We start from the raw sequence: 115,343 nt of genomic DNA, 5'->3' as shown, positions 1-115,343 counted from the left end.
GATGATAGGGCTTTGATCAATATTCTTTGTCAGCTCTTGAACGGATAGATTAGATGCCTGTGTAAAGACATGAACTCTTTTTGGTGCAGAAGGTTGCTCTACAGCTATACTATCTACTTTTGCTTGTATTGATGTGTTAGTCAAATTCCCCTCCCCCTTCTTCCTTGATTTACTTAATTTCCGCCCTTTTGCAGAACAGTTGGTTAAGACAATGGTCGTTTGTGTGCCATCAAACCAAGTCAAAACAAATTCAAACGTTGGATTGATCAATACTTTAACGAATATTGCTCGCATAAACTCAAAACTGAAATCATCGTCCACATTGGTAGGATCACTTAGAATGGAAATGGCATGATGCCGATAATCACGCTCCTCTTCAACTTGTTTCCATAACTCTTCTTTTTCTACAATTTCCTTTTCTATGTTTTCACGAGCTTCTTTTTCTTGGTTATATATGTCGGACTCTTCCCTGCCGCTTGGAACTTGGCAGAGATTGGCATTTAGATTTCAGGTATTTTTGTACCCGAGAAGATGACGAAAAACACTTTAGGGATGATATCCGTGCAAGAGAAATTATTTGGCGTACTTATGGTCGATTAACCATATTTGATAAGGGCCCTGCAACAAAAATTAATTTAGCGGTTAGTAATGAAAAAATATATTAGGTTATATTAAAATACCCACCTCGATTTTTAAATCTAAGCTTTTCTACCATGTTAATTGATTTAAATACTGGGAAAATTATCGATGATAAACTATTAACATGTCAATAAATCTTATTTTTTCTAACCTAAAATCAAAACCACCCGTGTGAACGGGTGGTTTGTTTTGTGGCTGAAAACCTTTGTTACTGACAAAGCCCTAAAGGGCTACCGAATGGTTCGCCAATTGTACTACTTTCACTGGCCAGACCTTATAAAGGCCTATCTCACTTTCTTTTTCCGCTTTATTTCTTCCCCTGAGAACGGATCCACATACTCTAACAAGCTTAGTTGTTCCGCGACTATATCATCTTGTATTTGGTTTCTTATATATTCTTCAATCACCTTTTTATTTCTTCCTACTGTATCCACATAGAAACCTGTGCACCAGAATTTTCGGTTCCCATATCGATACTTTAGATTTGCATGCCTATCAAATATCATTAAACTACTTTTCCCTTTTAAATATCCAACAAATGAGGACACACTTATTTTAGGTGGTATACCAACATATGTATGTGATCCTTACAAGCAGTTGCCTCTATAATTTCTACTCCTTTTCTTTCGCATAATGTTCTTAATATTTCTCCTATATTCTTTCGTAACTTACCATAAATAACCTGCCTCCTATACTTAGGAGCAAATACGATATGATACTTACAATTCCACTTTGTATGTGCTAAACTGTTAGTGTCTTTAGACATCATAAGCTCCTCCATTTGCTATTATATTGGTTGGCGAACCAAATATATTTTAGCACCACGGAGGAGTTTTTTTAATACCTCGCTAGAAGCTTTTTGGAACCCTAGGCCTAGCCTAGGGTTTTCATTTAGACAAATAAGCCCGCCTAGCTGTATTAGCTAAGCGGGTAATTACATTTCAGTAAATAATACCCATTTTCCTTGTAATACTTCTCAAATCGTCATCCATCGCGGTATATTGCCACAATGTCACGTTTAGTTGTCCAGCCAAGCTCCCTTTTAGCTTTAGATGCGTCAGCATAACATGAAGCGCTATCTCCCGGTCTACGATCGACAATTTCATAAGGAGCTTCAATATCATTTTCTTCTTCTAAAGCTTTTACTAACTCTAATACACTAGTACCTTAGCCAGTGCCTAAAATATAAATATGAACACCTTCAGTTAGATTATCAAGTGCTGCTACATGACCTTCAGCTAAATCCATTACGTGGATATAGTCCCGAACCCTGTCCCATCTACTGTGGATAATCATTTCCGAACACTCGAAGCTTGTCCAACTTGCCTTTTGCAACTTGAGTCACGACGGCATTAAGTTATTAGGAATACCGTTATGTGCTTCTCCGATCCATCCACTCTCATGAGCACCAACCGGGTTAAAATAACGGAGCAATGATACTGAGAAAAATGCGTTAGCTTTAGCTATATCTGTTAAAACCCGCTCACTCATAGCCTTTGTTTCCCCATATGGATTAGTTGTTGGTAATAGTAATAGGTCCATCGTCTCGACAAACGGTACAGTATGACAACAATATTAATTTATATCTGTCTGCTTATATCTACTTTTAAAAATCGAAAACAACTTTATAACTTTATTAATTTCATTTAAAAATAAATCTTTTTCATATTTATTCATACCAAAGAACCACATAATCAAAAAATAAATAAAGCTATATAAAGCACATTGTAAAATTAAGGTTATCCAATTAACACCAGGAATTAACAATAACAATACCCCAATACAGATTGACCCAAGAATTGCTATTATCAATTTTTTGTATACTTCTTTAAAAAATCTTGGGATATTAAGCCCAACTTTATAATGATAATATACATTCATTGCAAATATATTTCCAATAATTAATGATAATGATGTTCCTATTGCAGTACCTACAGCACCAAATATTCTTGCTAAATAGATACTAAGAAATACATTCACAAATGAAATACAAAGATATGCTACCGCCCGAAATCCATGCATATTTTTAGCTTGTAATATCGAAATTCCAACTGTTTGAGACAATACAACTACAAGAGGTATCATAACAATCATTGCTATTATCCAGGAAGTCTCAAACCCAGGACCAGCCCATAATAAAATAAATTTACTACCGAACAATGAAAATATACCTAATACAAGTCCTATTATTAAAAGTTGTAATCGACCTGTTTTAATTAATAAATCCGTTAGTTCTTCTCCAGATGCATTATTAACCACCATTTTTGTAATCTTAGGGAGAAAGACCCCAGAGATTGCAGTTGAAAAAGTAATAAAATACAGTCCGATAACCATTCCTATAGCAAATATCGCTACCTCGCTAGTACTTGCTACAATTCCAAGTACTAAATGACCTATTCTCCAATAAATTTGGTCGACAACTACACTTATAAATATCAAAGAAGAATATGAAAATATTTCTTTCACCACTGATATATTAATTCTATGCATGCGAATACGAACATTCAACTTCAGGAAAACGTATAGCATGCTCAATAACATCATTATTACATTAAAAATAGCATCAATTAAAACTATTGCAATTGCTTTGTATCCCAATGACAATAAGATTAGTATGATAATGGTTCTTAATAATAGTCTACAAATAGTAAGAACACGATCGAAAATAAACCTTTCATATGCTGTTATAATTCCCTTAAATAGATTCATTGGTAATGTCAAGGCAAGGGTAATAACCAAAACAATAAACATCACTTTTGCTATTTCTATCTCATATGATGTTAGAGAATTCCTAAAAATACTGTCTAAATTCAAATATATTATTGTCCCTATTACTAAAACAATAAAAGAAATAATTGAATATATTATTAATGTTGAAAACAAAAAATTTTCTTCTTCTTTTTTATTATTTTCTGCACGGTACTTTGCTACAAACCTCACTGTAGCGTTACTTAGACCAAAATCTAATACAGCTATATAGCCAACAAAAGCACCAATAAGCATATATAGTCCATATTCTGACTGCCCTAGGTTCCTAATGATGAAGGGAGTAAGAATTAAATTTGTAATATTAGAAATAAAAAGTGATATATATGATAAATATATTCCAAATTTCAATTGATTTATTTTCATATTTTACTCCAGTTCGAGTTAGATCCGAATATACAATGTACCATTTAATTAGACTTAAACAACATATTAAATACACTCTAAGCACTCATTTAGATTATTCTACTTCTATAGTCCTCAAGTTTTACTAGTTAATTTACCACTCAATACGTAAAGATAATATGATTGGAAGAAAAAAGATATTTGTTATTTTTTATTTAGATTAGTCGGTGCTATTTGATTTGACTTTATTCAGAAGGTTCATGTATCACCATCAGAAAATACCCACCTAAATAATTCAGACATTCCAAAAAAGGTTTACTTAATCATTAATTAACTATCTAATTCTATATAATTGTTGATATGATGACCTATAATAAAATTAGTTACCCTAATCATCTATCCCTCGAAGGTCCTACTGATGCAATATTGTGTAAAACGTCAGCATCAATCTCCTTTTTTCTAATTAAATCAAGTCTTTCTTTAATTTGATTCTTCTCGTTATTTAAATTGTTGAACTTTCTTTGGCAAGTAGTAATAATTTCATTAAAACTAGCTCCTATAACACTATAATTATAAAGACAATTTTTTGAATCTATAATGTCAAAGAACGCATCTACTTTTGGCTGCCACGATAAACCTATAACTGGGATATGTTGAGTATAGGCAATTATCATTGCGTGCATTCTGGTCCCAACTAATATGGAAATCTCACTATAAAGTTCTATTAAAGAATCAAGACCATTAATTTCTCTAACTTCAAAATTTTGTTTTTCAGATAAACGATTATATACATCATATATTGTTTCATAATCTGACAAATCGGTAGAGAACATAACTACTTTAGCACCTATTTTATTTGTTAATCCTTCTGCAAGCTTCACATAACCTTCAATTAATTGCACGTAATCTCTTTCACTATCTTTTATCAGTTTACTATTAAAAATATTAAGTCCTATAACTAAACTGTTTGATATAGAAGGTTTTAAGCTATACGGGAGGAAAAATACTGGATCAACTGATATAAATACATCTTTTAAGTTATCAGTATGTTTAGTAAAGATGTCATAGGATTTTTGATCTCTAAAAGAAATATAATCGCATCTTCTTAATGCGTCTACTGCTTCCTTTTCTTGTTGCCAAGTTGTAAATGGTCCAATTCCTATTGAAGTTACAAATACCTTTATATCTCTTTTTTTTGCAATTTCTATAAAACTATTAAAACGCGAAGCTGAATTTGAATGCTTATCTATATCAAAAATCATATTACCACCACCAATGACTAGAAAATCTGCATCTTGAATTTTGGATTCAAAATCAGCATAACTTGTAGCAGAGGTTTTTCGTTTAAGCATTCTATAGAGTTTTATTAATATAGTCAAATGGGACCTTTCAAAAAATTTAAATATTGATCTTTTAGAAGTATTTATTTTTTGTGGATTTGTAGTATTTGTACCACCTATATCATTTATATCTGTAAACACAAGTGGATTCCCACTATAACTATATTTTTCAGTAATAAAATGCTCGGATACCTTTTTATATAACATATCCGCAATCATACAGTCCCCGAGATTATGACTATTAAAAAAGCTAACTAAGACACATTTCTTCATTGTGTCTTCCTCCACACCATCTTATTTACAATACCTGTATAACTCTGAATAAGCTTAACTACTTTAACACTTATATTTGTATCAACATAATTAGGTACATCAAGTCCAAGATCGCCCTGAACATTCATTTCAACAGCCATATCAACTGCTTGTAGGACTTGTTCAGTAGTTATGCTTCCAATTATCATATTACCTTTGTCCAATACTTCTGGCCTTTCAGTACTAGTTCTTACTGACACTGCTGGAAATTTGAAATAAGACGCCTCTTCAGCAATAGTACCACTATCAGAAACCACACAGAAAGAATGCTGTTGCAAATGGTTATAATCTAAAAATCCAAATGGTTTTAAACTCCTCACGTTATGATGAAAATTAAATCCCCGTTGTTCTATAATTTTCTTGCTTCTTGGATGAGTACTATAGATTACTGGCATATTATACATTTCAGCCATTGCATTTACTGCGTTCATCAACTCCATAAAATTCTGCTCATTATCGATATTTTCTTCTCTATGAGCCGATAATAATATATATTTCCCTTTTTTAAGATTAAGGGATTCTAATACCCTGCTGTTACTAATTTTATTTGCATTTAAATCAAGAATTTCTGCCATAGGAGATCCAATAACAAATGTTCTTTCTTTTGGTATACCCTCACTATTAAGATTGTTTCTAGCATGCTCTGTGTAGCAAAGGTTAATATCACTCGTATGATCAACGATTTTTCTATTAATTTCTTCTGGCAAATTTTCATCAAAGCATCTGTTACCAGCTTCCATGTGAAAAATAGGAATCTTAAGGCGCTTAGCAGATATTACACTGAGGCAAGAATTAGTATCACCTAATACCAAGAGCGCATCAGGTTTTTCTTGAAGCATAATATCATAAGACTTTGCTAAGACGTTTCCCATAGTTTGGCCAAGATTATCTCCTACCACTCCAAGGTAAAAGTCTGGTTTTCTAAGCTCCAACTCTTCAAAAAATACCTCGTTAAGTGCATAATCATGATTTTGACCTGTATGCACCAATATATGATTAAAATACTTATCACACTTTTTGATCGTCTCTGACAGTTTAATAATCTCTGGACGAGTTCCTACGATTGTCATTAGTTTTAATTTTAGCATTACTTATTTCCCCTTTATTCATAGTAATGTGGGTAAAGCTCTTTATGATTATCAATCCACTCTTTCATTTCAATAATCATTTGTTCATAGCTAGGTACCACGAATGAGAATTGATCTCTTTTATTAATTAGAGATTTATCAACTATTATCTTGTCATTGGAGAGAATAGTAAGTGAATTATCTTTCATATATTTATTAAACATATTAAGCAAGTCAAATTTACTTATTGTTTCATTATTGACTAAATTGTATAAACCTGTTAAATTTTCTTCCAAAGCTTTCTCCATTGCTTTAGCAAGTGTAAGTGTTGTTACTCCTGTCCATATTGCTTTACTATATCCATAAATTTGTCCTTCTTGCTGCATAAACCAATTGAAAAGTCCAATTCCATCCTTATTATGATCAGGACCTATAATTGAATTTCTAAAAGTTAAGTCCTTTTCATTCTCAAGTTCACCTAAAGCTTTAGATCTATCATAGAAAGTCTCACCATCTCTAAGTGAATTTTCTGTATATCCACCAGTTTTCCCTGAAAAAACACAGTCTGTGCTCATATGGACTACTCGCGTTTTTATATCCTTGGTAACCTCACTTAAATAATGTGGTAAATAACTATTCAATAAAACTGCCATAGATTTGTTTTCTTCAGCATCACTATTTAATATTCCAACCGCATTAATTACAGCGTCATAGTCCCCTTCTATAATTACATTTTTCAAGTTAGAAAAGTTAGTAACATCACCAATATAGTTGTTACAATATTCAAACTTATTCCTACTATATGTCATTACATCATGTCCAGCTTCTTTTAAGTAAATAGAAATTACATGGCCTGCCATACCCGTTGCACCAAGTACAAGGATTTTCATCTACCTATTCCTCCAGCTTTTTAATTCTTCCTGAATGAAGTCCAAGTTTAGGAGCTTGTCCTTTATTGCCTCGACCCCAAGTCTTTCAGTGTTATGAGAGTTATAATCTTCAACTTGTTGAATTTTATCATTACCTTCTATAAAAAATTTATCGTAGTTAAGGTCTCTTTTATCTACAGGAACTTTATAAAACCCACCTAAATCTTGAGCTACAACATGCTCTTCTTTTGTAAGAAGGGTTTCATATAACTTTTCACCATGACGAGTACCAATAATTTTGATTTCATTATCAGCATTAAACAATTCTTTAATTGCTTGTGCTAAGTCACCAATCGTAGATGCAGGGGCTTTTTGAACCATAATGTCTCCTGCTTCAGCATTTTGAAATGCAAAAATCACCAACTCTACAGCTTCTTCTAAACTCATCAAAAACCTTGTCATATCAGGATCAGTTATGGTTATAGGCAACCCTTTCTTAATTTGATCAACAAATAAAGGGATAACAGAGCCTCTTGAAGCCATTACATTACCGTAACGTGTTCCGCAGATTAATGTCTTTCCAGGATCTACTGTTTTTGATTTAGCAACATAGACTTTTTCCATCATACCTTTTGATAGCCCCATTGCATTAATTGGATAAGCTGCTTTATCTGTTGAAAGACAAATAACTTTTTTAACCCCAAATTCTATTGCAGCACTAAGAACATTATCAGTTCCTAACACATTTGTCTTAACTGCTTCTAAAGGAAAGAATTCACATGAAGGAACTTGTTTTAGTGCTGCTGCATGAAAGATGTAATCTACACCATGCATAGCATTTTTAACGCTATTAATATCACGGACATCACCGATGTAGTATTTTATTTTTTTATTTTTATATAAATTACGCATATCATCTTGTTTTTTTCATCTCGTGAAAAAATACGAATTTCAGCAATATCAGTATTTAAAAAACGACCAAGCACCGCATTACCAAAGCTACCGGTACCACCCGTTATTAATATAGTCTTATTTTTAAACATTTTTCTACCTCCAAATAATAAACTTGTATACATTCAAATAATATCAACTTATTTCCAGAAAAATTGATAATTCTCTGTTCCTGCACCTGGCCCAATTAATATAAACTGTCCTGCTAATAATATAATTACAATATAAACAACTATATGTTGAAATCTCCTGTCTAATGAACTTCTTATAATAGCAGGAAGCAAAACAATAATAGGAACTACAAAGTAGTAACCCATTCGGAATATATTAGGAAAATCAAATGTTAATGATGTTATTGCGATTCCGACTATTGACAAGTTGTACATCAAGTATGCATCGTCATAATTTTTTACAAATTGCTCCCTAACTATAAAAGCAAACGCTATTATACATAAATATATTAGTAACATTGTTGTTCCTGATGATGTACTCTCATTACTAAATACATATCCTTCATATTGATTAAAAACGGGTAATTTAACTATCAATTTAACCACTCCATTACCTGTTAATAAATTTAAAACCATAGTTGAAAATATCAAAATACTCAACCAATTTATTCTCTTTATTTTTGAAAGTGGGTATGCAATAAGAAATACTAAGGCACTTAAATGAAATAATGATGCAAAACAGACTAACAGTATAAACTTTAGTAATTTTTCCTCTTTAATATATTTAATTGATAGTAAGACCAATCCCAGCGCAACCCCTTGACGTAACCCTGATAAAGTAAAAGAAAAATACCTCAATGTAATAAACATAGTGAAACTTAGAATTGGACTTACAGAATATCTATAAATAAAAATTGAAACACATAAAGCAACTATTAATGAAATTGTTACAAGCATAAATTGCGGATCTTCGTTTAAAAATGTCAAAAACTTTAAAAAAGTATAGAAAACAGGATCTCTTGACACAAGTAAGTGAGTTGATGTAAATATTTCCTTAAACGATAAACCTGGTAAACTCATATATGCCATCGCATAACTCGGTACATCAACTCCAATAGAAGTGGAGCGTAATGCCCCGTAAAAAAAAAGATGCAAAAATCCCCAAATACATATTTTCTTTTTTACTTTTTCTTTTCTAGAAAAAAAGTAAAATATAAGCCCACCCAGGAGAAATGATATTATTAAAATTATATACACATTACTTCTCCTTACTCTATTTGATTTAATTGATTATAAACATTCAAATATTCTAAACCCATTCTTTCCCTTGAATATTCTTTTTGTGCACTGTTCGCTATATCCTCTGAAGAATATTCTATTTTTTTATTTAACCAGTTAATGACTGTGTTTTCTAGTTCGTCTATATCGCCATAGTTAACAAACTTACTAAAGTTATTTAGAGCAATTGATTCTGGCCCACCTGCTTTAAAACCCACAACAGGTGTTCCGCATGAAAGAGACTCTGCACAAACCATTGAAAATGTTTCACGTTTACTAGTTATTAATGTTAAATCTGCCATAGAATAATATGCTGCTAACTCTTTTTGATTAATAGTGCGTCCAACATTAATTACATTTGAAGGTAGTTGGACAGACAAATCTTCACTTCCAATAACTACTATTTTAATATTCTTATCTTTTAGTCTTTCCGCTAAGCTAGCAATGTATCTTCCACCTTTTAAATCATTCTCACCCAACGAAAAATTAGCTGTAACATGTAATAAAATCTTTTCGTTTTCTAGGCCGTGTTTTTCTTTTAAATTATTATACTTTGTTGGTTTAAAAGTTTCTGCAGTATCTATTCCATTGTAAATAACACGAAATGAATGTTGGTTTAATATAGGAGAAATTTTGGCCCTATCTTCAAGCCACTTAGATACAGAAATAATTCTTAAATTAGTAAACCCATCAAAAGCTTCCTTCATTTTTTCCCATGCTGTTTTAGTACGATCAAACTGATAGGATTTAGTTGCATACCAAAGCTGCGGACAATTACCACAGCCATTTTTCCATTTTTCACATTCAAAAGAATGACCGCAGTTACCCGTATGCATAAATTCAGCATGTAGCGTTAAAACAGTTTTAACATTATTTTTTTTTAGAAATTGAAGTAATTTATATATATCTACAAAATAACCGTTAATACATTGAAGGTGAACAATATCTGGTTGTTCCTTCTTTATAATTTTTATTAACTTATAAGTTGCAAACCAAGCACCATTAAACTGTAGCCCTGTAATTCGTGACCTTAAAGCATTAAACTTAGCTGAAATCTCACTAGAAGTCTTATAAATATTCACATCACACTCTTTTTGTCCTCTTCCATAACAAACAACAGAATCAATTCCTTTTTCTTGTAAAAAGCTATGAATATCATATACAATTTTGCCTGTACTTCCTCTTTTATAGACACTATTAACTTGTAATACTTTCATACTATCCCCACTTCACCTCAAATAATCTACTATCGCACTTCGAATAGAGACTCAATAATATTGGACAGCAATTCCCTGTTTTTAACCGCGTTATGATTTCTATCTGCTAATTCTTTAGCAGAAGCACATACTCTATTACTTTCCTCATCCGACGAAAACAAGTTTTTTAAATTGTCTTCCAGTGATTCCTCATCTGAAATAACACACGCTGCCTTACCTTTTAGAAGGTATGAAATAGAAGCTACTTCCTTTGGTCCGTAGGCAATAATACACGCACCAGAAGCCAAGCAATCAGCAATTTTAGTTGAAAGAGAGTATTTAACACGTTTCTTAAAAATTTCATCAAATGATTCCGTGTGAATGACATATTTACTGGAAAGCATCAATTCCTGTACTTTTTCCGCAGTTACTCTTCCACAAAAATTAATCCCATTATCAGAAGTTAACTTCCCTGTAATTTCTGTTCTGATTTCACCAGAAAAAACATCAATATGATCCAAGCCAGGAATACCTATGTTATTCAATGCTCTGCCAAGTGAAATCAACTGTTCAGCTCTTCCGTGGCCTAGATTTCCTGCATAAATTATTGATTCAGTTTTAATAGAGTTATTACTAATATTCAGTAGATTTGTCGGAGTATATAGAGTATACCCTTTCTTCTTAAATAATTTTGAATAGTCGTCTTTCATCATATCGCTAACCGCCACGAATGCGCTCGAATAATCAAACAACTCTTTTGCTGTTTTCATTAAATTGTAATAAGTAATATGATACAAAGGATCGATCGTTTTCTTTTTGTCAACATAGAAATCATCATAACACCCAATGATTACGGGGATGTTCCTTCTCTTTGCTATATATAGTGTGACAATATAAGAAAATGCATAGTCACCAGATGCAAAATAGATTACGTCTGGATTGAATTTATCCAGCCATTCTTCTAGTTTCTTTGATTTCCATTTACCTAGTAACCATATTAAATTTCGAATAAAATATACGGCTGGCTTTCTATTCCCCTTTTTCCTAATTTTAGTTTTTATCCACAAATCTTTATTTTCCATACAGTTATGGGAAGTGATATTGACTTTATTCCCAACTTCTTTTCTGGAAAAAACCGAACGAAGTACGTCAGAATCAGTGATACGAAAATAGTTGTTACAATATTCAGAGTTGGGTTCTTCATCAGAAAAAAACAATTGGGCAATTTGTTCACTTTTTAAGCCCATAAATTGATTTTCCAGTGTTCTTGCCATATTATTTTCTTTTCCTAACGCATTATGACTAATCAATAAAACTTTTCTTTCCATTTGAGTTCCGCCTTCTATATGTTAATTCTTCAATTAAAATCGGAAATTAAAGTCTGCACAGCTGTTTCATGTTATTCGCCCTAATTTATAAAGGAATTACAAGCAGATCTTCGTTTTAAATGTAGTAAATGAGAACGACCTTATTTATTAAACTTACAGCCAACTGATGAATACTAACCATCAACACTATTAGCAGAAATATGTCTCCGTCTAGTTGTGTCTAACTTCATCATAAGCCATGGACTTAAACATCCACCAAATAGAAGCAACTTTCTATAAATTGATATTTCTCCATTAAATGCGAATTTTATAGAATTATGTCTTATATACGATTTCCATCTTTTATAATCGTTCAAATACTCTTTTTCTAAGTGATTTGACTTTATTTTTACTAATGCGCCTAAACTAAAAAGACATAGATGTAAATTAAGCATTGTGTTGACTTTCGGGCTATTTACTATAAGTTGCTTCTTAATGTTTTTTAATGCTTTCTCACCGTTATATAGTTTATTAATATCGAACTTTGTTGTTGCAGAAGCTTCATTGTTTCGTCTGTAATAGTAAACTTTACGATTTCCAACACCAACAGAATTAGATATTTGTGATACAGTGGTTATAAAAGTCAGTCCTTCTCCATAAAATAAAACAGTCGAAAACCATATATTATTGTTAACTATTAAGCTTCGTTTGAAGATTTTATTCCAACATCCCACAATAACATCTGGTGATAAAAGTAGTGCAGTCGCATCTTCTGGTTGCAGTTTCTCTATATATTCGCTTTCAGTTTGCTTTTCACCACTCTTGGTATAGCAACGTTTTGAAAGGCAGAATTCTGAGCCTGTATTTTCAATAAGACTGAGCATGTACTCAACATAATCTGGTGCAATATAATCATCTCCATCCACAAAAACCAAATATTCGCCAGTAGATATTTCAATACCACTATTTCTTGCAGCACTAACCCCGGCATTTTCTTTGTGTATAATGCGAACTCTGTTGTCTTGTTGCGATACATTATCAATAAGTTGTCCTGTTTTGTCTGTGGACCCATCATCAACAACAATGACCTCTATATTTGTATATGTTTGTTCTAATATTGATGAAAGACACTTTTCTATATACTTTTCAACATTATATGCTGGTACGATTATCGAAACCAGTGACTTTAAAGTTTCATTATTAAGGTTACCTACCATTTTTTTCCCCCATATACTGTAGCGCATTTATAAGGTACTCCACAGATTTCTTCCTTTCTTCCTCAAGGACATCTTTACTTTTACTGAAATCAATCGGTGCAACTAATAACTCCATGGATGGATTAAATCGTTCTTCTAACGAAACCAATTTCAGGAATGAATCCAACCGAGAGGATTGCTTTCCAGCAGAGCCATATTGTCTTTCAAATGTGTAAAAAGGCACTTCATAATTAACTGCAAATGCAGTACCATGAAACGAATCCGTGCAAACGTATGATGCATTTTTAACATACTGGACAAATTCAACAGGTCCGGCATCCGGTGCACAATCAAACCAATCTGACGCTTCTCTTTGATAAGGAAGGGCTATTACCTTCAGTTTAGTTCTATCAGCTAATTCCTTAATACACTTTTTTGCGAAATCAGATGGTTCATTTAAAAAGTAAGCCAATATATATTTTTCACTTTCTGACAAGTCTTCTTGTAATTCTAAATATTTATCCCACTTCGTTCCATCTAGCAACAGGGTAGGATCAATCAAATGAGCAGCATTCTTATTAGTCAATTCCTTAATTATAGAAACACCAGATTCCTCCCGCACTGAAAGATTCGGGATATCCATAATGTATTTTGTAATAATATTCTTATTGTAATCAGCAACTTTATCTCTTCCAAAACTTGGGGCAAAAGCAATTCTTTTCTCTTTTGGCGCAAATCTTAAGTAATACTGTGGATCTACATATAATGCTTCTGCATTCCAAATCTGATCACTCCCGCACAAAAACGCCTTAAAATCATCACTTTTTGCAAGACGCTTTAATTGATTCCATGTACAGTGATTGGGTTGTATTTTGTTGAGTCTAAAAGTTTTGAATAATTCCTTTGAATGTTCACTATAGGGTTTACTCATGTTATCACTATAAATACTGACTCTCTTTTTAATATTATGTGGTTGTCTCAAAAGCCTAAAAGCAATAACCGCGATTTTCTTTATTCTTACATCCCTACCTTTGATAAAACTGCCTTTTAATGAAATATTAATTCCCTGATACCCCAATTCGTTCAAAATCATTTTACTTGCATATGCCTGCAATGCCGATCCATAATTAAATCCGGTGTGCACAGTAGCTATTCCAATTTTTTTCATAACGTTCTCCTCTTGACAATCAATTTATATATTTTCATATTATAAAGCTGGTTCCTGCCTTTATGCACCAATAGATTCCAGAATATAAAAGAATGCGTTCCTACTTTATAGACTTATATTCGCTACTTTCTATTAATAAATAGATTTATAAAATGAATAGGCGAAAACATCAAAGATAGACATAAGTTTTTAATCATAGAAAAGTACCTTTTCTTCCGAAACTCTGCATAAGCTATAACGGCATAGTGTCGCATTTTTACATATCTTTGGTCTTTTTGTGGTAATTTATCAAAGTATTTCTTTTTATATTCGTATAGTTCATTCTCGCCTTTTATTTTTCCATCTCCACTAGATAATCCGTCCGTTTCACTGTGTACATATGCTTTAACATCGCATCTAGGCAAATAACCAAAAACACCTTTACCTTCTATTGCCTTCTGCATTAAATAAAACTCATCTCCAACATTAATTGGGGAAAAAAGCCCAATATCTATTAGATACTTCTTTTTAAACATCATGACATCTGTTCCTGTCATATGAAACATTAGATGATATCTTATCAAACTTTCTGATGAAAAATCTTTAATATAGCCTCTAATACGTTTTTCAATTAACTTATCTTTTTCATCATAGAGCCATAAGTCTGTAATTGAAAAATCTAAACCTTCATTAATCATAAACTCAACTTGTTTCTTAACTTTGTCGGGTAGATAAATATCATCATCATCTAAAAAAGTTACATACTCACCCGTAGCTAGCTTAATTCCAATATTTCTAGTTTCTGCAGAGCCTTTATTATTCATGTTTTGCACATAAATAATTTCAACATTATCTGAGTCCTTCATGTTGTTAACAATCTTTTCAACTTCAGTATTCCATTCAGCATCAGCATTGTCATCAACTAAAATAATTTCATAATTAGAGTAAGTCTGTACAATTAAAGATTGTAAAGCCTTTTCCAATGCTTCTTTTCGTCTATATGTTGCTACTATAATTGATACCTTAGGGGATTTATATGTTGACATACCTTCCTCAGTAAGATTTGTAGTTGTATTGTTCATTTTGAAATCCCCTTATTATTTCACTGACTCTTTATCAGCTTTTTTTATTCCAGTTCCGCCTTCAACAACACCATCGCTTCTTAATACACTAGATATAGTCCCGAAGAAGCACTTTACATCCATCAAGAAGCTAACCTTCTCAACGTACTCCCCATCCAACTCCGCTTTCACATTAATAGGAAGCTCATCTCTTCCATTAATCTGTGCCCAACCTGTTAGTCCAGGTGGTACATCATTTGCTCCATACTTATCACGTTCAGCAATAAGATCGTACTGATTCCACAATGCTGGTCTAGGCCCAATAATACTCATTTGACCAACAAAGATATTCCAAATCTGAGGTAACTCATCTAATGATGTTTTCCTTAAAAACTTCCCCATTTTAGTAATATATTGATCCGGATTATCTAAAAGGTGTGTCGGTGTATCCTTTGGAGTATCAATTCTCATCGTACGGAATTTTAAAATATTAAAATGGGTTTTGTTAATTCCAACACGTTTTTGTTTAAAAAGTACAGGACCTTTTGAGTCTAATTTAATTCCTAGAATAAGAATTAAAAAAATAGGGGATAATACTATCAGCCCTATTAATGAAAGAACAATATCTATTAATCTTTTAATTTTCATATACATCTCCGTTACACTCCTTGAAAGTTTTTTAGTTTATTAGTACTTAACTGGAATCCATTCCAATCAACTACTAACCTACTAAATCTTATCCTGTTGGCATAGCTACCTCGTAATATCTATTCAATCAACAACATTCAATCACGATGACTTTTTATTTCCACACTAATCTAACCGTATTCTTCCTATTAAACTACCCTTCAATCAAACTTTAAAAATTACTAAAAACACTCGAAACATATCTCAGAGGGCTTCCAGCACCTTATCTGATTACGATAGTCAGTACCCATTCTCCATTTAATCTGTTCTCCGATTTTTTTCATTAGTTAAAAATAAAAATCACCATTTTATAAAATCAAAACCATTAATTTTAGCCAACTCAGCTTATATACAAAAAATTAATCCCTTTTGACTTAAGAATGAATGACCTATTTATACTTTTCCTTAGTCTAATATCATTTACTTCCTTTTAATACTATCAATTTATGCATGTATTTAACAAAAAAGTATTGTGAATTTTTAGGAGAATATATGAATATACAATAACTACATATCAGTTCTTAACAATTAAAAAAAGGAATCTCATTCGCATTATCGTCTTTTTTTGAACCTTCTTTACATATGACTTTCCCTTCCAAGTAGTTTTCCTCACACGTAACACCGCAAGCCTCTCCAAAGTTATCCTGTAAATACTGTGCAAAAAATTTGTCATTATGTTCAACTTGGTTCAACATAAGAAAATCTATATAATTTTTTCTGTACAAGTGTCATTTGAAGTGTACAAGACTCTTCTTTAACATCTTGGAATACTCTCACTATCTTCTGGGTAGCTCCCCTATTAGAATAGAAATAATTATAATAACTGTTAGAATTTCTCTTAACGTGAAACCATTACTATTGATAATATATTCACGTTTTTTTTTTGTAAATACACATACCAAATTACATTTTAGAAACTAGGTACAAATAGCTCCCTATTATAAAACTATCTGTACCACAATTTCACTTCACTACATTCAGTACCCTTAAGCTATTTTTCTTGAAATTCGCAATATCCAATAGTTCCTGTCTCAACGAATCCTTATCCATCCTAACAAAGTCTGATATTAATTCGCTTGTTACATTAATATTAACCGGCGGCGTTTTCCCAATATAAATTTTCGGAAATACTTGCTTATCATGAACTTCATCCTTACCAAGCAGTTCTTCAAACATTTTCTCCCCAGGTCTCATTCCCGTAAACTCGATCCCAATTTCATCTATAGAGTATCCTGATAGCTTGATAAGGTTTTTTGCCAAATCAACAATCTTTACTGGTTCACCCATATCTAATACAAATACTTCTCCACCACGGGCTAATGCTCCAGCTTGTAGCACAAGTCTTGATGCCTCAGGAATTGTCATAAAGTAACGAACCATGTCTGGATGAGTGACCGTTACAGGACCACCAGCTTTAATTTGTTCTTTGAAAAGGGGGATGACACTGCCTCGACTTCCTAATACATTACCAAACCGAACAGCGACAAACCGCGTTTGACTAATTAAATCCATATGCTGGACGATCATTTCGGCAATTCGTTTTGTTGATCCCATCACACTTGTTGGATTTACTGCTTTGTCCGTTGAAATCATCACAAATGTATTAACTTTCGCATCACTTGCTGCTTCTGCTACATTTTTCGTTCCGATGACATTGTTCTTCACTGCTTCTTCTGGATTACGTTCCATTAACGGTACATGTTTATGTGCTGCCGCATGGAAGACAACATGCGGTTTTCTTCTATTCATAATTGTAAAGATTTTTTCTCGGTCTTGGATATCTGCAATTTCCGTATCAATGTTTAACTCAGGAACAGTTCGTCTTAGTTCCATTTCAATTGAATAAATGCTATTTTCTCCATGACCTAACATAATTAATTGCTCTGGTTTAAATTTTGCAATTTGCCGACAAATTTCTGATCCAATCGACCCACCAGCACCTGTAACTAAGATTGTTTGATTTTTAATATACGTTTCGATTCCATCAATATCTAATTCAACCGGGTCTCTTCCTAGTAAGTCCTCTACTTGAACTTCTCGGAATTGCTCAACGGATACTTTCCCTGTCATAATATCTTCGATTCTTGGCATGATTTGTGTTTTTGCAGTTGTTTTTGAACATTCATTAAAGATGTTGTTTAACTCTTCACGTTTCAGGGAAGGAATAGCAATAATGATGTTTTTAATCTCGTTTTCTTTTACAACTTGTTCAATGTTTTCAATTCCACCAACAACTGGGATTCCTAATATTTCTAGATTTTGTTTGGACACATCATCATCGATATATGCTATTGGATTTAAATCAACTTCTTCACTATGTTGTAGTTGTCGAACTACCATAGTTCCAGCTGCACCAGCTCCAATAATGAGGGTCGCCTTTTTATCTTTATTCGGTTTTATATACGAATCTCGCAACATTCGCCATGAAAACCGTGCTCCACCGATAAGCAAAATATGCATCATCCACGTGATTGCTAATGTGCGAAAGAATACTTCTTGGAAGAAGAAAAGTTGCACCACTGCTGTTAATAATATCGACAATGATACAGCTTTCACAATTGCAATTAATTCGAAAACACTCGCATATTGCCACGCTTTTTTATACAACTTATACAAATGAGCAAACAGGTGGTGTCCGACTAATAATGTAACAGCACTAACAATAAGAACAGATGAAAGTAAGTTACTTGTTGGGACAAGAATCACATTACTAATAAAAATACAAATGAGAACAATAAAAGAATCAATAAATATCAAACTCGCTAACCTACGTTTATAAGACAATCTTTTTCCTCCTCCCAATCCTTTACATAAAATGTAAAGCCTTAAAATAAACCATTTAGTAAAAAATAGCTTATTTTAAGGCTTTAATTTAAAACTTCTATGAAAGCGTTTCACAATCGAAAATTTAAGTAATCGAGGCATTTAACCTCACCTCACACCATACCATTGGCGACAAGCGCCTAAGGTGTTTTACCCACAGTATGGTCGAGTGCCTCCATTGATAACGGCTAGGAGACATCACCAACACTTCTAATCTACGAATAAATTAGAAAATTCCAAGAATTTTTCGCCTTTTAATCATTTCTGGTTGTTCTACTGCTACATGTTTGTTTTCTGCTAAAAGTGCTGCGTTTTCTTGGAACTGATAAACGGTTCCCGTTCCAAACTTTGTTTCAACTTGTAAATATGCAGACGCTAATCTGAAAGTACGCGCATCAATGTTATGTGCATCCGATGCTACAAAATGTGTTAAATTCGCTTCAATGATTTGCTCACTGTATTGCTTAATCTTTTTACCGAAATGTCCTGTAATGCTTGAAGACGTTACTTGAGTTAATGCTCCATTTTTCACGAATTCATACAAAACCTCAGGTTTTTCCATTAATTCTTTATTACGTTCAGGATGGACAATAATTGGAATAATCCCTTTCACTTGCAATTGATAGAAAAGTGATGCTGCAAATCTTGGAACATGATTAGAAGGGAATTCAACAAAAAGGTAAGTTCCATGATTTGCTAACGTAATAATATCACTACTATCTATGTCTTCTATTATTCCACCTGTAATTCTAACTTCTTGTCCTGGCAATACTTTTAAATTGATTCCATCTTCTATTAATCTATCATTTAACGCTTCAACAGCACTCAAAACTGTTTGTCCAGGATTGTCGAAAGAAGGGTGGTGATGATGCGGTGTGGCAATTATTGTCGTAATACCTTCTTCTACTGCTTGTTTAGCCATCATGATGCTCTCGTCTACTGTTTTTGGTCCGTCATCAAGTCCCGGCAAAATATGACAATGAATATCGATCACAAAATCCCCTCCTTTTTACCTAGTAAATCAACAACCTTTTACATTTTACCTTAATTTTTGTTATTTTAATAGATAAATCCTTCTACATAATTCGTCATTATTCACCATAGTAATAATAATAGCTGTTTCCTGCATCTTTTTTGTTATTAACAACAATACCTAAAATATTGGCGTTTGACTTTGTTAACAGCTCTTTTGCTTTCACTGCATGTTCGCGATTTGTCTTGCCACAGGAAACAACAAAAACGGTCCCGTCACATTTACTACTTAAAATTTGCGCATCCGTTACTGCAACAACGGGGGGAGTATCAATAATAATTGTGTCGAATTCTGTCTTTAAATGTTCTAACAACTCAACCATCGCTTTTGAGTTTAATAACTCAGCTGGATTAGGCGGAATCGGCCCACTCGGTAATATAAAGAGATTTTCAATTTTTGATTGTTGAATTGTGTCGACTATTTCTTCTTGTTTTGTTAATAAACTTGTTAATCCTCGAGTATTTAATACTTCAAATGTATAGTGACCTGTTGGCTTTCGTAAGTCACTATCAATATATAGCACTTTTTTTCCAGTTTGAGCCATAACAACGGCTAAGTTAGCAGAAGTTGTCGATTTACCTTCTCCTGGACCAGCTGATGTTACAATAATTGTTTTAATTTCTTTATCAACAGAAGCAAATTGAATATTTGTACGAATAATACGGTACTGTTCTGAAATCGGTGAATTCTTTTTTGTGTTTGTAATTAAGTCTCTTTGCTTCGTATTTGGTTTCACATTATTTCTAGCCACCTAGTACACTCCTTTATTAAGCGCCTCTTCTATTCTTCTTGTCATTATCCATGTTTGGAACGACTCCTAAGATTGGAAGTTCCAACAATTTTTCGATATCTTGTTCATCTTTCACCGTCGTATCTAAATACTCAAGTAAAAAAGCAATTCCTACTGCGATCATCAAACCAACCACAAACGCAATCGCCATATTTAACGTTGGCTTCGGGGCAACCGGACTTGGATTTGCACTTAATTGTGCTGGAGATAGAATATTGACATTGTCCACACTCATAATTGTAACAATTTCACGTTGAAACACATCTGCTACTGTATTCGCAATTTGCACTGCTATTTCAGGTTGTTCATGTTGCACCGTTATTCTAACAACCTGTGAATTCCCTTCGCTTCCAACAGTAATTCTATTGTTTGCTTGTCCTACTGTTTCTGTTAAGTTCGCCTCGGCTATCACTTTTTCTAAAATAACTGGACTTTTAATAATGACATTATACGTATTAATTAAATCTAAATTGGCTCTTATATCTGTTGAATTAATATTCTGATCTTGTTGTGTTTGGTTTACCAATAATTGTGTAGAACTTTCGTATACGGGAGTTAGTACAAAATAACTAATTAATCCACTTACAAGAATTGCTAGTATAGGAAGTAGAATAATTAATTTTATTCTTCTTCGAAGTGTTGAAAATATCTCTTGTAAACTAATCGTTTCTTCCATTCTTTTTTATGCCCTCCTACTAATAACTGTAAATAACATAGAGAATTATATCACATATTGTTAGGATGTGATGAAAAAAATTTCAATTGCCTTTAACTACCATGATGATTATAATAGGAAAGTAGTTTACAATTTAGTAGTATTTCTATACTAGAGTTTAAAATATATATGAAAGTGAGACAAAAGATGAAAAAGCCTTTAATCATTGCTGCGATAGTGTTTGGTGTTGGTTTTCTTTCTATTATTGGATATGGATTATATTTATATATGAGTGTGAATTCGACGGCTTCAGAAATACATGAACCCCTTGATCGAGAATTTTCAGAGAAACGCGGGGCCCAAGTAGATGTCGAAGGAAAGCAACCGATGTCGTTTTTACTTGCGGGAGTTGATTCAACCGGGGAAACTCATGCAGGTCGATCCGATACGATTATTGTATTGACTGTCAATCCTAATGATAAATCAATTAAAATGGTCAGTATTCCTCGTGATACTCGCACTGAAATTGTCGGTCGCGGAACAATTGAAAAAATCAACCATGCTTATGCTTATGGTGGTGTCCAAATGACAGTGGATACTGTGGAAAATTTCTTAAATATCCCAATTGACCACTATGTCAGTATTAACATGGAAGGCTTCAAAGGCATTGTTGATGCTTTAGGTGGCGTAAATGTTAATAATGAATTTGCATTTAATAGTGGTGGACATGAATTTGGAGAAGGGCCATTGTTCTTAAATGGTGAGGAAGCATTAGCGTACTCGCGTATGAGAAAGCAAGATGCTCGCGGCGACTTCGGTCGTAACGACCGTCAACGTCAAATTGTAGAGGCTGTTATTAAAGAAGGTGCTCAACTGTCTTCAATTACAAAAGCAGGCAGTATTTTAGATGCAGTCGGCGAATCTGTCCGTACAGACTTAACATTAAGCGAAATGTGGGCTATACAATCCAACTATAAAGAAGCTGGTGGAAATGTTGAACAGCTTGCTTTAGTTGGACCAAGTCAACGAATTGATGGGTTAAGTTATGTTGTTATTTCAGACGAAGACCGTAACAATATGACGCAACTTTTACGTGAACATTTGGAACTAGATTAATAGAGAAACGAATGTCGGGTATGCTTCTTGCATATCCGGCTTTTTCTTTTGCTTTACGTTGGATTTACAAAAACTTTAGAAACAACTGAGCCCAACCGATAATGGATATCCATAACGGAATGCTTATTGCTGTTCCCCATGCTAATCCTTTGAAAAAATTTACACCTTCGTTTTCCATTTGTAGAAATCCTCCTGTTTTTACAGTAGTCTTTCCTCTATTTTTCTGTTTATACATAGGAAATACCCTTTGCTCAAGTGAGCAAAGGGTATTTTGTCCTTCTGAGATGGACGATGTCTTTTTAGGGTGTCAGTCACCCCGAAGGGGTGACACCACCATCAATACATCCGCTTCGCACCTAAATATCGTTCTTTCCAATAGGTACTGTTCATATTCGCAATGATAACACCAGTAGACGAACCACTATGGATGAACTGGTTATTTCCTATGTAAATCCCATTATGTGAAGGCCCAGTTACGGTTTCAAAGAAAACAACATCTCCCACTGCTGGTTGCGATACTGCTTTCCCGAAATTCCATTGCAATGCTACTGTTCTTGGAATGGTTACACCTTGTCTGCTAAAGACCGTTTGTACAAATCCACTACAGTCAAAACCACTAGCTGTCGTTCCTCCCCAAACATATGGAGTACCAATAAATGTTGCCGCATCCGCTACCATATTCGTTACCATCGCCGCTGGGCTTGTTGAACCGCGACTCGGAAGTTCACTCGTTGATTCTGACGCTTTATTCGTAGCGACTTCTTTAATCTTAGCAATTGTTGCTTGGTCAGCAACACCCGTTACTTTAATGTTGTTTAATCGTTGAAACTCTCTTACCGATTGCGCGGTAATTTCACCGTAATACCCTGTTGGCTGTACATTAAATAAGCCTAGTGACCGAAGTTGTGATTGCAGCTCTGTCACCGCATCACTTCTTACTCCAATCGTTAAAGAGGTTGATGGCGCTGGAGCAGGAGCTGGTGTCGTTGTAACTGGTGTTGCTGCAGGAGCTTTCCCAGTACTCCTTTCCGCTAGCGCTTTTTCGAGTTCAGCGCGGGTTTGCGGACCAACAAATCCATCTACTTTAATCTTTCTTGCTCTTTGAAAATCTCGAACAGCAAGCTCAGTAATGCCACCGAAATTTCCTGTGACGCTGTGACTGTAAAATCCCAAATCCTTAAGCTGTTGCTGTAATGTTCGTACTTGGTTACCTTTACTGCCATTGCGCAGGACGGCAACTTGTCCAGTTGAAGGAGTTGAGACTTTCAATGTTGAGTTTGTGTTTGGTTGGTTTACATTTAAAAGTGATGACAGTGTTTGCGGCCCTACAATGCCATCCACTTTTAATTTATGCTTACGTTGATACGCTTTCACTGCATCTGTTGTAATCCGCCCGAAATACCCTGTCACTTCATGATTAAAATGACCTTCTTGCTTTAATCTAAGTTGTAATTCTTCCACTTGTTTTCCACGCGACCCAAAACGTAGCACCGAAGTAGTCGTTAACGCCGATTGAGTAGAAGAAGACGTCGTTGATAATGTTGTTGTCACTTGTGCCGTTTGCATTCTTTGGGCTTGCACTTGTGTTTGTTGGTCCATTAATGCTAAAAGTGTACTTAATGTTTGTGGACCCGCAATTCCATCGACTTGGAGACGATGTTCTCGTTGGAATTTACGAACTGCGTCTTCTGTAATTGGTCCATAATACCCTGTTGACTGATCAAAGGTGAAAAATCCTTTTGCTTTTAATGCATCTTGCAAGTCTTTTACATCTGGATGATTCATTCCTTTACGAAGCGTTTGGTCTCCTAAGGCTGCATCTGCATCTTGTGGACTTGCTAAGAAAATTCCTGTAGCTAACGCTGATGAAATCACAACTTTTCTCATCGTTGCCGATTTACTCACACTTGACACCTCCGACATTGGAAATAGAACTAATATTTACTATTTATAATATCGGCAATCCTCCTATAATCCTAGAGACTTTTCTCACAATTTTTCTTTTTTCTAGTTAAATCGACTTAAAAATTGTTATTTTTTCATTTTTTATGACATTTCCGTTCATAATAATGAACAACAATGCTACTTTTTAATTATATAAAGAACTCAACTGCTTGTTATAGTCTTTATTACCACTAACATATACTTACTCACTTTCACATTTTTATGTATGATTCATGGTTGTTTACTCGCGAGAACAAAAAGTTGCAATAAGACGCTCTTTCCATTTGCTCTTTGAAGCTGTAAGCAGATATCGTAACATCCTCATATTGTCCATCATGAAAATCAACTTGTGTTCTTGGTTCTTCTATTACATTTTCTACAATTTTATAACCTTTAACATGCAAGAGAAACACCCATTCACAATCAAAATGGCTTGATGACAGAGTCGGAAAAGCGATTATGCTTTTTTCAGGGAAAATAGGGATCGGGATTTTATTGCGATACGTAGTACTATAAAGGACAGCCTCTCTTCGCCCAGTGTAACTTGAGCCTCCTTCTAAACAAGCATTTTCGATATAATCCTTCGGTCGGAACATCGTGTAGAACTTACATCCTTTTTCATACACGAGTGTTCCATACTTCTCATGTCGCACCGGCTTTAACAACATCGTATTTGCATTAATCATATAATCGAGTTCCTTGTTCTTCCCCATTTTCTTCCTCCTCAACTTTACTCATTCTCTCTTTTATTCGAACCAAATCATTAGTTTAATCAAAAAACGATAGAGCATTCGTCAATTATGCCTTTATTTATGCTTTTGTTTTTGAAAAACGGTGATTAGCCCCCTTTTCAAATTCCTCGTACTGTAGACGTAACCGGTAATACTCGAAAGCGCGCTTTCATAAAGAGGTTTAAAATGGATTATTCAAAGATGTCTTTTGATTTTGTCGCTACTCAATTTGAACCGATGATAAAAAAACAAATAACAGCATTGCATCTCTATAAAAACTATGATGAGTTTTATCAAATGGGGTTAATCGCACTTTGGGAGGCACACAAAAATTTCGATCCAGAAAAAGGAGCATTCCCTGCGTATGCGCAATCTTATGTTCGCGGAAAGATGATGACATTGTTACAAAAAGAAAAGACTTTTGTAACTAGACATGAATTACATGACGATGATGTTCAAATATCGAAAAGCTATACGATGTTTGACGACGAAAGAGAAGAATTACCTGATATCTACTTTGAAGGTCTAAGCCCACGAGAAAGACTATGGGTACAAGAGGCGTTTGTTTTACAAAAGAAACGAAAACAAATTGCAGAAGAGCATCGAGTATCTATAGAGGTAGTCAAAGGATGGAGGAAGGGCGCGATAAGAAAATTACGAAACAAACACCTCCTTACCGAAAAATGTTAAATCCTGTCTTTAATATAGCAGAAATGATTCGAACTAATCACTACCGTTTCGACTATTTTTGTTATATTTAACAAATTTTACAATAAATTTAAACGTTCGATAAACACAGCATAAAATTACAATCAAAAGAAAATCAGAAAATTCTACCATTTCCTTTTTGAATAAACAAAGGTATCTCCCCAAACAATAAATTAAAAAAGGAGATATCATATGGATGTTTTACTCTTTTTAATTGGATTAGGAATGTTAATTGTATTTGGAATCATGGCGTTAATAAATGCAAAGAATAATCGTAAAGGACATTTGAAAAAGGCAGGAATTGGATTAGTTTTATTTATTGTCGGGATAATGATTATGCCAGAAGCTGAAGATACTGTTCAACCAGCTCCCGAAGATGAGGTCGTTACTGAAGTAGACCAAAAAGAAGAACCAATAGAACCTGAAATAGACGAGGAAAACGATATCGAAGATGAAATTCCACCAGAAAATTTTCTCGAACTTGAAACCGAGGATCAAGAAGCCTTTATTGAACAACTTGCAATTGAAATATTAGGAGAAGAAAAGTATAACTACAGCTTCGTGATGGATGATTATGATGTCGATACCGACGCTTCCGTTATATCTTTAGGCATTAACGCATCAGATAACTTAACACGTAACTTGATACGAACAGGAGTTTTGATGGATACAACAAAAATAGTTCAAGCTATTCATGAAATTGCACCAGAAGGATATGATGTAGCGCTGGAATTTTATTTTCCTAGTGTCGATGCTTACGGGAATGAAGGCACAATGTTAATCGCCAATGTTTCTTTTTATGAAGAAACATTAGACAAAATTAATTGGGACAATTTTCTCCACGGAAATGTACCAACCGTTGCCGACCACTACTGGCAACACCGAGATTTGGGGTAACGTTATTTATTTTTACAATACATTAAAAAACCGCCTCACATGGCGGTTTTATTTTTTATAAGTCGTATGCTTTAGTACGTATTTCATAAATTCATCAAACGTTGTCGAGTACTTATTCCACTGATGATACCATTTCCTAATCGTCTCTAACAACCAAAACGGAACTGTTTTTCCTTCAATGAGATAATAATATTCATCGTACGCTCGTTTTAAATGTTCCCAACGAAAGTCGTTTCCTTCTTTAACATACTCCGATACATCTAGAATTTTTGCTTTCCCATGTTGCATCAGTATATTTTTGAGGTGAATGTCTCGAGGATTTAGCCCTTTTTCTTGCACATATACACGAGCATTTTCCACGTCTTGTATAACGTTTTTAGGGATTCGGATTCCTTGAAGAAGGCAATCAAACAACGTCACTCCTTCTTCGAAACTTAACACAAGTATACGGTCTGTCGAGGCATAGCATTTCGAGAAAAAAGGAGACTCTCCTAACCTGCGATATACATCTTCTTCAATTTTCACTTTGTCCTTTTTATCAGTCGCATACATTTTAAATGCAAATTTTGGGGCATGAATTGATTGGAATACTGCCGCATCGGTCCCCACTCCAACACAACGAATATCTGGAGCTGTTCCGGTTATCGTGACCGGTTGATTGTTTGGATTGGACGTGACCGTAATTACTGAAAGACTTTCCATCACATTTTCCCAGTGTTGCTCCATCTAACTATCCCCTTTTCATGGTCAAAAAATCACCCTATACACGATAGGATGATTTTTTTTATCATTGTTATGTTATTATTAAATACTCAGTTTATTACTTGTAATTGATTCTAAATAAGCAAATACTTCTTTTTGCAAATCTTCACGTTCAAGCGCGAAATCAACCGTTGCTTTAATAAAACCAAATTTATCACCAACATCATAACGTTTCCCTTGAAACTCATATGCAAGAACCGCTTGATCTAAGTTTAATTGCTTTATGGCGTCTGTTAATTGAATTTCATTTCCTGCCCCTGGTTTTGTGTTAGCTAAAATCTCGAAAATTTCAGGGCGCAAAACATAACGACCCATAATGGCAAAGTTGGAAGGTGCGTCTTCTAACTTAGGCTTTTCAACTAAATCATCGACATGAATGACACCCGATTCGATTTCTGAACCTTTTGGCGCGACGATCCCGTATTTGGAAACATCTTCATCAGGCACAGGTTGGACACCAACGACAGAAGAATGGAAACGATTAAATGTATCAATAAGCTGTTTTAAACACGGAACTTCAGAACGAACAATATCGTCTCCTAGCATAACAGCAAATGGCTCATCACCAACAAAACGACGCGCACATAATATCGCATGTCCAAGTCCTTTTGGCTCTTTTTGGCGAATATAGTGAATGTTTGCTAGATTAGAAATTGATTGGATTTCTTCTAACATCGCATATTTTTGTTTTTTCTCTAGTGTTTCTTCTAGTTCGTATGATTTGTCAAAGTGGTCTTCTATTGCTCGTTTACCCCGACCACTAATAATAATAATATCTTCAATTCCAGACTCAACAGCTTCTTCAACAATATATTGAATTGTTGGCTTATCAACAATTGGTAACATTTCTTTTGGTTGAGCTTTTGTTGCTGGTAAAAATCGAGTTCCTAGACCGGCTGCAGGAATAATCGCTTTTCTCACATTCACTTTTTATCTCTCCTCATAAATAATTTACATTTTTTTGTCGTTTTTCACTCAATCTAAATCTTATATGTTCCTTTCCATTTAGTCAAATTCCTTCTTTTTGTAAAAAATGTAATGAAAAAGGGCTAACCAAATGGTTAGCCCTTAATTTTACTCGTCAGCTTCTAATTCTTCTTCATCGTCAAGGTCAGCTTCTAAACCTTCATCGTCAGCTGGCTCGTCTAAGTCATCGCCTTCTTCAAGACCAGTTTCTTCACCTAAGTCTGTTTCTTCTTCAAGACCTTCATCTACACCATCATCGATTGGCTCTTCGATTGCTGGTTCTTGATCAAGCGGCTCCTCGATACCAGTGTCATCTGTTGCGTCACCACAAGCTGCTAATAAACCTAATGCTAATACTGCTGAACCGACAGTAGCAAATGCTTTTTTCTTCATAATAAATACCCCCAATAAATTAATTAAACTAACGACTAACGTTAGTATGTCGTTATACTATCATCCTCATTCATGACGGTCTATAGATTTCCGGTTTTTTTGGCATTACTCAAGCACTGTTACAAACTCGTCTAGACTTTTACATAATTGTTACGATGATTTCACATGAAGTGTTTTAGCTTTTTTCATAATTGGGGCTTTTATTATTGTAACTCTTTGCTCCGTTTATCGTCTTTTAGAATAATGAGTTCTATGTTTCAAGATAATGGGGGTTACTATATGAAACAAATGCTTTTCGTTGTATTCGGGATGCTGCTCTTAACTGGATGCGGGCAAGGACAAAGCGGTGGAAAAGATGTAAGTCCTAATGCTGATGATGTTACTCAACAACCTCAAATGGCCACTGTAGAAGAAGAGGATTTCAAACTTTCTTTATTTACTAACAAAGCTGTCTATAAAGAAAATGAACAAGTTAATATTTGGGCAGACTTTGGTTTTTTTGGTGAAGAAGAGAAAATGACGATTGGGCATGCGATGCATTATCTCGGTTTTCATATTGAACAAACGGACGGGGACTTATCCTTCCCTTATATGATGCCAGAACCATATGTCTTAACGACTTTAAAACAAGGAGAATGGGAAAAAACGGATTATGAAAAGAGTACAGGGTTTGACGGTGGCGATCCTAATGCCGCGTTTTATAAGAAGTGGTTAGAAGAGGATGAAGTGACGTTTCCACCTGGGACATATAAGGTAACCGTAGTTGCTCATTTTATTATTGATATGAATGAAAGTGACCTACTCACTGAAAGGGATAAAACATCGTATACAATCGAACAATCCTTAGAATTTACAGTTGCTCCTTAGTTGGGGGTGCTTAGTTTCGTGGTTGCGAGAGAGAATGAACGGTTCACCTGATTCATTCTCTCTCTTTTATGTATTGTTCAATCATTTTGCGACTAGTTGGAATCATTTTATTTGGTAGTTGATGCAGAGGAAAATATTTCACATCGTAACTTTCACCATCGGTAATTTTTATCTCCCCTTTTACCTCTTTTGTTTTATACGTCACAATAATATTATACACTTCGTCACCATTCGGATACATAAAGTAAAAATCTTTTCCGGAAAACACTTCGTATAACTCGAGTTCTCCGACTGTTAAGCCTGTTTCTTCATATACTTCTCGCCTCGCTGCCTCTTCTGTTGATTCCCCAATCTCCATAAATCCACCAGGAATTCCCCAGTCATTTGTATCTGTCCGGTGCTGTAATAATACCCTGTTTTGGTCATCTTCTATTATGACTGCACACGCAGTTAAAAGTAATGGGCGCGATCCAACATGAGAGCGAATCATCTTTATATAATCCATAGGTGTTTCCTCCGTTAATGTTAAAGTTATCGTTCTTTTCTACTATGACAAAAAAAGTTGATTACAACAATGAAATGATTGTAATCAACTATTCTTTACTATACTCACTTAAATATTTGTTTTCTGTGACTACCCCAAAATTTAATGTAGAGTTTTCCTTCATCACACTTAAAAAATTTAATCCCTATGAGTTCGAGCGGAGTCCAAATTGGTTTCATTTGATACAATGGCACAATAATTCCTCCTTTTCAATATTTTACTATTTATCTTAACATCCCTATCTTATATCTACTACCATTTTAATCACAAAAGACTAAATTTTCGTTAGACAAAATACCCATTTTTTTGCAAAATTATATATTTTTATATTTGTTAGAGCTATGTTGTAACCGTTGGTATACAAAGGATTTTCTTATTATAAAAGTTTCGACAATTTTTTCGTGAGTATTGTCATAGGTATATTTTATTCCGAATTTTGAACTATTGAAAAAAAAAACAAATTCAAGGTTTCAACATGTGAATAAATAGTTTGTACACACAATTATGTATTATTGATTCCATATCTCTCATTTTTGCGGTCAGAGCAGCCGTTATTTGTGAACATGATACGGGTTTCCGTTTTTAAGCGGCCACAGGAGCGCTTATTAACGCAAAAGCAAGTCTATTCCTCGCGAAATATTATGAATAACGGCTCCTGTGTCCACCTACATTCCAAAACGTTAGTAATGTTCACAGATAACGGTTTTCACGTCCGCTTAAATACTCTATACAACAAAATCGGTTGTCTCATAGTACCCCAAACCTTAATTCATTCTAAGAATATATAAGCGCATTGTTATTTGCAGATCGACTATATTATAGTTACGCTAAACAAGAAAAAAAAGACGAGTAAAGTCATAACCTTCACTCGTCTTTTTGGCTATTTTTTTAATGCAAACATCATTTCTGCTTCTGCTGCGACCTTATCTCCAACATAAGCCACACCTTTACCAATACCAATCGGACCTTTAAAGCGAACCATTTCAACTTCAAGTCGTAGCTGATCCCCTGGTCTTACTTGCTCTTTAAAACGACATTTATCAATTCCGGCAAACAGGGCAATTTTCCCTCTGTTTTCTTCTAACTTTAACATCGCGACTCCACCGACTTGAGCAAGAGCTTCAATAATTAACACACCTGGCATAACAGCGAACTCTGGGAAATGTCCGTTGAAGAACTCTTCATTTGCCGATACGTTTTTAATCCCGACTGCACGCTTTCCTTCTTCCACCTCAAGAATGCGGTCAACCAACAAAAACGGATAACGATGAGGAATAATCTCTTTAATTTCTTCAATGTTTAGCATGTGGTTCCTCCTTTTTGGGTGTCAGTCACCCAGTATTTTCCTATGTACATAATTTCTATTATACCACACCGTGGACATGCTTTAACAGGGATTGAAGTTGGACTACCTCTGTATGAAATACGTAATGTCCTTTTGGTGTGGACAATGTCCATTTTGGGTGTCAGTCACCCTATTACCTCAGTCCGAAGGACTGTTTTAACCAAGACTTTTCACTTTGTATAAATATGTGATAATAAAGCGCTTCTGGAAAAGGAAGATGTGAGTATAAAAAAGAGGGAGTAATATTGGGGTTGAACGTGTGAAATAAATAGGAGAATAAACTGCTCCAGCAGTAGTCTTCAGGTGAAGCTACCATTCCTGCATCATACGGATTAAGGTGAATATACTTAGAAGCATCCATAAAGTAACTTGATGATGTTATCAAACCAGAATAATAACGACCTTGAAACAAGTGACCGACATAGTGATAACGTTCATTGTAATATTTAGCGTAACGTGTTGTGAGAAATTGCATGATTCGTGAGATAGGGGTTGTTTTCGTTTCGATGAGGAGATGAATGTGGTTTGTCATTAGACAATAAGAGTGGAGAAGAAAAGGGTAACGCTTTTGCGTTTCTATCAAAAGAAACAAATACATATTGTAATCCGCTTCATCATGAAAAATCGGCCATTTTCGGTTACCACGGCATGTAATATGATACATGGCACCAGGATACCAAATCCGTTGTTTTCGAGCCATAGGGGGATCGCTCCTTTATCAATTAAATTGAGGAAATAAAAAAGGGGAAAAAGAGGGAGTAAAGCAAATTGTCCACCTTAGGTGGACAGTGTCTATTTGGGGTGTCAGACACCCCAAACAAACACCATCATTCCACACCGCGGATGATATCTAATATGTGGGTCCATGTTTCTTCTTCTAGCACTTCTGCGGGATCGCCGTTTCCGATAATGCCGTAACCTACCATTAATCCACCTGCTAACGAAGCAGCGGCTAACAAAACGAAAAGGATAATTCTAACCCAAATAGGAATAAGACGAATGCGGCCTCTTTTTTTGCGCTTTCGCCTTGTTTTCTTTTCTTTTTCTTTTTTTTCTTTTGCTAGTTTTTTATCCTGAGCTTGTTCTTCTTGAACAAGCTCAGCTTTTGTTTTCGAATTTGATTCAAGTTCTTTATTCGTCATAGCGTCTCCTTACTAAGCCGTTTCTTAGCGGATTGAGTTCACTAACCCCATCATTTGGTCAGCCATTGTAATCGAACGGGCGTTATATTGATAAGATCGTTGTGTCATCATTAATTCCGTCATTTCTCGGCTCATATCAACGTTAGACATTTCTAGTGACCCTTGTTGCATTGAGATTTCGCCTGCACCTAATGCAGTAATAATATCAGCAACATTTAATCCTTGTTCAGCTAAATTTTCAGGGAGTCCAAAAAGGTTCTCTCCCATTTGAATTAACATTTGTGGACGTTCAGCGCGGACTACAGCCAATTGACCTGCGTCCACATTCCCGCCACCGTTTAATGATACACTTATTCTTCCACCTTCACTAATGGTAATGTCTTTAAAATTAGCCGGGATTTGAATCGGACCATTTTCACCCATGACATAATGTCCTTGGCCAGTAACTAAGTTTAACAATTGCGGATTATTTGCATTTGGACTTAAATAAAAGGCCCCATCTCTCGTATAACGCGTTTCTGGGTTTCCAGCTACATCGACTTGGATTTCAAAAAAAGTACCTTTTGTCGTTAATGCGACATCAAGTGGGCGTTCAGTTTGTTGCATCGCTCCTTGCTCAAGTCGCATGGCAGTTTGAGCAATTTTTGCACCTGCACCGACGCGAATGCCGTTTGGAGTAAGACGACCAACTTCTTTACTATGAACCAATTGATTATTCACTTGTTGGACTAGAAGATCGGAAAAAGATGCTTCACGACGTTTATATCCAATCGTGTTCGTATTTGCTAAGTTGTTTGAGATTGTATCAAGCTTTTTTTGAAGCTGACCCATCGTGTTCGAAGCCGTAATCATCGATGTATTCATTAGTCATTACTCCTTTCTAGCCAATTCGGCCGATTTCATTAACCGCTTTTTCTAAGCTACGGTCGTATGCTTGTAATACTTTTTGGTTTGCTTCAAACGTACGGAATGTATTCATCATTTCCGTCATCGTTTGAGCAGTATCAACATTAGAACGCTCAATAAAACCTTGTTGTAATTGATATGTGACTTGCCCGTTTCCGATTGCTGTTGGAAGCGCTCCTTCACCATCAAAACGCAACAACCCATTTCCTTCTTTAACAAGCAGCATTGGATCTTCAGCAAATGTCACTTGAATTTGCCCTACAACATTACCTGCTTGGGTGACAACTTGTCCATTACGGTCAACTGTAAAATCTTCTGATCCAACAAGCATACGGTTGCCCGCTGTATCACGAACATAATGGCCTTCCGTTGTTACGAGAAAACCACCTGCATCAACAGCTAAACTGCCGTTTCTAGTATAACGGACATCACCGTTTTCATTTTGCACTTCAAAAAATAACGCGCCTTGACGCCCTTGCTCATTAAATGGCATAACGCCTTGCAGCAATGCAAGGTCAGTTGTATTTCCTGTTTCATGTATATCGCCTTGCCTAAAATTCGGCATTGTTTCTTGTAAATAAACACCCGTACTTAGTTCCCCGACATGATGAGAATTTGGTAGCATGTTCGATGTATTCATTGCTTTAATTAACATGTTAGGAAAAGCTCGCAGTGACGCTTGGTCAGCTTTAAATCCTGGTGTATTCGCATTTGCAAGGTTATTTGTCAGCATTTCCTGTCTTTGCTGTTGTGATACCATCGCAGCAGCAGAACTATAGATTCCTCGAAGCATCCATTATTCCTCCTTACCGTTTTAAAGACGGATTACAGTATCTATTATATCGGATCCCTATAGGGAAACTTCAACTGTTAATTATAGCCTAATTCTTTTTGACGACATGCGGTCAAGGTTTTCTAATATAATTCCTGTTCCTTTTGCAACGCAGTGCATCGGCTCATCCGCTACTAACACAGGTACTTTTAATTCTTCTGCTAATAATAAATCAATTCCGTGCAATAATGCACCACCGCCTGTTAAAATAACCCCACGGTCGATAATATCAGCTGAAAGCTCTGGAGGTGTTTGCTCAAGGACGCTTTTTGAAGCTTGTACAATATAAGAAACTGCTTCTTGCAATGCTTCTTGAATTTCTGCAGAATACACCGTAATTGTACGTGGAAGACCACTCACCATATCACGGCCACGAATTTCCAAGCTTGTCTCCCGTGCATTTGGGAAAACAGTCGCGACTTCTTTTTTAATCGCTTCAGATGTTCTCTCACCGATTAATAACTTATATTTCTTCTTTATGTAAGTCAAAATTTCATGGTCAAACCGGTCTCCTGCTACTTTAATAGAAGAGGCGGTGACGATATCACCCATGGAAAGAACAGCAACATCTGTTGTTCCACCGCCTATGTCTATGACCATGTTACCACTTGGTTGAAAAATATCCATACCCGCACCAATCGCAGCGACTTTCGGCTCTTCTTCAAGGTATACATTTTTTCCACCGCTTTTCTCAGCTGCTTCGCGGATTGCTTTTTGTTCTACGGAGGTTATGTTCGTCGGGCAACAAATCAAAATACGCGGCTTCGAAAAAACATTTTTCACATTTACTTTGTTCAAAAAATGTTTTAGCATAGATTCTGTTAATTCAAAGTTGGCGATAACTCCATCCTTCATTGGTCGCATGGCTACAATATTCCCCGGGGTACGTCCAACCATACGAAATGCTTCTTCCCCTACTGCCAATACTCTTTGGGTTGTTGCCTCAAGCGCCACAACAGATGGCTCATCAAGGACAATCCCCTTTCCTTTTACATACACTAAAACATTTGCCGTTCCTAAATCAATCCCTATATCCCTACCGAACATGTAGCGAATTCCTCCCTGTATAATATCTCAAATTATTCGTATCGAAAAATGATTCCTACTAATGATCTATTTTATCACATTTTGTCAATACAGGGATTGATTTCTTTCATTAAATGCGAGTTTTTTCGACGGCTTCTTCCACAACAGAATCTTTCTTGTATTTTACCTTTGTTGCTTCCCCACCACGTAAGTGTCGGATCGACTTATGATACTCCAAAATTTCTTTTACTTCATTGGCCAGCTCCTGGTTGATTTCAGGTAATCGTTCAGTCAAATCTTTATGGACTGTACTTTTAGACACCCCAAATTCCTTAGCGATCGTTCGGACTGTCTTTTTTGTTTCCACGATGTACCTGCCAATCTTGATAGTACGTTCTTTGATGTAATCGTGCACACCACTCGCCTCCTAATCTATGTCGGTGATTGGTACATTTTATTAAGGAGCGAGTCTATATATACCAATAAGTCAAGCTGTTTTTTCACAATTGTCAAATTAATGTGTAATGAGTTTCCTTTGTAGCAAGTAAAAAACAGCTATTGTAAAGCAATTTCAGCACAAAAAAAGTTCACATCACTGATGTGAACTTTTTACATTATTTTTTTAAATCATTGACTTTATTTCACCTGACTTTTTATCCACCGTATACCAACCTAGCGTAGCCGTATGACCTACGCCGTTATCAACCACTTCATATACTTGAACGACATACATCCCGTCCTTTTCATGGTCAACAACGACATGGATGAAATCATCATGTTCAACACCCAACTCTATTTTGACTAGGCGTATAGCATCTTCTTCCGTTAATTCCGTGTTTGATTTGTCTACGTCTTTTTCTTGTTCAGCAGTCTTATCTTGTTCTTTTTGTTCGTCTTTTGTATTCAAATCTGTTTTTGACTGACTTACATCTGACGTTTCTTCTTCTACTTGTTCCTCAATTTCTTCTTTCTGCTCTTCCTCTTTTTCCACTTGCTCTATATCTTCAATAACTGGCTCTTCTTCTTGTTGGACAACGTCTTTTGAACATCCAGCAATGATAATACTTACAACGAATAAACTAATCCATACTTTTTTCATGTTAACTCCTCCATTTTGTTCGTTCATTTTAATAAATGGGTTATTGCTTGTATTGTATCATATCAGTTGACAAAATCTACAATGCTTCGACATCTAGTAAATTTTACACATTTATATTTTTTCAAGTTTTGCTTTATTCTGGGCTTTTTTTGAAAATACATCCAACTTACAACTTTTATATAAAAAGTAGTTGTCGAACTTTGTAACTAGGAGTAAAATGATATCAAATACCTATACTCTTTGAAAAGGATGTTATCCCATGAATGCTATTGCAGAATTGAAATTACAAGAAGTTATTAAGAAAAATCGACTGCTTTTATTTTCTTTCTCATTTTCATTACTCGCAGCTGCGATTCTCTCATTAGTGAAACAAGATTTTTTTACAATGACGTTATACGTCACTGAGCTCATCTTATTGTTTGTTGGTTATGTTTTGCTTCATCGTGTATTTAAAAAAGAGTTCATTTATCCATATTTATTTATTGGTATTTGTTACTTTTATATGTTTTTATCTATGTCCATTAGCGGTGGTGGGATTGTCGCCGCGCTGATTACGTTTTTCATCCTTTTATTATCCGTTGTGCACATGAACCGAAATGTTCTTGCGATGGGCGCTGGATTAGGATTAATTTCACTCATCATCAACATCTATTTCTCTAGCGATAGCGGCTTAGGGCAAGCAGGAAGTTCTTTAATGTTACTTTTCTTTTTAAGTATTGTTGTTTGTTCTGTCCTTGTTTATTTAAACAACCAACAAGGCAAACAACTTGAGCAATTTGTCTTACAAAGTCAAAATGATGTAATCGAAAAAGAAAAGCAAAAGCAAAAACTCGAAGAAAGTGTTACTGGCATCATCGAACGTGTCACGGCCGTTAATGAACAACTTCAAGATAACCTTGAATCCCAACAGCAAATTGCTGTTGCTGTAAATGAAATGGCAACAGGTAGTGGAACGCAAAGTGAGCAAATAACTGGTATTGCAACAAATGCATACGAAACAAGAACATTAATGGATGAACTAGATACTCATACAACACAATTAAAAGAGATTTCAGGTTCAGCTTATACTGTTTCTGTTGATGGGAACCAACAAGTTGTCGCTTTAACAACGAATATGGCTGAACTCGAAACATTGACACAAGAATTAAACCGTATTTTTGAACAATTAACTGAAAAAATTTCAGAAACGAATACGTTTGCTGATAGCATTAAGCAAATTACAGAGCAAACGAACTTGCTTGCCTTAAACGCTTCGATCGAAGCTGCGCGTGCAGGTGAGTCTGGTAAAGGTTTCGCTGTCGTTGCAAATGAAATTCGTAAATTAGCAGAAATGACGGGCAAAACGACAGAGAAAATTACCGTAAATCTAGCAGAACTAAATACAAACAATGGCTTAGCTGTTGATAAAATGACACAAAGCCAAACGAAATTCGCTGAAAATCTACAAGCAACAAACACAGTGACAGATTATTTCAAACAGCTTTCAAATCAGCTTGAGCAACTAAACACACGCTTTACAGACTTCCAGCAGTTAGCAACTGTCGTGCGTGGGAACTCAGCCAATGTGGAAAGCTCGACTTCTGACTTAGCAGCCATTATTGAACAAGCATCTGCAAGTCTTGAAGAAATGAGTGCAACAATCGATTCATTAAATGACCAAAACAAACAAATTTCTGAATCGATGGGCGAAACAGCCGACATCGCAGTGAAAATTTTATAGTAATTTGACGTTGCATATAGCGGAACGTGTCTATCGGACATACGTTCCGCTATTTTTGTTAAAAACGGCCTTTTTGAAAAGCTTACGGACATCGGTTCCGTTATCTTATGAAAATAGTATGTTTTCGTTGCTTTTTCTCGTCGTTTAACGGAACAGATGTCCGATAGTATTTATAAAAGAGCCGATTTTCATGAAATAGCGGAATACATGTCCGTAGAAATGCCACCTTATCCTTTCAATAGCATGCTCTCAAGTAACGCTTCTGGAGACAAAAGCTTCTCTCCTCCTCCTTGAGCCATCGTTTCACTTCCGCCACCTTTCCCATTAATCAGTGGTAAAATAGACTTCATGGACTCTTTCATGTTCAGAGGAACATCTTCACTTCTCGTACAAACGACTTGAAGTTTTTCTTCAGTTTCACTTATCAAAAAGACAACTACGTTATCTGATTTTTGCGTGATGCTTTTTGCTAGTTGTTGGAGCTCTTGCATTGGCCGCTGTTGATAGATTTGTTTGACGAGGCGATGTCCATTCCATTCAATGGATTGCTCGATTGTTTTTTCTAATTCCACTTGTAGTAGTTCGTTTTTTAACTCAGCAATTTCTTTTTCTAACGATTTTTGTTGTTCAAATACGCGAGACGCGGCCCCCTCTAATTGTTCTTGCGGGGCACTGAATAATGAATTTAAGTGTTGAATAACTTCGTGTTTTTCATGTAATTGTTGGCGTACTCGATTTCCACAAATAAAGTACACACGTGTATGTTTCTTTTGCTTTTCCCAATGTAAAATCGTTATCGCATTTACTTGTCCCGTTGAATTCGGATGAGTTCCCCCGCACCCGTTATAATCAAAGTTCGGGATGATAACGAGACGAATATTCTCGGTTACGGCTAATGCCTTTCTTAACGGCAAATCGCGGAGTTCTTCTTCTTTTACCCATCTCGTTTCAATTGGATGATTTTCTAGAATAACCTCGTTTGCTCTTTCCTCAACTTGATTTGCTTCTTCCTCTGTCAAAGTGGGAATATCCAGATCAATCGCACACATCTCTTTTCCTAAATGAAAGCTCACTGTTTTATATCCAAACAGTTCTTCAAATGCCGCTGTTACAATATGTTGACCAGCATGCTGCTGCATATGGTCAAACCGTCGCTTCCAGTTGATTTCTCCAGTGCATTCTTTCACGTCTAGAGTTTCTTCTATATAATGACGAACTTCTTCTTCAACTTCCTCAACATCAACGACCGGTACATTGTGTAAGAAACCAGTATCATGAGGTTGTCCACCACCAGTCGGATAAAAAGCTGTTTTATCTAACACAACATAATGGCCTTTTTCGTCTTGATTTTGTTCTACAATTTGGGCTGTAAATGTTTGTATGTATGGATCTTGATAATATAATTTTTTAGTTTTCACTCTTGTTCTCCCTTCTGACACAAAAAATGCTTACCTTTTCATTATAGGTAAGCACGTTCAGATTGAACAATATTATTATGAACTTTTCGCCAAACGACTTGGCTTTTTTATGTCCTTCATCCATAATCCATGTTGATTACAATACACATAGAAGCGGCCACTTGAAAATTTCGGAACCCGGAATTCCGCATTTTGTTCAGGATAAAACGGGATAAATAGCATTTTATCACATGTAACATACGCCGCAAATGCGAGAAAGTGACTTTTACTCATTTCATGCTGAATGGAAATAAAATACTCATGTTCAATTTCCTCAACATGGATTTTATGGTTTTGGTCCTCTTTTTTCGCTGTTAATGAAGTTAGTTTTCTACCGCAACAAGCAATATCTGCTTGTGTTGAACTTGTCATCGTATTGCCGCAGCTAGGACAAACGTAAAATAACATTCGTTTCAGATTTCCTTGATTCCTATCATTAAGCGCTAATTGCCCTTGTAAAATATTTTCAATATTGACTCCTAATAGAGCAGATAATTCCGCAAGTAACGAAACATCTGGACACCCTAACCCACGTTCCCATTTTGAAATTGTTTTGTCACTTACTCCGATCGCATCGGCAATTTCCTTTTGTGTCATATTCTTTTCCTGACGAAGCTGTAACAGTAGTTTTCCAATTTTACTGCAATCCATGTCATTCACCTCCATGTAATGAAATGATAGCAATGAAGGGATGGATCCACAATAAACGATCCGTTGAGTTGTTAGCCCTCGACTTTCGCAACGCCTAGAGCTAAATGCTCCCAAAGAATTTCCTCAACTTTTTCAACGAGTTCATCCGGACAATTGATAACAACAATAACTTCGGATGTTTTGCCTTTTACTTTAGCTTTTCTTTTATGTACGACTTTAAAAATAAAATAATCGATAATAAATCCGATGAGAAAGCCACTCGCAGCACCAATTAATCCCCAATAAATCGGGCCCCACTCTAACACAAAACCAACACTAGCACCTATTACGGAAAAAGCAGTAGCCAACGCCGCTCCTTTATCAAATAAACTCACACCATCTGCACGGTGGAGTGTATCAAACAATCTCCTTTCCTCCACGCGATTAATAAGGGGCACAGCAAGAATATGAGATTTCTCCACTCCGATTTTTTCTAATGAAGTCAACGCTAACTCTAAATATGTAGAATGCTCAAAAGTTGAGAAAATTTGCAACGGTTATGTCACCTCATCCGAAATTACTGGAAACTTCACTTCGTATTGTTGATAATTTTTGCTTAAAAACTTTCGTTGTTCACTTTCAAATAGTTTGTTGTTTTCCACTGTATTGACATAAGAATCATACATTGAAAAACCGACATGAGAAGGGATAAACAAAAGCCATTGTGCATCCAGTTGCTGTGTTGCAAAAGAAATATCACCAAGAAACAAATAATGAATCGCTACAAGAATGTTTGAAAAATAAACAAAAACAATCATAAAAATCATGGTGAACACCGCCGTTACTACGCGGTGAATATACAATTGACCTAATCCTGGGGTTAATAGTGACCAAAGTACAGCCATTACCGGTCTCCTTTTATCTAAATAATTGATTTCCACCGCTCCAATCGCATAACTGTTAAAAGTAGCATTTTCCCTTTCCGCCAACATAAACACTTTATTCATATCAACAGTAGTCCGGTAACTATCCCAAATAGCAAACAGATAAACCGGAATATATAGTAACATCCAGCGAGGTTCGAGCACATTCTTTGCCAACTCAATGTTACCAGTAAAAGAGTACACCATCGCCAAATTTAAGTTCGACATATTATTAATTAAAATTTCCCACATAAATAAGGCATAACCCCTTAAATACTTGGATAATAGAAGATGACCAAATCCTGGAAAAGCAGCTGACCACCATGCGATTATATATGGATTTCGGAGATGTAGCTGTGTTGTCCCTATCGAGCTTACATATGCTTTAAATCGCCGCTCTTTATTTGTTGGAGTGAAATTATGCATTGTAGAAGCATCCTCGTCTTTTTTGTTTTGCTTTTTTAAGTTTTACTAATTTTGGATTTATATTCTTAATGCATGACATGAAAGGTGTCTTTTTACGACAAAAAACCATCCTAAGCACCGGATGTACTTAGAATGGTCTACTACTCTTTGCTTGATAAACTAATATTTAAAATTGAGAGTCCAACAACAAAAACAAAGTAAACGAACCGGGGCGCCACCTTTACCATACTCCATCGTATATCCTATAGCAATCAGCGAAAAAAATAGGTTGTAGAAATACTATGTCATTCGTTTCAACGAACATTTAGATTTCATCGCTTTTTTCGTTTTTTATTCGATTTCATTTTTAAAACAAACTGACATAGAAATGCTGATAATATACCTACCCAAAGCAGAACCTGACTCGTGAATAAAGAGCTCTCCTTTAAGCTATACGCTATACTGTCTAGTAATAGGAGAACTATAATAACATAAAACGCGAATGCGCAACTTTTCCTCCAAAGAACTTTGTCACGTTTTGGTTCTTCTTTAAAAAATATACCCACAACAACACCTACTTCTTTCTCAGTTTTTCACGTTATTCGTTAGAGACATATTATCATAGTCGCCATGAATACGTCTTCTAGATTTTTACGGACATGTGTTCCGCTATTTCTATCAAAATGCCACTTTTTTAAAAGCTATCGGACATCTGTTCCGTTAATCTAGTTTTCAACCCCGCTAAGTCCTAAAACGAGGCGATTAGCGGAACCCTTGTCCGTTAACATTGAAAAACACCTATATTTCCTTATATTAACGGAACAGTTGTCCGATCGGTCGCCCCTCCTCCCTCGCCACAAAAAAATCCCTACGCACATCATGTACGTAGGGTGAATTTCTTCTATAATTCTTCTCCATTTGTTGCAATGACTCGCTGATACCAGTCGAACGACTTTTTCTTTTTGCGCTCAAGCGTTCCTGTCCCGTCATCGTGTTTGTCGACATAAATAAAGCCGTATCGTTTTGAAAATTCACCGGTTGACGCACTTACTAAGTCGATACATCCCCAGCTTGTGTAACCCATTAAGTCTACACCATCTTCAACGGCTTCTGCCATCGCTTCGATATGACTTCGTAAATAGTCGATACGGTAATCATCTTGAATTGAACCGTCTTCTTCCACTTTGTCATACGCACCTAGTCCATTTTCTACAACAAAAAGCGGAAGTTGGTAGCGGTCATATAGTTTGTTTAATATAATGCGCAATCCTGTAGGGTCGATTTCCCAGCCCCAGTCGCTTGCTTGTAAAAATGGATTTTTTACCCCTTCTAAAAGATTTCCTGGTGTGATTTCAACACCTGTTTTATCTTTCATTTGTGTGAGCGACATATAATAGCTGAAGCCAATATAATCGACCGTGTATTCCTTAATTAATTCTAAATCTCCCGCTTGAATATCTAACGTTACATTATGTTCTTTAAAGAAACGTTTCGAGTATGCTGGGTATTCTCCTCGCACATGAACATCTCCACAGAAAAATGTGAAAATCTGTTCTTCTTGCAAAGAGTACATGACATTTTCTGGGTTGCAATCATACGAATACACCGGTGCGACAAGAATCATACATCCAATTTCGGCGGTAGGAATAATTTCTTTGCACGCTTTAACAGCTAAGCTACTCGCCACAAATTGGTGGTGGAACCCTTGGAAAATTTGCTGATATTTCGTTTCTTCCTCTTCTACCGAAAATCCCATACTCATAATCGGGAAATGAAGAGCACTATTGATTTCATTAAAAGTCATCCAATATTTCACTTTTTCTTTATATCGATTGAAAATCGCTTTGGCATATCGCTCAAAGAAAGTAATAACTTCGCGACTGCGCCAACCACCGTAATTTTTTACTAAATTTAGTGGCATCTCATAATGTGAAATCGTCACAACCGGTTCAATTCCATGTTTGTGTAATTCATCAAACACGCGGTCATAAAAAGCAAGGCCTTCTTCATTTGGCTCTAACTCTGTTCCTGTTGGAAAAATACGTGACCATGCGATGGACATGCGATACACTTTAAAGCCCATTTCCGCAAAAAGAGCGATATCTTCTTTATAACGATGATAAAAATCAATCGCTTCATGGTTCGGATAGTTATATTTTTCGTTGTCAATTTCAAAATCAAAACCTGGTTCTTTTAATACCTTTAATCTTTCTTTTCCCCCAGGTAAAACATCGGCAATATTTAAGCCTTTATTTCCTTCATGAAAACCACCTTCTAATTGGTTTGCTGCTGTTGCACCTCCCCATAAAAAACCTTCTGGAAATCTTTTGTTTTCTCCACTCATATCTATTTCCTCCTTATCGTTGATTCATTTTATGAAAAGGGGGAGAGCCCCCCAAAACACACGTTATTAGCGAACTAATGTTAATAATGGTTCTTTTGCTTGAATCTCGACTTGCTTTGTTTCAATAACTTCAAGGTATTGATCTGTATTTGTAATAATAATCGGTGTTGTCACATCAAAACCGGCTTCTTTAATATTCTCTAAGTCAAAAGATACTAACAGGTCTCCTTCTTTGACGGTATCACCTTGTTTGACCACTGGGGTGAAATGTTTTCCATTTAGCTGAACGGTGTTTATCCCGATATGAATTAATATTTCTGCACCATCATTTGTTGTCAGTCCAATCGCATGCCCTGTTGGGAATACAACAGAAACCGTTCCTTCAACTGGTGATACGACTTTTCCGACAGTTGGTTCAATCGCAATTCCTTTTCCCATTGTTTCTGAAGCAAATGCTGCATCATTCACTTCTTGTAATGGAACGACCTTCCCTGTCATTGGACTTACAATCTTTTCTCTTTTTGTTAATGCAGGACGATTGTCTTCATTTTTGTTTGCTTCTTCAACAGGTTCTTTTGCTACAGCTTTTGTTCCTTTGATTTCAAAACCACCTAGTAAAACAGCCAATAAGGCTAATCCAAATGCAATCATTGTACCAATGAGATACGTTCCAATTGGTGAGAACGCTGGGATGGCAAGGAAGCTAGGAAAGGCAAACACTATTCCTTTGGGTCCTAACATTCCATTAATCGCACCACCAATAGCACCTGCAACGATAACATACACTAACGTTCGGCGATAACGAAGAAGTAATCCATAAAGAATCGGTTCAGTTACTCCTGCCAACGCCCCTGGGAAAAACGTCGAACCCGCTAAAGCTTTTAAATCCTTGTCTTTTGCTTTAAAGAAAATTCCAAGTGCTACACCAATTTGAGCGAACACTGCAGCTGCAAACATCGCAACAAGTGGGTCTCCACCAGCTGCTAAATTAGCAATAATAATCGGAACGAGCCCCCAATGTAAGCCAAACAACGTTAACAACGTCCAAGCCGCTCCCATTACAGCACCAGTTATTAAACCACTTCGCTCTGCTAAGAACATAATGACAGAAGCAATGCCATCCCCAACATATACGCCAAATGGACCAAAGATAAGAACGGTTAATGGAACAATCACAATTAGTGAAAGCATTGGTACCATGAACATTTGAATGTCTTTGTAAATGATTTTCTTTAAAAATTTATCAAGTAAAGCATAGATCGAAACTGCAATGAAAACTGGAAATACCGTTGATGAATAATCAACAATCAAAGCAGGAATTCCTATGAAATCCGTTGCACCACCTTCAGCCAGAAACCCTGTCAAATTCGGTTCAAGTAATGCCGCTCCAATCGAACCCCCGACATAAGGATTCGCCCCAAGTCGAATCGAAAGCGTAATTCCTAAAAAGATAGGAAGGAAAAAGAATACTGCATTACCTGCTGCTGATAAAATTTGATATGTTCCACTTCCTTCAGTTAAAACTCCGGTCATCGTTAACACAACGAGTAGCGCTTTTAACATCCCCGCACCGGCTAGTGCACCTAATAAGGGAGAAAAACTTCTAGAAATAACGTCAAATAGTTGTGATGTAATCGAGCCTTTCGGTGCATCCGTATCTGATGGCCCACCAATATTTGCGATTTGTGCGATCGTTTTATATACTTCATTCACATGGGAGCCGATAACAACCTGATGTTGTCCCCCACTTTGAACGACACTTAATACACCGTCAAGTGCCTCTAGATTTTGTTTGTTTGCTTTTGTCTTATCATGTAAAACAAACCGTAATCGAGTCGCACAATGGACGACACTTGCTATATTTTTTTCCCCACCAACGTTTTCAATAATTTGTTTTGCTAACGTTTCGTACTTCATATTTGTTCCTCCTCTGTATTCTTAATAGTTTTTGTTTCGTTCAATGAAAAAAACCTAAATTGAGCCTATTGTTTAAGCTCAATTTAGGTTTTGCCTGATTCGTCACAATCCTAAATGTGTATTTTATTTTTTTACAACTCTTTCAATATGAATCGTTAAATATAACAGCTCTTCTTCCGTTAATTCATAATCATATTGTTTTTCTACAAACTTTTTAATTTTTTGCGAGCATTTATGTGCTTCAGGGTACTTCTCTTTAATGACATTTAATAAGTCATCACCTTGTTCATTTTGATAATGATTCCCCTTTACGAGACGCTGCGCAAAAAATTTCAAATGGGTAATAAAACGATAATAATTTAATGATGTTTCATCAAACTCAATTTTAAAATGATATTTCACAACTGTTAAAATATCTTGAATGACCTTTGTCATATCAACAATATTATGCATATCTTCATTTAATTGAGCATTCACAAGATGTAGGGCAATAAACCCGGCCTCATCTTCAGGAAGAATGACGTTAAATTGGTCAAATATCATATTTAACGCTTCAATGCCAATTTCAAATTCCTCTTTATACAACTGCTTCGTTTCCCAAAGCAATCCGTTTTTCACGGGAATGTTTTTATTATGCCGTTCCACCGCAAAATGAAGGTGGTCTGTAAGCGAAATGTAAATGCTATCATTTAACTTCTTGCCTAATTCAAGCTTAGCATAATTAATGATTCTCTCCGATAATTCCATATATTCTAACGGAATATCTGCAATTAACGTCTTAAACTTTTTTGTGATGTCCTTGTCTTCTAACGTGAAGATTTTATCAATTTGTTCATTTGCCACTTCATCCCCAGCTCGCTTTTGAAAGGCAATACCTCGCCCCATCACGATAACTTCCTGGTCATCTTTATTTGAAACAATGACATTATTATTTAAAATTTTGACAATCTTCACTTGAAACACCTCCACCACAATCATAGAAAAAGGCAAAACCATATACTTGTGTATCAAGTAATCGGTTTTGCCTGATTTAACAGTTACAATCCGTTCATGTATGCGCTTTTTTTCATCATACAACACGTTTTTTTAATTTGCAACCGTTTTAGGTTTAAAATTTTTGTCCAATTAATGGATGGAGGAGTGCGAGTTGTTAACGGACACATGTTCCGCTATTTCAACTAAAATAACGTTTTCACAATTTCTATCGGACATCTGTTCCGTTAATCTAGCAATTTCGCCCCCTGCTACGCTATGAATGAGGCGAATAGCGGAACACATGTCCCTAAAAATGAGAAACAGCTATATTCCGCTTAAATAACGAAACAGATGTCCGCTAAGAATTCGCCCACTCTACTTTTCTGCGAATTCTTCGCCATCTTCATTCACAACGACGAGTTCCCCTTTAATTTTACTGACTCCAATTAAGATGTAAGGGTTAGTTTCATCGGTTTCTTCTTGTTTCTCAGTAACGGTTATTGTCGTTCTTTCTTTCGTTGTTTCTAATTCAACGAACTCTAATGTTTGATTTGATGTTCCGGTGGAAACGACTACCATCTTTTTTCCTTCAGAAATGGTAAAAACAGAGTACCCACGGAAATCTGGAAGAGAGAGTTGGAGATGATTGACATAGGACGCCACTTCTCCTACTTCTCCTACCCTTTCTTTCTCTAGCACCCATGTGGTATTTCCACATGCTGATAATACAAACACCATTACGGCAAGCATTAGCCATTTTTTCATAAGAAACCCCTTCCTCGTACTGCTTAAAAATCTGTGTCCCACGCAAAAAAGAAAACTACCGCTCCCTGTTCACATTGTGGCGGTAGTTATATGTCTATTCTTTTGGCGTTGCATAAATGATATACCGTTCTGGTGCATTCCCAACAAAATTAAACGGATAACATGTAATAACAGTCAGAACTTCATCCGGACTTGTTGAACGAATAACCGTCCGGTCGTCTGCATCGACGATTTCCGTATCTTGAATAATGTATTCATAGTCGCCGTATGGCATTTCTACAATAAAAGAATCGCCAATTTCAAGCTCACCTAATTTTGTAAACACGGTATCACGATGACCAGATAGGACAACTTGATCAAGCTGACCTGGAAAGGCAGTGCCTGGATAGTGGCCAACACCACGTTTTAATTCATCCTCATCTACACCATAAACAATTGGTAATTCACGATCAAGAGCTGGAATTTGCAAGATTCCAATCGTGTCGCCGACTTCTGCTGTAAAGTCCTTTGGATCAAATTCTTCTTCGACAGTTTCTAGCCCGACACGTGCTTCTACTAATGCTTGTTCTTGCAACATATTCGATTGCCAAATTTGCCAAGCACTAAATCCAATTAGAATAACTCCCCCACCCATTAATAAGAAAGAAAAGAACTTACCCATTCGATCACTTCTTTCACTTTTTTCTTTACGATACTATTATGTAAATTATACATGCTTACCATTATGATTGGAAGCGGTTTAAAGCAAATCTATTGTCACATTATGGAAAAACCCTCTTACCTTTTAAATAAGAGGGGAATAATAGTGTTTACTTTGTTATAACACGTCTTCTTTGGATGACATAAAAGAATGCTCCAGCTATAGCAAGCAAGCTACCAATTACGAATAAATTATAACTATCCGTTGCTGTTTTCGGTAGTTTTTTGCCTTCTTCCACACTTTCCGTAGTTTCTTCTTCTGTGCTAATTTCTTGTTCTTCTTTTTCTGACTCTATATTCTCGTTGTCAGTAATTACTGTTTCATTTTCACTAGTTCGCTCTTCTGTAATTCCTGATTCAGTGTTTTCATTTTCTGTATCTATCGGATTAGATCCTTCTGGTTGATTTGTATTACCTGGACCCGGTTGATTATTCCGTTCTTCATCATCTGAGTCTGTAACTGGGTCTACTTCACTTTCTGGTAAATCAGGTCCTTCTTGATTTACTTCTTCTTCCGGTGGTTCAGTTGAATTCACTTCAACTGCAAACACACCGAATGTACTAAAGTGATTTGTTGTAACTGTAATTGTTCCATCTGTGTCATTTACAAATTCGACACCATTATTCGTAAATGTCCATTCATTTTGTTCATTTAAATATCCGACGACAGCTTCTTCATTTTCAGCTAATCTAGACTCATCATAGGTGAACGTTAATGTAACAGGTGCTTCAAAACTTGTTACAGCTTGTTCCCCTTGGAAAATTTTAAACGAATACACTTCGCTTAACGCATCGGCTTGTTGTGGTACATCTTCTAGTTTTTCCATGCTAAATGTTGTTTCTACATCTGCATCGGTTAAATTTGATAATGGAATTCGCATTGACGCATTTCTACGGTCAAGTTCAACTTCTGCATTCTTCGCTTTTAATGATTGAATTTGGGCAGAAGTAAATGGAACTTTAGCTAAAGCATCCCCTTGAGCCAATTCTAAATCAACCGATAGGACAGCATTTTCTTCCACCTCATTAACTAATTCCTCATTTACAACCCAATTATTATCTTCTGTTTGTACAGGTTGAGTGACAGTACGGTTAACAGGGGCTCTTTCAAAAATACCGTAAGTTCCGGTCTCATTAATATCGGTAAATAGACCGAATCCTAGAAAGTCGACATTTGACATTTGCCGTTGCTCCCACCCGTTATTGTTTAACTTATATAAATTAACTCTACTTTCATCTCGGTTTTGGAAGTCAAAGAACAAAAAGATTGCTTTTCCAGGTATGGACAGCTCTGTAAGCTCAACACTATCTTGTGTAATCTCATACTTTAAGATTTTACTAACAGCTTGGCTCCCCTGAGGTGCTCTGTTAACAGTTGACAAAATAAGCGTCGCTTGTTTGTCATTGGCTAAGTTATTTGCATTAATTCCAAAGCCACCGAGTTCTGAGGATAAAAATAGCGTAGCATTTTTTTCCTTCAATAGATTTACCTGTTCACTTGTCAGTTCCAACATAAACTCTTGAAGGTGATTGGCTGAAACACTAACTTCACCATTATCTAGTAACTGTTCTAATTCCTCGTTCCCTACCGTTGCGATGCCTGTTGTTTGGTCAGGCGATACCGAAATGACTTCGTTGTTAATTGGATTATCCAAAACAAAATCGCCTGGTCGATAAATAAATCCAGTATCAAGAGGATACGAATTGCCTAAAGCATAAATATTAAATTGGATAATAATTCGATATTGATCGTCAGGGTCTAAGTTTGTAAACGTATATGCATTTTGCTCTTTAACATTCACGTCAGGAACAAAACTCTCATTAATCATTAGCCAACTACTATCAGATACAAAACGGTTTGGGATATCATAACTCCATTCAATTGAGACCGAGTTTTCTGTTTCCTCAGTGATATCCAAAGTAATCATTTCATCATAAAACACCGTTATTTCTCTATCTAGCAACTGATGAACAACTTGATAGGATGGAGATTGAGGGGTCATATCAAGATTATTATTAAATAATTCGACGAATTCTAACGCTTCAAACTCCTTTAACATACTAATATCACTAATATTATTACTATTAAAATTTACATAACGTAAATTTGATAAATCTTTCAAAGCACTAATATTATTAATATCATTATTAGCTAAACCTACTTCCCATAGATTCGGTAAGCTTGCAAGAACACTTATATCACGAATCGCATTGTCAAATAAGTGTAAACGTTCTAATTGTTCTAGCTCCGCAAGTAGTTCAAGGTTTTCCAGGTGTCCGCCTTGTATCGTTAACGCCACTAAGTTTGTTAATCCAGTAAGTGGTGTTAAATCAGAAACTGAATGCCTTTCATAGATTGCAAAATGTTCTAAATTATGCGCATATTCTAAACCTGTTACATCACTAATATGGTCTTCATATATATCTAGATAAGTTAATTCTAATAATGCCTCTTCCGTTATCACTTCAATATTTAGATTTTCCTTTATCACTCTCTCTAAATTAGCATCAGCAAAATACACTTCATCTGATACCGTTTGAGCGGTTACAGAAGGGAGTACTAATCCTTGTAGTAATATAGCAATAACAAATATGATTTTTAATTGTTTCATTGTTCTCTCCTTGTCGTCTTGAAGTTTTATAGTTTCGGTCTTTTTATGTAAAACCAGTTCTTTTCACACCCTCCTTTCTGTTTGTTCAGTTTTTTCTTTATGATATTTCTTCTATATATGATACTTTGTAACTAAAATAGTTTCAATAGAAAATAGTAAAATAGTTTGAATCTTTAACATACTTTTTCATATTTAACGGGAAAATCCCTCCTGCCACAGCAAGAGGGATCCTTCCTTCTATTCTTTTATTACTTTTCTTCTGTAGATATATATGATACTACCCAAGATTACTAACATACTCCCAACCAAGAGATACGTATAAAAATTCGTTGCTGTTTTCGGAAGCTTCTTGCCTACTTCCTTCTCTTCTTTTTTCTCTTTTTCTTTCTTCTCTTTTACTGGTGGGACAGTACCTTCATCTTTTTCTTCTCCATCCTCAACTGGAAGCGTTGGTACGGTTGGTTCTTTTTCACTATCATCCTCATCTTCATCTTCTTCTGTCGGTGGTGTTGGTGTCACAGGTGCTGGTGGCGTTTGCCCGAAATTTAATCCTTCAAATAACACATTGAGTAATGTTCCATTTTTATCACCGTAGAATTCCCAAAACATTGCTCCCCCTAATTGTAAGTCTTGAATATGAACGACTTTATGAGCCATTGACTCCGCATCATCATAAGAGATGAAGGTACCTGTTTCTTCGTTAAATAAGAACGGAACTTTTGCAACATCATTCCAATAACGGGTATAGCCATTTTGATTAATATAGTTGCTTTCAAGGTCTTGGAAATCGTACACACCAGGCTCCCACGTTCCAGGTGGTGCTGGTCCTGTACAGTTTGCATATTGACCATAAATCGGTGTTCTTTCTATCTCTTGCTCTTCTTCAGCCGTTTCTTCCATGTCTTCTACAATTTCTTCTTCTGTTTCACGCAATCTTTCAGTTTCTTTGGATTCTGCTTCTACTTCTTCAATTTCATCTGTTTCTATTATTTCTTCGTTTTCTACTTCTGTCTCTTCTTCTTTCATCGATTCTGTTTCTTCTTGTTGTTCTTCATCTACCGTTCCTTCATCTTCATTTATATTTTCTCGTTCGTCAGTCTCGGTCTCCTCGCTAGATTCTGTTGAAGTGACTTCTGGTTGTTCTATTGTATTTGGACTTGGATTTTCGACGATTTCCTCATAAGCACACCCACCCCAAGCTCGGCCGTAAAAAGGAACACCCATGACGAGTTTTTCTGGGGGAACACCGTGGTTTAAGTGCCCTTGCACTGCGGCTGCAACATGAAATACTTCAGCACTAGGAACTCCCGCTTCTTTTGCAGCTTCGTCAAAATACAACGGTGCATTATGACCACTAATCGCTTGCCAGCCTCCATTAAAGTCATATGTCATAATATTAATAAAATCTAGGATTTCCGCTATTTTTTCCATTTCATTGTTTTCAAGATATGTTGGACTCGCACTTGAGGCAATCGTTAATAAATATTGTTTCCCATCTTCTTCTCCTGCTTTATCAAGCGCATCTCGTACCGCTTGCAACAGAAGCGTATGGTTTTGCTTATCAAGAGGGGAGCGGCTATTTCCCGGCATTCCCCCACTTACTGGATATTCCCAGTCAATGTCAACGCCATCCATCTGATAAGTTCGGATAAAATCAACGGCCGATTGTGCAAATGTTTCGCGTGTTTCTGCTGTCATCGCTACGTCTGAGAAACGATTCGACCATGACCATCCTCCAACTGAAATTAATGTTTTCAAATGAGGATGTTTTTCTTTTAGTTTTACAAGCTCGTATAAATTCCCTGCAAAAGGTTGACCTTCTTCATAGCCTCCATATTGACTGTCTGTATCAATCCACGGGTCTCCTAATACAATCGTTCCATTTGGGACATCAATCACTTCTTCTCCAGGACCTTGACAAGGGCTTGTCCCTGCCCATGTATCAGGGTTTCCCCTTTCTCCATTCCAGCAAATATCAGCAAAAGCGTAATTGATATGGGTGACTTTGCTTGCATCAATGTCTGCCGGAAAATACTGCCTTTCGTATGCAGACCATGACGTATAGTAGCCCACGATTTTTTTATAGTCCCCGGCTTTTGCTTTCACTTGTTGCGTCGACATCAATGGGATAAATAATGAAAATACGAGTAACAAGCTTACTAGAATCATAACCCATTTCCGATCGACAACCGCATGTCTCATCATCTTCGTTCCTCCTCTTTATACATGTGTTATTTCGAGTACAGAAGTACCCAAACTGGAAAACATCCTTATTGGAAAGAGCGTCTTAGATGTTTGTTCAAGAAAACAATTATAAACATTCGGAATATTTAACTAGATGACTATACCAGTTTATAATAGATTTATAGTTGAAACAACCGCCCCTAAAGTACTATTTTGTATAGGTTTTCACTATTTCTTTACTGGTATAGTCGTGTGTTCATCTAAATGAATGAAACTTGACTGCTTAAGGAGACATCGTATCGGACATTCTTTCCGCTATTTCAATGAAAACAGGCATTTTCAAGTTCTTATCGGACATCTGTTCCGCTAATGGTCCAAATGAGCAGTCAACTCACCTTGTTTGGTTAAAATAACAGAATAGATGTCCGAGAGCTTCTCAAAAACACCTATTTACCTGCAAACAGCGGAACACATGTCCGTTAACTAACACCGTAGTTCGGTTCACCCCGTTCGGACAGAAAAAAACACCCCTCATCATTAAAGGAGTGCTTTACTCGGATTATCTGTAATATGCAGTAAATCAGCGAGTGTTGTCTTTCCCCGTTCCTCAAGAAGTCGAAGCATTTCCACAAACAAATATGCCGTTGTGAGTGCATCGCCTATCGCGCTATGGCGTTCATACATATTTGTTCCAAACGTACGGGCATAGTGCGATAAATCTCGCATGTCCCATGACGGATTTAAATAGCCGATAAGGTCCAGGGTGTCGATAAACAGTGGCTGTTCAAACGTATACTTTTCTCTTTGTAGCTCTTTCTTTAAAACAAGAACGTCAAAACTAACATAATGTCCGACCCACCCTGCACTTTCAGATGCTTCGATAAATTGAAAAAACTGCTCGACTGCTTCAATCGCTTTCGGTGCTTCTTTTACTTTTTCTTCGGAAATTCCTGTTAAACTTTTAATCTCTTTTGGAATTTCTCGCTCTGGATTTACATAAGAATGAAACGTCATATCTGTTACTTGTAATCCTCTAACATGGACAGCCCCAATCTCCAATAAGCGGTCTTTTGCTCCGACAGCAAAGCCGGTTGTTTCTGTATCAAAAATTGTAAATGACATGTTTTTTAACTTTGTATTTAGTGGAGGTTGGTGGTCGAGTGTGTAATGGAGTTGTTTCTTTTTCCAAAACATCATGCGTTCCTCCTTTACTTGAGCTTGTGTCACCCCTTTTTTATATGACCCGTTCTTTTCGACACAACATCTCAATTATGTCATTCCAAATTCTCGTAACGCCTGCTGTTGGAGAGACCGAATTGTTTTTAATGCTGCCATCAATTGCTCTTTATCTCGCGAGCGAAGATGAGTAAAGTGGATAACACTTGTTTGGTTTTCATTTCGTTTTTGTTTTGCCCATCCTTGCTCTACTCGAATCCTCAGTATCGTTTCATACGCATACAAAAGCTCCTCAACAAAAGAGGGAGTAAGGACGCCTTTATGATGCAAGGCTTCGATTTTTTGCTTCGGAAAACTTCCAACGATATGATGTTGAGCTGCTAGCAGTTGTAAGGAATGGTGAAATGGAAACAACGCTTGTTTTTTTACATCTAGCGTCGTTCGTTTCACGCGAAATAACGCTCGGATCGGGTGATCGAGAGTCGGAACGGGTTGGTCCCGTTCTTGTTCAGCCATTCGGTAAAAAAAGATACGAGAATGACATAGTTCTGCTTTGACAATTTGTTCAAAGTCATCATAAAGAAGACGGTCACCATGAACAAACCGGAATGATAAAAAGTTTTGTGCGAGCAAAATATTTTCATTTGTTGAACGAATGCCCCACCTTCTAATCTTTTCTTTCCATTCTGTAACGGTTCCACGCCAGCTCTTTTCATTTGCCATCATCTTTCCAGGACAATGCGAATATCCTGCTTGTTTTAGGTGACGGACAATTTCTTGACTAAGTTCATCAAAGTACACTTCGGCTCCTTCGCCTTCCCCATAGACAAGAAAATGGTCTTGGTCTGTCAGTAAAAATTGTTCTCCTCTTCCCCCGCTCCCCATTTGCATAAAGCAAAACGGGGCAGGCGGCTTGCCACCTCCTTTTTCATACATAGACTGGACGGCGAGTTCCACACAATGTGAAACAAGGCGATCATACAGTTTTGTAATGATTTCTAATGAGTGTGTTGTTGGGATGCGGTCTTGAATTAAATGCCCTAGCACTTCATAAATCGCGAGCTTGACTTCTGGTAATGTATTAAACGATGCTTCTTCGATCGTTTGTAAAATTTCCATCGTACCGCGATTCTTTTTCCGTAATAAATCGGCCATCGTCACCATACCAACGACATGATTATTTTCGATTACCGGCAAATGTTTAATTCCGTTCATTAAAAAACTCGACATCGCCTCATAATAATACGCATCATAAGAAATCGTATACGGCTTTTCTGTCATTACGTTTTCAACAACCATCGTGTTTGGATGACCTTCACCAACAATGCGAGTCACAACATCTTTTTCTGTCATAATGCCTACAAGCTCGTTTTGTTCGTTTAAAACAACGACTGAACTCGTTTGGTTTGTTGCCATTTTATCAACGACTTCTTTTATCGTTGCTGTCGTATACACAGACACAACAGGCTCATTCATCACATCAGCCATTCGTCTAACAAACGGTTCGCTTTCACCCCACTGACTAGCAAGCTTCACTTGTTCTGCTAACGAACCATATACATCCTGCAAGCGAACAGCTAGCTGCCGGAGAATAAAATCTCGTACTGCTTCATCATGCCAGCGTTCTTCGATGACCGAATATGGAATTTGCAAGCAGTGACAATTGGACACTGCCATTACTTCAACAGTATAAGAAGACGAGCTATGTTTTGTTTCTCCTAAAAAATCAGCTAAGCTGGAAAAACCAATCATGTCTCCCGCTTCAAGGACTTCAAGGACTTCTTTATCATGAAAGCTATCGTCATTATGAATATAGACTTCAGCCATTCCGGTTAACAGCAGTAAAAGCCCTTCGCGTGGTGTTTTCGAATAAAGGACTTTTTCTGATTTTTCATATTCCTTTAATGTACATTGTTCAAGCAGTTGCTCAAACTGACGAATGGGCACCCCCAAAAAGAGGGGGTGCTTATGAATTTGTTCAAGGTGGTTATTTTCCGACAGACTCATCCATCCATACCTCACCATCGCGATATGTCATTTGTTCTGGATAGCGAAGGTCTGTAACTTCATCTTGAATTTTTTGTGATGGCGCTGCTGTTATTTTCGAGACAACATACGTGACAAGTAAGTTTACCGGAACCCCGATTAATCCTGCCCCAGTATCTTGAATGCCAGCAATCATAAATGTTCCGCTTTGGGCAAGGAATATATACGTTAATGTCACAATTAACCCAGATAACATCCCGGCAATGGCACCTGGTGCATTACATCGTTTCCACCAAACCCCTAGCAATAAAACAGGGAAGAAAGTTCCACCTGCAAGCGCAAATGCCCAAGCAACAATTTGTGTAATTACACCTGGTGGATCAAGCGCAACAATACCGGCGACAACTGTCGCTAAGACGATCGCAATTCGTCCAGCTGCTAAACGGCGTTTGTCTGTCGCTTGTGGGTTCATTAAGCGGTAATAAATATCATGAGCAAACGATGAGGAAATTGTAATTAAAAGTCCCCCTGCTGTTGATAAGGCTGCCGCCATCGCACCTGCTGCCACTAACCCAATAACAAACATTCCTAAGTTTGCAATTTCTGGTGTTGCCATCACGACGATATCATTACTGATCATAATTTCAGACCATTCTAATATTCCGTCTCCGTTTGTATCTGCAATTTGCAGTCGGCCTGTATCGACCCAGCTTTGTGTCCAAGCTGGTAGTGAATCGATTGGTTGCCCAGCGACTTGTGTCATTAAAATAAAACGAGAAAACGCTGCATACGCAGGAGCCGATAAGTATAATAATGCGATAAAAAGAAGCGCCCATGCTCCACTCCAACGTGCCGCTTTCATCGTTGCTACCGTGTAAAAGCGAACAATAACGTGTGGAAGTGCAGCTGTCCCTACCATGAGGGTAAATAGGAGCGCGATAAATTGTGATTTTTCACTATTCGCAAATGGAGCGAAATACTCACTTAAACCAAGTTCACGGTCAAGGTCTCCTAATTGACTAACAATGTTTCCATACGTTAACCATGGTAATGGATTATTCGTAATTTGTAGCGACATAAACACAATCGGAATAATATATGCAATTATTAAAATGATATATTGCGCAACTTGTGTCCACGTAATCCCTTTCATTCCCCCAAGTGTCGCATATATTGCAATAACGACGACCCCAATCATCGTTCCATACATGGCATCGATGTTTAAGATACGTCCGATAACAACACCAGAACCAGAAAGCTGGCCGATGATATAAACGAAACTAATAATGATGGTCGCAATCGCCGCTATCAGCCTGGCCGGATTGGAATCAAATCGGTCTCCTATAAATTCGGGTACCGTATATCGACCATATTTTCTTAATTGTGGTGCCAATAAGAAAGTTAAAAATAAGTACCCGCCAGTCCAGCCCATTATATAAGCTAAACCGTCATATCCTAAAATCATGACTGTTCCAGCCATCCCAATAAAGGATGCAGCACTCATCCAGTCACCACCGATGGCCATCCCGTTCCATACTGGAGGGACGCCCCGGCTTGCTACATAAAAGTCAGATGTTGCTTTTGCTCGGTTATAAACGGAAATTCCAATGTACAATCCAAATGTCGCCATAATCATTAATACTGATACAATTGATTGTGAATCCAAATTGGTTCCTCCTCGTCCTACTACTCTCTACTAAGAATAGGCTACTTTTTTTGCTAACATCATTAATGGTCTACTGTTTTTCCAGCACTTAAGCGAACGTTTTCTTCTTCATTTATACCGAATTTTCTGTCTATTCTATCGCTAACAATGGCATTGACAAACAACATAACGACGAAGGTAACAACTGCGCCTTGGGCCGCCATATAGTAGTGGAATGGCATCCCCATAAATTGAATGTGTTGTAACGATTCTGCAAAAAAGACAACACCAAATGATGCTAATCCCCCAATAAGCAAGCAAATCACAATAATTGTATTTCTCGCTTTAAAATAAGCATCTGCTACTGATTTATCAATTTTTTTCATGCTTTCACCTCCTTTACAAGTTATACTGTAATCGCTTACAAACAACTTGTTATTATGAGACTTTCTTGCATGTACGACATACTCTCATTGGTGTTTTTCGTTTCGCTACTAGGAAGTTAAATAATAGAATGGGTAGGATCATGATGAATAATATCGGTTCAAAAATAAAACTAATGAGGATAGCTACGATGACAGGTAATGTAGATAATGTAAAAAATATTGCCAGTGATTCATTTGTAACACATCTGAACTACCACATGGGCAGTGAGTTGAATTCAGTTGTTCCTTCATGTTCACCTCAAACTAAATATAAATTTAACCGTATCAAAAAATGGCATTGGCACTAATATAATTTGAACGATCATATACACAAAAATCGCAACAAACGGGAGTGAGAGCAGCAAAGGTTTTTTTCGTTTAAAGGCAAAAATTATGCTCGCTATCGTTATGAGTAAAAATACATAGACCACCTAGAACAACCTCCCTAGCAAAATGTAACCGCTACCAAAAAAGATGGTAGTTTTTCGTTTATCTGTTTCTATACAGGCATGTTTTATGTATATTTGATATAGTACATATTATTCCAAATTTTCTAACAATGCAACCATTATTTTTCTACATAAAGCTACAAATTGAAGTGAGAAAGCGTGGAAACTTTGTTTGTGCGGAAAATGAGAGAGTAGCGTTTGGACATATATTCCGCTATTCTCGTCTATTCTTGCTCTTTCCATAATCTATCGGACATCTATTCCGTTACTTACACGAACCAACTCTAGTTTCATCATGATATTGATAAAATAGCGAAACAGATGTCCGTTACAATTCGTAAAAGGGGCATTTTCCATACAATAACGGAATTGATGTCCGATAGCATTGCGCACTAGAGCGCGCAATCCCAGTGACAGACAACCCGCTACTTCATCCGTTTATCGACAAACTGAATTCCAAATGTAATAATGACGGCACCAATAAACGTTAAAAGTGCCAGTGACGGAACAATTTCTTGAAGAGATTGTTCATACATCGTTACTGCCTTTATGCTTTCCAGTGCATGTGTTAACGGTACGGCATTTGATATTGTTAATAATAAATCCGATGTGACAATTTCAAGTGGCCAATAGGCTCCTCCTAACATCGCCATACTAACAGCAAGCAAAGAGACGAATAAATCAAACTGTGTATCTGTTCGTACGAAGGCGACCAATAATAAGAGCCAACCAACACTAACGATGATATATAACAACATCGTTATCCCAATCGCAAGCCATGTTTTGGAAAAGTCGAGTCCAAATATCGTTTGAGCAACGACTAACACGATCGCCATGTGGATAAGGCCAATGATTACCGAGAATGTTAAAAAGCCTCCGTATACTTTTGTTTTGGACAAAGGTGAAAATACAAATCGGTCCCAAATTCGCTCCCGCTTCATCCGTAAAAATTCTTTTACCGTATATCCAAGTGTATACATGATAAAAAACAAGCAAGAGCCAAATAACGCCTGATAACGAAAGTCAATACTAGACTCTATATTATGTGGAGTTGTCGTTAATTGAATTTGTTCAAATTCCAATTCGTGTAGTGGCCCCCCAATAATATCGTTGGATAACTCATTAAATTGCTGTTTTACTTTTAGCTGGTATGCGGCATTCGTCACAACCGGAATGAGCGCTTGAAGTTCAGCTTCTTCTGATAATGTAATAATCGTAACGTCATCTGACACAACAATGTATTCTCCGATTCTGCCTTTTTTTAAGGCTGCTTGTGCCTCATCCTCTTTTTCAATATAAAAGGAGAAATCAGATTGGTCACTAAGTTGTTCGATTAAAGGTTGGACTTTATCCTCCTCTCCTACTACCGCTACTTCTTTTGTTGATGATTGGGTTTGTAGCCCGATAACAAACGAAAACATAAGCGTTAAACCAATCATTAATAAATATGGGGCACTATTTCGTTTGAGTTTAATAAAGGATAACCATAGTATCGATTTCAACGGCCAAGTCCCTCCTTTTGCTTGAGGACCATAATACCGGCACTAGTAAAAATAAACGCTGTGAATAGTAGTGTGGCGAATGTTGAAATAAGATCAACTTGGGAAAACCCTTGTTCTACTAAAAGTAAACCATGCATCGCCGCTCCGTTTAATAAATATTGTCCTATGATTTGTAACCCATCTGGAAAATTGGATGTTGGCGAAAAACTTCCTCCGATTAAAGCTAACAATGTCACCCCACCACTCATAAAAAAAGTAGCAAATCCTTGTGTTTCATATTTTACGGTGATGGCATATAGCAATGCACCTAGTCCTCCAACCGCAAAAGCAAGAGCAGTAAAAATCGCAAATGTTGTGAAGGGCGCGACCCAATCCACTCGAAAGATAAACGCAGCAAACACCATGAGAAAGGCAAATTGGAAAGCTGTATACACAGCGAGTGCAAATCCGTTAGCAAGTACGATTTTTGTTGGTGTGATCCCAGAAAGTAGAATGCGTTGGATGACGCCTTGTTTTACTTCCTCTTGAGCAATAAAAGCAATTGTCGCTGCTTGAAATAAAGCAAACATGACACACATTCCAATCGTATAATACTTAAACGAAGAGATCGGTTCATAGTTTTCTTCTAGTGATTGAACCGTTACCTCGACTTGTTTTTCACTTTGTTGTGTGAAAGCTTCTATCTTTTCAATTGTTTCTTGATTATACTCTGGTAGATTTGTGTATATCGCTTGATAATAGTTGAACTGTTGAAGAAACGAATGGATGACACTTTCAATGGCGGTTTTTGCAATCGATGCTCTTGGGTTATAAATCAGTTCATACTCGTTATTTTTTATTAAAAGGACTGCATCGGCATCGTTATGATCTAACGTGTTGGATATAGTAGCTTCCTCTATAAGTTTTATTTCTAGCCAATCAATTTCTTCTTCAACCATGGAAAGAATCGGTGTGATTACGGCTTCTTCATCACTTGCAATCGCTAAAGAAGCAGTGAACCCCTTTTCATCTTTTGAAAATGCACCTTGAAGAGATAATCCTAAGATTGTAATTAATACGAGTGGCATCGCTAGCGACAATATTAATGTCCGGTGGTCTGTGAGCATTCCTTTTACCTTCATGAAAAATATTGTTTTCATTTTCAGCCCCTCTTAATCTCGTAACGTTTTTCCGGTTAAATATAAAAATACATCTTCTAATGTTGGCTTTTTCACATCAACGCTACGTATTTTTGTTTTTAATTTAGAAGCAAGTTCAAACAATTCACTAAGCGATATGGCGTCTTTTTCCATTAAACACACATAAGTTTTTCCTGTTTGCGTCACTTTTGATAAACGGGTATCAGCTTGAAGTGCCTCATAAAACGATGGACTCGCTTCTTCAACAGTCATTTCCACTGTTTCTTCCGATGCAAGGATTGCGGTTAATTCTTGTTTTGTTCCTGAGGCAATGAGCTTTCCATGGTCCATAATGTAAATTCGGTCACATAAATATTCGACTTCATCCATGTAGTGACTCGTATAAAGCAAGCCTACTTCGTTTGTTTGGCAATACGATTTAATAAAATCAAGAATATATTTTCTAGATTGTGGGTCAATCCCTACTGTTGGTTCATCCATGTATATATAATTAGGGTCATGCAAAAGGGCAATTCCGATATTTAACCTTCGTTTCATGCCGCCTGAATAGTGTCGGACGACATCGTTTTCTCTTCCGTCTAATCCAATTGCCTTTAACACCTCTTTTGTTTTTTCTTTACGTTGATTGGCTGGAAGGTTATGAAGTTTTGCGAAGAAAAGGAGGTTTTCTAAGCCACTTATTTCTTCATATAATGCTAGTTCTTGTGGTACAACACCGAGTGTTTTCCGAAAAGCAAACAAATCTTCTTGCACATCTATTCCGTCTAGTAATACTTGACCACGAGTCGGCGTTAATAACGTCGATAACATCGAAATCGTTGTTGATTTCCCTGCTCCATTTGGTCCAAGTAAACCAACGACTTCCCCTTTTTCAATGGATAACTGAATCGAGTCCACGACCGTTTTCCCTTTAAATTGTTTCGTCAGTGTCACCGCTTCTATCATGTTTTCTCACCTCATCTTCTAACATACTTTCATCGTAGCATAGAAAAAACGAACGCAAATGTAGCGTTCGTCATCGTTTATAGCTCGATAAAATGACTTAAGTCACTTTTTTTCAAGTCTCATGGCATCGGTTACACAAGATCATGTTTTATCGCAAATACGGCCAGTTGGGTTCGGTCTCGCAAATCTAACTTTTGTAAAATATGACTCATATGGTTTTTCACTGTGCCTATAGATAAATGAAGGATTTTAGAAATTTCTTCGTTGTTTTTTCCTTCGGCAACGAGTTGGACAATGGCTAATTCACGGTCCGTTAATGAAGCAATGACAGGGGGAACGGTTTGCTTTTTTTGCAATTTTGGTAAAATTCGATTGGCAATGCCTTCTCCAAGTAATACTCCACCATTTAAACATGTTCGAATCGATTGAATCATTTGCTCAGGCTCGGTATCTTTTAATAAATAGCCTTTTACCCCTAACTGTAAGGCATCAATGATATAGTCATCATCATCAAACGTTGTGAGCATGACGATTTTTATTGTCGGCCATAACGTTAGCATTTCTTTCGCTGCGTCAAGACCATTCATCACAGGCATTCTTATATCCATTAGCACTAAGTCGACTTGTTCCTTTTGCAAGAAGGCAATTGCTTCTTGTCCATTGCTCACATCGCCGATGACTTTCATTTGCCCGTAATGCTCTAGCATCATTTTTAACCCTTGCCGTACAAGAAGTTGGTCTTCCACAAGCAAAATCGTTGTCATGTTACTCCCCTCCTTGAATTGGTAATTTACATTGAAGAATGAAAGTTTCTCCTTGTGTCATCAGGGCAAGATAACCTCCACATTGTTCAACTCTTTGTCTCATTGTCGTTAAACCAAAACCTTCATGGATTGGATTTGACATCACCCGCTCGTTCTGGATTTCAATGACAAGCCACTTGTTTTCTTCAATGGTTAAATGGATTGTCACCTTTTTCTCTTTTGCATGTTTCATTACATTTGTTAACGCCTCTTGGACAGTACGATAAAAGACGACGGCTTGCTCTCGGTTTAATTGGAGCTTATGAACACCCGGTTTCACTGTCATTTCGATATGAAACTGCTGCTCTAGTTCATAGCGCTTTAATAATTGAATGACAGCTGGTACTCCACTTACAGGCTCATCGTATAGTTTGTGAACGGATTGTCTTGTTGTTGATAATGTTTCCCGGGCAAGATTTTTTGCCTGCTCCACTGCTGTTTTCCCTTCTGGTTTGTCATATTGAATAAGCGCTCCTTCTAGCTGCATCACTAATGCCGCTAAGGAGTGCCCTAAAGAATCATGAAGGTTTCTTGCTATCCGTTGACGTTCCTCTTCTTTAATTTGAATCGTAAGCCCGTCGACTTTATATTTCTGTTGTTTGTATTCTCGCAAAACACCTCGGTACATCGCTTCTTTTTCTTTTGCTTCTTGCTTCCACCTTTGCTGCAAATACCATTGAAGGAGAAAAACAAGATATAAGATTGCGATATAACTAGCTTCTATATACGTATGAACGGCCGTAACCGTTGCAATTATGAGAATGGATTGTATTATAACGGGAATGACTAGCGTTTTTCTATTATACCCGCTGTCATAGGACAAATAAAAAAGTTTCATTGTGATATAAATAAAGACCACTAGGATATTGGATATAGTCCATGTGACGTAAACAAGAAAACTAACATGCCCCAATTCCAAACCAACTTTCCCTCGTTCACTTTTAATAAGAGGGAGAAGCACTGAACATAAAAATAAGCCTGTACAGGCAAATAAAAGGAGTGGATTTCCTTCTCCCCAACTGCTAATCGCTATAATGGTAATGCCAAAACTAATGACGAGATGAAACCAAAGTCTATGATTCACGTCTCTCTTCTTCCTAACCTTTAAGTATAGTTAGTTAAATCATATCATAGAAAAAAAGAAATAACAGTTTTAGAATTACCTAAAACTGTTATTTCTTTGTGTTTTTCGGGTGGACAAGTGTCTTTTCGCGGTGTCAGACACCCTTTCCCGTTATCTTTCTTCGACTTCGCTGCCGTCTTCTTCTTTTTCATCGTCTTTTGGCTTATCTTCTTTTGGTTCTTCTTCTTTTGGCTCGTCCTCTTCAGGCATGTCACCAATAATAGAATCTACTGTTTTGTCCATGTAGTCTACCGGGTTGACAGCTTGCCCGTTATGACGAACTTCGAAGTGAACATGAATCCCAGCATCACTGTTATATAAACTGCGACCCGCTTGTCCAAGAATCTCCCCTTGGCTAATGGATTGTCCTTCTTCTACTTTAATGGAGTCTAGACTTTGATAGTGTGTCACTACACCTTCTTCATGTTGAATCTCAACAACATAACCTAATAGCTCATCTTTTTCCGCTTTAATAACTGTTCCGCTAAGAGCAGCAGTTACATCAAATGATTCACCGTTTTCTTTCGCTAAATCAATTCCTGTGTTTGGACGGTAAGTATTATCGTAATATACGAGAGCGGCTTGTTGTTCTTCTGGACTAGCATCATAGTCAAAGAAGTTACCAATAATTTCAACTTCTTCTCCTTCAGCAATTGGCATTGTCATCGTTTCACTTGTTCCTACAACTGGTACTGCATCTTCAAAGTCAGTCATTCCTGGACTTGGTTGACCTTGCTCATTAAAGTCATCCGACGGCAGTGCTGTATCGTTTCCACCTTGTAACATGAAAAATACGCTTAAAACAACCGCTGCGGCTCCTAAATAGACTGCAGGTACAATCCATCTTTTACGTAAAAAACGTTGTACATTAAATGACTGCGTTTCTCTTGATTGATTAGAAGATTGATTTTTTTCTTCTTCTCTCATTTCTCATCACCTCGTCAACCATTCTGATCAAATCTAAGAGATTCTATACATTACCTTAAAAATTTTTTTAGATTTATTTTTCGACAAAGTGTATGAAAATATACATTTTCTAAAAAAATAAAGAAAAACGTGGGAGCGTCTTTTCATTTCAATCGATGTGCAGAGCCCTGCCCGCTTTTGAGCGCACCCTCTGCTCTTCTTTAATAAGCTTTCAAAGCTTCGCTGCTAGCCCAAAATTTTTATTCTTCCTCATTTGTCTCATTTTTGCGGTCAGAGCAGCCGTTATTTGTGAACATGATACGGGTTTCCGTTTTTTAGCGGCCACAGGAGCGCTTATTCACTCAAAAGCCACTCTATTCCTAGCGATAGATTATCATTAACTGCTCCTGTGTCCACCAACGTTCCAAAACGCTAGCCATGTTCACAGATAACGGTTTTCATGGCCGCTTACTTACGATAAACAACAACATCGCTAACTCGATAAACCCGACCCAAGTGTTGAATGATTCACTTGGGTCTTTTCTTGCTTGTCTCATAGTATTACTCCAAATCCCTAATTCATTCTAAGAATGTATTAGAGCAATGTTATATACAAGTCGAATATTTTAAAGAAAAACTGAGTGAGGAAACCCACCTCACTCAGTCCTTTTTTGTTTCCTGCAAATCTGAAAGCCTGTACTGTACTCTACTCCATGTACCCCTTTATAATACTCAGGATCCATTTCTCCTCCACAAGTTTCACAGGAAAACATTGGTGGTGTCATCGGATCGCCACCATCCATTAAATCAAAATCTCTTACCACATCAAAAGGTATCTTTTCCTTTTCATGACACACTAAACAAACATAGCTGATAGAAGCCTTCTATTGGACACTTCTCTCCAGGTAACCCATCTCATTTGTATGAAGGACACTTTTGCTTCGTTTTCTCCTCATTTTGTCCTTCATCGCCTTTATGAAGGACACTTTCTCCTTATTTTGTCCTTCACCACTGTATTAATAACAACGGCTATATTTGCATTTAACGAAGTTTGACGTGTTCGTTTCGTAATAAATATAAAAAGCTTGAAAGAATAAGCTCTCAAAGCTTCATTGTTATAGCAAAATTTTTATATTTTCTTTTCAAGCGAAGTGCGGGGCCCTGCCCGCTTTTGACAGTGAACCCCAAGTGCTCTTCTTGGGGTGAAACGCGCAGGTGCGCAGCCTTCGCTCTTCTTGAATAAGCTTTCAATGCTTCATTGCTATACTAAATTTTTATACTTTCTTATCTTTTAAGAAAAACGTGGAAGCGTCTTTTCGTTCTACAATAGGCTTTCAAAGCTTCACTGCTATACCAAAATTTTATTTGAAATAACCTTGTTTTCTTTACAATAATCGCCCAAACAAAAAGCCAGTTCTCCTCAATAAAGAAGAACTGACTTCGATTCCTTTTATTCACCACTATGAGCCATTAATGCCCCAACAAATGGCTCGACGGTTGTTAATGAGACACCATTGTAATAATGCTCGATAATGTCTTTATATGTTTTTCCTTCTTTGGCCATACCTTCTGCTCCATATTGGCTCATACCGACGCCATGGCCCCAACCTCTTGTCACAAACGTAATCGTATTCCCATTTCGATGCCATTGAAAATCACTTGAGTCTAAACCTAATAATTCACGAATATCACGGCCAGTAAATTCTTTATTATTGATAATGACTTTTGAGACTCGATTCCCTTTTGTTCTTGATACAATTTCACCGATTTCATCACCAGCTGGAAGCGTAACCCCAAGTTTTGTTTCTAGCTCAGCCACAGTCATTTGCGTTTGACCTTCATATCGAGGAGACTCTTTATCCCACGGACTTTCTACACTACGCAAATAAGGAATTTCCCCAGTCCAATAATCTTCTGAGTTTTCGGTAAAGCCATTACTCGTTGAAAAAAACAACGCTTCAATTGGTTCACCTTCAAAAGTTAATACTTCTCCTTGTGTAGCATATACCGCTTGTCGAATTTTATTCATATTCGCTTCATAATCAGACCATTTTGCTTTGAGCTCTTCTGGACTGTGATACACTTGGTACATTTCCGTATCATTAACAGTCGCTCCGTCAGGTAATTTACGATCGTCCTTACCATTCGGATTTAACATATGTCGTACGATATACGTCCTTGCGGCAATGGCTTGTGCCTTTAATGCTTCAAGTTCAAAATTCGGACCCATTTCGGACGCTACAACTCCGACAACATAATCTTCAAGCCCAATTTCCTCAATGGTATCTTGTTTACTTCGAAACACGGCTACACTAATATTATTTGTCGGCACTGATTCGGTGGACACTTCCGCCACCGCTTGATGAGTGGGTTGGGTTGTTTCTGTGTTGTTTGTTAAAAAGAGAACAAGCATTGTGGGTAGAATTAAAACTACGGTCGCTAGTATTAAGCCAATAACTAAGAGTCGTTTCATGCCAAACCCCCATCTTCCCATTTTTTAATGTTCTTACATATTTTATGTGGGCTTGTCATAAAATAGAACGATTTCTTTTAACGTTTTTTGTAATGAAAATGTAAAATTGTAAAAGGTATAACGTCTCTTAAGTAAAATATACATGAAGTAATAAAGAAAAAGTCTGACACAAGGAATGTGCCAGACTTTGTTGTCTATACTAAATTGGTGTTCATTTTTAATGGAGCTGGAGCATCTAAATTTTCAAGCTCTTCTTTAACAACTTCGTCAATGCGTTCTACGTTTGCCCCTAGTTGTTGTAACTTTTCTGGTAAATCAACATAACCACGGTCAATATGCTTTAATTCAACGACGCGGGTAACGCCATCAGCGACAAGACCGGCTAACACAAGAGCAGCTCCTGCACGTAGATCAGTTGCTGAAACTTCAGCACCTTGCAAACGTGATGGCCCGCTAATAATAGCAGATCGACCTTCAATCTTAATATTGCCGTTCATCCGGCGGAATTCCTCTACATGCATAAAGCGGTTTTCAAATACCGTTTCTGTAATGACACTCGTGCCATTGGCATGAAGAAGTAAGGTCATCATTTGTGCTTGCATATCAGTTGGAAACCCTGGGTGTGGCATTGTTTTAATGTCAACCGGCTTTAGTTCTTCTGGACCGATGACACGAATCCCTGTAGGTTCTTCTATAATCGTAACACCCATTTCCTCCATCTTTGCAATTAATGGGCGTAAATGTTCTGACATTGCTCCTTCTACTAATACATTGCCTTTTGTAATAGCAGCAGCTACCATAAATGTTCCTGCTTCTATTCGATCAGGGATTACTGTATGCTCAGCGCCGTGTAACTCATTGACTCCATCAATTCGAATTGTACCTGTTCCTGCACCGCGAACTTTTGCACCCATTGCATTTAAATAATTCGCTAAGCAGACAATTTCAGGTTCTTCTGCCACATTTTCAATAATTGTTGTACCTTTTGCCATAACAGCAGCCATCATAATATTTTCTGTTGCCCCTACACTAGGGAAGTCAAGGTAAATCTTTGCTCCTTGGAGTTGGCCTTCGATACTTGCTTCGATAAATCCATTACCGATAGTCACTTCCGCTCCCATCGCTTCAAAACCTTTAAGATGTTGATCGATCGGGCGAGACCCAATAGCACAACCACCTGGTAAAGCAATTCGTGCATGACCCACTCTTGCTAGTAGTGGACCCATTACTAAAAAAGACGCTCGCATTTTTCTTACATACTCAAATGGTGCTTCTGTTTTGAGTGGTTTTTCCGCATTCACTTTAAACTGACCATTTTCATACTCAACGTCAATGTTTAGATTTCGTAAAACTTCCTTCACCGTGTATACATCAGCCAGAGACGGCACATCATATATGGTGCTAGTGCCACGACTTGCAAGAATCGATGCAGCTATGACAGGCAGTACAGCATTTTTTGCTCCTTCAACCTTGACGGAGCCTTTGAGTTGCCTGCCGCCTTGGACTATAATTTTTTCCAACGTATTCCCCTCCGCGTCTAGAAATTAAGCGTCTCTTTTATATTAATATTCAGTCGTTATTATAGGCGTGCCAATTGTCACTCTTGTTTTTGCGCCCAATCCATTTGGGCTATTTCGTAGAGCAACCTGTACGTTCATTTTTTGGTTGTTTGTTACGATGTGGTCTGCCCAATTTTCATTATATGCAGAGACCGATACAAACGTTTCCTCTTTTATTTGTTCAATTTTTTCTGCAGATAAATCAGATAAAAGCCTTTGAGCGGATTCATGTAGATTATCGGAATAATCAATGAATCCTTGAACTGTTGAGAAGATTTCTGGTTTTTGTGAAAATAAAACTTGTGTACGTGATTCAAAAGACGATGCGAAACTGTCCCATAACGAGGTAGTCCATTGTTCTCCTTGGACTTCATAAATGATGTACATGTTGTATTGCCCACCAGACGGATAAGCGAGAACGGTAACTTGTTCAACCATTGTAGTTTGAGGATGTTGCTTTTTTCCTGTCACTTTCCAATGCTCTTCTTTTTCTATATTTGTTGGAAAGTTCCAATCGAATTCCGACTCTTTGTTCATCAATGATTCCACTTTATCGGTGTAATCTTGAAGACCAGAAACGAGACCATGTTCTCCTCTTACATACAGTTTCCAGTTTGATACTTCAATTTCATTTGATTGCATTACTGTGGTTATCTCTTCTATTTGTAATGCGACTTCAGCTTCCCCGTTTGCATACACTGTTGTCGTTAATAATATGACAAGTGTAAAAATTAACAATCCGTACTTCATATTTATATGCCCCTCTCCGTAACATAACGACGTTATTAGTAACATTTTTTCCAGAGAGGGACTTTGCATACATGGAAGTTGTAGTCAACAATCGACAAATGCTTAAAATAAATGGCGAAGCATTGTCGACCAGCTTAAATATTCAAGAAAAAAGCTGCTCACAAGATGAGAGATCGCAATTGAAAGTAAAATCATGAGCGTTTTTGCTTTAGCACCGTTAGGGTCTTTTACAAACAAATCAAACTTAAATGATTGTAAGGCCCACCACGTCGTTGCTAAAAAAAACAAATTCACAACAATATGTAATAAAGCCTGTTGCCCAAAGCTGTCTACCACAATAAAAACTCCTTTTACATCAATACTGATTCCTTTAGTAAATATAAGGGATCATCCTTTTCCAAGAGAAGAGACCTATTTCCCATAAATGCATAAAGCAATCCATCTTTCATATTACCCGAATCTCATGTAAAAATCTACATTTCCTCGGAAATTATTCTATGAAATGACAAAAGAAACCGGGACAAAAGCAATATCCCAATATTTTCTTATTATGAAACCGTAGTTTTGTTTTCAAACTATTCTTATGTTACACGTTCTTTCTATAATGTGTATCGGTCAAATGACCTAAGTTTTTGACAAAATAAAAAACGAAGCCGAATATGGCTCCGTTTTTTCGTTATCGTTGTAAAATTTCACTTATATTAAAATGTGTAGCAAAAAACTCTAATGCCAGGTTCGGGAACAAACCTAACCCTAATGTCCCTACTCCAGCAAGAATTATAACAATATACATTCCAATAGGAACTTTAAATGGTTCTTTCTGTTGAACAGGTCGGAAATACATTTGTCCCATAATGCGGAAATAATAAAAGTATGAAACAACGGATGTCGCAATCATAATCGCAACTAACCAGTAATATTGTTGCACAACAGCACCAAGGAAAATGTAATACTTACCTATAAACCCAGCAGTTACTGGAATTCCAGCTAAAGAAAGAAGGAATAATCCCATGAATAATGCGGTTATTGGTGAACGTTTTCCTAGCCCAGCAAAACTGCTGATTTGCTCTGATTTAGCTTGGGTTGTAACAAGCTGTAAGACAGCAAATGCCCCTAAATTCATAAATAAGTACGCAACTAGGTAAAACCAAATATTTTCAAACATAATGACGTTAAACGTTGCTAACGGCACTAATAAATACCCAGCTTGTGCAATACTTGAATAAGCAAACATCCTCTTTACATTATATTGCCTTAACGCCATCACATTTCCGACAATCATTGTCAATGCGGCAATCCAGACAATATAATATTGGGCATCGAATAAAAGAGAATATCTCGGGTCAAGTCCAGGAGCTGCGATAAAAACAACGATCATAAATCGTAAAATAATCGCAAATCCAGCTGTTTTTGAGACGACACTTAAAAATGCACTTACTGGTGTCGGTGCTCCTTGATATACATCAGGAGCCCACATATGAAACGGTACCCCTGCAATTTTAAACACTAAGCCAACAAACACTAAGAAAAAGGCAAAGAACGCTAAAAATTGATTTTCTAACACAACCGGTGAAGACATTGCCTCGGCAATATCAAATAAATTCGTATAACCCGTTAACCCGTATACATAACTCATACCAAACAATGTAATCGCGGTGGCAATTCCACCGTTTACAACATATTTAAAGGCGGATTCATTGGATTGAACATTATGTTTCTTTAATCCTGCCAAAATATAGGATGAAAGAGATAATAATTCTAATCCGACAAACAACGTAATCATATCGGCACTTGAAGCCATAATCATACCACCAAGTAAAGCTGTTAAAAAGAGGTAGAAAAACTCTCCGCGATAAGCAATTTCATTCTTACCATAATCGACCGCCATAATCATGACAAAGGCAGCACCGACTAACATAATTAATTTAAACGCAATGGAAAATGAATCTAACCGATATGTGTCATATAAAATCATTTGCACGGGTTCGCCCAACTGGTTAATTAAAAAGAACAGAGCAATTATAATCCCGGCAAGTCCGAACCATGCTAAATAGCGGCGGTCGACTTTATCCTTTAAAAACAAATCAAGGAGTGACAAGAGAGTTGCAACGATAAGGATAGTGAACTCTGGCGCCATGATTTGCCACGGGTAACTTAGTAACGTTTCTAAATCCATCTCTTTACCCCCCTACCCCTGTAAGAATAAGTTGAATAACACCTTGCAATGGTTCAGCTAACACCGCTGGGTATACCCCGATAACAATGATTAATGCTAAAAGAACAAGTAAAGGAATCCACTCTAACGAACGAAGATCCGCTACTTCTTTCCATTTATCTGGTGTAGGTCCAAATGTTACATTCAGTGTCGCTCGTAATAAATATACAGCCGTTAAGATAATTCCTAACGTTCCCACTGCCGCAATAATTGGCATAACTTCAAATAAACCTAAGAACGCTAGAAACTCACTAATAAATCCAGACATTCCAGGAAGTCCTAGAGATGCCATTGCCCCTGCTAAGAAAAATCCTGATGCATATGGCATCGAACGTGCCATCCCACCAAGCTTTTCTAATGAAGATGTACGTGTGCGGTCATAATAAATTCCAATAATAAAGAACAACAATGCTGAAATTAAACCGTGTGATACTACTTGGAAAATCGCTCCTTGTAATCCCGCTTCGTTTAATGCGGCAACCCCAATCAACACAATTCCCATATGTGAAATACTAGAATAGGCTAACACCATTTTCACATCGGTTTGGATAATGGCTAAGTACGCACCATACAACAAGTTAACAACACCGAGGATGGCTAGCACAACAGCCATTTGTGATACTTGTTCTGGGAAAAAGCCTAGCCCAAACTGAATCAATCCGTAAGCACCGATTTTCAATAAGATTCCTGAGTGAATCATAACAATCGCTGGAGGTGCTTGAACGTGTACACGTAACATCCAGCTGTGCAAAGGAAAAATTGGTAATTTTACTCCAAAAGCAACGAGCAAGGCAATTAATAATCCCCACCGTAACTGATCTGCTTCAGGGCCATATAACTGTAAGACAGCCGTTACTTCATCAATTCGTAACGTTTGTGTTAACGCAAAAAGAACAGCAAACGCAATAATCATAACAGCTGATCCTAATCCGTTGTATATCAAAAACATATTAGCTGCTTTTTCTCTGTCGATATAACCCCATCGACCAATAAGAAAATACATCGGTATTAATGTCACTTCAAAAAAGACGAAGAACAGCAATAAGTTTTGTGCCGCAAAAACACCAAGCATACCAATTTCAAGGAAAAGAAATAAAATGAAATAAGCTTTCCATCCTTCTTTAATTTGAATGACGGACGCTAATGCCGCTAAAGTAGCTACAATGGCTGTTAGTAAAATTAAAACCATTCCAAAACCTGTCACACCTAAATCGTAATTCACAGCAAGATTAACCCCGCGTGATTCAAGTGCAGGATTCCCGAAGTTAATCCATTGTCTTACCTCTTCAAATTGAAGAGCACTACTTGCTTTATCAAATTGGGTATACAACATGACCGCGAGCGTAAGCGGAAGTAATGTTGTGAAAAAACCAATCCATTTAATGAGATGGTGATTTCCTTTTGGAATCAAAGCCAGAATTAAAATCCCAACGAGAGGTGAAAAAATGAGCAGGGATAAGAAGTAAGAATCTGTCATCTAAAGTACCCCCCTGTCACTGTCAAGACAACTAGTAAAATAACAAGGCCCATAAAGGCAACTGTTCCATACATTTGAACTTGACCATTTTGTAATCGAGCATGAACACTTCCCATTGCTTCTGTCACACCTACAACTGCTTTAATTATGACTTCAATAATATATTTCTCAATATAATGGAAAAGATAACCAATCACAACCGTTCCTCGGACAAAGGTTGCTTTGTAAAATTCATCAAAATAAAACTTATTGGCAACCATTTGATAAAGCCCACTGTTTGTCGAAATGACAGACTCGCGAGAAATTGATTTCTTTCCATATAAGAGCCACGCAATAAAAATACCAGAAAGAGAAACAACTACTGCTACTGGCATAATCCAACCTGGATCATGCACATAAACATGTCCTCTTGCCCATGGACTATCACTTAACCAATCCCCTAAAAAAGTTCCAAACCAGTGCGTATGCACAAATCCTGATACTACTGCTAATACAGCAAGAACAATCATCGGAATCGTCATAATCGCTGGTGATTCATGGACTTTCGAATGGTCTTGTTGTGGTTTTCCAATAAAAACAAGGAAAAACAAGCGGAACATGTAAATTGCTGTTAGTAAGGCCGTTATTAATGCGATAGCGAATAATCCATATCTCCCGTCTGTAAAGGTCGTTAGTAAAATTTCTTCTTTACTAAAGAAACCTGAAAATAACGGAAACCCTGCAATCGCTAAGCAACCAATTAAAAACACGACAGCGGTTGTTTTCATTTTTTTATAAAGGCCACCCATTTCATAAATGTTTTGTGTATGAACGGCATGAATAACACTACCAGCTGCTAAAAAGAGTAAGGCCTTAAAAAACGCATGTGTCATTAAATGAAAGACACCCGCTACATACCCAGCCGAACCTAACGCGAGCATCATATAACCTAATTGGCTGACAGTAGAATAAGCAAGCACTCGTTTAATGTCTTTTTGTGCTAACCCGATCGTTGCTGCAAAAATCGCAGTAAACCCACCAACCGCTGCAACGGTTGTCATTGCAACTGGTGATGCGGAAAAGAGTGGAAACATTGTTGCCACTAAATACACACCTGCGGCTACCATCGTTGCTGCGTGAATGAGGGCAGATACTGGCGTTGGTCCTTCCATCGCATCTGGTAACCATGTATGCAATGGAAATTGTCCAGATTTACCAATCGCACCGACAAAAATCAAAATGGCCACAAGCGTAAGCATTCCTTCTGACAGGCCATTTGCTTGAACTGCTTCAAAGATTGTCCTTAATTCAAAGCTACCGACATTCCAGAAAATAAGAATGATCCCAATAAACAAACCGATATCACCGATACGAGTGACAATAAACGCCTTTTTCGCTGCCGCTCGTGCTTCTGTTTTGAAATAATAAAATCCAACAAGTAAAAATGAACATACCCCAACCAATTCCCAAAAAATATAAAGTTGAAGTAAATTAGGAGACATCACAAGTCCAAGCATTGAAAATGTGAACAGCCCTAAATACGAATAAAAGACTGGCAAACGAACTTGATCAGCCGCTGTTAAGTATCCTTTTGAATACATATGTACTAAAAAGCTAACGAGCGTCACAATAAATAACATTAACGCATTCAGCTGATTGATTTCCATTCCCATTGTAATCGAATGAGTTCCAATCGTAAGCCATGTAAATTGTAATAATACATCTTCACCTGTGAATCGTTCAACTAATACAATTGTTGCTATAACGAGAGCAACAAACGATAACACCATTCCTACATAAGCGCCCTTTTCCTTTAACTTACGTCCAAATAAAACAAGAATAAGAAAAGATAATAGGGGAAAGAGCGGTATGATCCATGCATTTTCCATCATCGTAATCACCTCTCCTTTCCTACTGCTTCATCAGGTTCATCTGATCGACGTTTACCGTTTTTCGGTTACGATAAAGAGCGATAAGAATGGCCAGACCGACAGCAGCTTCGGCTGCCGCAACAGTGATTGTAAATAGTGAAAAGATTTGACCTGTAATCGCAGGATTTGGTCCATGTAACGCAAAAGCAACGAGATTGATGTTCACCGCATTTAACATTAGTTCAATCGAAATTAACACGATGACCGCATTTCGTTTCGTTAATACACCAAACATCCCGATACAAAATAAAAGTAAAGCGACAATCAGATAGACGGATAAAGGAATACTACTCACGGTCACCCGCCTCCTTTTCTTGATCATCATTTTTAGCAATCGCAACGGCACCAACTAATGCTACAAGTAAAATAACACCGACAACTTCAAACGGAATCACAAATTTCGAATAAATTTCGATCCCGATTTGGCGCACATTGTCTTCATGTAAAGGCGCAGGGTCTGAACCAAACGACAAATCATTAATGCCAATAAACATAATGACAAAAAAGACAGCCACACCGACAAAAGCGACGATCGAGCGAACAAAGCCAGCTGGAATATCTGTACGGTCATCATGTTTCGTTAGCATGATCCCAAACAACATAATAATCGTAATCGCACCTGCATAAATCAACACTTGAACAAACGCTAAAAATTCAGCAGACAATAATACGTAAAACCCTGCGATACTTAAAAAAGTAAAGGCAAGGGCCACGATAACGTGGACCACCTTTTTTAAGTTAATCATTAACACGCCGCCGCTAACGGCAATAAGGGCAAGGATAAAAAAGGCAAGCATTTCTCCATTCACGCTTTATTCTCCTCCCTCACATTCGTGTCGTTTTCATCAAGCCATTCGAGATTTTTAAATAATTCATCTCGGCTATACTCTGATAACTCAAAATTATTTGTCATCACAATCGCTTCTGTTGGACACACTTCTGTACACAAATCGCACAAAATACAAATTTCAAAATTGATATCATACGTATCAATAATTTTTCCCTTTTTATTTGGATCCGGATGTGGTTTGCCTGTTAATTGAATACAATCTGTTGGACAAATCGCTGCACACTGATTACAGACAATACATTTTTCCGGATAAAATTTTTGAATGCCACGAAACCGGTCTGGCATTTCAATCGGTTCGTCTGGGTAGCGGGTCGTTACATTTTGCTTTGTTAAGTTGCTAACTGTATACTTCAGTCCTTTTAGTAAACCTTTACCGAACATAGTTTTTCACCCCTTGCTTCGATTTGAAGTCTTCTTCCTACAAGATAAATTCCTTTATTAATGCTGTTAACACGATGTTGGCAATGGCAATCGGCAATAGAACCTTCCAAGCAAATTCCATTAACTGATCTCCACGTAATCTTGGGAATGTACCACGCATCCATATCATTAAGAAGATAATGACAGAAAACTTCAAGCCAAACCACACGACACCAGGAATGAAGTCTAAAAAGAGAATCGGCTGCCATCCTCCTAAAAAGAGTACGGTCGTAAGTGCTGCCATCGCAAACAAATACACATACTCAGCAAGCATAAAAAATGCCCAGCGAAAACCTGAATACTCAACATGATAACCAGCAACTAACTCTGACTCTGCTTCAGGTAAGTCAAAAGGTACTCGGTTTAATTCTGCAGTTGCTGCTATTAAAAACACGAGAAATGCTGGCAATTGCCAGACGACAAACCATACATTACTTTGCGCATGGACGATTTCAATTAAATTCAAACTACCTGAAAGTAACACTACCCCAACAACGGATAATACAAGCGGAACTTCATATGAAATCATTTGGGCCGCTGCACGCATTCCACCCATTAAGGAGTATTTATTGTTTGAAGCCCAACCTCCTGTTAAAATCCCAAGCGTAGTAATCCCTGAAACGGCTATATAAAACAATAAGCCAACCCCGATATCAGCAAAATATAAATTCTCAGAGAACGGAATAACCGCTAAGACGACAAATGCTGGTACAAACGCAAGAACAGGTGCTAAAATAAACAACGGTTTATCTGCTTTTTTCGGAATCGTATCTTCTTTTAATAGAAGCTTTAACACGTCAGCTACCGTTTGTAATAATCCAAGCGGTCCCCCTGTACGGTTAGGTCCAACACGAAGCTGCATGAAACCTAATACTTTTCGTTCTGCTAAAATCGCATACGTCACAAAGCCGAGAACGACACCTAAAAGAGCGGCTCCCATAATGAAAAAGGTTAATGCATTTAACCAACTAGGCTGAGATGTTAAGATATCACTCATCATTATCCATCAACCTCCCCAAGAACAATGTCAATTCCACCTAAAATAGCAATTAAATTTGCAATCGGTTGACCAACGAGTAGTTTCGGAAGAATTTGCAAGTTATAAAAGGAAGGTCGACGGAATTTTAATCGATATGGCTCTTTTTTCCCTTTACTTGCAATATAACAACCGATTTCGCCTCGAGGCGACTCAATTCTAACAAATGTTTCTCCTTCAGGTGGCTTAATAATTCTTGGTGTTTTCGCTAAAATAGCACCTTCACTTGGAAACTGTGCAACAGCTTGTTCTAGGATTTTGATGGATTCTTCAATTTCCTGCATTCGAATGACATATTTAGCCCAGCAATCACCGTCAGTGTGTGTTGGGATGTCAAAATCAAAACGGTCATAAATCGAATACGGTTCGTCTTTGCGTAAATCCCACTTTACGCCCGTACAGCGAATGTTCGCACCACTCATCGAGTAACGAATCGCTTCTTCTTTTGTGTACTTTCCTACTCCTTTAACACGTTGGAGGAAAATTTCATTGCCTGTCACTAAGTTGTGGTATCCTTCTAATTCTTTTCGTAAATAAGGAAGCAAATCACGAACTTTTTCAATCCATCCCGGAGGTGCATCCCATTTCACACCACCGACACGCATATAGTTAAAGGTGAGTCGTCCACCTGAAATTTCGTTTAACAGATTAATAATCATCTCGCGCTCACGAAACGCATATAGGAAAGGACTCATCGCGCCTAAATCGAGTAAGTATGTACCATACCAAACAAGATGGCTAGCAATTCTTCCAAGTTCCATTACAATAACACGTAAATATTCCGCTCGCTCAGGAATTTCTAAATCCATCATCGTCTCTACCGCGTGACAAAGAACATAATTGTTTGTCATCGCTGATAAATAATCTAGTCGGTCGGTATAAGGAATAATTTGCGTATATTGAAGATTCTCCGCTAATTTTTCCGTTCCGCGGTGAAGGTAACCGACAACAGGTGTGGCTTCTGTAATAATTTCTCCGTCTATTTTTACAACTAATCGAAACACCCCGTGTGTACTAGGATGTTGTGGTCCGACGTTTAGTAGCATTTCTTCTGTGCGAATCATCTGTTCTACACCTCCTCATCATGAGGTTCATAGTCTTTGCGTAACGGGTGACCAACCCAGTCATCTGGTAACATTATTCTCGTTAAATTCGGATGACCTGTAAATGTAATGCCTAATAAATCATAAGCCTCTCGTTCAGGCCAGTCAGCACCTTCCCAAATAGAAGCGAGAGATTCAATTGTTGGGTTATCACGGTCAATTTTCACTTTTAATGCCACATTTTCTTTTGTTTTAAAAGAATAAAAGTGATTGTATATTTCCATATGAGTTTCAAAATCAGACCCATGCAACTCAGATAGATAGTCAAAGCTTAATTGCTCATTATGTTTCAGAAACTGAGCCACTTTATAATACGATTCTTTTTTAGCGACTAGTGTAGGAACATCTTTAGCCAGTCGGTTGATATAGGAAGCTTCTAGCATTCCTTCACCAAGATTATCTTCTATTACTTTTACATACTTATCTAGCTTCGGTTGATTGACAGATGGCGTTTCTTCTATTTTTTCTTCCGTTGCCCCTGCACTCGCCGCCTTCGCTCGAGCAGCTGCCGCGGCTTTGGCTTTTGCTACTGCGGCGGCCTTCGCTTTTGCTTTTTCATCATCAGTATCGGCTCCACCTTGTGCCGCTAATTTTGCTTTGGCGGCGGCTGCCGCTTTGGCCTTTGCCGCAGCAATGGCTTTTGCTTTTTCATCATCTCCAGAAGAATCCGCTTCCGTTCGATTTTGTTTTGCTAATGCGGCCGCTTTTGCTTTTGCCGCTGCTGCTGCTTTGGCTTTCGCGGCTGCTGCGGCCTTCGCTTTTTCATCTGCTCCTGCTGGTTCTGATGTCGATTCTGTTTCCGCTTCTTTTTGTTTTGCTAATGCGGCCGCTTTCGCTTTTGCCGCTGCTGCGGCTTTCGCTTTTGCAGCTGCCGCGGCCTTCGCTTTTTCATCGGCAGTTACTTTTTCCTTTTCATCGCTCATTGACTAGTCACCCGCTTCCCAGTCTTTGCTTCATAACGGATTTTTTCTTGTAATTTATTGATTCCATAAATAAGTGCAGCGGGGTTTGGTGGGCAGCCAGGAATATAAACATCGACAGGGACAATCTGGTCGACTCCTTTAACTACGGCATATGATTTCACATATGGTCCGCCTGCGGTAGCACAGGACCCCATTGCAATCACCCATTTTGGTTCTGGCATTTGATCATATAAGCGTTTTAAAATTGGTGCCATTTTTTTTGTCACCGTTCCAGAAACGATCATACAGTCAGATTGACGCGGCGATGTACGGAAGATGACACCAAATCGGTCTTGGTCATAATGTGAAGCTCCTGTTCCCATCATCTCAATCGCACAACATGCTAACCCAAACGTTAACGGCCAAATCGAGTTACTTCTCGCCCAAGCTTTCACTTGTTCTAACGTTGTAAAAAATATATTTTGCTCTAACTCTGCACGTTCTTGTTTCGTTAAACTGTCTAAGTTTAAATCCATGTCAACACCTTCTTTTTCCAGGCATATAGTAAGCCAATAAAGAGCATAACCATAAAAATAATCATTTCAATTAGTGCAAAAATACCTAAATCATCATAGGCAACAGCCCACGGATATAAAAATACCGTTTCCACATCAAACAATACAAAAAGAAGGGCAAACATATAATAACGCACGTTAAATTGAACCCAACTTCCACCAGTCGGTTCAACCCCACTTTCGTATGTTGTGTACTTTTCCTCCGTTGGCTTATGAGGACGTAAAATCCGGCCAGCTGTAAGCGCAACCAATGGTAACAATATACCAAGAATGACAAACACAGCGACAACTAAATAGTTGTTTTGATATAGATTATACAATGGATCCATACAACGTCAGCCTCCAAGCTTTAGTACGGGATTTCTTTTTTGAATCGTTACCATTATAGCAAATCCTATATATGGTGTCGACCGTTACAAAATTGTAACATTTTTTTAATATACCATTTTGCACAGCATGTCTTACTTACTATTGATACGCCTTGCAAACGCTATCATGAATGTGATAATGTGACTATTATGTGAACACCGGTGGTAAAGGAGAAAATAGAATGGTAGAAAACATAACAAGTGAACGGGTAATAAAAAATGTAGTCGAACGAATGTGGTCAACAAATAAATACGATGTCATGGCAAGAGGCTATGAATATTATAAGAAAATGAAGCCCATCCTACAACGAAATTCTGTTGCCAACGTTTCCTTATTCTATCAATTCTTACTAGAGTGTAAGTCACTACCGTATTCTAAAAAAGGAGTAACAACAACATATGAGCATGTGTGGGGTTATTACAAAAACGAGGCAACAGATGAAGAAAAAACTCGGTATAAACAATTTGTCAGTCGATTACAAGAAATAGAGTCGGTTTTCTATGAATTTCCTGACGTTGTCGTCGATGCAGTTACTTTTATAAGAGAATTAAATGAAAAATACCCAAAACCGTATATTACACAGTCTACTTTTATTTATCCAAAACCTGAATGGAACATCGTTATAGTGAAGGGATATCTCTATTCCATTGTTGATGGTGTCGTAACAAAAGAGTAATTTTTTTCGGACATCTATTTCGCTATTTATCGAATTTTACCGTGTTTTCAAAACCTTACGGACATCTGTTCCGTTATTTCCGCTTTCAGCGTAATATTCCTCCCTGATTCTGGCCAATAACGGAACACAGGTCCGAAAGCTTTATAAAATAGCCTCTTTTCCTTTCAATAACGGAATAGATGTCCGATACGAATCAGCATATGTCGCTATACAACAAAAAAATGCCTATAGATAACCGTGAAAGGACGTCTACAGGCATTTTTATTACTTTCCAGCAACTTCCAGACGAGTAATTGCTTTTTTCAAAGCTAATTGCGCGCGCTTGAAGTCAATTTCATCTTGCTTTGCTTCATTTATGCGGCGCTCCGCACGTTCTTTTGCAGCACGAGCACGAGCGACATCAATATCTGATGGCATTTCAGCGGTTTCCGCTAAAATTGTTACTTTGTCAGGGCGCACTTCAATAAATCCGCCACTTACTGCAATAAATTGAACGTTATTGCCTTTTTTTATACGAACGGGTCCAACGGTTAGAGGAGCCACCAATGGTATGTGGCGTGGTAGAATTCCAAGCTCACCGCTTTGAGCTTTCACAACGACCATCTCTACATCTCCGTCAAAAACCGTGCCATCAGGAGTTACAACACTCGCATTCATCGTCTTCTCCATGGAAAACCCTCCTTAACAGCATCGAGGCTATTAGTAGAGTAAGGAGCCACTTTGGACTCCATGCTCATTATTGCATTTCTTTTGCTTTTTCAACAACTTCTTCAATACGTCCAACAAGACGGAACGCATCTTCAGGTAAATCATCATATTTTCCTTCAAGAATTTCTTTAAATCCTTGGATTGTTTCTTTAACAGGAACATATGAACCAGGTTGTCCGGTAAATTGCTCGGCAACGTGGAAGTTTTGTGATAAGAAGAATTGGATACGACGCGCACGGTGAACGATTTGCTTATCTTCTTCTGATAATTCATCCATACCAAGGATCGCGATAATATCTTGTAATTCTTTATATTTTTGTAGTGTTTGCTGTACTTGACGAGCAACAGCGTAATGCTCTTCTCCTACAATTTCAGGAGAAAGGGCACGAGATGTTGATGCAAGCGGGTCAACCGCAGGGTAAATCCCCATCTCAGAAAGTTTACGCTCTAAGTTTGTTGTTGCGTCTAAGTGAGCAAATGTTGTTGCTGGTGCCGGGTCAGTGTAGTCATCGGCAGGTACATAAATCGCCTGGATTGATGTAACAGAACCAACTTTAGTTGATGTAATACGTTCTTGTAACTGTCCCATCTCTGTTGCAAGTGTTGGCTGGTAACCAACGGCTGAAGGCATACGACCTAATAAGGCTGATACCTCAGAACCGGCTTGCGTGAAACGGAAAATGTTATCGATGAACAATAATACGTCCGCGCCTTCTTTATCACGGAAATGCTCTGCCATTGTAAGACCTGTTAGGGCAACACGCATACGTGCTCCAGGTGGCTCATTCATTTGTCCGAATACCATCGCTGTTTTTGCGATAACTCCAGAGTCTTTCATTTCATAGTAAAGGTCATTTCCTTCACGAGTACGCTCACCAACACCAGCGAAAACGGAAATACCACCGTGTTCTTGTGCGATGTTGTTGATTAACTCTTGAATTAATACCGTTTTACCAACACCGGCTCCTCCGAACAAACCGATTTTTCCACCTTTAATATATGGTGCAAGTAAGTCAACAACTTTAATTCCTGTTTCAAGAATTTCGGCTTTTGTTGATAACTCTTCAAATTTTGGTGATGGACGGTGAATCGGATCTTTTTTCACGTCTGCAGGAATAGGACCATCAAGGTCAATGGACTCCCCTAATACGTTAAATACACGACCTAATGTTACTTCACCAACAGGTACAGAAATCGGAGCCCCTGTATCTAGTACTTCTGTTCCACGAACAAGTCCATCAGTTGAACCCATCGCAACCGTACGAACGGTATTATCGCCTAAATGAATCGCAACTTCTAACGTTACGTTTACATCAACCGCATTTGTTGCTGAGCCTGTTTGCTCAATTCTCAGTGCGTTATAAATCTCTGGTAAGTTTCCATCGTCGAATGTTACGTCAACAACTGGACCCATAACCTGAGTAATGCGACCTTTATTCATCAGTTTCCCTCCTATACTTTCAGTTTCGAGTTCGTAAACTCTCTATTCTAGAGCAGCGGCACCGCCGACAATCTCTGTAATTTCTTGTGTAATGGCAGCTTGACGTGCCCGGTTGTATGAAAGAGTTAGACTATCAATTAATGCACCCGCATTGTCCGTTGCAGCACTCATCGCTGTCATACGTGCTCCAAACTCACTTGCTTTTGCATCTAATAATGCGCCATAGATAACACTCTCTGCATACTGTGGTAAAAGTTGCTCTAAAATCGCTTCTGCTGAAGGCTCATAAATATATTCCGACTGTGCTGAACTTCCATCAGCAAGATCAGTTAATGGCAACACTTTCTTTTCGGTCACCTCTTGTGTAATCGGGCTCACGAAATGATTGTACCAAAGGTATAACTCGTCAAATAACTCGTCTTGGAACATATCGACCGTTGTACTTGTTAAGTTCTTTACATCACTAAACTCGACTTGGTCAGATAACCCAATTAATTCTTGAATAATTGGCATGTTCCGTCTTTTTAATAAATCACGACCAATTCGCCCAATTACAATAATCGAATACTCATCTGGTGATTTATGACGTTTGTTGAGTGTTGTTAATAACTCACGAACTAAGCTTGCATTGTACGCACCTGCAAGTCCTCGGTCAGATGTAATCACAACATACCCTGTCTTTTTCACCGGACGCGATTGTAGCATCGGATGCGACGCCTCTGTGTTACCTGAAGCAATCCCGGCAACGACTTCACGAATTTTTTCAGTGTAAGGAAAAAATCCTTTCGCCTTTTCTTGTGCACGGTTTAGTTTTGCAGCTGATACCATTTGCATCGCTTTTGTAATCTTTTTTGTTTTTGTCGTCGAATTAATACGTGTTTTAATATCTCGTAGTGAGGCCATCTATTTTTCACCACCTTTTCGCTTAACTGGTTTTTGCGACTTTCCCGCGATTATTTTGTAACGTTAAACCCTTTTTTGAATTCGTCAATAGCCGCTTTAAAATCGCTATCTTCTGGAAGACCACCAGTTGTACGAATGTGCTCAAGTAACTCTTTTTTGTTGTGCTCTAAGAATGCAAAATATTCTGCTTCAAAGCGCTTAATATCACCAACTGGAATATCATCAAGGAATCCTTTTGTTAGTGCATAAAGAATCGCTACTTGTTTTTCAACTGGAAGTGGCTCGTGTAATCCTTGTTTTAATACTTCAACAGTACGAGCACCACGCTCTAATTTCGCTAATGTCGCACGGTCTAAGTCTGAACCAAACTGTGCAAATGCTTCAAGCTCACGATAAGAAGCTAAGTCAAGACGAAGTGTACCTGATACTTTTCTCATCGCTTTAATTTGCGCTGAACCTCCAACACGGGATACAGAAAGACCTGCGTTTACCGCTGGACGAACACCAGAGTGGAATAAATCAGATTGTAAGAAAATTTGTCCATCCGTGATGGAAATTACATTTGTTGGAATATAAGCTGATACATCCCCAGCTTGTGTTTCAATGAAAGGAAGGGCTGTTAAAGAACCGCCACCTTTTGCATCACTAAGCTTTGCCGCGCGCTCAAGTAAGCGTGAATGTAAGTAGAATACATCCCCTGGATAAGCTTCACGACCTGGAGGACGACGAAGTAATAAAGAAAGCTCACGATAAGCTGCCGCTTGTTTTGTTAAGTCATCATAAATAACAAGAACATGTTTCCCGTTGTACATGAACTCTTCACCCATTGTAACCCCAGCATACGGAGCTAAAAATTGCAATGGAGCTGGTTCAGATGCACTTGCAGTAACGACGATCGTATAATCAAGCGCACCTTTTTGGCGTAATGATTCCACTACACCTGCAACAGTAGATTCTTTTTGACCGATCGCTACATAAATACAAATCATGTCTTGGTCTTTTTGGTTTAAAATTGTATCGATTGCAACAGCTGTTTTCCCTGTTTGACGGTCACCGATAATTAACTCACGTTGTCCACGTCCGATCGGAATAAGTGCATCAATCGATTTAATTCCCGTTTGAAGTGGCTCATGAACGGATTTACGGTCCATAACTCCAGGAGCTGGACTTTCGATTGGTCTAGCTTTTGCTGTTTCAATTGGTCCTTGTCCGTCTAATGGTTGACCAAGCGGATTCACCACTCGACCTAAAAGAGCTTCACCTACAGGAACTTCCATGATACGTCCTGTACGTTTGACTTCGTCACCTTCACGAATGTCTGTATATGGTCCTAAAATAATGATACCAACATTATTTTCTTCTAAGTTTTGTGCCATACCCATGACGCCATTTGAAAACTCAAGTAACTCTCCACTCATTACGTTTTCAAGGCCATGTGCTAAAGCAATACCGTCACCGACACGAATAACTGTACCAACGTCGGATACTTCAATATTTGATTGAAAGTTTTCAATCTGCTGTTTAATCAAAGAGCTAATTTCTTCTGCTTTGATGCTGCTCATTTCGTTCACCCCTATCTTGTTCTAGCTTTTTTGCAAGAGATTACGTTCCAGGCGAGTAAGCTGGCCTTTCACACTGCCATCATAAATGCGGTCACCGATGCGAATCGTAATACCGGCTATGAGGTTTTTATCAATAATATTTTCAATAATTAATTTCGATTTTCCAACTTTTTGTGCAAATAAGACAGATAAGTCCGTCTTTTCTTGCTCTGATAATGGGTATGTAGAATATACTTTTGCTTCAGCCACATTTTGCTCTTGGTATGATAGCAATTTATATTCATCCACTAACGGAACAAGTGCTTCCACACGCTTGCGTTCAACAAGCAAAAGCAATGTATGCATCACAAGTTCACTGACGTTTTGACCAAAACCCGTTTTCACGATATTCTGTTTTTCTTCTACCCGAACTTTCGGATTTAATAGAACAGTCATCATTTCAGGAGTATTGTCCACTACTTCTTTTACTAACTGTAGCTCAGTTTCGGTTTGTTGAACTAAACCTTTTTCCTTTGCTAACTGAAAAAGAGCAACAGCATAACGATTGGCTACTGCTTTGTTGCTCATAGCTCTTCGCCTACTTCTTTAAGATAATCTTCAATGAACTTTTGCTGTTCTGCTTCGTTCAGTTCTTTTTCAATCACTTTCGTTGCAATTAATACTGATAATGATGCAACTTGGTCACGAAGAGAAGATACAGCTTGTTCTTTTTCACGCTTGATTTCTGCAAGTGCAGAATCTTTAATACGCTCTGCTTCACCTTTAGCAGATACGATAATATCTTGAGCTTGCTTTTCGCTCATTTTCTTTGCATTTTCAAGAATTGACTGTGCTTCTTGTCTTGCATTCTCAATTTCTTTACGTTGTTGTTCTAAATATTTTTCAGCCTCTTTACGGTCTTTTTCAGCAAAGTCAATTTGCTCATTAACCATTTGTTGGCGCTTTTCCATTAAGCCCATCATCGGTTTTAAGGCAAACTTACTTATCGCCCATAACAGTATAAGAAAGGCAACTAATTGATATATGATCGAACCCCAAGGAATCACAAAATCCAAGTGAGTCACTCCTTTCTAATGTTCTTACACCTAACATAAGGAATGGCGAAGGTTCAAAGCAGAACACTGTCGCCATCTATAGCATTTTTGTGCTTGTATACGACCTTTATTATTGGAATAAAAGGATGAATGAAATAACGATCGCGATAATTGGAACCGCCTCTGCAAGAGGTACCCCAATGAACATTAAAGTTTGTAATTGACCACGTAATTCTGGTTGACGAGTGACACCTTCAAGAGTTGCTCTTACGATAATGGCAACGGCGATAGAACCACCGATTGCTGCTAGACCTGCTACGATTGCTACTGCTAATGCTTCCATTTAAAAAATTCCTCCTTATGAATACAAATAAATTTTTTATTATTTTAAACGCTCAAATTACGAGCAATGTTTAATGATGTTCAACTTTGTGTGCCATATATACCATTGCTAACATCGCAAAGATATACGCTTGAATCGCTCCAATAAACACACTAAATGCTTGCCAAATGACTAGTGGGAATATTGTTAATACCCCAGTAAAAATCCCTCCTGCTGTAAGCGAGGTTATTCCTGCACTTCCTAACCCTACGATTAAAATCATTAAAATTTCTTTTGCGTAAATGTTACCAAATAGACGCATTCCCAATGTTAATGTATTGGCAAACTCCTCAATGACTTTAAATGGGAATAAGAACGGGACGGGACGGAAATAGTTTTTTCCGTATTCACCAAAACCTTGTAATGCAATCCCATAAATGTGTGTCAAGATAATGACAAGGGCTGCTAAACTTAATGTTAGGGCAGGGTCAGAAGTCGGTGATTTCCACCATGCTTCATGCGTTGTATAGTTTGCAATCTCAAATGGGATACCTACCATATTGGCAGTAAACACGAAAAAGAGAAGCGTAAACGCTAGTGCGGTAAATCGACCACCTGTTTTCCAATCCATGTTGGCTTTAATGATGTTTTGGACAAACTCGATAGCCCATTCTAGAAAGTTTTGCATGCCGGAAGGTCTCATAGCTAAACGCCTAGAGCCGAAAAACACGACACTGAAAACGATTATACAGACAACAGTCGTCATCAGTACCGATGACATATTAAACGTTAGCCCGAAATACTCTCGCATTGGTGCAATATGATCCATATTAGTTATCACCTCTTTCTAACGAATTGAATTATCATATCAAGTAATATAATGACATAAATCAGGGATAACCCTGCAATGACCGAAAGTAAGTGAACGGCATCTGGATAGCGAAAAGCTATCGCAACCGCAAAGATAGCTAGTCCATAACGTATGACAATACCAAAACCAGCTAGTGCATAGGATATAAATGAAATGTTTTTTGGGTTGGCTGATATTTCACCAACAACAGCGGTTTTACGGTAAATGGTCCACAAGCTAATATAACTAGCCAAAAAACCAAGAAACAAACCTAAAAAATGAGGTTGAAATGGAGTTAAGAGTGCTCCGACAAGGAAAACGAATCCAAAAATGATTGAAATATACGTATATCCCTTCATTTTTGCTTGAAACGTTATCATTGTTCATTGTCTCCTAAATATGGCTGGATTACTTTATAAACACCGTAAAAACCCGAACCAATTCCTAGTAGTAGAAAAATGATAAGGAATAGTGGTTTTGTAGCAAAACGTTCATCTATCCAATTTCCGATAAAAACACCGGCAAGCACCCCGCCTACAATATACGATGAAATAATCGAAACGAGCGCCATTGCCCGCATTGAACGTCTACCTAATGACATTGCACCGCTCCTTCCTACGATTGTAGGAGCTTACGAAACTAATTTTATGTATTGTTTGTAACCCTTATCATAAATACCCTTTGTAATCGTACAATAGTGAAAACCTTATGTCAACGGCTTTTCAGGATAAATATGTAGTCCATTTTTAGAAAATTAGGTTTGTCACAATTTCGACAAAAGTATACCATTTTTTTCTTGACAAAACAAAGGAGAGGGTTTCCCTCTCCTTTTCTCTATTATGGACAATTATTTTCTTTTCAACCAATCTCACCTATAAAAATGGCTGTTTCAAGCGTATCTTCTTGTCCGTCTTGTTTCGCAAACACAAGCGCTTTATAAATACCATCTGTTAATGCTAGCTCTGATAACTCGACTTCAAGAAGTCCTCTTGCTACGTTTTCCCTTGCATCCAAATAAGAAATAAACTCAAATGTATCTGGGTCATACAAAGCAATGCCAACTTCTTCTGCACCACCAGGCAAATACATTTCATAACGGTATGTTTCTGGCTCATCCCCATGTTCAAAATTAAAAGCCATCACTCGTGGGTAATTTGGCTCTTCAATAAAAAACAAATACGGGACAACAACATCTTCTTTTCCACCTTGGATAACTATCTCTCCATTATGAATACCTTCCTCTAAGACAGGAGGAAAAATATCCATAGTAATGGTTACTTCTTTTTTCTCATCTGGTTTTAGTTCAAATGAAAAAGGTACTTTCCACTGAATACCATCTGGTACATCAATCGGAGGAACGACATAATATGATTCTGTTTTGTCTCCTTTATTTTCAACAGTAACCGTAACATCCTTCACTTGTCGCCTATCATCACGAGAATACTTTCCAAAAGAAAGTGCGCCTGGTAAAACTAGGGTCTCGGCATTTATCGCTTCTACAATTTGAATTCTTCCAGCGCCTTGCTCATGAGGTAAATAACGATTTCCTTCTTTGTCTTCTAGCTTTTTAGCTGTATTCATTAAGGCTGCTTTTATTTGGTCAGGCGTCCAATCTGGATGGGCTTGTTTCAGTAATGCTGCTGCTCCTGCTACATGGGGGGCAGACATGCTTGTCCCATTAAGCCCTAAATAGCCATGAGGAATCGTACTATCAATGGCGACACCAGGGGCAACGACATCAGGTTTCACATCCCATGTTTGTGTCACCGGTCCTCTTGATGAAAACGGTGCAATTAAATCTTCTTCATTCCGATATATCGTGCGTAATGAAGGTGACTTTTCATTTTCAATTTGTTCTAGTAACCATTCTCCATCCTCTTTTGTGATTCCCGCTACTGGAATATCAACTTTTCCTTCAATTGCACCTACAAAAGCACCATCTGTATTGTTAAAAATAACAACAGCTTCTGCTCCAGCCTCTTTTGCTATTCTTGCTTTTTCGGCAAAAGGAATAATCCCTCGTTTTAATAAAACAATTTTTCCGTTAACATCCTCTAAATCCTTTTCCATTCCTAATTCACCATAAACAAACGGGAAATCCCTCGTAACATCCCATGGTCGTGAGCCACTCATCATTTGCAGCGGAATTTCTTTTTCTTCACCAAAAATCGTCAAATATGGCATTTTTAAAGGAGGTGATGATGCGCCAACAGAAATGGCTCGCGCCGATGTACCTGGAGAACCCACTGTCCACATATTCGGTCCGCTGTTACCGTTTGACGTAACCGCAACAACACCAAGCTCCACCGCTTTATCCAACGCCACACTCGTCGGCCAGTCAGGACCGTTCACGGCATTCCCTAGTGACAAGTTTATAATATCGACACCGTCTTCCACCGCTTTTTCTATCGCTTCGATTACTTGCTCTGTCGTCCCTTGTCCACCTGGACCTAAAGCCCGGTAAGCATAAATTTCAGCTTCCGGTGCTACCCCTTTTATTTTGCCATTTGCTGCGATAATACCAGCGACATGTGTCCCATGAACGGTTGGTCCACCTTCTTCTATTTTCGTTTCCATTGGGTCATCATCATAATCGACAACGTCAAATCCACCTTTATAGTTACGCTTTAAATCTGGATGAGTATAATCAATTCCTGTGTCAATGACAGCTACCTTCACACCTTTTCCCGTTAATCGTTCTCCATTTTCATCAAGCTGGGACCGAAATTCACCCCCGCCTATAAAAGGAACACTTTCATCAATCAACGCTTTATAATTGACAACTTTGTCTACTCGTTCTACACCCGAGACGGTTTTTAATCGTTCCACATCTTCTTCAGGTAGTTGGATTGAAAAACCTGTAAACAGTGTTTGAAATGTTTTTCTAATTTCGCCTTTTGGAAATGTAGATTTAATAGTTTCTAACACAGCGTCAATGTCTGTTTCAGACACCTCAACAATAACTACAGCTTCTTGTTCCGATGCCGGAGTAGGAAGCGGAGGCCGTTCAGGAAACTGATTCGCTTGCACTTGCACCAGCCCTACTTGAGTCATAGCAAACAACATCGTAAACAACAACAATACTTGTCTCATGTATTTACGTCCTCCTCATTTCACCTTATTTGACTAGTATCTGCCACAAAAGCAAAAGTCATGTAAAGAAGATTTGAAAACGAAGAATTGGTTAAATCATGATACAGTTGTCACCGTTCGGACATTTATTCCGCTATTTCTGTAATAAAGCCGTTCGTTTGGATCGTATCGGACATCCTTTCCGTTAGTGTCCTTTTTTCGCACGAGAATCAATCAAAAAAGAGGAAGTAGTGGAACAGATGTCCGTAACTTTTGAAAATAGTTCAATTTACAGCAAGATACCGGAACAAATGTCCGATAGCGCCCACAAAGTCACATACTTCCTACTCCAAACAAAAACCGAAAAGAGTTTTCTCTTTTCGGCTTATTTTCATTATTTCGTTCCGAACAATCGGTCACCAGCATCTCCTAATCCAGGAACGATATATCCTTTTTCATTTAGTTTTTCATCCATGGCAGCTAAATAAATATCCACATCTGGATGGGCTTCTTTAACGACGTCGACACCTTCTGGGGCTGCAATTAAGCACATTAGCTTAATATTAACGGCACCACGGTTTTTCAAGCTATTGATAGCTTCGACAGCAGAACCACCTGTGGCTAACATCGGGTCAATGACGATAAACTCACGCTCATGGACATCATTTGGTAACTTCACATAATATTCGACCGGTTTCAATGTTTCAGGATCGCGGTATAATCCAACATGTCCTACTTTTGCAGCTGGGATTAACTTTAAAATTCCATCCACCATCCCAAGTCCAGCACGCAGAATCGGAACAAGCCCTAGCTTTTTGCCCGCAATTTTTTTTGAAGGTGCAGGCCCTACTGGCGTTTCTACCGTCACATCACGAAGCGGTAAATCTCTTGTAATTTCAAACGCCATTAATGCTGCAACTTCATCTACTAGCTCTCGGAATTCCTTTGTTCCTGTTGATTTATCACGTATGTACGTTAACTTATGTTGAATTAACGGGTGATCAAATACATATACTTTGCTCATTATGATAGCTCCTTTTTCACCATTCTATATGAGAGCACTCAGGACGACATACTCCTTTTGAAAATGATACAAAAAAAGCTTGTCCCATTCAAGCCTGTTCCTTAAAAGTTCATTAAGAAAAACGCGGAAGCGTCTTTTCTTTTTAAGCGAAGCGCGGAGCCCTGCCCGCTTTTAACAGTGAACCCAAAGTGCTCTTGGATGAAACGCGGAGGTGCGGAACCTTCGAGATTATCAAATCCCATGTCACATTTTCGCGGACAGAGCAGCCGTTATTTGTGAACATGATACGGGTTTCTATTTTTTAGCGGCCACTGGAGCGCTTATTCACGCAAAAGCAACACTATTCCTAGCGATATATTATGATTAACGGCTCCTGTGTCCTCCAACGTTCTAAAACGCTAGCAATGTTCACAGATAACGGTTTTCATGGCCGCTTACTTACCGGACCGAAGTGTTGAACGATTCACTTCGGTCTTTTCTTGCTTGTCTCATAATAATCCAAGTCCCTAATTCATTCGTTATACACAAGTCGACTATACTATAGTTTTTCTAAACAATAGGAAAAACACAGGAACTCTTATCGCTTCATGCGAAGTGCAGAGCCTTCGCTCTTCTAGAACAAGCTTTCAAAGCTTCACTGCTACAACAAAATTTTAATACTATCTTTTCGTTCAACAAAAAAATAGCCAGGAGCCCCCTGGCTATTCTAATTACAAGCTTAATGATGGATACATTGGAAATTTCGCTGTTAATGCATCTACACGTGAAGCCGCTTCTTGTAACGCTGCTTCATTTTCGATGTTTTTCAATGTAAAGGCAATGATAGAGCCTAATTCTTTCATTGCTTCGTTATTTAATCCTCGAGAAGTGACCGCTGCTGTTCCAATTCGAATACCACTTGTTACAAAAGGACTTTCTGGATCAAACGGAATCGCATTTTTGTTTGTTGTAATTCCAACATCATCTAATGCTTTTTCTGCTACTTTTCCAGTTAAACTTAAGCTTTGTAGGTCAAGTAATAATAAATGATTATCAGTACCACCTGAGACAAGGTTAATTCCTTCTGCATTTAATGCTTCTGCTAAAGCTTTAGCATTAGAGACGATGTTTTGTGCATATGATTTGAACTCAGGTTGTAGTGCTTCCCCAAACGCTACTGCCTTTGCTGCTATGACATGCATTAATGGGCCACCTTGGATTCCTGGGAAAATCGATTTATCGATTTTCTTTCCAAATTCTTCTTTACAAAGAATCATTCCACCACGAGGGCCACGTAAAGTTTTATGTGTTGTAGTTGTTACAAAGTCCGCATAAGGCACTGGACTTTCATGAACTCCTGCCGCAACTAAACCAGCAATATGAGCCATGTCTACCATTAAGTATGCCCCTACTTCATCCACGACTTCACGGAATTTTTTGAAGTCGATTGCTCGAGGGTATGCACTTGCTCCCGCAACGATAAGTTTTGGTTTATGTTCTTTTGCTAAAGCTAACACTGCATCATAATCAATTTGTTGCTTTTCTTTATCTACGCCGTACTCCACAAAGTTATATTGAACCCCACTAAAGTTAACGGGGCTACCATGAGTAAGGTGACCACCGTGAGAAAGGTTCATGCCAAGAACAGTATCGCCTGGCTCTAAAATTGTAAAATAAACTGCCATGTTCGCTTGAGCACCTGAATGTGGTTGAACGTTCACATATTCAGCACCAAAAATCTCTTTTGCACGGTCACGAGCTAAGTCTTCAACGATATCCACATATTCACAGCCCCCATAGTAACGTCGTCCAGGGTATCCTTCTGCATATTTGTTTGTTAAGACTGAGCCTTGCGCTTCCATTACAGCTTCGCTTACAAAGTTTTCAGAAGCAATCATTTCAATTTTGTCCCGTTGACGACCTAACTCCTGCTGAATCGCCTTGTATACATTAGGGTCTTGATTTTTTAAGAATTCCATCCTTCTTCCCCTTTCATGATAAAACTCATTATCTTTCGTGTTTTTTCATCTGCATGTTCCATTTTATCAGAAGTATACGTTAAAATCTTCTATTTTTTATAAAATCACATACATTTTTCGTTTGTGTTCATATTATTATTCGGATATACCGCTCTTTGACCACCAATTAGTTTCGGGCGTGTTACCGCCAACGTTACATGAGCTTGGCCAATTTCTTTTACTGCACTTCGAACAGGAACAGCAACATGCTTTAAGTGCATCCCTATTAATGTATCACCAATATCGATACCAGCATCTGCTTTGATGAACTCGACTACAACAGGGTTTTTCATTTGTGTGTAAGCAAAGGATGCCATCGCCCCACCAGCGGTTTTCACAGGTACGACTGTAACTTCTTCAAGATGAAGTGCCATTTGTGTTTCTTTTTCAACTACTAATGCACGATTTACATGTTCACAGCATTGAAAGGCAAGAGATAGTTTTTGTGTTCTTGCCCACTCATGGAGCGTATCATAAATCACCTTACTTACTTCTTCAGAACCACTTGTTCCAATCTTTTCTCCTACAACTTCACTTGTACTTGTCCCAACGACAACAACCGATCCTTCTTGAAGGGCTTTTGCTGAAAGTAAATCATCAAGTACAGTTTGGAGGTCGCTTTTTATCGTTGAAAGGTCTATCATCATTTCGCCACCTTTCTTCTATACGTTTTCGATTGCCATCACTTTGTCGACACGTCTAGCATGACGACCACCTTCGAATTCAGTTTCAAGCCAAACTTTTGCAATATCACGAGCAAGCCCTGGCCCGACAACTCGTTCACCCATCGCAAGAACATTTGTATCATTATGTTCTCTTGTTGCTTTTGCACTAAATGTATCATGAGCAAGAGCACAACGAATCCCTTTCACTTTATTTGCCGCAATCGACATCCCGATGCCTGTTCCACAAATTAAGATTCCTCTGTCCACTTCGTTTGATACGACTTTATCACAAACAGGCAATGCATAATCCGGATAATCTACAGAATCCGTACACTCACATCCAACATCTTCGTAAGCTATCCCTAACTCATCCATTAATGCTTTAATTTCTTCTTTAATTTGGAGTCCACCATGATCAGAACCAATCGCTACTTTCATCTTTTTCTCCCCCTATTGTATTGAAAACTTTTCAATCGTTATTTTTAGCTTATTCGCTTGCGCGGAAAGTTGGTTCGCTGTATCAGCAACTTCTAAGATTAAAGCGGTTTGTTCTTCTGTCGTCGCTGTCATTTCTGTAGCTCCTGCCGAAGTTTCTTCAGAGAAAGCAGCCACCTCTTGGGTTTGCTTTGTCGTTTCTAAAATCGCTTTTAACTGATTATCCACTAATCCCGCAATTTCTGTAATAACGCTATTTACTTCATGTACTGATTTTTCCATCTCACCAATTGCCTCATTTGTTGCAGTCCCTTTTACAGACTGTTCATTTGCAACAGACACTTGGTCAGTAATTTGTTTAACAACTTTAACAACTTCTGTTTGAATATTATGGATTAATTCTGTAATGCCTTGAACCGCTTTTGAACTTTCATCCGCTAATTTACGGACTTCATCCGCAACAACAGCAAAACCTTTTCCGTGTTCACCCGCTCTTGCCGCTTCGATTGATGCGTTTAACGCTAGTAAGTTTGTTTGTTCTGCAATGTCTCCAACAAGAGAAATAATTTCTTCTACTTTTTTCGCTTGATCATTTAAACGCCCTACAGCTTGCAACGATTGTTCATTGTCATTAGCTAACTGCTTAATTCCACTAACAAGACTTTCAATCACTTCTTTACTTTCTGTTAATGTATTCACCATTTCTGTAGAAGACTGTTTTGATGTATTAGCATGCTCTTGCACTTGTTTAGCAAAGGTTGTGACATCTTCCATCGATTGTGCCGTTTGTTCAATTGAACTAGCCGACGTTTCAGCCCCTCCAGCAATTTCTTGTATTGTTCGGTTGACTCTTTTGGCATTGAGTGAAGCTGCTTTTGTCGCCTCTTGAATGACAGTTACCGTTTTATTCGTCTTTTCAAAGTTATCCTCAATATCTTGGACCATACTTCTTAAACTATGAAGCATTTTATTAAAAGCGAGTCCAACAGCACGGAGTTCGTCATCTGATTTAGACACTTCGATATCTTCACTAATATTTCCTTCTGCTGCTTTTTTTGCTGCTCCTTCTAATTCTTGTAACGGCTTCGTTATGAAGCGAGCACCGAAATAACAAAGCAAAATCGTCCAAAAGACACCTTTCACTAATGTAAAACTAACGACACTTTCATAACTTAAGCTAAAATTTGACTGTAACCAATCAGATAAGAAAAAAATGACGACAGCACTTGAACCATATGTGATGAATGCTAAACTCGTAATGCCGACTACTAATTTTTTTCTAATACTGAACTTATACTTTGTTTTTTCCCCCACGGTGGCACTCTCCCTATTGTTCGTTGTTGTATTTTTCAATTAGCTTGTCCACTAATTGTTCAAGCTCAACTGCTGTTTCTCGATAAGCTTCCACTGGGTGCCCAAACGGATCAATGACATCACCCTCTCCAGTTTGAACAAACTCTTTTAACGTATATACTTTATCACTAGCATATGGTGCATTCAGAATAATCGTTTGCTTATGGCTTTCTGTCATCGTTAATACGACTGTAGCCCACTGCAAAAGCTCATCTGTTAACGGACTTGAATGATGCTGACAGTTTATTCCACGTTCTGCTAGCACTTGTTTTGTGCCTTCTGAGGCATCACTGCCAAAAGCAGCATAAATCCCTGCTGAACGGACCGTTATATTTCCATTTGTCTTTTCGCGGAGAAGTGCTTCTGCTAAAGGACTTCTACACGTGTTTCCTGTACATACGAAAAGAATATTCACCATGAATCTAGGCATCCTTTCTACGTTAGCTTCTTTCTATAAGACTGTTTTTACCTACTTTGTTGTTTTTATCGGTTCAAAGGAGGACACACTCCAGCCATTTCAACTATTCCAAAACAACATTTTTTCACCAAAACAGTGTACTATCATTAAGTTTATCGCAACAATAGGGGATATTCAATATCCCACTGTTAGGCTTAGATCGGCCAAAGTAATTTTATCCCAAAACCTAGTAAAATACAGCCTCCTAGTAACTCACCGTATGATCCGATCATTCCTTTAAATTTCGATCCGGCAACTAAGCCAATCCATGATAAAATCATACTCATTAACCCAAACGCCATTACGGTAATGACTGTTTTTGCTCCTAATACACCTAAACTTAAGCCTGCAGAAAAACTGTCAATGCTTACACTTAGGGCAAACACGAACAAACCAAATCCTCTTGTTGCTGCGACACTTTCTTGTTCTTCACGAATGGAAGAAATAATCATTTGTAATCCGAGAAATAGCAACAACCCTCCACCTATCATTGTCGCTAACATTCCAAAGTGAGCGGAAATTAATCTCCCTACCATAATTCCGAGTAAGGGCATGATGACATGAAATGCCCCGATCGTTACGCCAATACGAAAGATTTGACGTAATCGCAACCCCGCCATCCCCATTCCTAATGCGATAGAAAAAGCATCCATTCCTAATGCTGTAGCCATAATAAATAGTGTAACGATTTCTCCGATCACAACAATTCCCCCTTGACCATGCTAATCCAATGTATGCACGGACAAGGAGAAATAAGACAAACTATCTAATAATTATTCCGCCAGCTGCTTTTTCAAGTCGATTCATAATTGCTACACCGACCCCAACTTTCGGGAATGTTTCTGAATAAATAATATCTACTTCCTTTTCATTAAATGTTCTAAGCGAATCATATAATCGTTTCGCAACGGTTGCTAAATCCGTTCGATATCCACAACAAATCACAACATCTGCCTTATACTTATCTTTCTGTTCTTCTGTTGTTAACACACCGACCCGGAACCCTTGTTGTTGTTTGCTGTGAATAAGTTCACCAATCACCTCTTTATTTTCGACAAGAATAAAATCAGCATTCGGTGCATAATGTGTATACTTCATTCCAGGAGATTTTGGTGCTACATTTTGTTGACTAAGAGCTTCGTCCACATCAACCCGACCAACAACAGCTTCTAGCTGTTCTTTTGTGATTCCTCCTGGTCGTAATATCATCGGGTAGTCCCCTGTACAATCCACTACCGTCGATTCAACACCAACCCCTGTGTCTCCCCCATCTATAATGCCAGAAATACAGCCATATAAATCATCTTTTACATGTTTTGCAACCGTTGGGCTTGGCTTTCCTGATGTATTAGCACTAGGTGCAGCCACAGGTAGATTGGCTTCTTCTAATAAGGCCAGTGCAACAGGATGGTCAGGAATTCGAAGTGCGATTGTTTCTAGTCCCGCTGTTACATAAGGCGAAACGTCTTTTCCTCCATTGAACACAAGCGTGAGTGGACCTGGCCAAAAGACCTCCATTAATTTCGTTCCATACTCAGGCTGATTTATCACTAACTGTGCCGCTTGTTCCATCGTCGCTACATGAACAATAAGAGGGTTATCACTCGGCCTCCCTTTGGCGGCAAAGATTTTTTTTATGGCTTCGTCATTTTTTGCATTTCCACCAAGACCATACACAGTTTCTGTCGGAAAAGCGATAATTTCGTTTTGATTTATCAACAAGGCTGCCTCCTTGATTCCCTTAGCATTTCGAAGATTTTCATTATTTTTATCCACAACCCATTGATAAGTTTGTTTATAACTCATATTTTCTCCTCCTTTCTCCGGTGTTTTTACACAATGTAATCCCTTTCTTTCAAAAAGAGCGAACCATTAGTCTCTCTCTGTGATTCACTCGATTTGTACCTATCGTCCTTTTTATCATTTTCTGACCAAAAAAACAAGTTATCCCAACCTTGTGGATAACTTGTGGATAACTTTATTTAAATGTTGTTGCCATCACTTTTGTAACACCAGGAGCATATTGATGGAAATGTGGTGATTGTCGAATCTTTTCGGGTATTTCTTCTTCTTCCACTTCATGAAACCCTAAATACTCAAAAAATTGAATCGACTGTTTCGTTAATAAGTACAATGTTTCGACACCTTTCTGTTTGGCAAACTGTAGAGCGATTTCTAAAAACTCTAACCCAATTTTTGCATTCCACGTTTCAGATTGGATAACTAACGAACGCAAAAGCCCGTCCACTCCTAAATGTTCAATTCCGACTGTACCAACAATCTTTTCTTGTTCTTCCACAACAAGAAAATCATGAATATGGTGCTCAATCCCTTTTTCCTCTAATCCTGCCTTTGCCACGAGACGTTGAACCGGTAGTAAATCTTTTTCTTCAGCTATTCGAACAACAATACTCAATATAGGTTCCTCCTCTTGTACAAGCTATTATAACTTGTATGCAAGAAGATGCCCTATTATGACGATGATGTTTCAAAAAATCTTTCGGACATCTATTCCGCTATTTTTAGAAAAAAACGACTTTCTTCTTTGCATTCGGACATACGTTCCGCTATTTGACAATATTTTCGGTGGTTTATCCTTATTTTACAAGAATAACGGAACACATGTCCGTAACAACTCCAAATCCCTAAAAAAACTACACATTAACGGAATAGATGTCCGATAGCAAGTCAAAAACCCGACCTTTCTAATATGTTTAAAAAATTGATTTAAACCAATCTAACGTACTAGAGAATAATTCAACAACGAAAAACGTCACAATGATTTCGTCCTCTTCATCAGCTTCTTCCACTTCTTCTACATCAACCGCATCTCCATTGGAGAAATCTAAAAAGCATAATGGAGGAAACAATACACACCACCAGTTTTCGCCTTTTCCTTCTCCAAGTGTAATTAACACAGCATCATATGATCCAGCTGGATACACAAGATTTCCATATAATTTTGTCGGAAACTCAACTTCATTAAATTCAACTGTATATTGTTGGTTTAATCCAATATTTATTAGTTGTTTTTCTACAATCGCTTCAATTTCTGGTAAGTTTGCTTGAATCACTTGTTTTGCTTCTTCTAGATCATCTACATCTTGCACCCAATTCGTAATGGACGCGTTCACTTCATCACGAATTTCACGTTTTAACCATTGGTCTTTAACCGCGTCACTATTGGCTAAGATTCGTAATCGAATCGCTTCTTCTTGGCTAACCTCTTCATGTAATTCTGCGACAGCTAAATGTTGCTGTCCTTCCCAGCTAATGACTAATACAAACAAAGAGAATAATAGATAAATAATAACTTTATTGTTCATGTTAACATCGCCCCTTTTCACTACACAGTGTGGACACGCATTATGAAAAATAAACAATAAAGTGTTCGACAAATCTCTTAATCTCTTTTTTCTTTTATTGTCGCAAAAACAAGCCGGTCTTTTCCGTTTATATCAAACACTACTTCAATATGTTCTGTCGGGTACATTGCACGAACGAGCTCTGCTACAGCCTCTCCTTGTCCCACTCCCACTTCAAAAGCAATCCAGCCAGTTGGTTTTAACAATTGCGGAATTTGGTTCATTAAACATCGATAAAAATCTAATCCATCCATACCACCCACCAGAGCCCGTTTTGGTTCATAGTCTCGGACAACAGGATCTAAGCTTTCAATATCATCAAGTGGAATATAAGGAGGGTTTGAAATGACAATGTCCACCTTTTTACCATCTTCCAAAAGTGGTTGCAGCAAGTCTCCTTCGACAAACATTACTTTTGCTCCTAACCGCTTTGCATTTAACTTTGCCACTTCCAGTGATTCTACAGCAATATCAATCCCGATTACGTCTGCTTTTGGTAATTCGAGTGCTAGTGTAATCGCGATAGCCCCACTGCCCGTTCCGACATCCACAATCGTAAATGACTCTTGTTCTTTTCCTTTTAACCGCTCAAGTAAGCCATATACAAGTTCTTCTGTTTCCGGGCGTGGAATAAGAACCTCTTCGTTTACAATAAAGGTCCGACCGTAAAACTGCTCTTCTCCAGTTAAATATTGAAGCGGTATTCCACTAGCAAATTTTTGCACGTCTGCTTTAAATGCTTTCACGACTTCTTTTGTGACGTCATCTTGCATAGCCATAAACAATTCTGTTCGTGTTTTCCGTAAGTGAAACCGCAACAAAAGTTCAGCCGCTATTTTTTCTTTCTTTTGTTGTTCTAAAAAAGAAGAAGCCCAATGGAGGGCTTCAAATACTTTCAGTTGTTCGGTCATATTTTACTCCTCAGCGTTTTGCATGAGCTCTGCTTGCTCTTCAACTATGAGAGCATCAATGATTTCATCGAGCTTTCCTTGCAAAATTTGGTCTAACTTTTGAATCGTTAATCCAATCCGATGATCCGTTACCCGACTTTGTGGGAAATTATATGTTCGAATTCGTTCAGAGCGGTCACCCGTTCCAACCGCAAGTTTACGGTGTTGGTCATATTCTTGTTGAGCTTCTCGTTGAAATTTATCATAGACACGCGCTCGCAAAACTTTCATCGCTTTTTCTTTATTTTTAATTTGTGATTTTTCATCTTGGCATGAAACAACAACACCTGTCGGCAAGTGGGTTAAGCGTACAGCCGACATCGTTGTATTTACACTTTGTCCTCCAGGCCCACTTGACGCAAATGTATCAACACGAATATCTTTATCATGAATGTCAACTTCGACTTCTTCTGCTTCAGGTAAAACAGCAACAGTCGCTGTTGACGTATGAATCCGTCCACCTGACTCTGTTGCAGGTACACGTTGCACACGATGGGCACCGTTTTCATATTTTAATTTAGAATAAGCACCTTTTCCATTTACAGTAAAGATAATTTCTTTATATCCACCTAACTCAGTCGGTGTGGCTTCAATTACATCTGCCTTCCAGCCTTGTGCTTCAGCAAAACGAGAGTACATTTTGTATAAATCGCCTGCAAATAATTGCGCTTCATCCCCACCTGCAGCCCCACGAATTTCAACAATGACGTTTTTGTCATCATTCGGGTCTTTCGGAAGTAATAGGATGCGTAAACGTTCTTCTAACTCTTTTTTCTGGACATTTAATTCACTTATTTCTTCTTTTACCATGTCATACATTTCATTATCTAACTTGTCTTCAAGCATCGCTTTTGCATCAGATAATTGCTCAGATACTTCCTTATATTGACGATAGGCTTGCACCGTCTCTTCTAAATCCGCTTGTTCTTTTGAGTAATCACGAAGTTTATTCGTATCGTTAATCACATCGGGATCACTTAATAATTCATTTAGGCGGTCATACCGGTCTTCTAACGATTGTAATCGATCTAACACGAGCTTCACCTCTTATTTCAGTCCATAACAGTCTAATTATAGTATAAGCAAGGAATTGAGTCAAAATAAGTATTTTTTTAGTATCGCCTAGTAACGCAGGAACGATACTTCACCATTCTTTGTTAGCATACTCTGCTATTGCCATCCTCGTGACTTGATGTTTGCTGAACACAGCGATTGGGAAATAATGAAACTGAGGTGATCGAAATTGAAGTATGTTGTAATCGGTGGAGACGCAGCAGGGATGAGCGCTGCTATGCAAATCATTCGAAATGATAAGCAAGCTGAAGTTATTACACTAGAAAAAGGTCCTATCTACTCTTATGCCCAATGTGGTCTTCCATACATTATCGGTGGTCATATTTCATCAACAGATGATTTAATCGCAAGAAAACGAGAAACATTCCAAGACAAATACGGGATTGACGCTAGAATTCATCATGAAGTTACAAACGTTGATCCGAATACAAAAACCGTTTATGGACAAAGATGCGATGTAAATGAACCTTTTGACATTACATACGATAAATTGTTAATCGCAACAGGCGCAGATCCACTTCTTCCTAACTGGGAAGGTCGTGAACTGAACGGCATTCATACGATAAAGACAATTCCTGGTCTTCATTCACTTATCGATGACATTGGTACATCAAAAAAAGAGGTAGCAATCATTGGTGGTGGCTATATTGGTTTAGAGATGGCGGAAAACTTTCACGATGCCGGCCACCATGTAAAGATTATTGAACAAGGTTCACAATTAGCGGGTGTTTTTGATGCTGACATGGCTGAACTCATTCACCATAAAGCGAAAGAAAAAGACATTGAGCTTTATTTAAATGAATCAGTTCAGGCGTTTAGAGGAACTGAAAAAGTTCAAGAAGTTGTTACGGATAAGCGTTCGATCCGAGTCGATATTGTTATTGTTGCTGTCGGTGTAAAGCCAAATACCAAACTTGTTGAACAAACAGGTATACATTTATCTTCGAACGGTGCGATTATTGTGAATGCACAAATGGAAACAAACACTAAAGATATTTACGCTGCAGGAGATTGCGCGACACAATTTCACCGTATAAAACAAAAAAATGATTATATTCCTTTAGGAACACATGCGAACAAGCAAGGACGAACTGCAGGATTAATGATGGCGGGGATTCATAGAACATTTCAAGGAGTTGTCGGAACTGCCATTATGAAATTTTTTGACGCAACATTAGCACGTACTGGAATTTCTGAAAAAGAAGCCGAAGTTCTTCGTATTCCCTATCACACAGTCAAAGCTGAGCTTCCCCATATCGCTTCCTATTACCCAACACCTGAAAAAATGCAGGTGAAAATTATTTACGAAGCAGAAACAAACCGACTATTAGGCGGGCAAATAATCGGGAAGTCGGGCGTGGATAAACGCATCGATGTACTGGCTACTGCGTTATATCATCACATGACTATTCAAGATCTTGAAGATTTAGACTTAGCCTACGCTCCCCCGTACAATATGGTATGGGATCCTATTCAACAGACCGCTCGAAGAAGAGAGCATTAACATTGCTATACAAAAATTTTTATGCTTTCTTGAAATAGCTTTCAAAGCTTCACTGCCACACCATAATTTTTATTATTTAAAAAACCCCTCAGTATAACACTGAGGGGAATCATCTTATGAAGAACTCGGGCTATTGACATGAACTTGATATCTTGGAACGATTCGTTGTAATGATTGTCGCGCCTGCTTCTCTTTTTCTTTTTGTTCTTCCGCTGACAAGCCATCTCCATATACATTGACCCAAGCATGACTTCCCGCAATAATGACCGCTCCTGCTCGAAGGCCTTCTTGTTCAATGACGTATCGAATTTTCTCCTCATCATCGCCTAAGTCTTGCCTTCTCGGTGTTAATGTTCGAAAGCTTGTACTATGATTTTCATAGCCTTCATGATAAAAGTCTGGCTCATCTGTAATTTCACCATAGTTTATCGGTCCAGGACCGAGCATCCCATAGGTGATTTGCTGAGCGTTTGTCCCTTGTAATCCTTGAACAGAATTCGCTTTAGGCGGGGATGCTGGTGTACATCCAGCGACTAAAAGTAATGCAACACTACAACCTACAATGGTTTTCTTCATTGAGGCACCTCCATTTTAATGTGGATGGGGCTGCCTTATTAGTGTTACCTTTGAAGAATCATCATTTACACGTTAATTCCATCCATGTCCACTAATGACATCCAATCTTACAATGGAGGCGCCGCATAACATTTACGACACACAGGATAATATGATTCATTACCACCAATGACAATTTGTTCGCCTGTATAAATCGGTTTTCCGTCTTTAATACGGAGGGCCATGATTGCTTTTCGCTCACAAAACCAACAAATCGTTTTCATTTCTTCAATTTTGTCAGCGTAGAGCAACATGTATTTACTTCCCTCAAACAACTCATTTTGAAAATCATTTTTTAAACCAAATCCCATGACGGGAATGTTTAACTGATCGACAATTGCAGCAAGTTGGATAATATGCTCCTTTTTTAAAAACTGACACTCATCCACAAGAACACAAGCAGGTTTATTTTCTTCTTTTTCCAGCAAGGTAAAAATATTGGTATGTTCATAAATTGGAACCGCTTCTCTTCGCAAACCAATTCTTGACGAAACATATCCTACTTCATCCCGATTATCAAGAGCAGAAGTTAAAATGACAACACGTTTATTTTGTTCTTCATAATTATGTGCGACCTTTAAAATTTCAATCGATTTTCCGCTATTCATTGCACCATATTTAAAAAATAATTGAGCCAAGATGTTCTTCTCCCTTTTCGTGTTTTCATTAATTTTGACATTTTTCTATTATACCACCCTTTTTCTTGTCTACGGAATGAAATTCAAAGAAAAACGCGGAGCGTCTTTTCATCTTATCTATTAAAAAAGAAAAAGACATAAAAGAATAAACCTTTTATGTCTGCTCCTTTTAATAAAGCTCGTTCGGACATATATTCCGCTATTTTTAAAAAAAGGTACTTTTTCAAATACTATTGGACATTGGTTCCGTTATCTAAATAAAATGAGCGATTTTTATTGTTGTTGAAGGCAAATAACGGAACAGATGTCCGTAACTTTTTTAAAAGGGCTCATATATCGTGGAATAGCGGAACATTTGTCCGTTAGCGTGTATGTTAAATCTATCTCTCCCCTTTAGGCCTTTTATCGCCGTTGTTTAAAGCCGGTCAAAAACGACAGCATCGTATGGACACCGATTTTCACCGTTTGTTCGCCCACATCCTTTAATGGGTCTAAACAAACGATATCCATCGCCTTTACTTTTGGGTTTCTTCCTGCTGTATACACAGCTTGAAATAACTCATCTGTATCCATGCCACCTGGTGTTGAAGCTGGAGCACCTGGACCTACACTTTGATCAAGCACATCCATATCAACGGTTAAGTAAATCGTATCGACTTTTTCACTTAGTTCTGTTAAGGCTTCTTTAACTACTTTCGTAATTCCTTTTTTGCGTGCTTGCCTCATTGTAATATAGTTTACCCCGTGGCGGTCTGCGTATTCTTTTAACGAATACGCATTAAAAAAACCATGCAGACCGATATTATACACATCTTCCCCTTTAATTGTTTCACTTTCAATTAAGTTTCGGATGGGGGTCCCATTAGAAGGCCCGTTATCACTTAAGTCGCGCAAATCAAAATGGGTATCAAATTGCAAAATGCCGATCCGTTCCTCTCGGTGTACCGCTTTATACCCTTTAACAAGCATCGCAGTTATCGAATGGTCACCTCCAACAAACAACGGAAATACGTTCGGGTGCTGCTCTTGGAAAGCGACCATTGCTTCTTTAATATTCGTGTGGCAAACAGAAATGTCAGTTACATGTTGGCGAACATCGCCAATGTCCACTACTTGTAAGTCTGATATAGATTCATCTTCATCTAAGTTATAAGTCGTAAAGTATTTCCAAGCTCTTCGAAAAGCATTTGGATGTTCGCTTGCTCCTGAAGCTGAAATCGAAGACCGAGATAACGGGACTCCAATGATACCGACGTCGAATTGAGTCCAATCAACCTCGCCATCTATCGTTTGAATCCATTCATGTACTTTCGCGTCGTTTGTTATTGTAGTTGGATGCCAACGAAATGCTGGTGGTTGAAGGAAAGGGTATGGATATTGACTCACAACCGTTGCCCTCCTTGGACTACAATGTTCCCGCTTTTTATTACCGTATCAGTATGATTAATACCATAATGGTATTGCAATTGCATATAATTTGGAACATCGTGAATGATTATATCTGCTTTTTTCCCTTTTTCAATACTGCCAATTTCATCACCTCGTTTAATGGCATGAGCGGCATTGATTGTTGTTGCTGTGAGGACCTCTGCAGGTGTCATCCCCATTTTTAAACACCCCAAATTCATAATAATAGGCAAAGAGACTGTCGGTGACGACCCAGGATTACAATCGGTTGATAACGCAACTGGCACTCCAGCATCAATCATTTTACGACCATTTGCAAATTCCGCCATTAAAAAGAAAGCTGTTCCTGGAAGGAGTACACCGATCACACCAGCAGCGGCCATTTGTCTCATTCCTTCTTCCGACACTTTTAATAAATGATCGGCCGATATCGCCCCGACTTCAGCTGCGGTTTCTGCACCTCCATATGGTTCAATTTCATCGGCATGAATTTTTGGAAGTAACCCATACTGTTTACCTGCTTCTAATATTTTCTTTGATTGTTCTGGGGTAAATACACCATGCTCACAAAATACATCATTAAATTCGGCTAACTCCCTTTTGGCGACCTTTGGTATCATATCGTCAATGACAAGGTCGACAAATTCATCTGGATTTTCTTTATATTCTGCTGGGATGGCATGGGCTCCCATGAAAGTGGAGACAATATCAATGACATGGGTTTCATTTAATTGTTTGGCCACCTCTAATTGTTTTATTTCGTGCTCAAATGATAGGCCATAACCACTCTTCGCTTCAATCGTAGTCACACCATGAAGTAAAAAGCGGTGAAGACGACGTTCACTTTCTTGATAAAGCTGCTCATGTGTTGCTTTTCTTGTCGCTCTTGTTGTCGCATGAATGCCCCCACCAGCATTCATAATATCCATATAGGACGCCCCTTGTAAACGCATGTTAAATTCATTTTCTCTGCTGCCGGCATAAACAAGATGTGTGTGGGGGTCAACAAAACCAGGGGTTACAATCTTTCCTGTTGCATCGATGGTATCTGCTTCATGTAGACGCTCCTCATATCGCTGTTTCAATTCCTCATCCGACCCTACCGCTTGGATGACTCCATCTTCTAGCCAGACGCTTCCATTTTTTATAATGGACAGTTGTTCCATTTCTTTTCCTACTCGTGGGGTTTGAGTTCCTTGTAACGTAATGACTTCATTTGCATTTTGAATGAATATAGGTTTCGTTTGCATATGACCACTCCTCCTTTTTATTCTTTATCTTGAAGCATCGGAATATGGATGCCTTTTTCTTTCGCCGTAGTCATTGCTTTTTCATAACCTGCATCAGCATGACGTACAACACCCATACCTGGATCCGTTGTTAACACACGGTCTAATCGTTTCTCTGCTTCTTTCGTCCCATCTGCAACAATAACAACACCGGCATGTAAAGAATATCCCATTCCAACTCCGCCACCGTGATGAACAGAAACCCATGTTGCTCCTCCAACTGCATTAATCATCGCATTTAAAATCGGCCAATCCGATACTACATCTGAGCCATCTTTCATTGCTTCTGTTTCGCGGTTTGGTGAAGCTACAGAACCTGAATCAAGATGATCTCGGCCAATCACAATCGGAGCTTTTAATTCTCCGCTTGCCACCATATCGTTTAAAATTTTTCCAAAACGAGCTCGCTCACCGTACCCTAGCCAGCAAATTCGCGATGGCAATCCTTGAAACTGAATTTTCTGTTGAGCCATTTTAATCCAATGACACAAATGTTCATTATCAGAAAACTCCCGTAAAATCGCTTCATCCGTTTTGTAAATATCTTCAGGGTCACCAGATAAAGCGACCCAACGAAATGGTCCCCTACCTTCACAAAATTGTGGACGAATATAAGCTGGAACGAAGCCAGGAAATCGAAACGCGTCTTTTACGCCTTCATCTTCGGCGACTTGACGAAGATTGTTGCCATAATCAAACGTAACCGCTCCTTTATCCATCATCGCTAACATTGCTTTTACGTGTGTTGCCATTGATGATTTCGATCGCTCCACATAGCGTTTTGGGTCTCTGCTTCGTAGTTCACCCGCCTCAGCAAGACTCATCATAGAAGGAATATATCCATTAAGCGGGTCATGCGCTGACGTTTGGTCTGTTACGATATCTGGGATAAAATTTCGGTCATTCATTTCTGGAAGAATATCTGCTGCATTGCCTAACAGCCCGATCGATAACGGTATTTTCTTTTGCTTTGCTTCTTCTGCCATTTGAATTGCTTCGTCTAACGATGTTGTTTTTACATCCGTATATTTCGTTTCAATCCGGCGGTCAATTCGTGTTTCATCCACTTCTATTGCAATACAAACTCCACCATTCATCGTAACCGCTAATGGTTGCGCGCCTCCCATTCCACCTAATCCCGCTGTGACCGTAATTGTCCCTTTTAGCGTGTTATTAAAATGTTGTTTTGCTAACTCTGCAAACGTTTCATATGTTCCTTGAACAATTCCTTGAGATCCGATATAAATCCAGCTTCCTGCTGTCATTTGTCCATACATCATCAATCCTTTTTTATCGAGTTCATGGAACGTATCCCAATTTGCATAAGCAGGCACGATATTCGAATTGGCTAAAAGAACTCTCGGTGCATCCGTGTGTGTTTTAAATACAACAACCGGTTTACCCGATTGCACTAATAACGTTTCATCATCCTCAAGCTGCTTTAACGTAGCTACAATTGCATCAAAGCTTTCCCAATTTCTAGCTGCTTTCCCAATCCCACCATAAACGACAAGGTTATCTGGATGTTCAGCCACTTCAGGGTCTAAATTGTTCATTAACATTCTGAGTGCCGCCTCTTGTTGCCACCCTTTCGTATTTAACGTTGTTCCCGTATATCGAACCACTTTGTTTTGAGCTGTTTTCATTTTTCTTCCCCCTTTAATAAGATTCTACTTTCGCTTTTTTTATCACGTCTTTATACGTTGTTGTTCGTAACCATCCATTCATTGCTTCAATGTCTTTTGAGAACACACGATCCTTTACGATTTCTGGTACAATGCTTCTTGCTTTTTCTAGAAAGACTCTTGTTACTTTTGCCATTTTTTCTTTCCCGCGAATTTCAGTGGCCTGCAAGGCACAAATTGCTTCAATAGCTAAGACGCGACGTGAATTTGCAATCACTTGATAGGCGTGTCTTGAACCAATCGTCCCCATACTAACATGGTCTTCTTGATTCGCTGATGAAGGAATAGAATCGACACTCGCAGGATGGGCTAATGTTTTGTTTTCCGAGACGAGTGACGCAGCAGCATACTGCATAATCATTGCCCCAGATTGTAACCCTGGCTCAGGACTTAAAAATGGCGGCAAATCATTTAATTGCGGATTCACAAGTCGTTCTATCCGTCTTTCAGAAATATTGCCTAACTCAGCCATTGCAATCGCCAAGAAGTCCATTGCAAAAGCAATTGGTTGTCCGTGAAAATTCCCTCCACTTAACACCTTTTTCCCGTCATCAAAAATGAGTGGATTATCGGTTGCCGCATTCATTTCAATTTCAAGCTTTTCTTTTACGTAAGCTAATGTTTGCCAGGTGGCCCCATGAACTTGTGGAATACAACGAATCGAATACGCATCTTGAACACGGAGTTCACCTTGTGTTGTCGTTAATTGACTATCTTTTAAGTACGAGCGAATTCGCTCGGCTACTTCAACTTGCTCTTTATATCCTCTTGCAAGATGAATATCCTCATCAAAGGCATCCATAATTCCTTGTAAACCTTCGATTGTTAAAGAAGCAATGAGTTCTGCTTGAAACGCTAAGTTTTCCGCTTCTATATAAGCTACAACTCCCATTGCAGTCATCGCTTGTGTCCCATTGATTAACGCTAACCCTTCTTTTGCGGTTAACGTAATCGGAAATAATCCTTCTTTTGTGAGCGCATCAAGCGATTTCATTTCCGTCCCTTTATACATCACTTCTCCTTCCCCAATTAACGCAAGGGCTAGATGGGAAAGAGGAGCAAGGTCACCACTTGCCCCTAAAGAGCCTTGTTGTGGTATGACGGGGTGGATGTTGTGATTTAATAAATCTAGCAACCTTTCAATGACAACCGGACGTACCCCTGAAAAGCCTTTTACTAACGCGTTGGCACGAAGTAAGATCATCGCTCTTGATACCATCTCTGGGAAAGGTTCCCCGATGCCACACGCATGGGAGCGAATTAAGTTAAGCTGCAATGTTTCTACATCTTCTTTCCCGATAAAAACATCACTAAACTTTCCAAACCCTGTTGTAATTCCATACATTGTTTTTTCTTCATTTACGATTTTTTCTACTGCTTTTCGGCTACGTTTTACTTTTTCTAAACTCTCAGGTGAAATCGTTACTTTTTCCCCATCAAAAAGTACTTTTTTAACTTCTGTAAATGACAGGGACTGTCCCGTTAAGATGACCATTTTCCCTCACTCTCCTTTTTCACTTTACCCAGATAAAGGACCAATAAAAAAGAGGACTACATCAATGAAATTTCACAAAAAATTTCATGATATAGCCCCCTAGTATCTAATAGCTCTGGGCAATTATATATGATTAATTCCTAGTCCAATTGTTTCATGCTCTGAACCTTTTACAGGCGCTCCAATGGTTCCGTATAATGACACAGCAATCCAATCGCCTTCTGCTTGATTGTCATACGGGTTTCCACGTAACACAGCAAAACGTAATCCCACTGTACGATGGACGGATCCAAGTTGAACTTGACCTCTTGTTACACCGTGTAAAGCTTCGATAATCGCATGATACAATGCATGTGATTCTCGGTAAATTCCGCTTTCTATCACATGATTATTCTTTGCAGCTGTTTCAATAGCGGCTACCACTTTATGGGCCTCCATTGATCCAACTTTCCCGATACAGCCTGACCAGCCTGATTGTTTGAGCTTTGTTAGCTCCTCGTCTGATTCATCAGACAGCAACAATAAAATGGCGTGTCGACCGATACGTCGATCCTTCCGTAAGGCCATATATCAACAACTCTTTCAACTCAATTGTCTTTCATTTTTCTAATCACTAATGTCTACTTCAAGTGTAAGCGGATTACATTTTGTTGTCAATAAAAAGAATGGCTCGCGTTTGAAGCACGCAAAAAACAGGCAGAAGAAAATCCTCTGCCTGTTATGTTTAAAAATAATCTTACTTCATGTTGTACTTTTTCTTGAACTTATCTACTCGTCCACCAGCGTCAGTAAGCTTTTGCTTACCAGTATAGAATGGATGAGAGTCAGAACTAATTTCCACTTTTAATAGTGGATACGTGTTACCGTCTTCCCATTCAATCGTTTCGCTAGAAGATTTTGTAGAACCGCTTAGAAACTTGAATCCAGTACTTGTATCCATGAATACAACTTTTTTGTAATCTGGGTGAATTCCTTGTTTCATTGCTTTTCAACTCCTTCCGCCCTGAATCTATTCGAAACAGAGTTATCTAACACACATGACGAAATTATACCAAGGTGAGAATGAATTTGCAACTGGAAATCGAATTTATTTTCGCTTTGGCCCATTCATATCTTTTTCAATCGATTCAAAAAATTCTTCATTTGTTTTTGTATCTTTAATTCTGCGAATAAAATGATCCACAAACTCAGCTGAATCGTTCATCGATTTACGGATCGCCCACAACTTATCAAGATGCTCTTTTGGAATCAATAGTTCTTCTTTTCTTGTACTTGAGCGGCGAATATCAATAGCAGGGAAAATACGGCGTTCTGCTAGCTTACGATCAAGATGAACTTCCATATTCCCTGTTCCTTTAAATTCTTCATATATGACATCATCCATACGTGAACCTGTTTCGACTAATGCAGTTGCTAAAATCGTTAAACTTCCACCCTCTTCAATGTTACGAGCTGCCCCAAAGAAACGTTTTGGACGGTGGAATGCAGCAGGGTCAATCCCCCCTGATAATGTTCTTCCACTTGGAGGGATAACGAGATTATACGCTCTTGCTAATCTCGTAATACTATCCATTAAAATAACAACATCTTTTTTATGCTCAACTAATCGCATCGCTCGCTCTAATACGAGCTCTGTTACTTTAATATGATTTTCTGGAACTTCATCAAAGGTTGAACTTACTACTTCAGCTGGTACTGAACGTTCGATGTCTGTGACTTCCTCTGGACGCTCATCAATGAGAAGTACGATTAACTCCACATGTGGGTGATTTTCCACAATGCTATTTGCCACTTCTTTTAACAATGACGTTTTCCCTGCTTTTGGCGGAGCAACAATTAATCCACGCTGGCCAAAACCAACTGGGGAAACCATGTCAATGATTCGTGAAGAAATTCGTTTTGGTGCTGTTTCAAGCTGGATTTTCTCCTCTGGATATAATGGAGTTAACGCTGGAAAATGTGGTCGCTCTTTTGACGTATCTGGGTCTTCCCCGTTTACTGCTTCGACATGTAATAACCCATGATAGCGTTCATTTTCTTTTGGAGGACGAACTTTCCCAGAAACCTTGTCCCCATTTCGCAAGTCAAAACGGCGAATTTGTGACGCTGAAATATAAATATCTTCAGAGCTTGGCAAATAGTTAATTGGTCGTAGGAAACCAAACCCCTCAGATTGAATAATTTCTAGGACACCTTCCATGAACATAAGGCCATCCTGCTCAGCTTGTCCTTTTAAAATCGCAAAAATCAGCTCTTTTTTATTTAATTTACTGTAATAGGATACTTTGTACTCTCGTGCGAGTTCATAAAGCTCTTTTAGCTTCATATTTTCTAACTCTGCAATGTTTACACCCATTTTGACACCACTCTTTACACATAATTTTTCTATTATTATTTTTCTATCCGAACACACTTTGATTATGAAAGCGATTCACATTTTCACGTTTCCTAATTGGGTTAAAAAGAAAAAGAGTTGGAACGGAAGATTGTCTTGGAAAAGTAGATGATCTTTCTCAAGTGCTGAAGGATAAAAAGAAGTACTTAGGGAAGAAATACTATATTTATAGATATAATAACAGTTTCTATTGTAACCATATTTAATTGTTATATTCAATAAAAATGTCTTAAAATTAAAAAGAAATGCTGATAAACTCCATTGTTTACCAGCATTTCCCTTTTATCGGATAACTAAATCCGGTTTTTTATTCATACTATGTTTTCCATCTACGAATCGTACTGTACCGGATTTTGCACGCATAACTAAAGATTGGGTTGTTGCTCGGCTTCCTTTGTAAAGGACTCCTTTTAACAACTCACCATCTGTCACACCTGTTGCTGCAAAGATAGCATCATCGCCGCGGACAAGATCGTCCATTCGTAATGCTTTTGTAGGGTCTGTAATGCCCATCTTTACACAACGAGCTAACTCAGCTTCGTCTTGTGGTAACAGCTTGCCGATAAGCTCTCCACCCAGGCACTTTAACCCAACTGCTGCTAAAACGCCTTCTGGAGCTCCTCCTGAGCCAAGAAGCATATCAACACCTGTATCTTCAAAAGCTGTATTAATCGCAGCCGCCACATCACCGTCTGGAATTAATTTAATCCGTGCTCCTGCTCGTCTTATATCTTCAATCATTTTTTCATGACGTGGCCGATTTAAAATCGCAACGACGACATCTTCAATATCTTTGTTTTTTGCTTTTGCAACAGCCTTTAAGTTATCAAGAACAGGTGCATCGATATCAACTTTCCCAACAGACTCTGGACCTACTGCAATTTTTTCCATATACATATCAGGGGCATGAAGTAAACAACCATGGTCAGCTACAGCAATTACTGCAAGCGCATTCCATTGACCTGAGGCAACAATATTCGTTCCTTCGAGTGGGTCAACCGCGACATCGACACGTGGCCCATATCCTGTTCCAAGCTTTTCCCCGATATATAACATCGGTGCCTCGTCCATTTCTCCTTCACCAATGACGACAGTCCCTTTCATTGGAATTGTATCAAATACATCTCGCATCGCTTGTGTTGCTGCTTCATCAGCCTCTTCTTTTTTTCCTCTACCCATCCATCTTGCAGACGCTAATGCAGCAGCTTCTGTTACGCGGACTAATTCCATTGATAGACTTCGTTCCATCTTTCTTCCCCCTTACGTTACATTACGAACTTTTTACAGATTCAACTTCTTCGTCCGTTAATTTTTCTCTCCAAACTTTTGCACCTAAGTCTAACAGCTTTTTCTCTAGCGATTCATAA

The 115,343-nt window shown here is 37.8% G+C and carries 109 protein-coding genes and 5 pseudogenes (2 of these 114 cut by a window edge); 7 read left to right on the top strand and 107 right to left on the bottom strand.

Annotated features, from left to right (window positions below):
* The 21 genes and pseudogenes from T323_RS28780 to T323_RS0108325 form a co-directional block, all read right to left on the bottom strand.
* Positions 1-144, bottom strand: partial view of a hypothetical protein gene (locus tag T323_RS28780; RefSeq protein WP_156942416.1) — the beginning only. Its footprint begins 144 nt before the window's first position; only the first 144 of its 288 coding nucleotides appear in the window; the start codon lies at positions 142-144; the stop codon falls past the left edge of the window.
* A 779-nt stretch (positions 145-923) separates the two neighbouring features.
* Positions 924-1,405: pseudogene (tnpA, locus tag T323_RS26345) on the bottom strand (IS200/IS605 family transposase).
* 218 nt (positions 1,406-1,623) lie between these two features.
* Positions 1,624-1,773 (bottom strand): annotated as a pseudogene (locus T323_RS29735) (UDP-glucose 4-epimerase GalE); the annotation flags it as partial.
* Positions 1,774-1,806: 33 nt separating this feature from the next.
* A pseudogene (locus T323_RS26340) lies at positions 1,807-2,184 on the bottom strand (NAD-dependent epimerase/dehydratase family protein); the annotation flags it as partial.
* 30 nt (positions 2,185-2,214) lie between these two features.
* Positions 2,215-3,771: an oligosaccharide flippase family protein gene (locus T323_RS0108405; protein ID WP_026672881.1), complete on the bottom strand. Its 1,557-nt coding sequence runs from the start codon at positions 3,769-3,771 to the stop codon at positions 2,215-2,217.
* 371 nt (positions 3,772-4,142) lie between these two features.
* On the bottom strand, positions 4,143-5,363 hold the full coding sequence (locus T323_RS0108400; RefSeq protein ID WP_026672880.1) for a polysaccharide pyruvyl transferase family protein: 1,221 nt from the start codon (positions 5,361-5,363) through the stop codon (positions 4,143-4,145).
* Entirely contained in the window at positions 5,360-6,490 is a 1,131-nt protein-coding gene (gene wecB / locus T323_RS0108395; protein WP_026672879.1) for a non-hydrolyzing UDP-N-acetylglucosamine 2-epimerase, read from the bottom strand. Before wecB ends, T323_RS0108400 begins: the two co-directional genes overlap by 4 nt.
* 14 nt (positions 6,491-6,504) lie before the next feature.
* Positions 6,505-7,359, bottom strand: coding sequence for an SDR family oxidoreductase (locus T323_RS0108390; protein WP_026672878.1), 855 nt, complete (start codon positions 7,357-7,359; stop codon positions 6,505-6,507).
* Positions 7,360-8,381 (bottom strand): annotated as a pseudogene (locus T323_RS26335) (polysaccharide biosynthesis protein).
* A 48-nt stretch (positions 8,382-8,429) separates the two neighbouring features.
* Positions 8,430-9,497, bottom strand: coding sequence for an EpsG family protein (locus T323_RS0108380; RefSeq protein WP_026672877.1), 1,068 nt, complete (start codon positions 9,495-9,497; stop codon positions 8,430-8,432).
* A gap of 11 nt (positions 9,498-9,508) precedes the next feature.
* Positions 9,509-10,735 carry a glycosyltransferase gene (locus T323_RS0108375; RefSeq protein ID WP_026672876.1) on the bottom strand — a complete coding sequence of 409 codons (1,227 nt, stop codon included), beginning with the start codon at positions 10,733-10,735 and terminating at the stop codon, positions 9,509-9,511.
* Between the two features lie 29 nt (positions 10,736-10,764).
* Positions 10,765-12,042 carry a glycosyltransferase gene (locus T323_RS0108370; RefSeq protein ID WP_026672875.1) on the bottom strand — a complete coding sequence of 426 codons (1,278 nt, stop codon included), beginning with the start codon at positions 12,040-12,042 and terminating at the stop codon, positions 10,765-10,767.
* A gap of 173 nt (positions 12,043-12,215) precedes the next feature.
* On the bottom strand, positions 12,216-13,238 hold the full coding sequence (locus T323_RS26330; protein WP_051556447.1) for a glycosyltransferase family 2 protein: 1,023 nt from the start codon (positions 13,236-13,238) through the stop codon (positions 12,216-12,218).
* Positions 13,228-14,385 carry a polysaccharide pyruvyl transferase family protein gene (locus T323_RS0108360; RefSeq protein ID WP_035178157.1) on the bottom strand — a complete coding sequence of 386 codons (1,158 nt, stop codon included), beginning with the start codon at positions 14,383-14,385 and terminating at the stop codon, positions 13,228-13,230. The genes T323_RS26330 and T323_RS0108360 overlap by 11 nt, the downstream gene beginning before the upstream one ends.
* A gap of 122 nt (positions 14,386-14,507) precedes the next feature.
* On the bottom strand, positions 14,508-15,446 hold the full coding sequence (locus T323_RS27900; RefSeq protein WP_026672873.1) for a glycosyltransferase family 2 protein: 939 nt from the start codon (positions 15,444-15,446) through the stop codon (positions 14,508-14,510).
* Between the two features lie 15 nt (positions 15,447-15,461).
* Positions 15,462-16,079, bottom strand: coding sequence for a sugar transferase (locus T323_RS0108350; RefSeq protein WP_026672872.1), 618 nt, complete (start codon positions 16,077-16,079; stop codon positions 15,462-15,464).
* Positions 16,080-16,888: 809 nt separating this feature from the next.
* Positions 16,889-17,014, bottom strand: a complete 126-nt coding sequence (locus T323_RS29730) for a prepilin-type N-terminal cleavage/methylation domain-containing protein (RefSeq protein ID WP_084309188.1) — start codon at positions 17,012-17,014, stop codon at positions 16,889-16,891.
* Between the two features lie 61 nt (positions 17,015-17,075).
* Positions 17,076-18,896, bottom strand: a complete 1,821-nt coding sequence (locus T323_RS0108340; protein ID WP_026672870.1) for a polysaccharide biosynthesis protein — start codon at positions 18,894-18,896, stop codon at positions 17,076-17,078.
* A 265-nt stretch (positions 18,897-19,161) separates the two neighbouring features.
* On the bottom strand, positions 19,162-19,929 hold the full coding sequence (locus T323_RS0108335; protein ID WP_026672869.1) for a tyrosine-protein phosphatase: 768 nt from the start codon (positions 19,927-19,929) through the stop codon (positions 19,162-19,164).
* Positions 19,930-20,026: 97 nt separating this feature from the next.
* Positions 20,027-20,719, bottom strand: coding sequence for a CpsD/CapB family tyrosine-protein kinase (locus tag T323_RS0108330; RefSeq protein ID WP_026672868.1), 693 nt, complete (start codon positions 20,717-20,719; stop codon positions 20,027-20,029).
* Positions 20,720-20,735: 16 nt separating this feature from the next.
* Positions 20,736-21,434 carry a YveK family protein gene (locus tag T323_RS0108325; protein WP_026672867.1) on the bottom strand — a complete coding sequence of 233 codons (699 nt, stop codon included), beginning with the start codon at positions 21,432-21,434 and terminating at the stop codon, positions 20,736-20,738.
* 186 nt (positions 21,435-21,620) lie between these two features.
* On the opposite strand from T323_RS0108325, the gene T323_RS0108320 reads away from it, so the two are divergent.
* Complete coding sequence (locus T323_RS0108320) at positions 21,621-22,529, top strand: LCP family glycopolymer transferase (protein ID WP_026672866.1); 909 nt, start codon at positions 21,621-21,623, stop codon at positions 22,527-22,529.
* A gap of 336 nt (positions 22,530-22,865) precedes the next feature.
* Here the strand turns inward: T323_RS0108320 and T323_RS0108310 are convergent, their stop codons facing one another.
* Both T323_RS0108310 and T323_RS26320 read right to left on the bottom strand, forming a co-directional pair.
* Positions 22,866-24,434 (bottom strand): C40 family peptidase, encoded by a 1,569-nt coding sequence (locus tag T323_RS0108310; RefSeq protein ID WP_051556446.1) that lies wholly within the window; start codon positions 24,432-24,434, stop codon positions 22,866-22,868.
* 251 nt (positions 24,435-24,685) lie between these two features.
* Entirely contained in the window at positions 24,686-25,186 is a 501-nt protein-coding gene (locus T323_RS26320; protein ID WP_051556445.1) for a competence protein ComK, read from the bottom strand.
* A gap of 204 nt (positions 25,187-25,390) precedes the next feature.
* Between T323_RS26320 and T323_RS0108300 the strand changes: the two genes are divergently transcribed.
* Both T323_RS0108300 and T323_RS27895 read left to right on the top strand, forming a co-directional pair.
* The gene (locus tag T323_RS0108300) at positions 25,391-25,894 is read left to right on the top strand and encodes a sigma-70 family RNA polymerase sigma factor (protein WP_051556444.1); all 504 of its coding nucleotides are present in this window, start codon (positions 25,391-25,393) and stop codon (positions 25,892-25,894) included.
* 210 nt (positions 25,895-26,104) lie between these two features.
* The gene (locus T323_RS27895) at positions 26,105-26,809 is read left to right on the top strand and encodes a hypothetical protein (RefSeq protein WP_026672863.1); all 705 of its coding nucleotides are present in this window, start codon (positions 26,105-26,107) and stop codon (positions 26,807-26,809) included.
* A gap of 48 nt (positions 26,810-26,857) precedes the next feature.
* On the opposite strand, the gene T323_RS0108290 is transcribed toward T323_RS27895, so the two are convergent.
* The 3 genes from T323_RS0108290 to T323_RS0108280 form a co-directional block, all read right to left on the bottom strand.
* The gene (locus T323_RS0108290; RefSeq protein WP_026672862.1) at positions 26,858-27,535 is read right to left on the bottom strand and encodes a serine/threonine protein kinase; all 678 of its coding nucleotides are present in this window, start codon (positions 27,533-27,535) and stop codon (positions 26,858-26,860) included.
* 78 nt (positions 27,536-27,613) lie between these two features.
* Positions 27,614-28,498 (bottom strand): UTP--glucose-1-phosphate uridylyltransferase GalU, encoded by an 885-nt coding sequence (gene galU, locus T323_RS0108285; RefSeq protein WP_026672861.1) that lies wholly within the window; start codon positions 28,496-28,498, stop codon positions 27,614-27,616.
* 147 nt (positions 28,499-28,645) lie between these two features.
* The gene (locus T323_RS0108280; RefSeq protein WP_026672860.1) at positions 28,646-28,930 is read right to left on the bottom strand and encodes a hypothetical protein; all 285 of its coding nucleotides are present in this window, start codon (positions 28,928-28,930) and stop codon (positions 28,646-28,648) included.
* Positions 28,931-29,209: 279 nt separating this feature from the next.
* Between T323_RS0108280 and T323_RS0108275 the strand changes: the two genes are divergently transcribed.
* Positions 29,210-29,797 carry a hypothetical protein gene (locus tag T323_RS0108275; protein ID WP_026672859.1) on the top strand — a complete coding sequence of 196 codons (588 nt, stop codon included), beginning with the start codon at positions 29,210-29,212 and terminating at the stop codon, positions 29,795-29,797.
* Between the two features lie 52 nt (positions 29,798-29,849).
* Here T323_RS0108275 and T323_RS0108270 read toward each other — a convergent pair whose 3' ends face one another.
* From T323_RS0108270 to T323_RS0108225, 9 genes are all read right to left on the bottom strand, one after another.
* Positions 29,850-30,302: an NUDIX hydrolase gene (locus T323_RS0108270; RefSeq protein WP_026672858.1), complete on the bottom strand. Its 453-nt coding sequence runs from the start codon at positions 30,300-30,302 to the stop codon at positions 29,850-29,852.
* 919 nt (positions 30,303-31,221) lie between these two features.
* Positions 31,222-31,647 (bottom strand): 3-hydroxyacyl-ACP dehydratase FabZ, encoded by a 426-nt coding sequence (gene fabZ, locus T323_RS0108260; protein ID WP_026672857.1) that lies wholly within the window; start codon positions 31,645-31,647, stop codon positions 31,222-31,224.
* Between the two features lie 172 nt (positions 31,648-31,819).
* A complete protein-coding gene (locus T323_RS0108255) occupies positions 31,820-32,386 on the bottom strand; it encodes a transposase (protein ID WP_026672856.1) in 567 nt (188 codons plus the stop codon).
* 127 nt (positions 32,387-32,513) lie between these two features.
* Positions 32,514-32,828: a DNA-directed RNA polymerase subunit beta gene (locus T323_RS0108250; RefSeq protein WP_026672855.1), complete on the bottom strand. Its 315-nt coding sequence runs from the start codon at positions 32,826-32,828 to the stop codon at positions 32,514-32,516.
* Positions 32,829-32,852: 24 nt separating this feature from the next.
* Entirely contained in the window at positions 32,853-33,692 is an 840-nt protein-coding gene (locus T323_RS0108245; RefSeq protein WP_026672854.1) for a flagellar hook-basal body protein, read from the bottom strand.
* Positions 33,693-33,708: 16 nt separating this feature from the next.
* On the bottom strand, positions 33,709-34,527 hold the full coding sequence (locus T323_RS0108240; protein ID WP_026672853.1) for a flagellar hook-basal body protein: 819 nt from the start codon (positions 34,525-34,527) through the stop codon (positions 33,709-33,711).
* 81 nt (positions 34,528-34,608) lie between these two features.
* Positions 34,609-35,613 carry a rod shape-determining protein gene (locus T323_RS0108235; protein ID WP_026672852.1) on the bottom strand — a complete coding sequence of 335 codons (1,005 nt, stop codon included), beginning with the start codon at positions 35,611-35,613 and terminating at the stop codon, positions 34,609-34,611.
* 109 nt (positions 35,614-35,722) lie between these two features.
* On the bottom strand, positions 35,723-36,007 hold the full coding sequence (spoIIID, locus tag T323_RS0108230; protein WP_026672851.1) for a sporulation transcriptional regulator SpoIIID: 285 nt from the start codon (positions 36,005-36,007) through the stop codon (positions 35,723-35,725).
* Positions 36,008-36,214: 207 nt separating this feature from the next.
* Positions 36,215-36,691 carry a hypothetical protein gene (locus T323_RS0108225; protein WP_026672850.1) on the bottom strand — a complete coding sequence of 159 codons (477 nt, stop codon included), beginning with the start codon at positions 36,689-36,691 and terminating at the stop codon, positions 36,215-36,217.
* Positions 36,692-36,950: 259 nt separating this feature from the next.
* Here T323_RS0108225 and T323_RS0108220 point away from each other — a divergent pair, with 259 nt between their 5' ends.
* The gene (locus T323_RS0108220) at positions 36,951-38,411 is read left to right on the top strand and encodes a methyl-accepting chemotaxis protein (protein WP_026672849.1); all 1,461 of its coding nucleotides are present in this window, start codon (positions 36,951-36,953) and stop codon (positions 38,409-38,411) included.
* A gap of 227 nt (positions 38,412-38,638) precedes the next feature.
* Here T323_RS0108220 and T323_RS0108215 read toward each other — a convergent pair whose 3' ends face one another.
* From T323_RS0108215 to T323_RS0108020, 38 genes and pseudogenes are all read right to left on the bottom strand, one after another.
* Positions 38,639-39,829 (bottom strand): serine-tRNA(Ala) deacylase AlaX, encoded by a 1,191-nt coding sequence (locus tag T323_RS0108215; RefSeq protein WP_026672848.1) that lies wholly within the window; start codon positions 39,827-39,829, stop codon positions 38,639-38,641.
* Between the two features lie 75 nt (positions 39,830-39,904).
* Positions 39,905-40,519 carry a helix-turn-helix domain-containing protein gene (locus T323_RS0108210; RefSeq protein ID WP_026672847.1) on the bottom strand — a complete coding sequence of 205 codons (615 nt, stop codon included), beginning with the start codon at positions 40,517-40,519 and terminating at the stop codon, positions 39,905-39,907.
* 71 nt (positions 40,520-40,590) lie between these two features.
* Positions 40,591-41,052: a hypothetical protein gene (locus tag T323_RS0108205; RefSeq protein ID WP_026672846.1), complete on the bottom strand. Its 462-nt coding sequence runs from the start codon at positions 41,050-41,052 to the stop codon at positions 40,591-40,593.
* Positions 41,053-41,055: 3 nt separating this feature from the next.
* Positions 41,056-41,847 (bottom strand): hypothetical protein, encoded by a 792-nt coding sequence (locus T323_RS0108200; protein ID WP_026672845.1) that lies wholly within the window; start codon positions 41,845-41,847, stop codon positions 41,056-41,058.
* Between the two features lie 880 nt (positions 41,848-42,727).
* Positions 42,728-44,170 (bottom strand): glycoside hydrolase family 1 protein, encoded by a 1,443-nt coding sequence (locus tag T323_RS0108190; protein ID WP_026672843.1) that lies wholly within the window; start codon positions 44,168-44,170, stop codon positions 42,728-42,730.
* A gap of 66 nt (positions 44,171-44,236) precedes the next feature.
* Positions 44,237-46,087: a beta-glucoside-specific PTS transporter subunit IIABC gene (locus T323_RS0108185; protein WP_026672842.1), complete on the bottom strand. Its 1,851-nt coding sequence runs from the start codon at positions 46,085-46,087 to the stop codon at positions 44,237-44,239.
* 123 nt (positions 46,088-46,210) lie between these two features.
* Entirely contained in the window at positions 46,211-47,041 is an 831-nt protein-coding gene (gene licT / locus T323_RS0108180; RefSeq protein WP_026672841.1) for a BglG family transcription antiterminator LicT, read from the bottom strand.
* A 396-nt stretch (positions 47,042-47,437) separates the two neighbouring features.
* A complete protein-coding gene (locus T323_RS0108175) occupies positions 47,438-47,827 on the bottom strand; it encodes a hypothetical protein (protein ID WP_026672840.1) in 390 nt (129 codons plus the stop codon).
* A 94-nt stretch (positions 47,828-47,921) separates the two neighbouring features.
* Positions 47,922-48,488: a class D sortase, LPxTATN-specific gene (gene srtD, locus T323_RS0108170; RefSeq protein ID WP_026672839.1), complete on the bottom strand. Its 567-nt coding sequence runs from the start codon at positions 48,486-48,488 to the stop codon at positions 47,922-47,924.
* Positions 48,489-48,636: 148 nt separating this feature from the next.
* Complete coding sequence (locus T323_RS0108165; RefSeq protein ID WP_026672838.1) at positions 48,637-51,138, bottom strand: LPxTATN C-terminal sorting signal domain; 2,502 nt, start codon at positions 51,136-51,138, stop codon at positions 48,637-48,639.
* 237 nt (positions 51,139-51,375) lie between these two features.
* Positions 51,376-53,343: a glycoside hydrolase family 18 protein gene (locus T323_RS29285; protein ID WP_051556443.1), complete on the bottom strand. Its 1,968-nt coding sequence runs from the start codon at positions 53,341-53,343 to the stop codon at positions 51,376-51,378.
* 516 nt (positions 53,344-53,859) lie between these two features.
* Entirely contained in the window at positions 53,860-54,516 is a 657-nt protein-coding gene (locus T323_RS0108155; RefSeq protein WP_026672837.1) for a 3'-5' exonuclease, read from the bottom strand.
* A 75-nt stretch (positions 54,517-54,591) separates the two neighbouring features.
* The gene (locus tag T323_RS0108150; protein ID WP_026672836.1) at positions 54,592-56,505 is read right to left on the bottom strand and encodes a DUF294 nucleotidyltransferase-like domain-containing protein; all 1,914 of its coding nucleotides are present in this window, start codon (positions 56,503-56,505) and stop codon (positions 54,592-54,594) included.
* A complete protein-coding gene (locus T323_RS0108145) occupies positions 56,486-58,150 on the bottom strand; it encodes a sodium:solute symporter family protein (RefSeq protein WP_026672835.1) in 1,665 nt (554 codons plus the stop codon). Before T323_RS0108145 ends, T323_RS0108150 begins: the two co-directional genes overlap by 20 nt.
* A gap of 62 nt (positions 58,151-58,212) precedes the next feature.
* Positions 58,213-58,515: a DUF4212 domain-containing protein gene (locus T323_RS0108140; protein ID WP_026672834.1), complete on the bottom strand. Its 303-nt coding sequence runs from the start codon at positions 58,513-58,515 to the stop codon at positions 58,213-58,215.
* A gap of 293 nt (positions 58,516-58,808) precedes the next feature.
* Complete coding sequence (locus T323_RS29145; protein ID WP_169737882.1) at positions 58,809-58,985, bottom strand: hypothetical protein; 177 nt, start codon at positions 58,983-58,985, stop codon at positions 58,809-58,811.
* A gap of 443 nt (positions 58,986-59,428) precedes the next feature.
* Positions 59,429-60,505, bottom strand: a complete 1,077-nt coding sequence (locus T323_RS0108130) for an ABC transporter permease (RefSeq protein WP_026672832.1) — start codon at positions 60,503-60,505, stop codon at positions 59,429-59,431.
* Positions 60,502-61,644: an ABC transporter permease gene (locus T323_RS0108125; protein ID WP_026672831.1), complete on the bottom strand. Its 1,143-nt coding sequence runs from the start codon at positions 61,642-61,644 to the stop codon at positions 60,502-60,504. The genes T323_RS0108130 and T323_RS0108125 overlap by 4 nt, the downstream gene beginning before the upstream one ends.
* A gap of 12 nt (positions 61,645-61,656) precedes the next feature.
* The gene (locus T323_RS0108120; RefSeq protein WP_026672830.1) at positions 61,657-62,589 is read right to left on the bottom strand and encodes an ABC transporter ATP-binding protein; all 933 of its coding nucleotides are present in this window, start codon (positions 62,587-62,589) and stop codon (positions 61,657-61,659) included.
* Positions 62,590-62,720: 131 nt separating this feature from the next.
* The gene (locus tag T323_RS0108115) at positions 62,721-63,353 is read right to left on the bottom strand and encodes a response regulator (RefSeq protein ID WP_026672829.1); all 633 of its coding nucleotides are present in this window, start codon (positions 63,351-63,353) and stop codon (positions 62,721-62,723) included.
* Position 63,354: 1 nt separating this feature from the next.
* Complete coding sequence (locus T323_RS0108110) at positions 63,355-64,476, bottom strand: sensor histidine kinase (RefSeq protein WP_026672828.1); 1,122 nt, start codon at positions 64,474-64,476, stop codon at positions 63,355-63,357.
* Between the two features lie 150 nt (positions 64,477-64,626).
* Complete coding sequence (gene spoIIQ / locus T323_RS0108105; RefSeq protein ID WP_026672827.1) at positions 64,627-65,442, bottom strand: stage II sporulation protein SpoIIQ; 816 nt, start codon at positions 65,440-65,442, stop codon at positions 64,627-64,629.
* Positions 65,443-66,077: 635 nt separating this feature from the next.
* Positions 66,078-66,245, bottom strand: coding sequence for a hypothetical protein (locus T323_RS0108095; RefSeq protein ID WP_218971035.1), 168 nt, complete (start codon positions 66,243-66,245; stop codon positions 66,078-66,080).
* A 626-nt stretch (positions 66,246-66,871) separates the two neighbouring features.
* A complete protein-coding gene (spoIID, locus tag T323_RS0108090; RefSeq protein ID WP_026672825.1) occupies positions 66,872-67,894 on the bottom strand; it encodes a stage II sporulation protein D in 1,023 nt (340 codons plus the stop codon).
* Between the two features lie 194 nt (positions 67,895-68,088).
* Positions 68,089-69,414: a UDP-N-acetylglucosamine 1-carboxyvinyltransferase gene (murA, locus tag T323_RS0108085; RefSeq protein WP_026672824.1), complete on the bottom strand. Its 1,326-nt coding sequence runs from the start codon at positions 69,412-69,414 to the stop codon at positions 68,089-68,091.
* 42 nt (positions 69,415-69,456) lie between these two features.
* Positions 69,457-70,203 (bottom strand): YwmB family TATA-box binding protein, encoded by a 747-nt coding sequence (locus tag T323_RS27885; RefSeq protein WP_051556441.1) that lies wholly within the window; start codon positions 70,201-70,203, stop codon positions 69,457-69,459.
* A 102-nt stretch (positions 70,204-70,305) separates the two neighbouring features.
* Positions 70,306-70,539 carry a DUF1146 family protein gene (locus T323_RS0108075; protein WP_026672823.1) on the bottom strand — a complete coding sequence of 78 codons (234 nt, stop codon included), beginning with the start codon at positions 70,537-70,539 and terminating at the stop codon, positions 70,306-70,308.
* A 340-nt stretch (positions 70,540-70,879) separates the two neighbouring features.
* Complete coding sequence (gene nuoN / locus T323_RS0108070; protein WP_026672822.1) at positions 70,880-72,379, bottom strand: NADH-quinone oxidoreductase subunit NuoN; 1,500 nt, start codon at positions 72,377-72,379, stop codon at positions 70,880-70,882.
* A gap of 4 nt (positions 72,380-72,383) precedes the next feature.
* Positions 72,384-73,895, bottom strand: coding sequence for a complex I subunit 4 family protein (locus T323_RS0108065; RefSeq protein ID WP_026672821.1), 1,512 nt, complete (start codon positions 73,893-73,895; stop codon positions 72,384-72,386).
* Complete coding sequence (nuoL, locus tag T323_RS0108060; protein ID WP_026672820.1) at positions 73,892-75,766, bottom strand: NADH-quinone oxidoreductase subunit L; 1,875 nt, start codon at positions 75,764-75,766, stop codon at positions 73,892-73,894. Before nuoL ends, T323_RS0108065 begins: the two co-directional genes overlap by 4 nt.
* A 19-nt stretch (positions 75,767-75,785) precedes the next feature.
* Complete coding sequence (nuoK, locus tag T323_RS0108055; protein ID WP_026672819.1) at positions 75,786-76,100, bottom strand: NADH-quinone oxidoreductase subunit NuoK; 315 nt, start codon at positions 76,098-76,100, stop codon at positions 75,786-75,788.
* A complete protein-coding gene (locus T323_RS0108050; protein WP_035178166.1) occupies positions 76,093-76,602 on the bottom strand; it encodes an NADH-quinone oxidoreductase subunit J in 510 nt (169 codons plus the stop codon). Before T323_RS0108050 ends, nuoK begins: the two co-directional genes overlap by 8 nt.
* Positions 76,603-76,610: 8 nt before the next feature.
* Complete coding sequence (gene nuoI / locus T323_RS0108045) at positions 76,611-77,036, bottom strand: NADH-quinone oxidoreductase subunit NuoI (protein WP_026672817.1); 426 nt, start codon at positions 77,034-77,036, stop codon at positions 76,611-76,613.
* A 37-nt stretch (positions 77,037-77,073) separates the two neighbouring features.
* Entirely contained in the window at positions 77,074-78,075 is a 1,002-nt protein-coding gene (nuoH, locus tag T323_RS0108040) for an NADH-quinone oxidoreductase subunit NuoH (protein ID WP_026672816.1), read from the bottom strand.
* Positions 78,075-79,175: an NADH-quinone oxidoreductase subunit D gene (locus T323_RS0108035; protein WP_026672815.1), complete on the bottom strand. Its 1,101-nt coding sequence runs from the start codon at positions 79,173-79,175 to the stop codon at positions 78,075-78,077. The genes nuoH and T323_RS0108035 overlap by 1 nt, the downstream gene beginning before the upstream one ends.
* A 5-nt stretch (positions 79,176-79,180) precedes the next feature.
* A pseudogene (locus T323_RS0108030) lies at positions 79,181-80,125 on the bottom strand (NADH-quinone oxidoreductase subunit C); the annotation flags it as partial.
* Positions 80,126-80,133: 8 nt separating this feature from the next.
* Positions 80,134-80,652 carry a NuoB/complex I 20 kDa subunit family protein gene (locus tag T323_RS0108025; protein ID WP_026672813.1) on the bottom strand — a complete coding sequence of 173 codons (519 nt, stop codon included), beginning with the start codon at positions 80,650-80,652 and terminating at the stop codon, positions 80,134-80,136.
* Positions 80,643-81,020: an NADH-quinone oxidoreductase subunit A gene (locus tag T323_RS0108020; protein WP_026672812.1), complete on the bottom strand. Its 378-nt coding sequence runs from the start codon at positions 81,018-81,020 to the stop codon at positions 80,643-80,645. Before T323_RS0108020 ends, T323_RS0108025 begins: the two co-directional genes overlap by 10 nt.
* 221 nt (positions 81,021-81,241) lie before the next feature.
* Between T323_RS0108020 and T323_RS0108015 the strand changes: the two genes are divergently transcribed.
* Complete coding sequence (locus tag T323_RS0108015) at positions 81,242-81,736, top strand: DUF1722 domain-containing protein (RefSeq protein WP_026672811.1); 495 nt, start codon at positions 81,242-81,244, stop codon at positions 81,734-81,736.
* Positions 81,737-82,000: 264 nt separating this feature from the next.
* On the opposite strand, the gene T323_RS0108010 is transcribed toward T323_RS0108015, so the two are convergent.
* The 23 genes from T323_RS0108010 to prfA form a co-directional block, all read right to left on the bottom strand.
* Positions 82,001-82,405 carry a F0F1 ATP synthase subunit epsilon gene (locus T323_RS0108010; protein ID WP_026672810.1) on the bottom strand — a complete coding sequence of 135 codons (405 nt, stop codon included), beginning with the start codon at positions 82,403-82,405 and terminating at the stop codon, positions 82,001-82,003.
* Positions 82,406-82,472: 67 nt separating this feature from the next.
* On the bottom strand, positions 82,473-83,885 hold the full coding sequence (atpD, locus tag T323_RS0108005) for a F0F1 ATP synthase subunit beta (RefSeq protein WP_026672809.1): 1,413 nt from the start codon (positions 83,883-83,885) through the stop codon (positions 82,473-82,475).
* 42 nt (positions 83,886-83,927) lie between these two features.
* On the bottom strand, positions 83,928-84,788 hold the full coding sequence (gene atpG, locus T323_RS0108000; protein ID WP_026672808.1) for an ATP synthase F1 subunit gamma: 861 nt from the start codon (positions 84,786-84,788) through the stop codon (positions 83,928-83,930).
* Between the two features lie 50 nt (positions 84,789-84,838).
* Positions 84,839-86,350 carry a F0F1 ATP synthase subunit alpha gene (gene atpA, locus T323_RS0107995; protein ID WP_026672807.1) on the bottom strand — a complete coding sequence of 504 codons (1,512 nt, stop codon included), beginning with the start codon at positions 86,348-86,350 and terminating at the stop codon, positions 84,839-84,841.
* Between the two features lie 21 nt (positions 86,351-86,371).
* Positions 86,372-86,917: a F0F1 ATP synthase subunit delta gene (locus T323_RS0107990; RefSeq protein ID WP_026672806.1), complete on the bottom strand. Its 546-nt coding sequence runs from the start codon at positions 86,915-86,917 to the stop codon at positions 86,372-86,374.
* Positions 86,914-87,405, bottom strand: coding sequence for a F0F1 ATP synthase subunit B (atpF, locus tag T323_RS0107985; protein WP_026672805.1), 492 nt, complete (start codon positions 87,403-87,405; stop codon positions 86,914-86,916). Before atpF ends, T323_RS0107990 begins: the two co-directional genes overlap by 4 nt.
* Before the next feature lie 109 nt (positions 87,406-87,514).
* Positions 87,515-87,727, bottom strand: coding sequence for a F0F1 ATP synthase subunit C (gene atpE / locus T323_RS0107980; protein WP_026672804.1), 213 nt, complete (start codon positions 87,725-87,727; stop codon positions 87,515-87,517).
* A 70-nt stretch (positions 87,728-87,797) separates the two neighbouring features.
* Positions 87,798-88,535, bottom strand: coding sequence for a F0F1 ATP synthase subunit A (gene atpB / locus T323_RS0107975; RefSeq protein WP_026672803.1), 738 nt, complete (start codon positions 88,533-88,535; stop codon positions 87,798-87,800).
* An 8-nt stretch (positions 88,536-88,543) separates the two neighbouring features.
* The gene (locus T323_RS0107970) at positions 88,544-88,936 is read right to left on the bottom strand and encodes an ATP synthase subunit I (protein WP_026672802.1); all 393 of its coding nucleotides are present in this window, start codon (positions 88,934-88,936) and stop codon (positions 88,544-88,546) included.
* A complete protein-coding gene (locus T323_RS0107965) occupies positions 88,933-89,157 on the bottom strand; it encodes an AtpZ/AtpI family protein (RefSeq protein ID WP_026672801.1) in 225 nt (74 codons plus the stop codon). The genes T323_RS0107970 and T323_RS0107965 overlap by 4 nt, the downstream gene beginning before the upstream one ends.
* A 257-nt stretch (positions 89,158-89,414) precedes the next feature.
* Positions 89,415-91,649 (bottom strand): S8 family serine peptidase, encoded by a 2,235-nt coding sequence (locus tag T323_RS0107960; protein WP_026672800.1) that lies wholly within the window; start codon positions 91,647-91,649, stop codon positions 89,415-89,417.
* 373 nt (positions 91,650-92,022) lie between these two features.
* The gene (gene upp / locus T323_RS0107955; protein WP_026672799.1) at positions 92,023-92,652 is read right to left on the bottom strand and encodes a uracil phosphoribosyltransferase; all 630 of its coding nucleotides are present in this window, start codon (positions 92,650-92,652) and stop codon (positions 92,023-92,025) included.
* Positions 92,653-93,362: 710 nt separating this feature from the next.
* Entirely contained in the window at positions 93,363-94,610 is a 1,248-nt protein-coding gene (gene glyA / locus T323_RS0107950; protein WP_026672798.1) for a serine hydroxymethyltransferase, read from the bottom strand.
* A 104-nt stretch (positions 94,611-94,714) separates the two neighbouring features.
* Positions 94,715-95,296: a TIGR01440 family protein gene (locus T323_RS0107945; RefSeq protein ID WP_026672797.1), complete on the bottom strand. Its 582-nt coding sequence runs from the start codon at positions 95,294-95,296 to the stop codon at positions 94,715-94,717.
* A 15-nt stretch (positions 95,297-95,311) separates the two neighbouring features.
* On the bottom strand, positions 95,312-95,752 hold the full coding sequence (gene rpiB, locus T323_RS0107940; RefSeq protein ID WP_026672796.1) for a ribose 5-phosphate isomerase B: 441 nt from the start codon (positions 95,750-95,752) through the stop codon (positions 95,312-95,314).
* A 12-nt stretch (positions 95,753-95,764) separates the two neighbouring features.
* On the bottom strand, positions 95,765-97,063 hold the full coding sequence (locus tag T323_RS0107935; RefSeq protein WP_026672795.1) for a methyl-accepting chemotaxis protein: 1,299 nt from the start codon (positions 97,061-97,063) through the stop codon (positions 95,765-95,767).
* Between the two features lie 13 nt (positions 97,064-97,076).
* Positions 97,077-97,520, bottom strand: a complete 444-nt coding sequence (locus T323_RS0107930; protein ID WP_026672794.1) for a low molecular weight protein arginine phosphatase — start codon at positions 97,518-97,520, stop codon at positions 97,077-97,079.
* A 194-nt stretch (positions 97,521-97,714) separates the two neighbouring features.
* Positions 97,715-98,260 carry a manganese efflux pump MntP gene (locus T323_RS0107925; RefSeq protein ID WP_026672793.1) on the bottom strand — a complete coding sequence of 182 codons (546 nt, stop codon included), beginning with the start codon at positions 98,258-98,260 and terminating at the stop codon, positions 97,715-97,717.
* A gap of 61 nt (positions 98,261-98,321) precedes the next feature.
* Positions 98,322-99,365, bottom strand: a complete 1,044-nt coding sequence (locus tag T323_RS0107920) for an L-threonylcarbamoyladenylate synthase (RefSeq protein ID WP_026672792.1) — start codon at positions 99,363-99,365, stop codon at positions 98,322-98,324.
* Between the two features lie 172 nt (positions 99,366-99,537).
* Positions 99,538-99,975 (bottom strand): GNAT family N-acetyltransferase, encoded by a 438-nt coding sequence (locus T323_RS0107915; protein WP_026672791.1) that lies wholly within the window; start codon positions 99,973-99,975, stop codon positions 99,538-99,540.
* A 298-nt stretch (positions 99,976-100,273) separates the two neighbouring features.
* Positions 100,274-100,885, bottom strand: coding sequence for a stage II sporulation protein R (gene spoIIR / locus T323_RS0107910; protein ID WP_026672790.1), 612 nt, complete (start codon positions 100,883-100,885; stop codon positions 100,274-100,276).
* A gap of 77 nt (positions 100,886-100,962) precedes the next feature.
* Positions 100,963-101,823: a peptide chain release factor N(5)-glutamine methyltransferase gene (prmC, locus tag T323_RS0107905; RefSeq protein WP_026672789.1), complete on the bottom strand. Its 861-nt coding sequence runs from the start codon at positions 101,821-101,823 to the stop codon at positions 100,963-100,965.
* 15 nt (positions 101,824-101,838) lie between these two features.
* Positions 101,839-102,909 (bottom strand): peptide chain release factor 1, encoded by a 1,071-nt coding sequence (gene prfA, locus T323_RS0107900; protein WP_026672788.1) that lies wholly within the window; start codon positions 102,907-102,909, stop codon positions 101,839-101,841.
* Between the two features lie 208 nt (positions 102,910-103,117).
* Between prfA and T323_RS0107895 the strand changes: the two genes are divergently transcribed.
* A complete protein-coding gene (locus T323_RS0107895; protein ID WP_026672787.1) occupies positions 103,118-104,452 on the top strand; it encodes an FAD-dependent oxidoreductase in 1,335 nt (444 codons plus the stop codon).
* A 114-nt stretch (positions 104,453-104,566) separates the two neighbouring features.
* Here T323_RS0107895 and T323_RS0107890 read toward each other — a convergent pair whose 3' ends face one another.
* From T323_RS0107890 to murA (T323_RS0107840), 11 genes are all read right to left on the bottom strand, one after another.
* Complete coding sequence (locus T323_RS0107890; RefSeq protein ID WP_026672786.1) at positions 104,567-105,028, bottom strand: hypothetical protein; 462 nt, start codon at positions 105,026-105,028, stop codon at positions 104,567-104,569.
* A 107-nt stretch (positions 105,029-105,135) separates the two neighbouring features.
* Positions 105,136-105,705: a thymidine kinase gene (locus tag T323_RS0107885; RefSeq protein ID WP_026672785.1), complete on the bottom strand. Its 570-nt coding sequence runs from the start codon at positions 105,703-105,705 to the stop codon at positions 105,136-105,138.
* 402 nt (positions 105,706-106,107) lie between these two features.
* On the bottom strand, positions 106,108-107,091 hold the full coding sequence (locus T323_RS0107880) for an agmatinase family protein (RefSeq protein WP_026672784.1): 984 nt from the start codon (positions 107,089-107,091) through the stop codon (positions 106,108-106,110).
* Positions 107,088-108,362: an imidazolonepropionase gene (gene hutI, locus T323_RS0107875; RefSeq protein ID WP_026672783.1), complete on the bottom strand. Its 1,275-nt coding sequence runs from the start codon at positions 108,360-108,362 to the stop codon at positions 107,088-107,090. Before hutI ends, T323_RS0107880 begins: the two co-directional genes overlap by 4 nt.
* Positions 108,363-108,379: 17 nt before the next feature.
* Positions 108,380-110,047, bottom strand: a complete 1,668-nt coding sequence (hutU, locus tag T323_RS0107870) for a urocanate hydratase (protein ID WP_026672782.1) — start codon at positions 110,045-110,047, stop codon at positions 108,380-108,382.
* Between the two features lie 13 nt (positions 110,048-110,060).
* The gene (hutH, locus tag T323_RS26300) at positions 110,061-111,581 is read right to left on the bottom strand and encodes a histidine ammonia-lyase (protein ID WP_035178143.1); all 1,521 of its coding nucleotides are present in this window, start codon (positions 111,579-111,581) and stop codon (positions 110,061-110,063) included.
* 123 nt (positions 111,582-111,704) lie between these two features.
* Entirely contained in the window at positions 111,705-112,148 is a 444-nt protein-coding gene (gene hutP, locus T323_RS0107860) for a histidine utilization transcription antiterminator HutP (protein ID WP_026672781.1), read from the bottom strand.
* A 169-nt stretch (positions 112,149-112,317) separates the two neighbouring features.
* Positions 112,318-112,563, bottom strand: a complete 246-nt coding sequence (locus tag T323_RS0107855; protein ID WP_026672780.1) for a type B 50S ribosomal protein L31 — start codon at positions 112,561-112,563, stop codon at positions 112,318-112,320.
* Between the two features lie 105 nt (positions 112,564-112,668).
* Entirely contained in the window at positions 112,669-113,937 is a 1,269-nt protein-coding gene (gene rho, locus T323_RS0107850) for a transcription termination factor Rho (RefSeq protein WP_026672779.1), read from the bottom strand.
* A gap of 321 nt (positions 113,938-114,258) precedes the next feature.
* Positions 114,259-115,224 (bottom strand): class II fructose-bisphosphatase, encoded by a 966-nt coding sequence (glpX, locus tag T323_RS0107845; RefSeq protein WP_026672778.1) that lies wholly within the window; start codon positions 115,222-115,224, stop codon positions 114,259-114,261.
* Positions 115,225-115,246: 22 nt separating this feature from the next.
* On the bottom strand, positions 115,247-115,343 hold the 3' portion of the coding sequence (gene murA / locus T323_RS0107840) for a UDP-N-acetylglucosamine 1-carboxyvinyltransferase (protein ID WP_026672777.1). 1,190 nt of this gene lie beyond the right edge of the window; the window shows 97 of its 1,287 coding nt (coding positions 1,191-1,287); the start codon falls outside the window, past its right edge — the gene reads right to left on this strand; its stop codon occupies positions 115,247-115,249.

Origin of the sequence: Alkalihalobacillus bogoriensis ATCC BAA-922, from assembly GCF_000621445.1 — a bacterium.
GTDB classification, from domain to species: Bacteria; Bacillota; Bacilli; order Bacillales; family Bacillaceae_F; genus Bacillus_AO; species Bacillus_AO bogoriense.
Note: the sequence above shows the minus strand (reverse complement) of the source record. Positions and strands in the feature narration are given on the sequence as shown.

Excerpts from the sequence above, each read along its gene's own strand:
- T323_RS0107930 (WP_026672794.1), bottom strand. The coding sequence starts at position 97,520 with ATGGTGAATATTCTTTTCGTATGTACAGGAAACACGTGTAGAAGTCCT.
- T323_RS0108065 (WP_026672821.1), bottom strand. The coding sequence starts at position 73,895 with ATGACAGATTCTTACTTCTTATCCCTGCTCATTTTTTCACCTCTCGTT.
- rpiB (WP_026672796.1), bottom strand. The coding sequence starts at position 95,752 with ATGAAAGTAGCGATTGGTTCTGATCATGGTGGACTCCAAATTAAAGAA.
- T323_RS0108155 (WP_026672837.1), bottom strand. The coding sequence starts at position 54,516 with ATGTTTTGGAAAAAGAAACAACTCCATTACACACTCGACCACCAACCT.
- T323_RS0108280 (WP_026672860.1), bottom strand. The coding sequence starts at position 28,930 with ATGAAGAAAAAAGCATTTGCTACTGTCGGTTCAGCAGTATTAGCATTA.
- T323_RS0108325 (WP_026672867.1), bottom strand. The coding sequence starts at position 21,434 with ATGGAAGAAACGATTAGTTTACAAGAGATATTTTCAACACTTCGAAGA.
- T323_RS26330 (WP_051556447.1), bottom strand. The coding sequence starts at position 13,238 with ATGGTAGGTAACCTTAATAATGAAACTTTAAAGTCACTGGTTTCGATA.
- atpB (WP_026672803.1), bottom strand. The coding sequence starts at position 88,535 with ATGGATCATATTGCACCAATGCGAGAGTATTTCGGGCTAACGTTTAAT.
- T323_RS27900 (WP_026672873.1), bottom strand. The coding sequence starts at position 15,446 with ATGAACAATACAACTACAAATCTTACTGAGGAAGGTATGTCAACATAT.
- T323_RS0108210 (WP_026672847.1), bottom strand. The coding sequence starts at position 40,519 with ATGGATTGCAGTAAAATTGGAAAACTACTGTTACAGCTTCGTCAGGAA.
- T323_RS0108185 (WP_026672842.1), bottom strand. The coding sequence starts at position 46,087 with ATGAAGTACGAAACGTTAGCAAAACAAATTATTGAAAACGTTGGTGGG.
- T323_RS0108015 (WP_026672811.1), top strand. The coding sequence starts at position 81,242 with ATGGTAGAAAACATAACAAGTGAACGGGTAATAAAAAATGTAGTCGAA.
- T323_RS0108025 (WP_026672813.1), bottom strand. The coding sequence starts at position 80,652 with ATGGATTTAAACTTAGACAGTTTAACGAAACAAGAACGTGCAGAGTTA.
- spoIIQ (WP_026672827.1), bottom strand. The coding sequence starts at position 65,442 with ATGAGAGAAGAAGAAAAAAATCAATCTTCTAATCAATCAAGAGAAACG.
- glyA (WP_026672798.1), bottom strand. The coding sequence starts at position 94,610 with ATGGAATTCTTAAAAAATCAAGACCCTAATGTATACAAGGCGATTCAG.
- T323_RS0107855 (WP_026672780.1), bottom strand. The coding sequence starts at position 112,563 with ATGAAACAAGGAATTCACCCAGATTACAAAAAAGTTGTATTCATGGAT.
- T323_RS0108360 (WP_035178157.1), bottom strand. The coding sequence starts at position 14,385 with ATGAAAAAAATTGGAATAGCTACTGTGCACACCGGATTTAATTATGGA.
- atpD (WP_026672809.1), bottom strand. The coding sequence starts at position 83,885 with ATGAATAAAGGTCGCATTACTCAGGTTATGGGTCCAGTTGTTGACGTA.
- T323_RS0108010 (WP_026672810.1), bottom strand. The coding sequence starts at position 82,405 with ATGGAGAAGACGATGAATGCGAGTGTTGTAACTCCTGATGGCACGGTT.
- nuoH (WP_026672816.1), bottom strand. The coding sequence starts at position 78,075 with ATGATGAGTGATATCTTAACATCTCAGCCTAGTTGGTTAAATGCATTA.
- T323_RS0108350 (WP_026672872.1), bottom strand. The coding sequence starts at position 16,079 with ATGTATATGAAAATTAAAAGATTAATAGATATTGTTCTTTCATTAATA.
- T323_RS26320 (WP_051556445.1), bottom strand. The coding sequence starts at position 25,186 with ATGGGGAAGAACAAGGAACTCGATTATATGATTAATGCAAATACGATG.
- T323_RS0108020 (WP_026672812.1), bottom strand. The coding sequence starts at position 81,020 with ATGGATCCATTGTATAATCTATATCAAAACAACTATTTAGTTGTCGCT.
- T323_RS0108400 (WP_026672880.1), bottom strand. The coding sequence starts at position 5,363 with ATGAAGAAATGTGTCTTAGTTAGCTTTTTTAATAGTCATAATCTCGGG.
- T323_RS0107990 (WP_026672806.1), bottom strand. The coding sequence starts at position 86,917 with ATGAGCAACAAAGCAGTAGCCAATCGTTATGCTGTTGCTCTTTTTCAG.
- hutP (WP_026672781.1), bottom strand. The coding sequence starts at position 112,148 with ATGGCCTTACGGAAGGATCGACGTATCGGTCGACACGCCATTTTATTG.
- T323_RS0108245 (WP_026672854.1), bottom strand. The coding sequence starts at position 33,692 with ATGAATACATCGATGATTACGGCTTCGAACACGATGGGTCAGCTTCAA.
- spoIID (WP_026672825.1), bottom strand. The coding sequence starts at position 67,894 with ATGAAACGACTCTTAGTTATTGGCTTAATACTAGCGACCGTAGTTTTA.
- atpA (WP_026672807.1), bottom strand. The coding sequence starts at position 86,350 with ATGAGCAGCATCAAAGCAGAAGAAATTAGCTCTTTGATTAAACAGCAG.
- T323_RS0108120 (WP_026672830.1), bottom strand. The coding sequence starts at position 62,589 with ATGATAGAAGCGGTGACACTGACGAAACAATTTAAAGGGAAAACGGTC.
- T323_RS27895 (WP_026672863.1), top strand. The coding sequence starts at position 26,105 with ATGGATGTTTTACTCTTTTTAATTGGATTAGGAATGTTAATTGTATTT.
- T323_RS0108235 (WP_026672852.1), bottom strand. The coding sequence starts at position 35,613 with ATGTTCGGTAGGGATATAGGGATTGATTTAGGAACGGCAAATGTTTTA.
- srtD (WP_026672839.1), bottom strand. The coding sequence starts at position 48,488 with ATGGGTAAGTTCTTTTCTTTCTTATTAATGGGTGGGGGAGTTATTCTA.
- T323_RS0108115 (WP_026672829.1), bottom strand. The coding sequence starts at position 63,353 with ATGACAACGATTTTGCTTGTGGAAGACCAACTTCTTGTACGGCAAGGG.
- T323_RS0108220 (WP_026672849.1), top strand. The coding sequence starts at position 36,951 with ATGAATGCTATTGCAGAATTGAAATTACAAGAAGTTATTAAGAAAAAT.
- hutU (WP_026672782.1), bottom strand. The coding sequence starts at position 110,047 with ATGAAAACAGCTCAAAACAAAGTGGTTCGATATACGGGAACAACGTTA.
- T323_RS0107890 (WP_026672786.1), bottom strand. The coding sequence starts at position 105,028 with ATGAAGAAAACCATTGTAGGTTGTAGTGTTGCATTACTTTTAGTCGCT.
- T323_RS0108240 (WP_026672853.1), bottom strand. The coding sequence starts at position 34,527 with ATGCTTCGAGGAATCTATAGTTCTGCTGCTGCGATGGTATCACAACAG.
- T323_RS0108190 (WP_026672843.1), bottom strand. The coding sequence starts at position 44,170 with ATGAGTGGAGAAAACAAAAGATTTCCAGAAGGTTTTTTATGGGGAGGT.
- T323_RS0108320 (WP_026672866.1), top strand. The coding sequence starts at position 21,621 with ATGAAAAAGCCTTTAATCATTGCTGCGATAGTGTTTGGTGTTGGTTTT.
- fabZ (WP_026672857.1), bottom strand. The coding sequence starts at position 31,647 with ATGCTAAACATTGAAGAAATTAAAGAGATTATTCCTCATCGTTATCCG.
- T323_RS0108275 (WP_026672859.1), top strand. The coding sequence starts at position 29,210 with ATGAAACAAATGCTTTTCGTTGTATTCGGGATGCTGCTCTTAACTGGA.
- T323_RS0108150 (WP_026672836.1), bottom strand. The coding sequence starts at position 56,505 with ATGAGTCTGTCGGAAAATAACCACCTTGAACAAATTCATAAGCACCCC.
- T323_RS0108300 (WP_051556444.1), top strand. The coding sequence starts at position 25,391 with ATGGATTATTCAAAGATGTCTTTTGATTTTGTCGCTACTCAATTTGAA.
- nuoN (WP_026672822.1), bottom strand. The coding sequence starts at position 72,379 with ATGGATTTAGAAACGTTACTAAGTTACCCGTGGCAAATCATGGCGCCA.
- glpX (WP_026672778.1), bottom strand. The coding sequence starts at position 115,224 with ATGGAACGAAGTCTATCAATGGAATTAGTCCGCGTAACAGAAGCTGCT.
- T323_RS0107920 (WP_026672792.1), bottom strand. The coding sequence starts at position 99,365 with ATGAGTTATAAACAAACTTATCAATGGGTTGTGGATAAAAATAATGAA.
- T323_RS0108250 (WP_026672855.1), bottom strand. The coding sequence starts at position 32,828 with ATGACGAATAAAGAACTTGAATCAAATTCGAAAACAAAAGCTGAGCTT.
- T323_RS0108125 (WP_026672831.1), bottom strand. The coding sequence starts at position 61,644 with ATGAAAACAATATTTTTCATGAAGGTAAAAGGAATGCTCACAGACCAC.
- T323_RS0108175 (WP_026672840.1), bottom strand. The coding sequence starts at position 47,827 with ATGAAAAAATGGCTAATGCTTGCCGTAATGGTGTTTGTATTATCAGCA.
- T323_RS0108140 (WP_026672834.1), bottom strand. The coding sequence starts at position 58,515 with ATGAAAAAAATTGATAAATCAGTAGCAGATGCTTATTTTAAAGCGAGA.
- T323_RS0108200 (WP_026672845.1), bottom strand. The coding sequence starts at position 41,847 with ATGCATAATTTCACTCCAACAAATAAAGAGCGGCGATTTAAAGCATAT.
- T323_RS0107960 (WP_026672800.1), bottom strand. The coding sequence starts at position 91,649 with ATGAGACAAGTATTGTTGTTGTTTACGATGTTGTTTGCTATGACTCAA.
- T323_RS27885 (WP_051556441.1), bottom strand. The coding sequence starts at position 70,203 with ATGAAGTACGGATTGTTAATTTTTACACTTGTCATATTATTAACGACA.
- spoIIR (WP_026672790.1), bottom strand. The coding sequence starts at position 100,885 with ATGAACAATAAAGTTATTATTTATCTATTATTCTCTTTGTTTGTATTA.
- T323_RS29285 (WP_051556443.1), bottom strand. The coding sequence starts at position 53,343 with ATGATGAGACATGCGGTTGTCGATCGGAAATGGGTTATGATTCTAGTA.
- wecB (WP_026672879.1), bottom strand. The coding sequence starts at position 6,490 with ATGCTAAAATTAAAACTAATGACAATCGTAGGAACTCGTCCAGAGATT.
- hutI (WP_026672783.1), bottom strand. The coding sequence starts at position 108,362 with ATGCAAACGAAACCTATATTCATTCAAAATGCAAATGAAGTCATTACG.
- hutH (WP_035178143.1), bottom strand. The coding sequence starts at position 111,581 with ATGGTCATCTTAACGGGACAGTCCCTGTCATTTACAGAAGTTAAAAAA.
- T323_RS0108165 (WP_026672838.1), bottom strand. The coding sequence starts at position 51,138 with ATGAAACAATTAAAAATCATATTTGTTATTGCTATATTACTACAAGGA.
- T323_RS0108390 (WP_026672878.1), bottom strand. The coding sequence starts at position 7,359 with ATGAAAATCCTTGTACTTGGTGCAACGGGTATGGCAGGCCATGTAATT.
- upp (WP_026672799.1), bottom strand. The coding sequence starts at position 92,652 with ATGAGCAAAGTATATGTATTTGATCACCCGTTAATTCAACATAAGTTA.
- rho (WP_026672779.1), bottom strand. The coding sequence starts at position 113,937 with ATGGGTGTAAACATTGCAGAGTTAGAAAATATGAAGCTAAAAGAGCTT.
- T323_RS0108370 (WP_026672875.1), bottom strand. The coding sequence starts at position 12,042 with ATGGAAAGAAAAGTTTTATTGATTAGTCATAATGCGTTAGGAAAAGAA.
- T323_RS0107945 (WP_026672797.1), bottom strand. The coding sequence starts at position 95,296 with ATGATGATAGACCTTTCAACGATAAAAAGCGACCTCCAAACTGTACTT.
- atpG (WP_026672808.1), bottom strand. The coding sequence starts at position 84,788 with ATGGCCTCACTACGAGATATTAAAACACGTATTAATTCGACGACAAAA.
- T323_RS0108225 (WP_026672850.1), bottom strand. The coding sequence starts at position 36,691 with ATGAAAAAAGTATGGATTAGTTTATTCGTTGTAAGTATTATCATTGCT.
- T323_RS0108270 (WP_026672858.1), bottom strand. The coding sequence starts at position 30,302 with ATGGATTATATAAAGATGATTCGCTCTCATGTTGGATCGCGCCCATTA.
- T323_RS0108375 (WP_026672876.1), bottom strand. The coding sequence starts at position 10,735 with ATGAAAGTATTACAAGTTAATAGTGTCTATAAAAGAGGAAGTACAGGC.
- T323_RS0108405 (WP_026672881.1), bottom strand. The coding sequence starts at position 3,771 with ATGAAAATAAATCAATTGAAATTTGGAATATATTTATCATATATATCA.
- atpE (WP_026672804.1), bottom strand. The coding sequence starts at position 87,727 with ATGGAAGCATTAGCAGTAGCAATCGTAGCAGGTCTAGCAGCAATCGGT.
- nuoL (WP_026672820.1), bottom strand. The coding sequence starts at position 75,766 with ATGATGGAAAATGCATGGATCATACCGCTCTTTCCCCTATTATCTTTT.
- T323_RS0108035 (WP_026672815.1), bottom strand. The coding sequence starts at position 79,175 with ATGATTCGCACAGAAGAAATGCTACTAAACGTCGGACCACAACATCCT.
- T323_RS0107965 (WP_026672801.1), bottom strand. The coding sequence starts at position 89,157 with ATGTCATTAGGTAGACGTTCAATGCGGGCAATGGCGCTCGTTTCGATT.
- T323_RS0108050 (WP_035178166.1), bottom strand. The coding sequence starts at position 76,602 with ATGCTTGCCTTTTTTATCCTTGCCCTTATTGCCGTTAGCGGCGGCGTG.
- T323_RS0108290 (WP_026672862.1), bottom strand. The coding sequence starts at position 27,535 with ATGGAGCAACACTGGGAAAATGTGATGGAAAGTCTTTCAGTAATTACG.
- nuoI (WP_026672817.1), bottom strand. The coding sequence starts at position 77,036 with ATGTTCGGTAAAGGTTTACTAAAAGGACTGAAGTATACAGTTAGCAAC.
- T323_RS0107970 (WP_026672802.1), bottom strand. The coding sequence starts at position 88,936 with ATGATAACGTTTCAAGCAAAAATGAAGGGATATACGTATATTTCAATC.
- T323_RS0108255 (WP_026672856.1), bottom strand. The coding sequence starts at position 32,386 with ATGGCTCGAAAACAACGGATTTGGTATCCTGGTGCCATGTATCATATT.